Origin of the sequence: Rhodobacter calidifons (assembly GCF_011174775.1) — a bacterium.
Lineage (GTDB): Bacteria > Pseudomonadota > Alphaproteobacteria > Rhodobacterales > Rhodobacteraceae > Tabrizicola > Tabrizicola calidifons.
The window spans coordinates 57241-142941 of record NZ_JAANHS010000008.1 but is presented as its reverse complement, the minus strand read 5'-3'; the positions used below and the strand labels follow the sequence as shown (position 1 = coordinate 142941).

The 85701-nt window shown below is 67.8% G+C and carries 89 protein-coding genes, 2 tRNA genes and 4 pseudogenes (1 of these 95 only partly in view); 55 read left to right on the top strand and 40 right to left on the bottom strand.

All coding sequences use genetic code 11. From position 1 onward, the window contains the following. Together G8O29_RS12370 and G8O29_RS18825 are read right to left on the bottom strand one after the other, a co-directional pair. Positions 1–220: pseudogene (locus tag G8O29_RS12370) on the bottom strand (baseplate megatron protein TIM-barrel domain-containing protein); the annotation flags it as partial. A 554-nt stretch (positions 221–774) separates the two neighbouring features. Further along, positions 775–1266, bottom strand: a complete 492-nt coding sequence (locus tag G8O29_RS18825) for a GNAT family N-acetyltransferase (protein ID WP_367890170.1) — start codon at positions 1264–1266, stop codon at positions 775–777. Between the two features lie 234 nt (positions 1267–1500). Here G8O29_RS18825 and G8O29_RS12360 point away from each other — a divergent pair, with 234 nt between their 5' ends. From G8O29_RS12360 to G8O29_RS12325, 8 genes are all read left to right on the top strand, one after another. Further along, a complete protein-coding gene (locus G8O29_RS12360; RefSeq protein ID WP_166403542.1) occupies positions 1501–2982 on the top strand; it encodes a calcium-binding protein in 1482 nt (493 codons plus the stop codon). 179 nt (positions 2983–3161) lie between these two features. Then, positions 3162–4271, top strand: a complete 1110-nt coding sequence (locus tag G8O29_RS12355; protein WP_166403541.1) for a PAS domain-containing protein — start codon at positions 3162–3164, stop codon at positions 4269–4271. A 117-nt stretch (positions 4272–4388) separates the two neighbouring features. Continuing rightward, the gene (locus G8O29_RS12350) at positions 4389–4538 is read left to right on the top strand and encodes a PAS domain-containing protein (RefSeq protein ID WP_166403540.1); all 150 of its coding nucleotides are present in this window, start codon (positions 4389–4391) and stop codon (positions 4536–4538) included. Positions 4539–4586: 48 nt separating this feature from the next. Further along, the gene (locus G8O29_RS12345) at positions 4587–5468 is read left to right on the top strand and encodes a sensor histidine kinase (RefSeq protein ID WP_166403539.1); all 882 of its coding nucleotides are present in this window, start codon (positions 4587–4589) and stop codon (positions 5466–5468) included. After that, positions 5465–6217, top strand: coding sequence for a response regulator (locus G8O29_RS12340; protein WP_166403538.1), 753 nt, complete (start codon positions 5465–5467; stop codon positions 6215–6217). Before G8O29_RS12345 ends, G8O29_RS12340 begins: the two co-directional genes overlap by 4 nt. A gap of 91 nt (positions 6218–6308) precedes the next feature. Then, positions 6309–6878, top strand: coding sequence for a GNAT family N-acetyltransferase (locus G8O29_RS12335; protein WP_166403537.1), 570 nt, complete (start codon positions 6309–6311; stop codon positions 6876–6878). A gap of 61 nt (positions 6879–6939) precedes the next feature. Then, complete coding sequence (locus G8O29_RS12330) at positions 6940–8127, top strand: ABC transporter substrate-binding protein (RefSeq protein ID WP_166403536.1); 1188 nt, start codon at positions 6940–6942, stop codon at positions 8125–8127. Between the two features lie 106 nt (positions 8128–8233). Then, the gene (locus G8O29_RS12325; protein WP_166403535.1) at positions 8234–8578 is read left to right on the top strand and encodes a hypothetical protein; all 345 of its coding nucleotides are present in this window, start codon (positions 8234–8236) and stop codon (positions 8576–8578) included. Positions 8579–8587: 9 nt separating this feature from the next. Here the strand turns inward: G8O29_RS12325 and G8O29_RS12320 are convergent. After that, a protein-coding gene (locus G8O29_RS12320; protein ID WP_242679088.1) for an IS5 family transposase occupies positions 8588–9345 on the bottom strand; the annotation gives its coding sequence in 2 pieces (ribosomal slippage) (positions 8588–9027 and positions 9027–9345; 759 coding nt in all). Positions 9346–9413: 68 nt separating this feature from the next. On the opposite strand from G8O29_RS12320, the pseudogene G8O29_RS12315 reads away from it, so the two are divergent. After that, positions 9414–9536, top strand: a pseudogene (locus tag G8O29_RS12315) (IS3 family transposase); the annotation flags it as partial. Here the strand turns inward: G8O29_RS12315 and tnpC are convergent. The 4 genes and pseudogenes from tnpC to tnpA all read right to left on the bottom strand — a co-directional run bounded on the left by tnpC (position 9531) and on the right by tnpA (position 11511). Beyond that, positions 9531–10315 (bottom strand): annotated as a pseudogene (tnpC, locus tag G8O29_RS12310) (IS66 family transposase). The pseudogenes G8O29_RS12315 and tnpC overlap by 6 nt on opposite strands. Next, positions 10210–10752 carry an IS66 family transposase zinc-finger binding domain-containing protein gene (locus G8O29_RS12305; RefSeq protein ID WP_166403533.1) on the bottom strand — a complete coding sequence of 181 codons (543 nt, stop codon included), beginning with the start codon at positions 10750–10752 and terminating at the stop codon, positions 10210–10212. The pseudogene tnpC and the gene G8O29_RS12305 overlap by 106 nt, the downstream one beginning before the upstream one ends. A gap of 58 nt (positions 10753–10810) precedes the next feature. After that, positions 10811–11158 carry an IS66 family insertion sequence element accessory protein TnpB gene (gene tnpB / locus G8O29_RS12300; protein ID WP_166403532.1) on the bottom strand — a complete coding sequence of 116 codons (348 nt, stop codon included), beginning with the start codon at positions 11156–11158 and terminating at the stop codon, positions 10811–10813. After that, positions 11155–11511, bottom strand: a complete 357-nt coding sequence (tnpA, locus tag G8O29_RS12295; RefSeq protein ID WP_207623804.1) for an IS66-like element accessory protein TnpA — start codon at positions 11509–11511, stop codon at positions 11155–11157. Before tnpA ends, tnpB begins: the two co-directional genes overlap by 4 nt. A 97-nt stretch (positions 11512–11608) precedes the next feature. On the opposite strand from tnpA, the gene G8O29_RS18495 reads away from it, so the two are divergent. Next, positions 11609–12121 carry a PhnE/PtxC family ABC transporter permease gene (locus G8O29_RS18495; RefSeq protein ID WP_242679085.1) on the top strand — a complete coding sequence of 171 codons (513 nt, stop codon included), beginning with the start codon at positions 11609–11611 and terminating at the stop codon, positions 12119–12121. Between the two features lie 22 nt (positions 12122–12143). On the opposite strand, the gene G8O29_RS12280 is transcribed toward G8O29_RS18495, so the two are convergent. The 3 genes from G8O29_RS12280 to G8O29_RS12270 are packed head-to-tail and all read right to left on the bottom strand — an operon-like array spanning position 12144 to position 13420. Next, the gene (locus G8O29_RS12280) at positions 12144–12647 is read right to left on the bottom strand and encodes a pseudoazurin (protein ID WP_166403530.1); all 504 of its coding nucleotides are present in this window, start codon (positions 12645–12647) and stop codon (positions 12144–12146) included. 39 nt (positions 12648–12686) lie between these two features. Then, entirely contained in the window at positions 12687–13181 is a 495-nt protein-coding gene (locus G8O29_RS12275) for a hypothetical protein (RefSeq protein ID WP_166403529.1), read from the bottom strand. Then, positions 13178–13420 carry a hypothetical protein gene (locus G8O29_RS12270; RefSeq protein WP_166403528.1) on the bottom strand — a complete coding sequence of 81 codons (243 nt, stop codon included), beginning with the start codon at positions 13418–13420 and terminating at the stop codon, positions 13178–13180. The genes G8O29_RS12275 and G8O29_RS12270 overlap by 4 nt, the downstream gene beginning before the upstream one ends. 401 nt (positions 13421–13821) lie before the next feature. Between G8O29_RS12270 and G8O29_RS12265 the strand changes: the two genes are divergently transcribed. The 5 genes from G8O29_RS12265 (at position 13822) to G8O29_RS12245 (ending at position 19870) form a co-directional block, all read left to right on the top strand. Further along, on the top strand, positions 13822–14319 hold the full coding sequence (locus G8O29_RS12265) for a hypothetical protein (RefSeq protein WP_207623799.1): 498 nt from the start codon (positions 13822–13824) through the stop codon (positions 14317–14319). 130 nt (positions 14320–14449) lie between these two features. Further along, positions 14450–15412, top strand: coding sequence for a helix-turn-helix domain-containing protein (locus tag G8O29_RS12260; RefSeq protein WP_166403526.1), 963 nt, complete (start codon positions 14450–14452; stop codon positions 15410–15412). A gap of 102 nt (positions 15413–15514) precedes the next feature. Further along, positions 15515–17614 (top strand): TonB-dependent receptor, encoded by a 2100-nt coding sequence (locus tag G8O29_RS12255; protein ID WP_166403525.1) that lies wholly within the window; start codon positions 15515–15517, stop codon positions 17612–17614. A 7-nt stretch (positions 17615–17621) separates the two neighbouring features. Beyond that, positions 17622–18821, top strand: coding sequence for an MFS transporter (locus tag G8O29_RS12250; RefSeq protein WP_166403524.1), 1200 nt, complete (start codon positions 17622–17624; stop codon positions 18819–18821). Further along, complete coding sequence (locus G8O29_RS12245; protein ID WP_166403523.1) at positions 18818–19870, top strand: siderophore-interacting protein; 1053 nt, start codon at positions 18818–18820, stop codon at positions 19868–19870. The genes G8O29_RS12250 and G8O29_RS12245 overlap by 4 nt, the downstream gene beginning before the upstream one ends. 72 nt (positions 19871–19942) lie before the next feature. On the opposite strand, the gene G8O29_RS12240 is transcribed toward G8O29_RS12245, so the two are convergent. The 4 genes from G8O29_RS12240 to G8O29_RS12225 are packed head-to-tail and all read right to left on the bottom strand — an operon-like array spanning position 19943 to position 23694. Further along, positions 19943–20722, bottom strand: coding sequence for a heme ABC transporter ATP-binding protein (locus tag G8O29_RS12240; protein ID WP_166403522.1), 780 nt, complete (start codon positions 20720–20722; stop codon positions 19943–19945). Positions 20723–20726: 4 nt separating this feature from the next. Beyond that, entirely contained in the window at positions 20727–21797 is a 1071-nt protein-coding gene (locus G8O29_RS12235; protein ID WP_166403521.1) for a FecCD family ABC transporter permease, read from the bottom strand. A 2-nt stretch (positions 21798–21799) separates the two neighbouring features. Beyond that, on the bottom strand, positions 21800–22654 hold the full coding sequence (locus G8O29_RS12230) for a heme/hemin ABC transporter substrate-binding protein (RefSeq protein WP_166403520.1): 855 nt from the start codon (positions 22652–22654) through the stop codon (positions 21800–21802). Beyond that, the gene (locus tag G8O29_RS12225) at positions 22651–23694 is read right to left on the bottom strand and encodes a hemin-degrading factor (protein ID WP_166403519.1); all 1044 of its coding nucleotides are present in this window, start codon (positions 23692–23694) and stop codon (positions 22651–22653) included. Before G8O29_RS12225 ends, G8O29_RS12230 begins: the two co-directional genes overlap by 4 nt. Before the next feature lie 219 nt (positions 23695–23913). On the opposite strand from G8O29_RS12225, the gene G8O29_RS12220 reads away from it, so the two are divergent. The 9 genes and pseudogenes from G8O29_RS12220 (at position 23914) to G8O29_RS12180 (ending at position 30856) form a co-directional block, all read left to right on the top strand. Then, complete coding sequence (locus G8O29_RS12220) at positions 23914–26013, top strand: TonB-dependent receptor domain-containing protein (RefSeq protein ID WP_166403518.1); 2100 nt, start codon at positions 23914–23916, stop codon at positions 26011–26013. A gap of 10 nt (positions 26014–26023) precedes the next feature. Further along, positions 26024–26458, top strand: a complete 435-nt coding sequence (locus tag G8O29_RS12215; protein ID WP_166403517.1) for a hypothetical protein — start codon at positions 26024–26026, stop codon at positions 26456–26458. Beyond that, positions 26455–27138: a MotA/TolQ/ExbB proton channel family protein gene (locus tag G8O29_RS12210; RefSeq protein ID WP_242679083.1), complete on the top strand. Its 684-nt coding sequence runs from the start codon at positions 26455–26457 to the stop codon at positions 27136–27138. Before G8O29_RS12215 ends, G8O29_RS12210 begins: the two co-directional genes overlap by 4 nt. Then, positions 27128–27514 (top strand): biopolymer transporter ExbD, encoded by a 387-nt coding sequence (locus G8O29_RS12205; RefSeq protein WP_166403516.1) that lies wholly within the window; start codon positions 27128–27130, stop codon positions 27512–27514. Before G8O29_RS12210 ends, G8O29_RS12205 begins: the two co-directional genes overlap by 11 nt. 4 nt (positions 27515–27518) lie before the next feature. Then, positions 27519–27890 carry an ExbD/TolR family protein gene (locus G8O29_RS12200; protein WP_166403515.1) on the top strand — a complete coding sequence of 124 codons (372 nt, stop codon included), beginning with the start codon at positions 27519–27521 and terminating at the stop codon, positions 27888–27890. Further along, positions 27887–28897 carry an energy transducer TonB gene (locus G8O29_RS12195; RefSeq protein WP_166403514.1) on the top strand — a complete coding sequence of 337 codons (1011 nt, stop codon included), beginning with the start codon at positions 27887–27889 and terminating at the stop codon, positions 28895–28897. The genes G8O29_RS12200 and G8O29_RS12195 overlap by 4 nt, the downstream gene beginning before the upstream one ends. 397 nt (positions 28898–29294) lie before the next feature. Further along, a pseudogene (locus G8O29_RS12190) lies at positions 29295–29525 on the top strand (IS110 family transposase); the annotation flags it as partial. Positions 29526–29811: 286 nt separating this feature from the next. Further along, positions 29812–29988 (top strand): hypothetical protein, encoded by a 177-nt coding sequence (locus tag G8O29_RS18490; protein WP_242679081.1) that lies wholly within the window; start codon positions 29812–29814, stop codon positions 29986–29988. Further along, positions 29939–30856 (top strand): ATP-binding protein, encoded by a 918-nt coding sequence (locus G8O29_RS12180; RefSeq protein ID WP_367890173.1) that lies wholly within the window; start codon positions 29939–29941, stop codon positions 30854–30856. Before G8O29_RS18490 ends, G8O29_RS12180 begins: the two co-directional genes overlap by 50 nt. Positions 30857–31335: 479 nt before the next feature. On the opposite strand, the gene G8O29_RS12175 is transcribed toward G8O29_RS12180, so the two are convergent. Then, a tRNA-Ser gene (locus G8O29_RS12175) sits at positions 31336–31425 on the bottom strand. A 297-nt stretch (positions 31426–31722) separates the two neighbouring features. Here G8O29_RS12175 and G8O29_RS12170 point away from each other — a divergent pair. The 7 genes from G8O29_RS12170 (at position 31723) to G8O29_RS12140 (ending at position 38797) form a co-directional block, all read left to right on the top strand. Continuing rightward, positions 31723–32943: an SPOR domain-containing protein gene (locus tag G8O29_RS12170; RefSeq protein WP_166403512.1), complete on the top strand. Its 1221-nt coding sequence runs from the start codon at positions 31723–31725 to the stop codon at positions 32941–32943. A 16-nt stretch (positions 32944–32959) separates the two neighbouring features. Beyond that, positions 32960–34114, top strand: coding sequence for a D-alanyl-D-alanine carboxypeptidase family protein (locus tag G8O29_RS12165; protein WP_166403511.1), 1155 nt, complete (start codon positions 32960–32962; stop codon positions 34112–34114). Next, entirely contained in the window at positions 34115–34738 is a 624-nt protein-coding gene (gene tmk / locus G8O29_RS12160) for a dTMP kinase (protein WP_166403510.1), read from the top strand. It abuts the gene before it with no gap. A gap of 158 nt (positions 34739–34896) precedes the next feature. After that, complete coding sequence (locus G8O29_RS12155; RefSeq protein ID WP_166403552.1) at positions 34897–36288, top strand: circularly permuted type 2 ATP-grasp protein; 1392 nt, start codon at positions 34897–34899, stop codon at positions 36286–36288. A 4-nt stretch (positions 36289–36292) separates the two neighbouring features. Beyond that, a complete protein-coding gene (locus G8O29_RS12150) occupies positions 36293–37243 on the top strand; it encodes an alpha-E domain-containing protein (protein ID WP_166403509.1) in 951 nt (316 codons plus the stop codon). After that, positions 37243–38049 carry a transglutaminase family protein gene (locus G8O29_RS12145; RefSeq protein WP_166403508.1) on the top strand — a complete coding sequence of 269 codons (807 nt, stop codon included), beginning with the start codon at positions 37243–37245 and terminating at the stop codon, positions 38047–38049. Before G8O29_RS12150 ends, G8O29_RS12145 begins: the two co-directional genes overlap by 1 nt. A 25-nt stretch (positions 38050–38074) precedes the next feature. Then, entirely contained in the window at positions 38075–38797 is a 723-nt protein-coding gene (locus G8O29_RS12140) for a proteasome-type protease (protein ID WP_166403507.1), read from the top strand. Between the two features lie 3 nt (positions 38798–38800). Here the strand turns inward: G8O29_RS12140 and G8O29_RS12135 are convergent, their stop codons facing one another. Then, positions 38801–39976 carry a BaiN/RdsA family NAD(P)/FAD-dependent oxidoreductase gene (locus G8O29_RS12135; protein ID WP_166403506.1) on the bottom strand — a complete coding sequence of 392 codons (1176 nt, stop codon included), beginning with the start codon at positions 39974–39976 and terminating at the stop codon, positions 38801–38803. 113 nt (positions 39977–40089) lie between these two features. Here G8O29_RS12135 and G8O29_RS12130 point away from each other — a divergent pair. Then, a tRNA-Gln gene (locus G8O29_RS12130) sits at positions 40090–40164 on the top strand. Positions 40165–40252: 88 nt separating this feature from the next. On the opposite strand, the gene kdsA is transcribed toward G8O29_RS12130, so the two are convergent. The 3 genes from kdsA to G8O29_RS12115 are packed head-to-tail and all read right to left on the bottom strand — an operon-like array spanning position 40253 to position 43467. Continuing rightward, positions 40253–41083, bottom strand: coding sequence for a 3-deoxy-8-phosphooctulonate synthase (kdsA, locus tag G8O29_RS12125; protein WP_166403505.1), 831 nt, complete (start codon positions 41081–41083; stop codon positions 40253–40255). Between the two features lie 22 nt (positions 41084–41105). Then, a complete protein-coding gene (locus G8O29_RS12120; RefSeq protein ID WP_166403504.1) occupies positions 41106–42830 on the bottom strand; it encodes a KpsE/RkpR family capsule polysaccharide export protein in 1725 nt (574 codons plus the stop codon). Then, entirely contained in the window at positions 42814–43467 is a 654-nt protein-coding gene (locus G8O29_RS12115) for an ABC transporter ATP-binding protein (RefSeq protein WP_166403503.1), read from the bottom strand. Before G8O29_RS12115 ends, G8O29_RS12120 begins: the two co-directional genes overlap by 17 nt. 218 nt (positions 43468–43685) lie before the next feature. Between G8O29_RS12115 and G8O29_RS12110 the strand changes: the two genes are divergently transcribed. The 5 genes from G8O29_RS12110 (at position 43686) to G8O29_RS18715 (ending at position 47072) form a co-directional block, all read left to right on the top strand. Continuing rightward, a complete protein-coding gene (locus tag G8O29_RS12110) occupies positions 43686–44270 on the top strand; it encodes a uracil-DNA glycosylase family protein (protein ID WP_166403502.1) in 585 nt (194 codons plus the stop codon). A 4-nt stretch (positions 44271–44274) separates the two neighbouring features. Further along, positions 44275–45051: an SseB family protein gene (locus G8O29_RS12105; RefSeq protein WP_166403551.1), complete on the top strand. Its 777-nt coding sequence runs from the start codon at positions 44275–44277 to the stop codon at positions 45049–45051. A gap of 256 nt (positions 45052–45307) precedes the next feature. Further along, the gene (rplM, locus tag G8O29_RS12100; protein WP_166403501.1) at positions 45308–45772 is read left to right on the top strand and encodes a 50S ribosomal protein L13; all 465 of its coding nucleotides are present in this window, start codon (positions 45308–45310) and stop codon (positions 45770–45772) included. A gap of 2 nt (positions 45773–45774) precedes the next feature. Further along, the gene (gene rpsI / locus G8O29_RS12095) at positions 45775–46257 is read left to right on the top strand and encodes a 30S ribosomal protein S9 (RefSeq protein WP_207623797.1); all 483 of its coding nucleotides are present in this window, start codon (positions 45775–45777) and stop codon (positions 46255–46257) included. Between the two features lie 116 nt (positions 46258–46373). Continuing rightward, on the top strand, positions 46374–47072 hold the full coding sequence (locus tag G8O29_RS18715) for a CatB-related O-acetyltransferase (RefSeq protein WP_207623796.1): 699 nt from the start codon (positions 46374–46376) through the stop codon (positions 47070–47072). Positions 47073–47121: 49 nt separating this feature from the next. Here the strand turns inward: G8O29_RS18715 and G8O29_RS12085 are convergent, their stop codons facing one another. Next, positions 47122–47325 carry a DUF1127 domain-containing protein gene (locus G8O29_RS12085; protein WP_166403500.1) on the bottom strand — a complete coding sequence of 68 codons (204 nt, stop codon included), beginning with the start codon at positions 47323–47325 and terminating at the stop codon, positions 47122–47124. A gap of 91 nt (positions 47326–47416) precedes the next feature. Between G8O29_RS12085 and G8O29_RS12080 the strand changes: the two genes are divergently transcribed. The 5 genes from G8O29_RS12080 to G8O29_RS12060 all read left to right on the top strand — a co-directional run bounded on the left by G8O29_RS12080 (position 47417) and on the right by G8O29_RS12060 (position 52130). Next, positions 47417–48820 carry an aminotransferase-like domain-containing protein gene (locus G8O29_RS12080; protein WP_166403499.1) on the top strand — a complete coding sequence of 468 codons (1404 nt, stop codon included), beginning with the start codon at positions 47417–47419 and terminating at the stop codon, positions 48818–48820. Positions 48821–48940: 120 nt separating this feature from the next. Then, on the top strand, positions 48941–49201 hold the full coding sequence (locus G8O29_RS12075) for a hypothetical protein (protein ID WP_166403498.1): 261 nt from the start codon (positions 48941–48943) through the stop codon (positions 49199–49201). A gap of 159 nt (positions 49202–49360) precedes the next feature. Further along, on the top strand, positions 49361–50230 hold the full coding sequence (locus G8O29_RS12070) for an ABC transporter permease (RefSeq protein ID WP_166403497.1): 870 nt from the start codon (positions 49361–49363) through the stop codon (positions 50228–50230). Next, entirely contained in the window at positions 50227–51033 is an 807-nt protein-coding gene (locus G8O29_RS12065; protein ID WP_166403496.1) for an ABC transporter permease, read from the top strand. Before G8O29_RS12070 ends, G8O29_RS12065 begins: the two co-directional genes overlap by 4 nt. Positions 51034–51056: 23 nt before the next feature. Then, a complete protein-coding gene (locus G8O29_RS12060) occupies positions 51057–52130 on the top strand; it encodes an ABC transporter ATP-binding protein (RefSeq protein WP_207623803.1) in 1074 nt (357 codons plus the stop codon). Between the two features lie 807 nt (positions 52131–52937). Here G8O29_RS12060 and G8O29_RS12055 read toward each other — a convergent pair. From G8O29_RS12055 to G8O29_RS12020, 8 genes are all read right to left on the bottom strand, one after another. Further along, positions 52938–53549, bottom strand: coding sequence for a TetR/AcrR family transcriptional regulator (locus G8O29_RS12055; protein ID WP_166403494.1), 612 nt, complete (start codon positions 53547–53549; stop codon positions 52938–52940). Continuing rightward, on the bottom strand, positions 53546–54415 hold the full coding sequence (gene ppk2 / locus G8O29_RS12050) for a polyphosphate kinase 2 (protein WP_166403493.1): 870 nt from the start codon (positions 54413–54415) through the stop codon (positions 53546–53548). Before ppk2 ends, G8O29_RS12055 begins: the two co-directional genes overlap by 4 nt. A gap of 43 nt (positions 54416–54458) precedes the next feature. Continuing rightward, positions 54459–55349: an alpha/beta fold hydrolase gene (locus G8O29_RS12045; protein ID WP_367890169.1), complete on the bottom strand. Its 891-nt coding sequence runs from the start codon at positions 55347–55349 to the stop codon at positions 54459–54461. Positions 55350–55365: 16 nt separating this feature from the next. After that, on the bottom strand, positions 55366–56283 hold the full coding sequence (gene metA / locus G8O29_RS12040) for a homoserine O-acetyltransferase MetA (protein ID WP_166403491.1): 918 nt from the start codon (positions 56281–56283) through the stop codon (positions 55366–55368). A gap of 77 nt (positions 56284–56360) precedes the next feature. Beyond that, positions 56361–57218: an ATPase gene (locus tag G8O29_RS12035; RefSeq protein WP_166403490.1), complete on the bottom strand. Its 858-nt coding sequence runs from the start codon at positions 57216–57218 to the stop codon at positions 56361–56363. A 98-nt stretch (positions 57219–57316) separates the two neighbouring features. Beyond that, positions 57317–58423, bottom strand: coding sequence for an OmpP1/FadL family transporter (locus tag G8O29_RS12030; protein ID WP_166403489.1), 1107 nt, complete (start codon positions 58421–58423; stop codon positions 57317–57319). Positions 58424–58517: 94 nt separating this feature from the next. After that, positions 58518–59417: a DMT family transporter gene (locus G8O29_RS12025; protein WP_166403488.1), complete on the bottom strand. Its 900-nt coding sequence runs from the start codon at positions 59415–59417 to the stop codon at positions 58518–58520. A 42-nt stretch (positions 59418–59459) separates the two neighbouring features. Continuing rightward, positions 59460–59702, bottom strand: coding sequence for a hypothetical protein (locus G8O29_RS12020; RefSeq protein ID WP_166403487.1), 243 nt, complete (start codon positions 59700–59702; stop codon positions 59460–59462). A 169-nt stretch (positions 59703–59871) separates the two neighbouring features. Here G8O29_RS12020 and G8O29_RS12015 point away from each other — a divergent pair, with 169 nt between their 5' ends. After that, complete coding sequence (locus G8O29_RS12015) at positions 59872–60465, top strand: nitroreductase family protein (RefSeq protein WP_166403486.1); 594 nt, start codon at positions 59872–59874, stop codon at positions 60463–60465. Positions 60466–60539: 74 nt separating this feature from the next. Here G8O29_RS12015 and guaA read toward each other — a convergent pair whose 3' ends face one another. Then, the gene (gene guaA / locus G8O29_RS12010) at positions 60540–62114 is read right to left on the bottom strand and encodes a glutamine-hydrolyzing GMP synthase (RefSeq protein WP_166403485.1); all 1575 of its coding nucleotides are present in this window, start codon (positions 62112–62114) and stop codon (positions 60540–60542) included. 220 nt (positions 62115–62334) lie between these two features. Between guaA and G8O29_RS12005 the strand changes: the two genes are divergently transcribed. Further along, on the top strand, positions 62335–63876 hold the full coding sequence (locus tag G8O29_RS12005; RefSeq protein WP_166403484.1) for a trimethylamine methyltransferase family protein: 1542 nt from the start codon (positions 62335–62337) through the stop codon (positions 63874–63876). Positions 63877–63942: 66 nt separating this feature from the next. On the opposite strand, the gene G8O29_RS12000 is transcribed toward G8O29_RS12005, so the two are convergent. After that, a complete protein-coding gene (locus tag G8O29_RS12000) occupies positions 63943–64227 on the bottom strand; it encodes a DUF6477 family protein (protein WP_166403483.1) in 285 nt (94 codons plus the stop codon). A gap of 238 nt (positions 64228–64465) precedes the next feature. On the opposite strand from G8O29_RS12000, the gene G8O29_RS11995 reads away from it, so the two are divergent. Further along, the gene (locus G8O29_RS11995) at positions 64466–65593 is read left to right on the top strand and encodes a DUF6456 domain-containing protein (RefSeq protein ID WP_166403482.1); all 1128 of its coding nucleotides are present in this window, start codon (positions 64466–64468) and stop codon (positions 65591–65593) included. 9 nt (positions 65594–65602) lie between these two features. Here the strand turns inward: G8O29_RS11995 and G8O29_RS11990 are convergent, their stop codons facing one another. Both G8O29_RS11990 and G8O29_RS11985 read right to left on the bottom strand, forming a co-directional pair. Beyond that, positions 65603–66172, bottom strand: coding sequence for a LysE family translocator (locus tag G8O29_RS11990; protein WP_166403548.1), 570 nt, complete (start codon positions 66170–66172; stop codon positions 65603–65605). 137 nt (positions 66173–66309) lie between these two features. Continuing rightward, complete coding sequence (locus tag G8O29_RS11985) at positions 66310–66993, bottom strand: aquaporin (protein WP_166403481.1); 684 nt, start codon at positions 66991–66993, stop codon at positions 66310–66312. 127 nt (positions 66994–67120) lie between these two features. Here G8O29_RS11985 and lipA point away from each other — a divergent pair, with 127 nt between their 5' ends. Further along, positions 67121–68065 (top strand): lipoyl synthase, encoded by a 945-nt coding sequence (gene lipA, locus G8O29_RS11980; RefSeq protein WP_166403480.1) that lies wholly within the window; start codon positions 67121–67123, stop codon positions 68063–68065. Positions 68066–68116: 51 nt separating this feature from the next. Here the strand turns inward: lipA and G8O29_RS11975 are convergent, their stop codons facing one another. The 5 genes from G8O29_RS11975 to hpt all read right to left on the bottom strand — a co-directional run bounded on the left by G8O29_RS11975 (position 68117) and on the right by hpt (position 71823). Beyond that, entirely contained in the window at positions 68117–68998 is an 882-nt protein-coding gene (locus G8O29_RS11975) for a hypothetical protein (protein WP_166403479.1), read from the bottom strand. A 94-nt stretch (positions 68999–69092) separates the two neighbouring features. Further along, positions 69093–70022: a porin gene (locus G8O29_RS11970; RefSeq protein ID WP_166403478.1), complete on the bottom strand. Its 930-nt coding sequence runs from the start codon at positions 70020–70022 to the stop codon at positions 69093–69095. Between the two features lie 134 nt (positions 70023–70156). Continuing rightward, the gene (locus G8O29_RS11965) at positions 70157–71044 is read right to left on the bottom strand and encodes a c-type cytochrome (protein ID WP_166403477.1); all 888 of its coding nucleotides are present in this window, start codon (positions 71042–71044) and stop codon (positions 70157–70159) included. A gap of 60 nt (positions 71045–71104) precedes the next feature. Further along, positions 71105–71281: a hypothetical protein gene (locus G8O29_RS11960; protein ID WP_166403476.1), complete on the bottom strand. Its 177-nt coding sequence runs from the start codon at positions 71279–71281 to the stop codon at positions 71105–71107. After that, positions 71278–71823, bottom strand: coding sequence for a hypoxanthine phosphoribosyltransferase (gene hpt, locus G8O29_RS11955; RefSeq protein WP_166403475.1), 546 nt, complete (start codon positions 71821–71823; stop codon positions 71278–71280). The genes G8O29_RS11960 and hpt overlap by 4 nt, the downstream gene beginning before the upstream one ends. Positions 71824–71945: 122 nt before the next feature. Between hpt and G8O29_RS11950 the strand changes: the two genes are divergently transcribed. Continuing rightward, positions 71946–72404 carry a type II toxin-antitoxin system RatA family toxin gene (locus G8O29_RS11950; protein WP_166403474.1) on the top strand — a complete coding sequence of 153 codons (459 nt, stop codon included), beginning with the start codon at positions 71946–71948 and terminating at the stop codon, positions 72402–72404. 57 nt (positions 72405–72461) lie between these two features. Continuing rightward, a complete protein-coding gene (locus G8O29_RS11945; protein WP_166403473.1) occupies positions 72462–73319 on the top strand; it encodes a CE1 family esterase in 858 nt (285 codons plus the stop codon). Positions 73320–73377: 58 nt separating this feature from the next. Here G8O29_RS11945 and G8O29_RS11940 read toward each other — a convergent pair whose 3' ends face one another. Genes G8O29_RS11940 through G8O29_RS11930 form a run of 3 tightly spaced genes read right to left on the bottom strand, consistent with a single transcriptional unit; the run spans position 73378 to position 75463 of the window. Further along, entirely contained in the window at positions 73378–73854 is a 477-nt protein-coding gene (locus tag G8O29_RS11940) for a CinA family protein (RefSeq protein WP_166403472.1), read from the bottom strand. Beyond that, positions 73842–74348 (bottom strand): phosphatidylglycerophosphatase A family protein, encoded by a 507-nt coding sequence (locus G8O29_RS11935; protein ID WP_166403471.1) that lies wholly within the window; start codon positions 74346–74348, stop codon positions 73842–73844. The genes G8O29_RS11940 and G8O29_RS11935 overlap by 13 nt, the downstream gene beginning before the upstream one ends. Then, positions 74345–75463 (bottom strand): bifunctional 2-C-methyl-D-erythritol 4-phosphate cytidylyltransferase/2-C-methyl-D-erythritol 2,4-cyclodiphosphate synthase, encoded by a 1119-nt coding sequence (locus G8O29_RS11930; protein WP_166403470.1) that lies wholly within the window; start codon positions 75461–75463, stop codon positions 74345–74347. Before G8O29_RS11930 ends, G8O29_RS11935 begins: the two co-directional genes overlap by 4 nt. Positions 75464–75664: 201 nt before the next feature. Here G8O29_RS11930 and dusB point away from each other — a divergent pair, with 201 nt between their 5' ends. From dusB to G8O29_RS11895, 7 genes are all read left to right on the top strand, one after another. Beyond that, positions 75665–76618 (top strand): tRNA dihydrouridine synthase DusB, encoded by a 954-nt coding sequence (gene dusB / locus G8O29_RS11925; RefSeq protein ID WP_207623793.1) that lies wholly within the window; start codon positions 75665–75667, stop codon positions 76616–76618. Beyond that, positions 76615–77712, top strand: a complete 1098-nt coding sequence (locus G8O29_RS11920) for a two-component system sensor histidine kinase NtrB (protein ID WP_166403468.1) — start codon at positions 76615–76617, stop codon at positions 77710–77712. The genes dusB and G8O29_RS11920 overlap by 4 nt, the downstream gene beginning before the upstream one ends. Then, the gene (locus tag G8O29_RS11915) at positions 77712–79076 is read left to right on the top strand and encodes a response regulator (protein ID WP_166403467.1); all 1365 of its coding nucleotides are present in this window, start codon (positions 77712–77714) and stop codon (positions 79074–79076) included. The genes G8O29_RS11920 and G8O29_RS11915 overlap by 1 nt, the downstream gene beginning before the upstream one ends. Before the next feature lie 99 nt (positions 79077–79175). Further along, positions 79176–81455: a sensor histidine kinase NtrY-like gene (locus G8O29_RS11910; protein WP_166403466.1), complete on the top strand. Its 2280-nt coding sequence runs from the start codon at positions 79176–79178 to the stop codon at positions 81453–81455. Further along, entirely contained in the window at positions 81452–82843 is a 1392-nt protein-coding gene (gene ntrX / locus G8O29_RS11905; protein WP_166403465.1) for a nitrogen assimilation response regulator NtrX, read from the top strand. Before G8O29_RS11910 ends, ntrX begins: the two co-directional genes overlap by 4 nt. Before the next feature lie 175 nt (positions 82844–83018). Next, the gene (trkA, locus tag G8O29_RS11900; RefSeq protein WP_166403464.1) at positions 83019–84395 is read left to right on the top strand and encodes a Trk system potassium transporter TrkA; all 1377 of its coding nucleotides are present in this window, start codon (positions 83019–83021) and stop codon (positions 84393–84395) included. After that, positions 84395–85701, top strand: the 5' portion of a protein-coding gene (locus G8O29_RS11895) for a potassium transporter TrkG (RefSeq protein ID WP_207623792.1). It continues 208 nt past the right edge of the window; only the first 1307 of its 1515 coding nucleotides appear in the window; its start codon is at positions 84395–84397; its stop codon lies off the right edge, out of view. The genes trkA and G8O29_RS11895 overlap by 1 nt, the downstream gene beginning before the upstream one ends.

Sequence of the window (85701 nt, the reverse complement as noted above, 5' to 3'; positions counted from 1 at the left end):
CGAGCCGCCAGTTCGGCCCGTCCGTCCAGATCCCGGTCAGTTCCGGAAAGAAAGGATAGGGTCGCGCGTCCCAGGTCCAGGCGGCGCACTCGGGGACATGGACCATCCGGCCGCCGTAAACAGGCGACGTCGGGTTGTTCGCGCCCTGACCCCACCAGAGATAACTGGCCTCCAGATAGGCGCGCTGGATCGCGTCATCGCGCCAGCCGCGGGAGAACCAGCCCGCGCCATGTCGGCGAGTTTGGTCGCCACCGTTTCCAGCGCCGGGGCGACGGCGACGGTCAGTCGGTTGACGAGACCGGTCCAGATCAGGCTGAGCCGTGCGATGGCGTCGCCCGTCCGCTCGATCTGCGCGGCATCGGCCGCACTGACCGCCACCCCGAAATCCTGCACGTCGCGCGCCGCGTCCCGCAGGGTCGCGGTGTCGATCCGCAGGAAGGCGAGCGCCGCACGGTCGCCGAAGAGGTCAGAGGCGACGGCCGCCCGCTCGGCCTCGGGCACATATCTGGCCAGCGCGTCCTGGATCGCCACGATGCGCCGGTCGAGCGGCAGGGCCTGCAACTCCGCCGCCGTCAGGTTCAGCCGCCGCAGCGCGCCCACCGCCGCGCCGGAACCCCTGGCCGCTTCCGACAGGCGATTGGTCAGACGCTGCGTCGCCTGCTCGATCTGGCCTATCGAGACCCCGGCCAGTTCCCTGGCCCAGGTAAGGGTCTGGATGCTTTCGACCGTGGTGCGCATCGACTGCGCGAGCTTCGCCTGACCGATGCGCCGCGGTCAGTCGAGTCGCATGCCTACCGACAGCGTGCCGCTCCGGTTGCGCATCACGGCGCCCGGCACCCGCACGAAGCCGAGACGCTCATAGAGGCGGATCGCCGGGTTGGTCTCCCGGACGTTCAAGGACAGGCCGCAGCCCCGAAGCCGCGCCTGCGCGACAAACGTCTGCAACAGCGCCCGTCCGACCCCTTGGCCGCGCGCCTCGGCGGCCACGCCGATGGTCACTTCGGGGCATCGGTCCCCGAAATGGAAGGTCGGCCCTTCCTCGGGCCGGAACTGCCGCGCCCAGGCCGCGCCGAGGAAGCCGCCGTCGGCCCGCCTTGCTAGGACGCCGAAATCGCCGGGGCGCCGCCATCCCTCGAGATGCGCGGCGACGACCGGAATGCGGCGCGCGGCCTCGACGCTGTTCTCCTGCGCCGCCATGGCCAGCGCAATCCAGAGCAGGTCGAGATCCTCGACCTCCGCCGCGCTGATGCATAAGCTGCGCGCCATCGTCCTCGTCCTCCGCATTTCCGCCGGTCAGTGCGCGCCTGGCAGGCGCGGCCCGCAGCATGCCTGGGGGCAGGGATTCAGGCGGGTCAAGCCCCGCCGACCGTGCTGAAACCGCGCTGAAACATCCGAAACCCTTTCCCGCTTCCGTGGACAAACCCCGGACATCGCCGGCCCGCACAAGCGGGGCCGGAGCGGCGGCCGCCCTAGCCGCCCGCAGCAACGGGAAATGCCCAGATGGCCGACATCATCATCACCACAACCTCGACCACGCCGCGGAACCTTGGTTCCGGCGACAACGCGCTGGTCGCCCCCGCAGGCGTTCTTGCCACGGCAGGCACGGCCATGGTCAGGACGGGCACGTCCTCCGCGAGGCCCACGCTGACGGTGCTCGGCACGATCTGGAGCGGCGGCGTCGATCCGTCCGTCCGGGCGACCGGAGATGCCGAGATCACGGTCGGTGCCGGCGGCTCGATCACCGGCGCAAGGGAGGACGGGATCTACGCGACAGCCGCCGCGCCAGGCGTGGAAGGCGCGCTCCGCCTCGTAAACGACGGCATCATCACCGCGCGCTTCGACGGGATCGACCTCGACGCGGTCAACCTCGACCTCGACAATGCGGGGTCGGTCCGCAGCCACCTCGACGCCGGGATCGAGGCGCAGGGCTTCGCCCATCGCATCGTGAACGCCGGCACGATCGCGGGCGTCAACGGGATCGACGCGACGGCGACCGCGGTGACGCACGTCCTTAACCATGGCCATATCGGCGGCAGTGCAGCGGCGATGGTCCTGCGGGGAGGGCATGCGGTCGTCGAGAACCGGGGCAGCCTCGGCGGGAACGTCTACATGCTGACCGAGACTGGTTTCTTCGACGGCCGCGGCGGCGGGGCCGCCGCCGTCTATGGCGGCAACGGCGACTACGCGATGTTCGGCGGGGCCGCCGACGACACGCTTAGCGGCGGCGCCCGTCAGGACGATCTGCGCGGCGGTGCGGGCGACGACAATCTGAGCGGGCAGGACGGAGATGATCTCCTGTCCGGCGGTAACGGCGATGATAACGCCTTCGGCGGTGGAGGAAACGATACGATCCTCGGCGGCACGGGCGACGACAGGCTCGCCGGCGACGATGGCAACGACAGCCTGACCGGCGGCACCGGCGACGACAGCCTGACTGGCTGGAATGGAAACGACACGCTCGATGCCGGCGCGGGCGACGACCTGATCGACGGCGGCGCCGGCACGGACACGCTGGTGTTCCGCACCGCCTCCGCCGTGACCGTCGATCTCGAGGTGCAGGAGGGGCAGAACACCGGACAGGGCTTCGACAGGATCCTCGGCATCGAAAACGTCACGGGCGGTGCCGGCAACGACCGGCTGGGCGGGAACGCATCGAGAAACGTGCTCGTCGGGGGCATCGGAGACGACATCCTCGCCGGCAGGGCGGGGAACGACTTCCTGATCGGGGGTCTCGGCAACGACCGGCTGAACGGCGGGGCGGCCAGCGACACCTTCGTGTTCCGGTTGCGCGCCGGCGCCGACACGGTCGAGGACTTCCAGAACGGCCTCGACAGGCTGGATGTCCGGGGGCTGGCAGCCAGCCTGGCCGATGTGACCGTCGCACAATCGGGGGCGAACACGGTCCTTTCGGCGGGCGGCGTGCAGATCACGCTTATCGGCGTGGCGGCAGGCCAGATCGACGCGAGCGACTTCCTGTTCTGAACGCCTCCGGCGGCTCCGGGGCCGAAGCGCGCCCCGGGATCTCCGCACGGCGGCTGCGATCCGCCGACCGGGAACGCAACGATGTGGCGGGCAACGGAACGGTGCTAGGATGCAGGCCCGGGGCACTCGCGCAGCGATGCCGCGCAAGCAAGGAAAACGACCGCGTGGGGGAAGGATCGTTGGCAGACTGGCAGGACGCGGATCGCGGCGATCCTCAATCCGACGGCGCGATGCTGCACCGGGGCGGCAGCACAGCACCCACGGCGCCGGCCCCGGACATGGCCGCGGCCGGCATGGCGCCCTGGCTGACGCTTCTCGACCTCGCGCCGGTGCGCATCTGGCTGCTCGACGCGGGCCACCGCGTGCGCTGGGCCAACCGTGCGGCCTGCGCGGTGTTCGGCCTGCCGCTCGACCGCATCCTTCTGCTTTCCCGCGCCGACTTCTGCGAGGCGCACGGCGTGCACGACATGGACCAGCGGCAGGCGGCGCTGGCGGGCGGGACGGCGCGCTGGGCGGGCTGGGCTAGCTATCCCGACGGCACGCGGCGCTACACCGAACGCAGCTATCTACCGTTCCGGGGCGAAAACCCGGGCGGACCGCTCTACTTCGAGTTCACCATCGAGCAGACCGCGCTCATGCACGACCGCGAGCGCGCCGAGGCGGCCGAGCGGCGGCTTGTCGAGGCGCTTTGGGCCCTGCCTGACGGGCTGGCCATCGAAGACACGGCGGGCCGCCTGATCCTGTGCAACGAACCCTATGCCCGCACCTACGGCCTGAGCGCCGCCGCGATGACCGGCCTCTCCTTCTCCGAATGCGCGGCGATGCTGGGCCCGCGCCTTCTCTCGGTGGGGAATGCGGGCGACCTGCCCGACCCTGCCACGGCGGTGGAGCGCCTCATGCGCGTGCGCCGGACCGAGGAACCGGTGCATGTGCGCGCTGCCGACGGGCGCGAGTTCCTGGTGCGACGGGCCACCACCTCGGACGGCGGGCGGATCGTGCTGCACAGCGACCTGACCGCGCTGAGCGACCCCTGGGACATCCTGTCGGACGTGTTCGAGGCCTGCCCGACCCCGATCCTCGTGGCCGATGCAGCCGACTTGCGGGTGCGGATGTCGAACGCCGCGGCACGCGCGCTGATCTCGGTCGGCCGGCCCGAGGATCCGCGCGCCTGGGCGATGGACTGGGACGATCCGGGCCAACGCGACGCCTTCGTGGCCGCGCTGCGCCGCGACGGCCGGGCCGAGGGGCTCGAGGCGCGCTTCCGCCGCGGCGACGGCAGCCTGGTCTAGCTGTCGGTCTGGGCGCGGCTGGCCACGATCCGCGGCGAGACGGTGGTGATCGCCACGGCGACCGACGTGACCGGGGCGCGCGCCGCGCGCGAGGCGCTGCACGAGGCCTAGGACCGCGTGTCGAGCGTGATCGAGGCCTGCCCGACCCCGATCACCATGGCCCGCGCGGCCGATGGCGGGATCGTCTACATCAACCGCGCCGCCAAGGAGCTGATGCGCCTGGGCGAGCCCGGGGACGGGGCGAGCACCGCGCCGCACTGGCGCTAGCCGGAGGACCGCGCGGCCTATCTCGCCGCGCTGCGGGCGGCAGGCCGCGTGGACGGCTGGGAGCACACATTCCGCCGCGGCGACGGGAGCGGCGTGCATCTGGCCATGTGGTCGCGGCTGGCCGAGTTCCGGGGTGAGGAGGTCGTGGTGACGACCTCGATGGACCTGACCGAGGCCCGTGCGCGCGAGGCCGAGCGGGCACGGGAACGGGCGCAGCTCGAGGAGGCCGAGAAGCTCGCGGCCCTGGGCGAGATGCTGTCAGGGATTGCGCATGAGCTCAACAATCCCCTCTCGGTGCTGGCCGGCCAGGCGGTGCTGCTCGAGGAGACCGCGACCGACGCGGCCACGCGCCGCCGCGCGCTGCACATCGCCGAACAGGCCGAACGCTGCGCGAGAACGGTGCGCAGCTTCCTCGATCTCGCCCGAGAACGCCCCGGCCGGTCGGACCCCGTGCCGCTGACGCACGCGGTGGCCGAGGCGATCGAGATGACCGAACCCGACTGGCAGGCGGCCGGGGTGGCGGTGGACTGGGCGCCACCGCCTGTGTCGCCCTTGGTTCTTGGCGATGCCGACCGGCTGCGGCAGCTTGTGGTCAACCTGATCGTCAACGCGGTGCAGGCGATGGAGGGCCAGGCTGACCTGCGCACCGTCCGGTTGCGCCTTGCGGTAGAGCCGGGCGACGGGTCGGTCGTGCTGACCGTGGCCGACAGCGGCCCCGGCGTGCCTGAACCCTTGCGCGACCGCATCTTCCGCCCCTTCTTCTCGACCAAGGGCGCGGGTGGGTCGGGGATCGGGCTGGCGCTCTGCCGCCGCATCGCCGACACGCATGGGGGGCGCATCGCGCTTGTCCCCCCCGGCCCGGACGATCCGCTGCGGGGCGCGCATTTCCAGGTCGAACTGCCGCCCGCCCCCCGGGAGACCGATCAATGACCGCCCCCGCCGATGCCCCCGTGATCCTGATCGTGGACGACGAGCCCGCCCTGCGCGAGACGCTGGCGGAATACCTGACGCTGCACGGTATGCGCTGCGAGACCTATCCCGAGGCCCGCGCCTTCCGCGCCCGAGTGGCCACGGGCGAGCCCTTCGATGCGGCACTGCTCGACGTCACCATGCCCGGCGAGGACGGCCTGTCGCTCGCCCGCTTCCTGCGCGAGACGACGCGGGCGGGCATCCTGATGGTGACGGCGCGGGGCGAACCCGTCGAGCGCATCGTCGGGCTCGAGATCGGCGCGGACGACTACGTGACCAAGCCCGTGGACCTGCGCGAACTCTTGGCCCGCGTCCGCGCCGTGCTGCGCCGGCTGGCCGAGCGCGAGGCGCCGCCCCCCGCCGCCGCCCTGGTCGCGCCGCAGGCGGGCGAGGTGACGGTGCACGAGGGGCTGACCATCGACCGCGCCGCGCGGCGCGTGACGGGGCCGGACGGTCGCGACATACCGCTCACCAGCATGGAGTTCGACCTGTTGGCCGCGATGGCCGACCGGGCGGGGCGGGTTCTGTCGCGCGACACGCTCCTGGAACTCACCCATTCCGACCCGGCGCAGACCTTCGACCGCTCCATCGACATCCGCGTGACGCGGCTGCGCCAGAAGATCGAGCGCGATCCGGGTCGGCCGCAGGTCATCAAGACGGTCCGCGGCGCGGGCTACGTCTTCGCGCCGAAACCGGCCGGAAATCTCTGAAACGCGATTTCCGCGGGCGGACCGACGGCGGAAATCAACCCTCGGCACAAGGACGCCATCGTAACGCCGGACCAGACCGGTGGAGCGCCCGATGAGCGGACCCTACACCCTGTGCAAGGCCACCCTGGCAGATGCCCCCGCCCTGCGCGCCCTGCATCGCGTGGCCTTCGCCGGCCTCGCCGGGGCGCACTACACCGCCGACCAGATCGAAGGCTTCTTCACCGAGGTCGAGACCGTCGATCCCGACCTGGTCGCAGACGGCACCTACTGGCTGATCGAATTGGGCGGCCTGCCCGTCGCCTCGGGCGGCTGGACGATGCGGCCGCCCGGCTACGCCCCAGCCGCCCAGGCCCCGGGCACGGCGACGATCCTTGCCGTCTTTACCGACCCCGGCCATGCCCGCCGCGGACTTGCCCGCCGGATCATGGACCGGATCGAGGCGGATGCCGTGGTCCTGGGCCAGGCCGACCGGATCGACCTCTGCGCCACGCTTTCGGGCCTGCCGCTCTACCTCGCACTCGGCTACCGGCCCGTCGAGGCGCGCAGCCTGAAGCTCGCCAGCGGCGCGTACTTTCCGGCGATCGCCATGACCAAGACGGTCTGGCCGCCCTTCGAGGCAGATAGCCCCGTCATCCCCGCATTCCGCGCCTCGGCCGCCTGAGGCCCTGCGCGGGCCAACCCGGCCCAAACCCGGGCCATCCTGCAAACCCGGAGAAACCGACATGAGACTTCTGACGACAACCGCCCTTTCGGCGGCGCTTCTGGCCCTTCCCGCCGCGGCGGAAGGCCCAGTGCGTCTGGGCATCCTTCTGGGCTTCACCGGCCCGGTGGAATCCCTGATGCCCGACATCGCCGCCTCGGCCGAACTTGCCAAGCGCGAGGCGGGCGAAAGCGGCCTGTTCCTCGGCGGCCGCAGCATTGAGCCGGTGCGCGCCGATTCCACCTGCACCGATGCCGCGGCTGCCGCCAGCGCCGCGCAGCGCCTGGTCGATTCCGAGGATGTCGCGGCCATCGTCGGTGCCGACTGCTCGGGGGTGACCACCTCCGTTGTCGCGAACGTCACCGTCCCGGCTGGCGTCGTGGCCATCTCGCCCTCGGCCACCACGCCCGCGCTGACCACCGCCGACGACAACGGGCTGTTCTTCCGCACCGCGCCCTCGGACGCGCGGCAGGGGCAGGTGCTGGCCGAGGCGGTGATCGCCCGCGGCATCACCGAGGTCGCGCTGACCTACACCAACAACGACTATGGCGAGGGGCTGATGAACTCCTTCACCGACGCCTATCAGGCCAGGGGCGGACGCGTCCTGCTGAGCGCCGCGCACGAGGACGGCAAGGCAGACTATTCGGCCGAGGTCGCCGCACTGGCCGCGACCGGGGCCGAACATCTGGTGGTCTTCGGCTATGTGGATCAGGGCGGCGCGGGCATCATCCGCGCCGCACTCGATACCGGCGCCTTCGGCAGCTTCATCATGGCCGACGGGATGCTGGCCGACCAGCTGGGCGAGCGCTTCGGGGCCGAGATCGACGGCAGCTTCGGCACCACCCCGGGCAGCGATGATGCGCTGTCGCAGGCCTTCGAGGCGCAGGCCCAGGCGGCGGGCATCACCGGCACGGGCCCCTACCGGGGCGAGGCCTATGATGCCGCCGCTCTCCTGATCCTCGCCATGCAGGCCGCGGGCAGCGCCGACCGCGGCGCCATCGCGGCGCATATCCTGAACGTCGCCAATGCGCCAGGCGAGCCGATCGGGCCGGGCGAGATCGCGCGGGGCCTCGAGATCCTCGCCGCCGGGAGCAACATCGACTGGCAGGGTGCAACCGGGGTGGAGCTCACGCCCGAGGGTGACGCGGCGGGCACCTACAAGGAGATGACGTTCCAGGGCGGCACGCGCCGTTTCCTCGCCCTGCATTGAACCCGCGACGCCGGGGCGGCACTCCGCCCCGGCGCTACCGTAGCCTGGACCCGGCTGGGTGCGCCGGTCGGCGAAACATGAGACACTGGCCTCGAGGAGACCTCCCATGACCGAGACCGCCGCGCCCGCTGATTTCCATCTCGTGCCGATCCGCGAAGACGGCAGCCCCGCGCAGACGGGACTGACCCTGCCCTCTGGGCTCGCGGAGATGCTGGAGGGCACGCGCGCCCTCTACGCCGCCACTGGCTTCGCGCCGCCCTGGATCAGCTACCTTTCGGTCGCGACGGGCAGGGTCGTGGGCGGTGGCGCCTTCGTGGGCGCGACGCGAGACGGGGCGGCCGAGATCGCCTATTTCACCCTGCCCGAGGCGCGGGGGCTGGGCCACGCCGGCCGCACCGCGGCTGCGCTGATCCGCATCGCGAGGGCGGCGGCAGGCCGCATTCCTCGCTAGAGCCAGGACTCACAACCAATAGATGACGGTTGCAGCGAGGGCGCAGGCGGAGAGGAACAGGATCGGGCATCGGTCATAGCGGGTTGCAATGCGGCGCCAGTCCTTGAGGCGGGCGAAGATGTTCTCGATCTTGTGGCGCAGGCGATAGAGATCTGCGTCGTGCTGGATCGGAACCTTCCGACCCGCGCGGGACGGGATGCTGGGCGAAATGCCCATCTCGATCAGGGCGTTGCGGAACCAGTCGGCGTCGTAGCCCCGGTCCCCGAGCAGGGCTGCCGCTTTCGGGATGGAGGGCAGCAGCGCCCGCGCTCCGATGTAGTCCGAGGTCTGGCCCGCCGACAGGAACATCCGGATTGGGCGGACCTTCGCGTCGGCCAGGACATGGAGTTTCGAGTTGAGCCCGCCCTTCGTGCGCCCGATCAGCCGACCGCGCCCCCCTTTTGAACCGAGAGGCTCGATGCGGTCCGGTGTGCCTTCGCATGGGTCGCGCCGATCATCACGATCCCGGTTTCCTGGGCCTGCGCCGCCAGTTCGGTCATGATCGTGGCGAACACGCCCATCCGGCTCCACCGCTTCCAGCGGTTGTAGAGTGTCTTCGGCGGGCCATAGGCCGAGGGCGCGTGCTTCCACATCAACCCATTGCGCTGAATGAAGAAAATCCCGCTCAGCACCCGCCGGTCATCGACCCGAGGCTTGCCGCGTGACTTCGGAAAGAAGGGCCGAAGCCGCTCCATCTGCTCGTCCGTCAGCCAGTAAAGCTCGCTCATGATCCCTCCCCAAGTTGGGAGTTTGAATCATGCCGCGTGCCGTCGCTCAAGCGGATTTATGGGTCCTGACCCTAAGCAACAAGACCCCGGCAGAAGCGCGCCGGGCGCTCGAGCAATTTGAGGGATCCGCACCCGGCGCGCTTGTCCAACCCGAAACCGACCACTATCAACCCCAAGGACTCTCGTTATGAACGAGGGACGACCGGGGGGCAGGTCACCAGCGATCGCTCCAGATCGTCGAAGACCGGGGCGGCATGGGCGTGGCGGAGTTCGGCGCGTCGATCAGGTGGCGACCCTCTGGCCTCCTTCTCCACAGCGTAAAGCTGGGCGATCCGGCCGATTGCCTCTTCGGCGATGGGCGAGCCTTGCGACCGGTGGATGTCGACGAACTTGCGCCTGACATGGGCCATGCAGGCGACCTCGCGGATGGCCCCGGAGCAGTAGAGGTCTTCGAACCCGGCATGTCCGTCAGCATCATCCAGCCGCGGTAGCGGGCGAGGTGATCCTTGGGGTGCTGACCTTTCCGGTCACCCGAGAATCGATACCAAGCGGCGGGCGGGGCATCGCTTCCCCACGGTCGTTCGTTACGGGCATAGGTCCAGAGCCGGGCAGTTTGAGTCTTGCCGGTCCCGGGGGCGAGCATGCTGATTGGTGTATCGTCCGCAAAAATCGCCTCGGCCGACAGGACATGACGCCCGATGGCATCGGCGAGGGGTTCGAGCAGGGCGGTAGATTTGCCGACCCAATCAGCGAGGGTGGAGCGATCCAGATCGAGCCCCTCGCGGTCGAAGATCTGGCTTTGCCGGTAAAGTGGAAGATGGTCGGCCTTCGGGGCGGTGCTTGAACCAGTGGCGCACTCGCCCCTCAGTTGCTGACCAGAACATGGGCCAGCAGACCCGGGCCGGGGCGGCCGCGTTCGATGGGGCGCGAGGGCAGTGGCGACTGAACAAACTTCTCGCAGCAGGCGCATGTCAGCCGGGGGCGGACAATCCGGTTCACGATGAAGCGCCCGGGGACGTATTCTAGTTCTTCGGTCACATCTTCGCCGATCCGGCGCAGGCAGCCGCCGCAGTCAGCGCAGGCCTCGACACTGGGCGTCAACTCAACTTCCATCCGCGGAACATGATCCGGGATCGGGCGGCGCTTTGGTTCATCCTTCTCCCCAATGTCGGGCAGCTTCATCCGTGCTGTCATCGAGGCGGCGGCGATCTCGCTGGTCTCCAAGGCCAGTTGCAGTTGCTCGACCGTCTCGGATGACGCGCCAAACCGGTGCGCGCGGTGCCCAGCCAGCTGATGCCGCAGCTTCTCGATCAGGATCGCCTGCGCCGTCACCTCGGCCAGAAGCCGCGAAATGAAGCTGCGCAGCTCCTCGGGGTCTTCCGGAAATGTCAGGGTCTGATCGAGCATGCGGGAAGTTTATCCCAGTGTATTCCTTGTGGAAATCCTTCTCTTGCAGGGCAGCAGATTATCCCGCTGCCAAGGGCCGCCAGGTTCGCTGCGGGGCCCGCCAGTCGATCCCCTCCAGCAGCATCGACAACTGCGCAGGCGTCAGTGCCACCTTCCCCTCCTTGGCCGAGGGCCAGACGAACCGGCCCTTCTCCAGCCGCTTCATGAACATGCAGGCGCCTTGACGATCGCACCAGATGATCTTCACAAGGTCACCCTGCCGACCACGGAACACGAACAGATGCCCGGCGAACGGGTCCTGCTTCAGCACCGCCTCGGCCTGCGCTGCGAGCGCAGCAAAGCCCTTGCGCATATCGGTGACACCTGCCGCCAGCCGGACCTGCGTGTTAACCGGAACCGGGATCAAACCGTCAGACCCCGGATCAGCCGCGCCAATGCCTCGGGATAATAGCTCCCGCTGATGCGCATCCGGTGCCCATCCGCCAAGTCAATCTCGATGTGGTTATCTGTGGCAGGCATCTGCCGGATCACCGGCGCTTCCTTGACGATCTCCACCGGCAGAAAGCGCAAACCGACGTCCTCTGATCCCGTTCCGGGCTTGGGCCGATACTTGGGATCGCGCAGCCACTTGAAGGTCAGGTTCGCATTCACCGCATAGCGAAGCGCCACCTGGGCCACGGATACGCCCGGCGCCGTCGTCCGCAGGCAGATCGACCGGTTCTCTTCATCCGTCCAAAGTCGCCTCGTTCGCCGCGCCATCAAGCACCATAGTGTCCACTAACGTTGGTGGACACTATCCCGCACCATCGCACTTCGGCAGAGCGGTCAGGCCGGACGCTTACAAAGGAACTGCGTGTTGGCGGGCAGGTCCGCGGTGATCTCCTGCTCGAAAACCGCACCGGACACCTCGTCGAACACCCGTACCCAGAAAGAGCTGCAATTGGGACGCGCCGCGATGAACAGGGTGAGCACGCCGCCCCTGGCGGTGCTGTGGTCCTTTGCCAAGGTGGACGCCGACCTGTCGCGCATTCTGTCGGCCGGGCCGCGCGTGGCCGAGTTCCTTGGCCGGATGGTGCCGCCCTACCCGTCGGTGCTGCCCGAGATCCTCAAGGGCAGCGCCGAGACCCTGCGTATCGCGGTTCTCGGCACGCTGGGCGCGGTGATCCTGTCGGTGCCGCTTGGCATCCTGGCCTCCGAGACGATGGCCCCGCCCGCCGTGCACCGCCCGCTGCGCACGGTGCTGGTGCTGATCCGGGCGGTGCCGCTGATCGCCGCGCGCTACACCATCGACAGCCACCTTGTTACTTTTGCCTGGCGCGAGGGCTTTACCGGGCTGGTCTGGCAGATCGAGCGGTCGCCCGCCGCCTGACCGGCCGGGCACCGTTGCGGGCCTATCCGGACAGCCCCTCGGCAGCGGCAATGGCGTCGATCTCCGCCAGCAGCGTTTCGGCCCGCGCCTTGGTCTCCTTTCCGCGAAGCGCCAGCGCGCCCTCGCGTACCGCCGGAAGATTCGCGGTGAAGTTTCCGACCAGCAGGAAGCCTATCATCCCCATCATTGAATGCGGCTGGCACTGGTAGGCATAGGTACCCTCGACCGTAAGGGTCAGTTCGATCTCTTCGTTGATCTTGCCCTTGAATTCTTCGGCACCCTCGGGGATCAGCCCCTCGATCGACTGCGCGTTGTGTCCCTTTTGTACCGCCCGGAAGGTCACGGTGTCGCCGGGCTGCGCGCGCACCACGCCGGGCAGGAACAGCATCTTCTGCTTCTTGTCGTCAGGATTCACGTTCAGCATCTGCACCTCGTGGGCAGTCGTCTGGGCTGCAAGCCGCCGGGGCAGAAGGATCAGCGCGGGCAGTGTCAGCAACAGGCGGCGGTGCAGGCGGGTATTGGACATTCTGTTCTCCTTGGTTCGGCAATCAATGATGTCGGGCCTTCAGCGGCGCAGCGGTGTTGCAGCCGGTGCGCCGCCTTCCGGCAGCGGGTGTTCGGCAGGAAACAGCCCCGCGAGCATCGCTGTGGCCTGCAGGATAGCGGGATCGGCCGGGTCGCCATGCATCCGGCACGCAACGATCTGCGCGGAGTTCAGCCGATTGCGCCGGATCGCATGGATCAGCGCCATCAGGTCGGCTTCGTCCCCGGCCGCCGGATGCGGCATCGGCCCGTCCGAAAGGGACGGGACCGGCAAGGCCCTGCCACGTGCGGCATCGACAGCTTCGGCCAGGTGCAGGAGCGACTGGGCCGCACGCGGGCCGTTGCTGATGCCCCAGAGTTCGGTCGCCAGGCCAAAGGCAAGGCGCCAGCCCGGCACCGCATCCGGTGGCGCATCAGCGAAGAAATGCCGGGTCACAGCCAGAAGGCCGCGTTCGAAGTCATCCGGGTCGGACCGGACGTCCGCATGGCTGTTGCGCAGTCGGGTATCGTGGATCACGGAACCACCCGCAGCGCCGGACGCGCCCGCGGCCCCCCGGTCGATTGCCTGCAGGCGGCAGGGCTGGCCGTGCTGTGGACCAGCACGGGCCATTGGCGCAGATCGGCGGGTTGGCCACCCGCGCGCATGGATGCGACAAGGCTGGACAGCAGGGCTTCACGCAGGCAGGGCGACAGGCCCGAGACGTGCCGCCTAGCCAGTACGTCAAGTGCAAGCAGATGCAGGGGATCGGTCGACATGGCGCCTCCTTGTGCCGTGGTACCGACAGGTGGCGCTGTCGGCGGTTGGGGACTGGCACACAGCTAGCGTCATGTACTTTACTGAAAGACACGCCTATTGCAAGGGGCGGCATTCCGCCCGCTGCCGGGTGGACCGGCAGGAATTAGGGCGCTGTTGCCTTTCCAACGGAATCTCTTGCATTTCCGACTAAAACGATAAACTAAAGCATACCTAGTACTGCGCGGTGTCCGTCACGCTTTCGCCGCCGTTCGGCGTCCCTGACGGAACCATGCTGCAACGGCAACCCGCCATCACCAGCGGCTGCATGCGGCCCTGATCCTTACGAGGTGACCATGACGCTCCCTGCACCACCAACCCCTGCGCAGCACGCCGAACGACCCGCCTGTTGCCGGTGCGGCCGATGACCGGATGCTGCCGGATGCCGAACGGAACGCCGCTGTCCGACTTTGCCCCGACCCCCGACGAAACCGCATTCCTGACGATAGCGCGCCACTACTTCGCGCAGTTCGCCGCTCCCGCCAGCCAGTGCTGGATCGCCGCCCTGTCCGAAAGCCTGCGGGTGGCGGGCGATGCGCACGGTCCCGGTCTCGCCTTCGACATCCTGTCGGTCGTGCAGGCGCTGCGGGCGACGCGGCAGTCCTGTTTCGCCTTCAACGCCGCCGGCTGCCCGACCTGTTCGGTCTTCGTGACGCCGGTCGAGCGCCTGCTGCTGTCGGTCCACCGGATGACCGCGCGCGGGCGGCAGGACGATGCGCAGGCCATGGCCTCGATCCTGTGCGAGGGCAACGACCCCCGCGCCCTGCTGGCCGCGATCCGGCTTCTGGTCGGAACGCAGCGAGAGGTGGCGAGCGGTGGAGCCGAACCTGCATCCTGCACCTCGCCGCCGGTTCCGCGATGACGCGACGCGGGCTGGCAGGCGTCCGGCACCTTATGGCCGCTGTGGGGCGGATCCTGTCCTTGCTGAGGCAGGTCGCCTGGCCCGACGACGCAGCGCTCGACCGGTGGACGGACCGGCACGACGGTGTGCCATGACGCTGGCGCAGCGGCGGCGCACGGACATCACACCCGGATCGGTGGCGGCGCTGGGCGAAAGCGTCATGCAGCAGCGCATCGAGATGTTGGTGCCGCGGACGCAGGTCATGGCGCGCGGCTGGATCGATCCGTTGCTGGTTACACCGCACCTGGCAGTGCTGAGGGGTGACCTTTCGGGGTTGCGCCCGTTTGCCGCCGAGGTCGATGGCCATCCCGGACTGACCCTGGAGTTGCGGCTGGCGGGCGAAAGCCGTTCGTCCGAGGCCGCGACCGGCCGGGAGTTCTCGCTGCGGGCGGGGGACTGGCTGGTGGTCGGCAGTCCCGGACCATCGACCTGGCTTGTGAACGCCCCGGCACAACCCGGCTTCCGCACCGTGTCGGTGCACGTGATGGCCGAGGGACTGCCGCGGCTTGCCGCCACGGACAGGGCCGCGGCGGCCACGCTGCGCGCTGCCATCGCAGGCCGGACCCTGCGCAGCGGGCGCATGTCCGCGGCACTGCTCCAGCTGGCGCTGACCCTGTTCCACCTGGACCAGGCGCCCCCTGCGGCGGCGCTGCGGGCCGAAGGGTTGGCCCTGGCGGCGCTGGCCGATATCCTGCCGTTGCTGGGCGGGGCCGGTCCGGAGGCCGCCGCGCGACCGGCCGCGACCGGCCTCGCCGAACTGGCGCTCCGGCGGGTGGCCGAGCGGCCGACGCTCGACCTGACGCCGGCCGCCCTGGCCGATGCCTGTGCCGTGTCGCTGTCCACGCTGAACCGCGCCCTGCGGGCCGAGTGTGGCACCTCGGCCTTCGCGGTGATCCGGCGCGCGGCGCTGGGGGCGGCGCTGCGACTCCTGCGCGACGGCGTGCCGGTGGCCGAGGCCGCGCGTGCCGTGGGCTATGCCTCGCCCGAGGCGCTGGCGAAGGCCTGCCGACAGGAATACGGCCTGCCCCCGTCCGGCCTGATCCGACCATCCTGACCCGTTCGGACAGCGGATTGACCGGATCGGACAGGCGGCAACGCTGGCAGCGGCACCGGCGCGCCGCTATACCCAAGTAAAATGCTTGGGAATGAGGGCGCCATGCGGCGATTGGTTCGCGGAACTCTGGCCGGATTGCTGTGCAGCGTCGCGCTGTCCGGCCCGGCCGCAGCACAGGACGGGGACACTTTCCTCGGCACGATCGTCCTTCTGGGCGAACGCGTGGCGCGCACGCTGGACCAGACCCTGCAGGGCGTCAGCGTCCTGCCCGGCGATGCGCCGGACGTGGCGCAGCCCGGCGCGCAGATCAACACGGTTGTGCCCCGCACCCCCAACGCCTTCGTGCAGGGGCCGAGCGAACTGCCCTCGATCCGCGGCACCCAGGGCGGTGGCGCGGGCGGGCTGAACTCGGCCGCCATCACCGGGGCGCCGTCGCGCCTGCCCGTTATCATCGACGGCGTCACCCGGATCCCCAGCCTGGTCAACAGCGCCTTCACCTCGCTGTGGGACGTGCAGCAGATCGAGGTGCTGCGCGGGCCGCAGTCGCTCCTGCGCGGGCGCGCGGGCATCGCCGGGGCCGTCGTCGTCGAGACCAACCGCCCGGCCGACACCTTCGAGGCCGCGATCCAGACGGGCATCGCCTCCAGCGCGGTCAACGGCCCGCAATACGTGCTGAACGGGATGATCTCCGGCCCCGTCGGCCCCGACCTGCGGGCGCGGCTGACCTTCGAGCATCTGCGCGGCGACGACCCGCGCGAGGTTCTGGGCACGGGCGGGGACTGGATCACCGAATACAGCACCCTCCGCCTGCGCGGCCAGCTTGAAGGCAGCGTCGATCTGGGGTTCGGCAGCGTCACCGACTGGGCGCTGATCGCGGAAGGCCAGACGGGCTATGTGCCGCAGACGCGGAACTTCATCCAGGACCCGGGCCTGACGGGGCGACCCTATGCCGACCGGGCGCTTAACGCCACCGCGCCGATGCGCGCCTTCGACATCGATGCAACCGTCCTGGCCTTCAAGACCGGCACCGACATCGGCGCGGGGCGGCTGGAAACCGTGCTGTCCTGGGGCCGCGACCGGTTCGCCAGCCGCAAGGAGCAGACCTTTCCCAGTCGGCTGGAGGCGGACGAGCGTCTGCTGAACCTCGATGTGCTCTACCGCTTCGGGGCCGAGGGGAACCCTGCGGCGGGGCAGTTGAACGGGATCGTCGGCCTGGCTTTCGAGCGGCGCGAGCAGGCCTTCGACGCCACCGGCGCCCCCCTGCTGGCCAGCATCGACGTCAAGGCCCGCAGCGCGGCCGTCTATGCCGATCTGCGCTACGGCCTGGGCGCGCGGACGACGCTGAGCTTCGGCGCGCGGCTGCAACGCTATTCCGACACCCGCGACATCGCCACCACGGTCCTGTTTCCGCCGCCCTTCCCGCCGGTGTTCGGCGCCAACTCCAGCGCCACCGACGAGACCATCTTGCTGCCCAGCATCGGCATCGGCTATCGTCTGGACGACCGCAACACGCTGGGCCTGTCGCTGCGGCGCGGCTTCACGCCGGGGGGCGCGGCGATCAACGCCTTCACCGGCGTGCCCTACAGCTATGACAGCGAAAGCATGTGGACGGCCGAGGCCACCTGGCGCCACGAAAGCGCGGACGGCAACCTGCGCTTGGGGCTGACCGCCTTCTACAACCGGCTCGACGCGCCGCAGGTCTACGGCGCCACGGTGCCCGGCAACCGGCTGAGCCTGCAGGTCTTCAACCAGGAAGAAGGCGAATCCTGGGGCATCGAGGCCGAGGGCGACTGGCAGGCGACCGACGACCTGCGGATCGACGCGGCCTTCGGCCTTCTTACCACACGCATCACCCGCGCCGCCGCGGCGACGCCCGCCGTGCAGGGCAACCGGTTCGGCCAGGACCCGCGGGCCACACTGTCGCTGGGTGCCGTCTGGACACCGGCGCCCGACTGGCAGGTCGACGGCCGGATCACCTATGTCGGCAAGACCTTCAACGATTTCAACAATCTGCCGGAAGAGGCGGTGGGCGACTACACGGTCGTCGATCTGGGCGTCAGCCGGTTCATCGGGCAGGCTGAACTGCGCGCCTATGTCACCAACCTGACCGACAGTGCGGGAAAGACCCGCATCGTCACCGGGGCCGGGGCCGACCTTGTGGCGCCGCGCACGATCGGGCTGACCCTGACGCGGCGGTTCTGAGATGGCAATGGCCCTCGGATCGCAGCACCGCTCTGGGATTGGCCCGATCCCGTCACTGGCCGTGCTGTCCTGTTCGGCGGCAGTCGCCGGGCAGTTCATCATCTTTGCCGTTCCCTTGTTCCTGCGCGCGGGCGGGGCGGCATCGGGGGCGGTGGGGCTGATGATGCTGGTGGCGATCCCCTATGTGGCGCGTTTCCTTTGGGCGCCGCTGTTGGACCGGCGCGGGGTGGCGCGGCTCGGGCATTACCGCGGATGGGTGCTGGGGCCGCAGGTGGTTCTGGTCGGGCTGTTCGCGGCACTGGCCACGTTGGACCCGGTCGCAGAGGCCATGCTTCTGGTGGCCCTGCTGGTGCCGGTGTCGGTCTGTCTCGGCACGCAGGTGATGGCGCTGGAGGCATTGACGGTGCGGCTGATTCCCGCCCCCGACGTGCCGCGCGCGGTGGTCTGGCAGCGCGCGGGGACCGCATTGGCCGGGGCGATACTGGGCGGCGGTGTCGTCTGGGGCTTCGGCGGGCTGGGCTGGGCTGCTGCCATGCTGGCGCTGACCGTCGTGCAGGCAGCGGCGCTGGCGCTGCTGTTGGCCGCTCCGTTGGACAGGGGCGCACCCCGCCCGGCCGTGCTGGCCTTTCATCCGGCCGACTATGTGCGTGTGTTTCGCCTGCCGGGCATTCCTGTGCTGTTCGCGGTGGGCGCACTGGCGACCCTGGTCTGCGATCTGCCCTATGCGATGAAGTCGGTTCTGCTGGTGGATGCGGGCTTTGGCGTGGCCGAGGTCGGGCTGATCGGCATTGTGCTGGCCAACGCGTTGGGGCTGGTCGCGGCACTGGCGGCACGGCCGCTGGTGGAACGGCACGGCGGATATCGGGTGATGGTCAGCGTGGCGGCTCTGGGCTGCGGGCTGGCAGCGGTGCATCTGGGCCTCGGCCATCGCACGGGCTGGCCCGTGGCGGCCTATACCGTCACGGCAGGTGCCTTGGTCTATGCCGCGTCCATCGCCATGGCGCAGCTCTTGTATGCGCGGGTCGATCCGGACCGGGCCGCCACAGACGTTGCGGGTTTCGGGACCGCTTCCAGCATCGTGATCCTCGCCATCAACGCCGTCGCCACAGGCATGCTGGACCGGGTTGGCCTGACTGCCGTGCTGACGGTCGCCGGGATCGCAAGTCTGGCGGGGGCAATGCTGGCCGCAAGGCAGGGGCGGACATGATCGAAAGCCATGCCTTGGCCACCCTGCCGGACGCCGCCGCTGCCTTTGCCGCCCTGCGCGCGCATCTGATCGAAAAAGGCGTGCGGCCGACGCAGGACAGCGACGGCACCTTCAGCTTGGACTTTCAGGGCAACAGCCTGTGCATGACGCTGGAAGGCGCCGCAGTCAGCTTTGCCCTGCGCGCCACCAGCGAAAACGCGCTCTACTTCCTGCGCGAAGCCGTGGCCGAACATCTCGCCGAGATCGCCCCCCGCGCCGCCCGGTCGCTGGTCTGGACCGGGGCGGGGCCGGTGGCCGCGGCCCGGCCGCCGAACTTCCGCGAACTGGCGGTCGAGGCGCGCGCGGTGCCGATGCCCGGCCTGATCCGCCTCTGGCTGCGGGGCGAAGGGCTGGCGGCGCTGGCCGACGAAGGGCTTCACGTCAAGCTGATGCTGCCCGCCGATCGGAGCATCGCGCCGGTCTGGCCCGCGGTAGCGGCGAACGGGCGCACGCTCTGGCCGCGGGGGGCGCAGCGGCTGCATGTGCGCTACTTCACCATCGCCGCGCTGGACCCCGACGGCGGGCGCATCGCCATCGACGTGGCCGACCATCCGGGCGGCGCGGTATCGGACTGGGCCCGTGCCGCGCAGCCGGGCGACCGGATCGGCGTGATGGGGCCGGGCGGCGGCCGGCCTCCGGTGACGCCGGGTCCGATCCTCATGGTGGCCGATGCCACCGGCCTGCCGGCCGCCGCGCGCATCCTGGCCGCACGCGGCCCCGCAACGACCGGCTGGCTGGTGGCCGAAGGCGAGGCCGCGTCGCTGGCCGCCTATCTGCCCAAGACGGAGACGGACATCTTGGCCCTGCCGCCCGGGCGGTTCGCGGCCGAGGCGGTGGTGCTTGCCGCTGATCTGCTGACCCGACAACCCGCCCATGTCTGGCTTGGCGCAGAGCATGCCCTGGCACTGGCACTGCGCCCGCTGTGCAGCACAATGCCACCCGACCGCACCGAGATCGTCACCTACTGGCGGCGCGGCAAGCGTGGGGATGCGCGGCGGCACGACGACTGAGCCGCACACCGCAGGCCTGCCCGGTACAGCCGGTCCGGCACCAGGGTGGGAGGCGGGGCGGGAGGCGGGGCGTCAGGCGGCGCCCGCGGCCTGCGGCAGGATGTAGGGCCCCTGTGCGGGCAGCACGCCGACCCGAAGCGCGCAGCCGTAGGCCTGTGACAGGTGCGTGTCGGTCAGCACCTCGGACACGCGCCCCGCCGCCAGCACCCGGCCCCCGGCCAGAAGAGCCACACGGTCGGCGAACATGGCCGTCAGGTTCAGGTCGTGCATGACCGCCACCACGCCGCCCCCGGCATCGGCATAGCCGCGCGCCAGCCGCATGACCTGCAACTGATGCGCGATGTCGAGGCTGGCCACGGGTTCATCGAGGAACAGCCAGTGCGGTCCTTCGGGACCCACAGGTTGCCAGACCTGCGCCAGCACGCGGGCCAGTTGCACGCGCTGCTGCTCGCCGCCCGAGAGTTCCTGATAGGGGCGCGCGGCAAGGCCCTGCAAGCCCACTGCCGACAGCGCCCGCTCGGCCAGGCCGGGATCGGCCGCCGACAGGCCCGCGCGCTGTCCCAGCCGCACCACCTCGGCCACCAGGAACGGAAAGGCCAGCGGCGTTGCCTGCGGCAGCACGGCGCGGACGGCGGCAAGGCGCGCGGGTCGGGCGGCGGCGATGTCGATGCCATTCAGCGTGATCCGGCCCTCTGCCGCACCCTCGCCGGTCAGGGCGCGCAACAGCGTGGTCTTGCCCGACCCGTTCGGCCCGACGATGGCCGTCACGGCCCCTGCGCGGGCCTCGAAGTCGACATCATCCAGGATCCGGCGCCGGCCGATCCGCAGGGTGAGGTGAGAGGCGGCCAGCATTACCCTAGAGATCCAGGATGCCGCGGCTGCGCAGCAGGATGAACAGGAACACCGGCGCGCCCAGGACGGCGGTTACGATCCCGATGGGCAGTTCGGCCGGGGCCACCACCAGGCGCGCGACCATGTCCGCCCCCACCAGCAGCGCGGCGCCAAGCAGGGCCGCGTTCGGCAGCAGGTACCGGTGATCCGGCCCGCTGGCCAGCCGCAGCAGGTGCGGCACGACGATGCCGATGAAGCCGATGCCGCCCGACACCGCGACCGCCGCCCCGGTCGCCGCCGCGACCGACAGGATGGCCAGCCGCTTGACCCGCTCCACCTCGACCCCCATGTGCAGCGCCGCCGCCTCGCCCAGGGCCAGCCCGTTCAGCCCGCGCGCCAAGAGCGGCGACAACAGCAGCACCGGCAGGATCAGCGGCGCGGCCAGCGCGATCTTTTGCCAACTGGCCCCGCCGAGCGAGCCGAGACCCCAGAAGGTCAGGTCGCGCAACTGCCGGTCGTCGGCCAGGTAGATCAGGATGCCGGTCGCCGCCCCGGACAGCGCGCCAAGTGCGATCCCCGCCAGCAGCATGGTGGCGACGGATGTGCGCCCCTGCCGGGACGAGACGGCGTAGAGCAGCAGCGTCGCCGCCCAGCCGGCAAGGAACGCCGCTGCCGGCACCAGATACTGGCCCAGTGCGGCGGCAAGGCCCGCTGGCAGAAGGCCACCCAGCACGATGGCCAGGACTGCCCCCAGTCCGGCCCCTGCGCCGACGCCGACCAGCCCCGGATCGGCCAGCGGGTTGCGGAACAGCCCCTGCATCAGCGCGCCCGACACCGCGAGCGCCGCGCCCACCAGCATGCCCATGGCCAGCCGCGGCAGGCGGATGTCGAACAGCACGACCCGGTCGCGCGCCGCCATCGCCTCGCCGCGCAGCCAGCCCGCGGCCAGATCGACCAGCGACACCCCCGAGGCGCCGGTGCCCAGCGACAGGGCGGCCACCAGCGCCAGGCAGGCGAACAGGACCACCGTCGCCTGCCGCGCTCGTGCCGAGCGGTCGCCCTGGGGCGCAACATCGGGGCGCATAAGGGCCACCATGATCAGGGCTCGTCCCCGTACAGCGCCGCGTGCAGCTTGCGCACCGCCTCGGGCGTGCGCGGGCCGAAGCCCAGCAGCAACAGCCCGTCCATGCGGATCACCGCCCCGTCGCGCGCCGCAGGCGAACCGGCCAGCGACGGCAGGGCGAAGAGTTCGGCATCCAGCGCCGCATGGTCGCCCCCGCGGTCCATCATCAGGATGACATCGGGGGCGGCGGTCAGTACGGCCTCGTCCGTCATCTGCTTGTAGCCCTCGAACCCGGTCGCCGCGTTGACCCCGCCTGCCAGCCGTATGATCGCTTCGGCCGCGCTGCCGTCCCCCCCGGCCATGATCCGCCCGCCTTGCGCCGAAAGGACGAACAACACCCGTTTCGGCGCGGTCACGCCGGTCGCCAGGGCTTCGGCAGCGGCCAGTTCTGCCGTCACGCGGGCAGCAAGGGCCTCCCCCTCGGCCGGAAGGCCGAGCGCCCCGGCCACGGCCGCGATCTTGGCCGCAACACCCGCCGCCGTGGGATCATCTGGCATCAGCACGAAGGGAACGCCCGCGCCGCGCAGCACCTCCACCGCCTCGACCGGCCCGGCGTCGGCTTCGGCCACGATCAGGTCCGGACCAAGCGCCAGCACGCCTTCGGGCGACAGGGCGCGCAGGTAGCCCACATCGGGCAGCGCGAGGATGCTGTCGGGGAAGGACGAGGTCGAATCGCGCGCCACCAGCCGGTCTTCGGCGCCGAGCGCCACGACGATCTCTGTCACCGACCCGCCCAGCGACACGATGCGCTGCGCCGGTTCCTGCGCGGCAAGCGGCACGCCAAGGGCACAGATCGCGAGCGCAGCCCCGATGGCGAACAGGCGGGTCATGCAGGCACCTCCGCCCTGTCCGGCAGCGCCGCGGCAATGTCGTTCCAAACCGCGAGTTCGGCCATGTCGGTCTTCTCGCCACGCTGGCCGAAGATCTGCAGGATATGGCGGCCCTCGGCGTCGAAGGCCTCGACCGAGATTGCATCGCCCCGCCGCGTCGGCTTGGCCACCCGCCAGACCTCGGCGATGTGGTCAAGGCGCAGATGCAGGTTGAAGCGGGGATCCATCACGTTCTGCCACGGACCCATCGGGCGCAGGGTGGCGATCGGGCCGGAGTGGATCTGGATGCAGCCGCGGTTGCCGACAAAAACCATGATGCCGATCCCGGCCGCCGCCACGGCAGCCAGTGCCCGGTCAACCGCCGTGGGGTCAAGCTGTGTCGCGAAAGGCGCGCCGACCATGCGGTAGGCCCCCAGCCGGTTGAACTTCAGCTTCGCGGTCAGCCGCATGAACTGGTGCGTGTCGGTCATCCGGGCCCATTCGCCCCGCAGAGCGTCAAGCCGGGCCGCATCGCCGCGGGCCCCCTCGGGCGCGGGGCGAGGCGCGGTTGCCACCGTGCGGGCGGGATCTTCCGTCGCCAGCGCGTCAACCAAGGCCTGATAGGCGGCGGCGTCCGATTCCGCCCGCAGATACACCTTGTGCACTGCATCCCCGGCGCCGTCGAAGACCTGCAGGCTGTGGCGCGGGCCATCTTCTGTGTCGCGCGCCACGGCAAAGCCATGTACCCAGTGCTGCGGAAAGATGCGCAGGTCGATGTCGTCGGCCAGCACCATCGCCGCGTGGTTGCCGCCCTGGTAGTTGTCGTAGCGCCCGACCTTCTCGTGCACGGCCGAGTCGTTGCGCGTCAACGCCATCACCTCGCCCAGAGCCGCCAGCGCCGGGACCAGTCGGTCGGGGTCGGCGGCGATCCGGCGCACGCCATGGCCGACATGGGCGGCCACGAGCTCGGCTTCCGAGATGCCCAGCTGTGCAGCCAGGTCCCGCTCGCGCAGTTTCGGATGTTCGGCGCGGGCAGCGCGGATCAGGTCGGGGTCCATCATCCCATCGTCTCTCCGGTAGGGGCTTGAGTTGGGCTGGCGACCTGACCGCATCGGCCGGGGTGTCGCTGGCGAACTGCCGCAGAAAGTTATGGCGGCGAGTTGTTGACATTAATAGTCGGATAAAATAAGCGCTGCAAGACAAGAAACGCGGGCCGGACAGGGCCTGCGGCGCCAGCGGTTTCGCCAGCCCCAAATCACAAGGGAACCCCGGGGGAAACCATGCTGCGTACGACTTCGATACCTGTTGCCCGCGTCAGGCAACACGCCCTGACCGCATTTTTCGCGGCGACAACCGCGCTGACGCCTTGCATCGCGCCGGCACAGGAACGGCAGCCCGAGGGGTTGTTCACGTTGCTCGGTCGCGTCGTTCTGGGCTTCGGCACGCCCAAGGTCGCCTCGGACACGCCGCTGGCGGTGACCGTGCTGGACCAGGAAGACCTTGACCGCGAACCGGCCGCCACCGTGCGCGGCATCTTCGACGGCGTCCCGGGCGTGCAGACGGCCGGGTCCACCGCGCGCCCGCTGGGCCTTGCCTTCAACATCCGCGGCGTCGGCAACACCGAACAGCCGGCTTCCGAAAGCCGGATCATCGTCACGGTCGATGGCGTGCCGAAGTTCTACGAACAGTACCGCATGGGCTCGTTCTTCAGCGATCCCGAGCTGTACAAGCGGGTCGAGGTGCTGCGCGGCCCGGCGGCGGGCACGCTGTATGGTTCGGGCGCGATCGGCGGCATCATCAACTTCACCACCAAGGACGCCTCGGACTTCCTGCAAGACGGCGACAGCAGCGCGCTGCGGTTCCGGCTGGGATACGGGTCCAACGGCGACAGCGCGCTGGCCTCGGCGATCTATGCCGTGCGGCCGAGCGACCGCTTCGAATTCCTCGGCGCGCTGAACTACCGCCGCTCGGGCGATGTCAAGGACGGCGACGGCACCGTCATCGACGGCACCGGCTACGGCACCCCCTCGGGCCTGCTGAAGGGCACCTGGACCCTGGGCGGCGGCCAGAAGCTTCGCTTCTCGGTGCAGCGCTGGACCAGCGACGAGGATGAAGCGCGCTATGCGCAGACCGGCTCCAGCTCCTTCGGCACGGTAGACCGCAGGGTGGTGGACACGACCGCGCTGCTGAGCTTTTCGGACGACGTGCCCGACAATCCGCTGCTCGACTATACCTTCAGCCTGGGCGTGTCGGACACGACCAACGATCAGACGAACGCCAACCCCGGGTTCCCCTCGTCCTCGGTCCTGTTCCAGGACACGAGCTACGGCTACCGCACCGTGACGCTGAAGGCGCAGAACCGGTCCGAATTCTCGGGCGCGGGCTGGGAAGGCTCGCTTGTCCTTGGCCTCGATGTCTCGCAACTGGAACGCACGGCGCGCCCGGCCAGCGGGGTCAACATCGGCTTCCACCCCGAGGGGACGGACCGCAGGGTTGCCGTCTATGGACAGGGCGAATTCGTCTTCGGCGAAAGGCTGACCATCATCCCCGGCCTGCGCGCCGATTTCGTGAATCGCACGCCGGGCCCCCTGGTGCCGGGTGCCACCGAAACCGACGACGTGGCCGTGTCGGCCAAGATCGCGGCCCTGTACGACATCACCGAGGACCTGTCGGTGTTCGGCTCCTGGGCCTCCACGGAACGCCTACCGACGCTTGACGAGCTCTATTCCTCGCAGGTCAGCCCGACGGTGCAGGCGCCGGCCCTGAACCTCGAGAAGGAGAAATCCGAATCGGTCGAGCTTGGCATTGCCTTTGACCGGCAGGGGGTGTTCGGCGCCGATGACGCGCTTCAGTTCAAGCTGACGGCCTTCCGCAACGACGTGGACAACCTGATCGAGCGCAGCCCAAGTTCGGTGCCGGTCTATTTCCGCAACATCGGTACCGCGCGGTTCGAGGGCGTGGAGCTGGAAGGCAGCTACGAGGCGCCGGGCGGTTACGTCCGCCTTGCCTATTCGCATGTGCGAGGAGAGGACACGACCTTCGACTACACGCTCAGCTCCACGCCGGCCGACAGCCTGTCGCTGACGCTGGCGCGCAGGCTGCCGGACAGCGGGCTGGAATTCGGCTGGACCGCGCATGTCGTCGACCGAATCTCGACCTCGACGCGCAGCGTCAACACGGGGGTCATCACGACCACGGACTTTTCCGCCTATGACGTGCACGACATGTTCGTGAACTGGACGCCGCAGCGTGGGGCGCTGGCGGGAACCGACATCCGCTTCGGGGTCGAGAACGCGTTCGACAAGACCTACCAGAACAACCTCGACCAGGAAAACGGCCCCGGCCGCACGTTCCGGCTGACCCTGACACGCACCTTCTGAAAGGCAACCGATGCGACGAACCCCTGCCTTCGCGGCCGCCCTCGCCTTCGCCGCCAGCCTGTCCCCCGCCGCCGCCGAAACGGCCGGGGGGCAGGCGCCCGTGCTGACGATCGAGCTGAACGCGGTCGAGCCACAGGCGGGCGCCTGCCGACTGGTGTTCCTGGCGACGAACGCGCTCGGGGCCGACCTATCGGCGCTGGTGGTGGAAACCGTTGTGATCGACCGGGCGGGCAAGGTCGTCCTGCTGACGCTGTTCGACTTCCGCGACCTGCCGCAGGGGCGCCCCCGCGCGCGCCAATTCGATCTGGCGGGCACCGATTGCGCCACGCTGGGCCGGGTGATCCTGAACGACATCCATGCCTGCACCGGCGAGGGCCTGGACCGGGCGGCTTGCAAGGCCGGGCTGCACTGGTCCAGCCGCACGGATGTGGAGCTTCTGGGATGATGATCGACCTGCTGCCCGGTCAGGTGCGCGAGTTGCTGATGTTGGGCGGGCCGGTCATCTGGCTGCTCACCGGTCTGTCGGTGGTCGCGCTGGCCGTCATCCTGTTCAAGCTGTGGCAGTTCTGGCGGGCCGGGCTTGGCCGCCATGCCGCGCTTGAGGCGGCGCTTGCCGACTGGGATGCCGGGCAGGCCGACAAGGCCCAGTCTGCCACTGGCCGGGCGCGTTCCGGGCTGGTGCCGGTCCTGTCGGCCGCGCTGGCGTCGGATGGCTCCGCTGCCGCGGCGGAACGGGTGGATGCCATGGCCGAAGACGCCATGGCGCGGCTGGAAGGCGGGTTCCGCCTGCTTGACGCCATCAGCCAGACCGCCCCGCTTCTGGGCCTGTTCGGCACCGTGCTGGGCATGATCGAGGCGTTCCGGGCGATGCAGGGCGCGGGCGCGGCGGTTGATCCTTCGGTGCTGGCGGGCGGCATCTGGGTGGCACTTCTGACCACGGCGGTCGGCCTTGCCGTGGCGATCCCGACCGGCCTGATGCTGACCTGGTTCGAGGCGCGTGTGGCCGCTGAACGCCTGTGGCTGGCGGGGGCCCTTGCCCGGGTCCGCGCGCCGCTCAGACCCGCTTCGCCCGCCGCGGCGGGCGGGACCGCCCCCTTGCAACCGCTGCGCGCGCATGCCGGTTAGACTGGCGGCCTTCCGGCGGCGCAGGCTGTCGCTGACCTCGCTGATCGACGTGATCTTCCTGCTGCTGTTGTTCTTCATGCTGTCCTCGACCTTCTCGAAACACGGCGAGATCCGGTTTCTGGCCGCAACGCAGGGCGCCGCCCCGGCCGCCGCTGAACCGCCGCTGTTCCTGCGGCTGGACGGCGACGGGCTCAGCCTGAACGGCGTGGTGATCGACCTTTCCCGGCTGCCCGAGGCGATCCGGGCGCAGAGCGGCGGCGACCCGGCCCCGCGGGTGATCGTCGCCGTCACGGGGGCGGTCACCGCGCAGGCGCTGGTCGATGTGCTTGCGCCGTTGGCGCGCATCGACGGCCTTCAGGTCACCGTGGTGGACTGACCCGATGCAGAGGAAACCCTTCCGCCGCAGCAGCCGCGAGCCGACCATCACGCTGATCAACGTCGTCTTCCTGATGCTGATCTTCTTTCTGGTGGCCGGGACGCTTGCCCCGGCCCGCGACCCGCGCCTGACGCTGGTGAACGCCCGCGACCTGGTGGCGGCCCCGCCGCCCGACGGGCTGCTCGTGCTTGCGGACGGCACGCTCTTGCAGCGCGGCCGGGCGGTCACGGCGGCCGAGGCGGGCGCCGCCGGGGGAACCGTGCGCATCGTTCCCGACCGCGCCCTGCCTGCCGAAGGCCTGATCGCCCTCGGGCTTGCGCTGAAGGAGGCGGGTGCCTCCGACATCGTCATCGTGGCCGAGCGGTCCCTGCCATGAGGGTCCGGGGCGCGATGGTCTTCGGGGCGCTGTCGGTCCTGGCCCATCTTGGCGGGGCGATGATCCTGGGCGAACCGGACGGCCCGGAGATCGCCGGAACCGCACCCGCGGCAGCCCGTTTGGGCAACAGCTTTGCCGATGTCGCGGCCGGCAGCGCCGTGTCGGTGCCGGGGCTGGCGACCGCAACGCCGACTCCGGCTGCCCTGGCACCCGATCCCGCTCCGGATGCGGCCTTGGTTCCTGTCGAAACCCAGGCTGAGACAGCCGCGCCCGCCGAGGTTCCCGCGACGGTTCCGGCAACCCTGCCACCGCCACTCGCGCCAGTCCCGCCGGAGGCTGCGGCAACCGTATCCCTGCAAGAACCGATCGCTGAAGTCGCGCCCGCCGCCATCCCGCAGGGGACCGCGGTGCCCCCCGAGACCCTTCGCGCGGCGCTTGCTGCACCTCTGCCAGCCGCCCTGACACCCGCTCCGCCGCGCGAGACAATTCCGGCAGTCGACCCCGCGACGGCCCTGGCGACAAGCCCGCGTCCCCGCCCAAGGCAGACGCCGGAAACATCCGTACGCGTCGCGCCCACGCCCGAAGCCGCGCCGGAGCGGAAGACCAAGGCAAAGCCCAAGCCATCATCGGCCGCCGAGGCAGGGGCCGCCGAAGCAGAGCGCAAGGGCCTGGTCGAGGGGACCGAGCAGGGCACTTTAAGCGAGGCTCCGGGCAAGGGCCCCGTCGCAAGCGAGACCGGCAATGCGGCTGCGTCGAATTACCCCGGCTCCGTCATGCGCAAGATCAGCCGTACTCGAAAGCCGCAGGTCGGTGCGCGCGGCACGGCGGTTGTAGGGTTCGAGATCGCCGCGAACGGTTCCTTGGCCAGTGTCCGAATACTCACCTCGTCGGGCAACGAGGCCATTGATGCCGCGGCGGTAGACCACCTGCGCCGCGCCGCACCATTCCCCGTCCCCCCGGCAGGCGCTCAAAGGCGGTTTCAGGTCGCCTACGAAAGCCGTGGATAGGGTTTCAACCCTGCCCGGCGGCCACGTCTCGATCCGGTCCGGGGCAAAGCTCAGGGTCATCGTCGGGTGACTCCTCGGATCAGGATGGATACCCCTGGCTTCCGGACTCCGGGGTCCAGACTGGACTCCGTGCGGGGTCCAGCGGCCGCCAGGGGTGTCCAGCATCAAGGGTTTGAATTTGCAGGGATTCAGAAGGGTTCAGGCAGCGCTGGCTTCCGGGTGGCTTCCCGAAAATCCGGCCCTGTCGCTGGCGATATGCCGCGCTTCGCCCGCCAGCATACGAATATCGCCACGAAGGACCCAATGTTCGTTTCGGGGTGGCTCGCCCCCGTCGTGTTATGACGGGGATTGCCCGCGCGGCGCGGGTAGAGACGCCCCATACACGAGGAGACGAGCCATGGGAGAGGATACAGCATTTGTCGGTCTCGACGTGCACAAAGAAACGATAGCGGTCGCGGTGGCCGAGGACCGGCGCGGCGGCGAGGTGCGCTATCTGGGCGAGATCGCCAACACGCGCGAGGCGGTGCGCAAGCTGGTGGCCAAGTTGCTGAAGGCGCATGGCACCTTGCGCTTCTGCTACGAGGCCGGTCCCTGCGGCTATGGCCTGCATCGTCAGTTGACCGAGATGGGTCATCCGCGATTTACGGTAGGGCCGTTCGGCTGCTACACCAAATAAACAAGAAAAATGGGAAACAGGAGCAGGCTATGGGGTTGGTATTGCTGAGGTCATCCGGGCAGATGACGACCACGCCAAGGCCTTCCAGCACATACGCGCCGAGCTGCTTGATGAGTACCGGCAGCCTCACCCCTATCCTTGGATCATTGGCTATTCGGGCGGCAAGGATAGCACACTAGTTGCCCATCTGGTCTTCGAGATGCTCATGGCATTGCCCCCAAGCGAGCGGAGGCGTCAGGTGCACATCGTCGCCAACGACACGCTCGTCGAGAGCCCGCTCGTCGTCCAGCACATCATAGACAGCATCACCGCACAGCGCTATCATAGGCCGAAGCGGATCTGGAAAGACCGTCACGGCCGCCGCGATACTGCGGGCGATCCGCGAGAAGGCTCCGGTTCCACTGCTGGCGTTTGACTTCAAGGGCGACCTAGCGGGGTTCACAGGGACGCGCCAGGACGCGTCTTCGCTCGGCGATGCATTTGAAGCTGAAGTGATCGAACCGCCGCGCATGCCAATACCTCTGGATGTGCTCTCCATTAATGCCCGTGATGAAATCGGCATTGCCGAAGCGGCCTCAAGGTTCCGGGAGTCTTTCGCGCGGCTGAAAGGCAGCCGCCTCGGAGATCGGCAGCGCACGGCTCTCCATGAGGCGGCCAGTCGGGCGCTCAGGAGTGAGAGCCCCTGCGAGCTGCATCACATCCGCGATGCCCTGAGCAGCGTATATGCCGAACACGAGATGAGGGAAGACGGAGCGATCTCGACGATGGATGAGATTTGCCGCTTTCCGCTTTTCCAACCTACCCTGAGCCCCGCGGAGTTCTTCCAAAAGAGCTGGATCATCAAGCTGCCGCCGAACGTGGCTGAGGACAGTCGCACGATTGTTGTCAATCTGCTGCTGGATGCGCTCGACCAGTATCTCAACAGCTTGGTGGATGCTCAGAGCAGTGCAGACGGCGCGCGGGGTCTGCGCATCTTGTGCATGGTTGATGAGGCGCACCAGATTTTGGGAACGAAGCTGCCCTCGCTCTCACGCCTGATCCGCATGAGCCGGTCAAAGGGCGGTGCGATCATGCTGGTGTCGCAATCGCCCGACGATTTCCAGGGTGAGGATGACGATTTCCTTGATCAGATGGGGCTGGTCGCCGCCTTCTCGACCAATGCAAAACCGGGGAGCGCCGCACGGGTGCTGGGCAAGGGCGTGAACCTAACAACTTTGCAGACTGGCCAAGCCTATATCCGGCGGCGGAATGATCCTTCCGCGAGGAAGATCAAGGCCTGGTAAGGCCGCCGAAAATCGTTCGCCGCGAGCGCATCCTCGCGCAAGTGTTCGCTTGCCCCTCGACGACTGGGACAAGCCGATAAATGCGGCGGGAAGCTCCAGACGCTGTGAATAACACTTTGCGCGCTGTGCACTCGATGCGGGACGTAATTGCGAGACAGTCCATCGCTGGCGAGCGAGGGTAACGATGCTTCGGGTTCGTTCAGCACAGCGATGCCATTTTCGATGCCAGTTCCATCTCGACCGTGCGACTGGCGTCGAAGTGTTCAGGTCTGGCCTCGGATTTCTTCATTTTTTCGAAGGACTTAAGGACTCTGCACTGACTCATGCAGGTCGAGAGGTCCGGAGAATATCGGCCCGGAGAGACCGCTTCCGAGGCTCTTGCCACCGGGGCCGGTGTTCAGCCCCTCCCGTATAACCCTCGAAAACAACGAGAAAATCCGGCCGGAGCCGGATCGGGAGAACGCTTTCTCAAGGGCAAGTGGCGGAAGCGGTGGGATTCGAACCCACGGTGGAGTTTCCCCCACGCTGGTTTTCAAGACCAGAGCCTTAAACCACTCGGCCACACTTCCCCGCGGTCCGAAACCCTGCCCGGATCGCGCTGCCCGCATAAACGGCGCAGCTCGATTCTGAAAGTCCGTCCTTGTCCCGCCACGGGACGGCCGCAGTGGCGAATTCCGCTGATCGTGAAGGGGCAAGCATGCCTGTGCCCTTCCCACTGCTTGCGCAAATCGGTATGCTGACCACAAATTGCAGGCGGACCCCTGGGGAAAAGTGGCGACACAAGCCGCGGGTGCATGTGCCCGGACCCCGGGGAAACATCATCGTTTAAGCGCAGCGGACAGACTGTGCGGTTCTGAGGGCGGAAGATGGCAAGAGCAGGGCTTCGGTTCACGATCATCGGCCTGGCAGCAGCGGGCTTGCTGACAGGGTGCGTCGAGGGCGGCAGGGGCGGGGCCGACGGGGGCGGGGCAAGCTTTGCTGCGGCTACGGGCGGCACGAAGGCCGGAACCCGCGACGTCGAGGCACCCGAGGTCTTTCAGGCGACCGAAAAGGCGCTGTGGGACGGGCGGCCTTCGCTGGGCGGCATCTGGGTCGCCGCGCCCTCGGTCAAGAACCCGGAACGCGCGCTGATCGTCAACCAGGCGACCGGCAAGTCGGTCACCGGCGCGCTGTTCCGGCGCGAACGGGAAAACCCCGGCCCGCGGCTGCAACTTTCGTCCGACGCGGCCGAGGCGCTGGGCATCCTTGCCGGACAGCCGACCGAGATCCGGGTGGTCGCCTTGCGCAAGGAAGAGGTCAAGACTGCGGCGCCTGCGGCGGTTGCGGCCGAAGCGGCGCAGGCGGCCGGGACCAAACCGACCGATACGAAGTCCGGCGAGGCTGCCGCAATTGCCTCGGCAGCGCTTGCGGCGGTTGATGCCGGCAAACCGGCGCCGGCGGCTTCGGGGGCGCCGGCTGCTGCGCCAGGGGCTGCAACCGGCGCCGCTGCCGGCACCGTTGCGGGCGCCGCCGCTGTTGCGGCCGAGGAGCCGCCGAAGCGCAAGACCTGGAAGGAACGCCGCGCCGAGGCCAAGGCCGAGCGCGAGGCGAAGCGGCGCGCAGCAGCCGAGGCGAGGGCCGCTGCTTCCGCCGCCGAGGCCGAGGCCGCGCAGACCGCTGGCGGTGCCACGGGGTCGGCTGTCGCCCCGACCGCCACTGCCGCCACGGTGGCCGTCGCCCCGATCGAGGCTGCACCGCTGGACGCCCGCAAGCCCGAAGCCGTGGCTGCAAAGCCCGCAGCTGACAGCACCCGCAAGGTCGTCGGCGGCGCCGCGACCACCGCAGCGAAGCCGGCGGCCCCCGCCGCGGAAGCTGCGGCCCCTGTCGTTGCCAGCGGTCCGGTCCGGCCGATCCAGGTCGCTTCCTTCTCGAAGGAGGAAAATGCCCGGCGCGCCGCCGAGGCCCTGGCAAAGATCGGCCTGACTGCCACGCCGCAGAAGTCGGAGAAGGGCGGGCAGGCGGTCTGGGGCGTGGTGGTCCAGGGCGACGAGGCGGTGCTGAAGAAGATCAAGGCCGCCGGCTTCGCAGACGCCTATTTCCTGAAGTAAGCTGGGATCGCCCGTCATGCCGAACCGACTGCGCCTTGCCCTGACCCTGATCGCCGTCGCGCTGGCCGCCCTTCCGGCGCGCGCCTTCGAGACGGCCGCCACGGCCGCCTGGGTCTATGACATGACCACGGGCACCGTCCTGATGGACAAGAACGCCGACCAGCCGCTGCCGCCGGCCTCGATGTCCAAGCTGATGACCATCAACATGCTGTTCGAGGCCCTGAAGGATGGCCGCGTCACGATGGACACGCCCTTTGCGGTGTCGTCCCGGGCCAAGGCGATGGGCGGCTCGACCATGTTCCTGCAGGAAACCGACCGGCCGACGGTCAACGACCTGATCCACGGCATGATCGTGAACTCGGGCAACGATGCCTGCGTCGTCGTCGCCGAGGGGCTGGCCGGGACGGAAGAGGCCTTCGCCCGGCAGATGACGGAACGGGCGAGGGCGCTGGGAATGACGGCCTCGGTCTTTGCCAATGCCAGCGGCTGGCCCGACCCCAACCACCGGATGTCGATGCGCGACCTTGGCATCCTGGCCCGGCGCCTGATCCAGGACTTCCCGGAATACTATCCGATCTTCGCCGAGACCGAGTACAACTACAAGAACCGCGCCCCGGACAACCGCTTCAACCGCAACCCGCTCCTGACGCTGGGCATCGGCGCCGACGGGTTGAAGACGGGTCACACCTCCGAGGCCGGCTACGGCCTCGTCGGCTCGGCCAAGCAGGGCAACCGGCGGATCATCTTCGCGATCACCGGCCTGCCCTCGGACCGGGCCCGCGCCGAAGAGGCCGAACGCATCGTCGGCTGGGCCTTCCGGCAGTTCTCGGAAAAGACCATCGCCAGGGCCGGCGTCCGGGTGGCCGAGGCCGAGGTGCACATGGGTGCCACCCCGACCGTGGGCCTGGTTCCGGCCGAGGACATCCGCATGCTGGTCCCCGCGCTGGTCCAGGAAAGCCTGACCGCCGAGGTCGTCTACAACGGCCCGCTGATCGCCCCGGTCAGGCGGGGGGCCCCGGTCGCAGAGCTGATTGTCCATTCCCCCGATCTGCCCGACCGCCGAGTGCCCCTGGTGGCCGAGACCGATGTCGGAAAGGCCGGTTTCCTCGGGCGGCTGACCACGGCCGCAGGCGCGCTTTATGCCCGCTACATCGGGGCACCGGCCAGCTGAATGGCCGGGCTTTTCCTTTCGCTGGAAGGCATCGACGGGTCCGGCAAGTCCACGCAGGGCCGGCGCCTTGCCGAAACCCTGCGCCGCGCGGGCCATGCCGTCACCCTGACCCGTGAACCCGGCGGCAGTCCGGGCGCGGAAGAGATCCGCCGCCTGGTCCTTGAAGGCGCCAGCGACCGCTGGTCGGCCGAAACCGAGATCCTTCTCTTCACCGCCGCACGGCGCGACCATCTGGAAAAGACCATCCGCCCGGCACTTCTGCGCGGCGAGATCGTCATCACCGACCGCTTCGCCGATTCCACGCGGATCTTCCAGGGCATCACCCGCGGCGATCTGGCCGGGGTGGTGGACCGGCTGCACGCGCTGATGATCGGGATCGAACCGGACGTGACGCTGCTGTTCGATCTCGACCCGGCCCTGGGCCTTTCGCGCGCGCAGGCCCGCCCCGGCACGGAGATGCGGTTCGAGGACATGGGGCTTGCCTTCCAGACCCGCGCCCGCGAGGGCTTTCTGGCGCTTGCCGCCCGGGAACCGCGGTTCCGCATCATCGACGCCAGCGGCGATCCCGACACCGTCGCCGCCCGCGTACTGGACGCCCTCCGCCCGGTCCTTCCCCGGATCTGACCCGGCACCGACCGAGGCCCCGGCGCTGTCGGCCCAAAAATTGAGCATCCGATTGCGGGGCGAGCGCAAACTTCCCGGAAGCTCTTTTCCCCTGGCATGTGCTCTGTTCTAGTCGGAACAGGACGCGCAGGGGGTTAGTGGTGGCCCAGTTCAACGAGATGTTCCAGGGAACCGAAGTCCGGGCACCCTATGCAAGATTGCAGGACTGGGTCGCGACGATGCCGGAAGAGCTGCGCAGCCTCAAGCAGGCCGAGGCCGAGGCGCTGTTCCGCCGCATCGGCATCACCTTCGCGGTCTATGGCGAAGGCGGCGACCCCGACCGGCTCATTCCCTTCGACATGTTCCCCCGGGTCTTTTCCGCGATGGAATGGGCAAAACTCGAACGCGGCATCAAGCAGCGCGCGCAGGCGCTGAACGCCTTCCTAGTCGATGTCTATGGGCGCGGCGAAATCATCCGTGCTGGCCGCATCCCCGGGCGCCTGGTCTATCAGAACGAGGCTTACGAAAAGGCCGTCGCAGGCTTTGTGCCACCCAAGGGCGTCTATTCCCACATCGTCGGCGTCGATATCGTCCGCACCGGGCCGGACCAGTTCTACGTGCTGGAAGACAATTGCCGCACGCCCTCGGGCGTCAGCTACATGCTGGAATCCCGCGAGATCATGATGCGGATGTTCCCGCACCTGTTCCGCGAAAACCGGATCGAACCCGTCGATACCTATTCGGAAAAACTGCGCCGCACCCTGGCCAGCGTCGCCCCGGCGAAATGCGCGGGCGAGCCGACGGTGGTGATCCTTACCCCCGGCCATTTCAACAGCGCCTATTACGAACATTCGCTGCTGGCCGACCTGATGGGGGTGGAGCTGGTCGAAGGCCAGGACCTGTTCGTGGAAGGCGAATGCGTCTGGATGCGCACCACGGAAGGCCCGAAACGGGTGGACGTGATCTACCGCCGGATCGACGATGCCTTCCTCGACCCGCTCTGCTTTCGCCCCGATTCCATGCTGGGCATCCCCGGCCTGATGGATGTCTACCGCTCGGGCGGGGTCTCGATCTGCTCGGCGCCGGGGGCAGGGGTGGCCGACGACAAGGCGGTCTATACCTACGTCCCCGACATGATCCGTTTCTACCTCGGCGAAGAGCCGATCCTTCAGAACGTGCCCACCTGGCAATGCGGCAGGCCCAATGACCTTGCGCAGGTGCTGGACAAGCTGCCGGACCTGGTGGTGAAGGAAGTCCATGGCTCGGGCGGCTACGGCATGCTGGTGGGTCCCAAGGCCAGCCGGGACGAGATCGACCGCTTCCGCGCAAAGCTGATCGAGGATCCCGGAAACTATATCGCCCAGCCCGCGCTGGCGCTGTCCACCGTGCCCACCTTCGTCGAGGAAGGCATCGCCCCCCGCCACGTCGACCTGCGCCCCTATTGCCTGGTCGGCGAACGGATCGAACTGGTCCCCGGCGGTCTGACGCGGGTGGCGCTGACGGAGGGCTCGCTGGTGGTGAACTCCAGCCAGGGCGGCGGGGTCAAGGACACCTGGGTTCTGGCGGAGTAGGGACATGCTGAGCCGCACCGCTGCCAACCTCTACTGGATCGCCCGCTACATGGAGCGCGCCGACACGGTCGCGCGGCTGCTGGAGGTGGGCAGCCGGATCAGCCTGCTGCCCTCGGCGCAGGGCTATCGCAGCGAATGGGACAGCCTGTTGCAGGCCACCGGCATGGCCCATGCCTTCGCTGCCAAATACGGCGACCCGGTGCAGCGCAATATCGAAAGCTTCCTGTTCTTCGACCGCGACAACCCGTCCTCCATCGCCAGTTGCATCACCGCCGCCCGCGAAAACGGCCGCATCGTCCGCACCGCACTGACCACCCAGGTCTGGGACGCGCTGAACACCGCCTTCCAGGAACTGCGCCAGCTGGAGCGGGCCGAACGCTCGACGCTGGACCTGTCGCGCCTGACCGACTGGACCATGCGCCACGCCGCCATGCTGCGTGGTGCCATCGACGCCACGCTTCTGCGCAATGACGGGTTCAACTTCCTGAATATCGGCTATTATCTGGAACGCGGCGACAACACGGCCCGGCTGATGGACGTCAAATACTACGTTCTTCTGCCGCGCGTCGATTTCGTCGGCTCGGGGCTGGACAACTACCAGTGGTCCACGCTTCTGCGCGCGATGGGGGCGCTGCGCGCCTTCCACTGGGCCTATGGCGGCGAGGTCACGGCCTCGAAGATCGCCGACTTCCTGATCCGCAACCCGCAGTCGCCGCGATCATTGGCGACCTGCACCGCAGGACTCGTGAACCACCTCGGCCGCATCGCCAAGGCCTACGGCCGCGAGACCGCGGCGCAGGATTGCGCCCGCGCCCTGCTGGCCGGGATCGAAAGCGTGACCGTCGACCGGATCTTCGAGGAAGGTCTGCACGAATTCCTCACCCGCTACATCACCGAAGCCGCCACGCTGGCCACGGCGATCCACGACAGCTACCTCAGCGGAGAGATGCGCTGATGCGCCTGACCGTCGACCATGTGACCCGCTACGCCTACGACCACCCGGTGAGGTCGGTCGTGCAAAGCCATCGGCTCTCGCCCTCGGTCTTCGCTGGCCAGAAGGTGATCGACTGGGAGGTGACGGTGACCGGCGGCGTGAAGGGTGCGCAGCATCGCGACGGGGCAGGGGACCTGGTGCAGGGCTGGACCATCGCCGGCCCGGTCAGCGAGATCGCGGTTGCGGTCCGGGGCACGGTCGAGACAACGGATCTTGCAGGCGTCCTGCGCGGCCACCGCGAAACCGTGCCGCCGGACTGCTATCTGCGCGAGACGACACCGACCCGCGCCGATGTCGCGCTGGTGACGCTTGCCCGGTCCGCCAGCGGGGAGGATCTGCTGCAACTGGCCCATGCCCTGTCGGCCGCGGTCTCGGATGCCATCGCCTACCGCCCCGGTGTCACCCATGCCCATACCACCGCAGCCGAGGCGCTGGCCCTGGGCGAGGGCGTCTGCCAGGATCATGCCCATGCCCTGATCGCCGTCGCCCGGATCCGTGGGATTCCGGCGCGCTATGTCTCGGGATACCTGTCCGCAAGCGCGGACGGCAGCGCGCATGAGGCCGCGCATGCCTGGGCCGAGCTGCATGTTCCCGGGCTTGGCTGGGTCGGGTTCGATCCGGCCAACCGGGCCTGCCCCGACGACCGCTACATCCGGCTCGGCTCGGGCTTCGACGCGCAGGATGCAGCACCGATCCGCGGGATCGCGCGCGGGGCCGCGGTCGAGGTCATGGATGTGACGGTTGCGGTTCTCCAGACGGCCCAATAGTCTGCGCGGTAAACGGGGACCGTTCATGACCTACTGCGTTGGCCTTCTTCTGAACGACGGCATGGTGCTGCTGTCGGACACGCGCACGAACGCGGGGCTCGACAACATCTCCACCTACCGCAAGATGTTCACCTTCGTGGAACCGGGCGAACGCGTGATCGTCATCATGACGGCAGGCAGCCTCTCGGTCTCGCAGACCACCATCGCCCAGCTGCGCGAGGCGATCGAGGACCCCGAGGCCACGCCGGAAACCTCGATCATGCTGGCGCCCACGCTTTTGAAGGTGGCCGAGATCGTCGGGGACCGCCTGGCGCGCGTCCGGGCCGAGATCGACCAGAAGCTGTCGGTGATGCAGGGCGCATCGGCCTCGATGATCGTCGCCGGCCAGCGCAAGGGCGGGACGATGCGGCTGTTCCTGATCTACCCGGAGGGCAATTTCATCGAGGCGACCGAGGATACGCCCTTCCTCCAGATCGGCGAGCACAAATACGGCAAGCCGATCCTGGACCGGGTGGTGAAGCCCACGACCAGCCTGTCGGATGCCACCAAGGCGGTGCTTCTGTCGATGGATTCGACCCTGCGGTCGAACCTGTCGGTCGGCATGCCGCTGGACCTCTGCGTGATCGAACGCGACGCCTGCCGCATCAGCCAGTCGCGGCGGATCGAGGCCGGCGATCCGGCCTTCCGCGCCATGTCCGAGGCCTGGTCGAACGCGCTGCGCGACGGGTTCGCGAAGATCGTGATCTGAGGTCTACAGCGCCTGTCCCGCGGCCCAGCCGCTGGACCAGGCCCACTGGAAGTTGTAGCCGCCAAGCCAGCCGGTGACATCCACCACTTCGCCGATGAAGTAGAGGCCCGGCACCCCCTGGGCCTGCATCGTGCGCCCGTCCAGCGCCCTGGTGTCCACCCCGCCCAGCGTGACTTCCGCGGTGCGGTAGCCTTCCGTGCCGACCGGCACCAACCGCCAGGCGTTGATCCCCGCCGCGATCCGGTCCAGCGCCGCGCCCGGCAGTTCCGCCAACGGGCCCGTGACGCCGGATGCCTCGGCCAGTTGCCGCGCCAGCCGGTCCGGCAACCAGTGGCCAAGGACCGTGCGCAGGGCGGCCTTGCCCTGTGCCGCCTTTGCCGCCCTGAGACCCGCCGCCATGTCCTGGCCTGGCAGCAGATCGACCAGGATCGGATCGCCCTCGCGCCAGTAGGACGAGACCTGAAGGATCGCCGGTCCCGACAAGCCGCGATGGGTGAACAAAAGCGCCTCGTCAAAGCCGGTCCGCCCCGCGCTGACCCGGGCATGGACCGAAACTCCGGCGAGAGGTCGCATCCAGGCCAGTTCCTGTTCGGCAAAGGCCAGCGGCACCAGCGCGGGCCGGGTCTGGACCAGGGGCAGGCCGAAGCGTTCGGCCAGCTGGTAGCCGAATCCCGTCGCTCCCATCTTCGGAATCGACTTGCCCCCGGTCGCCACGACCAGCGCCTTGGTCTTCTGTACCCCGCGCGGGGTCGCGACCGTGAACCGCGTGTTCTCTCGCCGCACTTCGCCCAGGGCGCAGTCCAGCCACAGCGTGACGCCGGCGCGTTCCATGTCGCCGACCAGCATCGCCACGACCTGCGTCGCAGGGCCATCGCAGAACAGCTGCCCGAGGGTCTTTTCGTGCCAGGCGATGCCGGCGGCATCGATCCGGGCGATGAAATCCCACTGCGTGAACCGTTTCAGCGCCGACAGGGCAAAGCGCGGGTTCTGCGACAGGAATCGCTCGGGCGCGATGCCGAGGTTGGTGAAGTTGCACCGCCCCCCGCCCGAGATTCGGATCTTCTCGCCCGGGGCCCTGGCATGGTCAATGACCAGCACGCGGCGACCGCGCCGCCCGGCCTCGATCGCCGCCATCATGCCGGCAGCCCCGGCGCCCAGGATGATCGCGTCCCATGCCATGCGCCCGTCCTAGCTGCAGGCACCGGGTCCGGCAAGCCGTGACGCATGACCGAAAATTTCCGCGCTGGGGCCTTGCACGCCCCAAGTCCCTTCGCTAAACACCGCCGCACGGTTGGGGCGTCGCCAAGTGGTAAGGCAGCGGTTTTTGGTACCGCCATACCTAGGTTCGAATCCTAGCGCCCCAGCCAACCTTACCCGAACATCGCGGAAATCCGGTCGGGCAGCTGGCCCAGCGCGGGAACGGGCGCGCGTCCGCCTGGCCGGTGCGGCCCGGCCTCAAACCCGCAGCGGATTGGCCTTGGCCAGCCGGTCGAACTCCATCAGGCTTTCGACCAGGGACGGCATCTGGTGCAGAGGGACCATGTTCGGTCCGTCCGACGGTGCGCGGTCTGGCTCCTCGTGCGTCTCGATGAAGACCCCGGAGATGCCCAGCGACACCGCGGCGCGCGCCATCACCGGGGCGAATTCGCGCTGGCCGCCCGAACTGCTGCCTTGTCCGCCCGGCTGCTGTACGGAATGGGTCGCATCCATGACCACCGGCCAGCCGGTCCGCGCCATGATCGGCAGCGCGCGCATGTCGGCCACCAGCGCGTTGTAGCCGAAGCTGACCCCGCGCTCGGTCAGCAGGATGCGGTCGTTCCCGGTGGAGGCGACCTTGGCCGCCACATTCGCCATGTCCCAGGGCGCCAGAAACTGGCCCTTCTTGATGTTCACCACCGCCCCGGTCTCGCCGGCGGCCAGCAAGAGGTCGGTCTGGCGGCACAGGAAGGCCGGGATCTGGATCACGTCGACCACCCCCGCCGCCGCGCGCGCCTGGGCGGCGTCGTGCACATCGGTCAGGACCGGCATCCCCATCGCGCGCACCGCGGCCAGGATCTTCAGCCCCGTCTCCATCCCGAGGCCCCGCTTGCCGGACAGCGAGGTGCGGTTGGCCTTGTCGTAACTTGCCTTGAACACGTATTGCGCGCCCGCGGCCCGGCAGGCCTCGGCCATCTGCCCCGCGATCATCTGGGCATGGTCGAGGCTTTCAAGCTGGCACGGTCCCGCGATCACCAGAAGCGGGCGGTCGTTGCCGACGGTCAGCCCGCCGATCTTCACATCCTTCATGCCAAATCCTTGCGTCCGATCCTTACGACGAGACCTGTTCCCGCAGGATCGCGGCGGTCATCGAGACCATGAGGTAAATCCCCAGAAGGATCAACATGGTGACCAGCGTGTTCTCGAAGGCGCGGGGATAGGAGGGCTCGTCCGGCGGGATCGGGCTGACCGACAGCGACAGATAGCGCACCTGACGGTTCGCCTCGATCCGCGCGGTTTCCATCGATTGCAGCGCCTGGGCCAGCAGCATCTGCCGCGTCTGCATGTCCGCCTGGGCGACCAGAAGCTCGCCCTGCACCTCGGCCAGGCTGGTCACGCCACCGCTGTTTTCCGTCAGCCGGGCACGCAGCGCCGCGACCTCGCCCTCCAGCGTGGCGATCCGGCGCTTGACCGGCTCCATCCGCGCCTGGTTCGGGTTGGGGTTCGCTTCCATCTGCGCCAGCGACAGCCGTTCCTGGGTCAGCTGGCTCTCAAGCCCGCTGATCTGGCCGACGATCAGCCCGACCTCGGAATCGGTCGAGAGGATCTTGAACTTCTCCTGCAACTCGATCAGTCGGCGCTGCGAGGCGAGCAGCGCTTCCTGGGCCGCGTCATATCCGGCCTGGGCGTCGCGCATCTGGTCCTCGCGCAGCCGTTGCGTCAGGTGGTCCACCTGGCCCTCGGCATAGGAGATCAGCTGGCGCGACCAGTCCGCCGCGACCTGGGGATCGGCGGCCATCACGTCCATCCGGATCACGCCCTCAGTCGTGTCGAACGAGATCTTCAGGAACTTCTTGTAGACCTTGTAGGCCGCCTCCAGCGAGGCATCGGGGTCCAGCCTTTGCAGCGGATCGAAGCGTTCGTCCTGAAAATGACGACGGAAGCCAAGGTCGGCATCCAGCCGCGCCATCGCCTCGCGCGATTGCAGATAGCCCTGCACGGCGATCGAATCCTGCGAGGTCGCGAAGGCCGTGCCCGAGAACAGCCCGCCCAGCGATCCGCCCGAAGAGGCGGGGCCGGCCTGCTGAATAACGAACTCGCTGCGCACCGAATAGATCGGCGTGGCGATCATGTAGAAATACCAGCCGGCCAGGAAGGTGGGCAGCATCACGAAGGCAAAGAGCCTTGCGCCCAGCAGCGCCAGCCTGCGGCGGCGGCGGCGGGCGATGTCCTTCTGCATCCGCAGGATTTCTGCCGCCTGATTGACCTCGGCGCGCTGCTCGGTCGAAGGTACGGCGATCGGCTTCACCTTCTTCGGCAACTGCACCTGGTCGCCCGGCAGGCGCGTCAGCTCGCGGCTGGCCCGGGGCGGTGGTGGCGCATCCGCGCCGGCATCCGCACTGTTCGAACTGACGATCCGCAGCAGCGAGGCGCGCGAGAAGGGGTCGATCCCGGCCTCGCGCAACTGGCGGACGGCGTCGAATTCCGAGACGGGCCTGATCCCGTGCTTTTCGGCGATCAGCAGCGCGCGCCGCAACTGGCGGCTGGTCAGGCCTTCGGCAGCGATCGCCGCCAGGGCCGCCTCGACCTGTTCGGGCGTCCCGGCCTCTGCGGCGGGGGCCTGCGCGGTCGCCCGGGCCGGTTCCGCGCCCTCGGTCGTTTCCGCGACGGGGGCGGCCGCCGGCCCGGGGCGATCCGCGTCACGCCGGAAGTCGAGGTTGCCGAACCCGTCCTCATGGGTGTCGAAGATCCCCGTGCCGTCGCCGCCCGCTTCGGGAAGGGCCGGTCTTTCGACCCGGCGGGTGTGATAGCGGGCGGCCTTAGGATTGGTAGTCATAAAGACGTTTCGCTTCTTCAAGGGTCTCGAACTGGTAGAGCTTGCCGTCCTTCAGCACCGCCGCCGACCGGCAGAACCGTTCCAGCGTCTTGGCCGAATGCGACACGATGACGACGGTCGCCTGCTTCAGCCGTTCCTGAAGGATGTTGCCCGCCTTCCGGTTGAACTCGACATCCGAAGTGGCGGGCATGCCTTCGTCGATCAGGTAGATGTCGAACTCGATCGACAGAAGCAGCGCGAAGCAAAAGCGCGACCGCATGCCCGAGGAATAGGTGGCCAGCGGCATCTCGAAATATTCGCCAAGCCCGCAGACCCAGCGGCAGAAGCTTTCGACATAATCCGGGTCAAGCCCGTAGAGCCGCGCGATGTAGCGGCAGTTTTCCCGGGCCGAATGCTTGTTGTTCACCCCGCCCATGAACCCCAGCGGGAAGGACACGCGCGAGGTCTTGCGGATCGTGCCCTCGTCCGGCTTTTCCAGGCCCGCCATCATGTTGATGATCGTGGTCTTGCCGGTCCCGTTCGCGGCCAGGATCCCCATCGAATTGCCGAGGTCGATGCGGAACGAGGCGCGGTCAAGGATCACCTTGCGCTGCTTCCCGGTCCAGAACGACTTCGATACGTTGCGGAACTCGATCATCGATGGCCTCGGTACCCGGCGGTCGGGCGTCTGTGTCCCGATTACCGGCATATCGTTAACATCGGGTTTGTGGCCTTGAAAGGGCAGCAACGGGGAAAGCAGGGATTTCGGGCCCGGAGCTGCCGCCTGTTCACGCATCCGTCACCCCCCTGCATCGGCAGGGGCCGCCGGCCAAGGCCCGCCTTGCGCAGTGGGCGGCAAGCAGTCAGGGTCGCGCCATGACGCTTGCTGCCGAAATCCGGGCCTGTCAGCTGTGTCGCGGGCGCTTTGCCGCCACCGCGACCGCCCACCAGCCGCGCCCCGTCGTCTGGTTCCGCCCGGGCGCGCGGCTGCTGATCGCCGGCCAGGCCCCTGGCGCGCGGGTGCATGACAGCGGTCGGCCCTTCACCGACCGCTCCGGCGACCGGCTGCGCGACTGGATGGGGGTGACCGCGGCCGAGTTCTACGACCTGTCCCGCGTGGCGATCGTGCCGATGGCCTTCTGCTTTCCCGGCTATGACGCCAGGGGCGCGGACCTGCCGCCGCCGCCGGTCTGCGCGCAGACCTGGCGCGCGCGCGTGATGGACAGCCTTGGCCCTCTGCCGCTGACCCTTCTTGTCGGCGGGGCTGCAATCCGCTGGCATCTGGGCCTGCGGGACGTGACGCAGGCCGTGGCCGATTGGCGCGCCCCGGCCTTGCGTGGCGTCTTTCCCTTGCCGCATCCCTCGTGGCGGAATACGGGGTGGCTGAAACGCCATCCGTGGTTCCGGGCCGAGCTTCTTCCGGCCCTGCGCGCCCGGGTGCGAGAGGTGCTGGATGTCTGAACTCGTGACCCTGCTCGATGCCGCCCACGCCGCCGTCTCGGCCGACCCCGGGAACGAGGCGCTGCGCCTGCGCTTCTTCGAACGCCTCGCCGATGGCGAGATGGTGATCCTCCTGGAACGCGAAGCCCAGGGCGACAGCCTGGAGCCGAAGGTGTTCCAGCTTGAGGACGGCCCCGTGGTCCTGGTCTTCGACAGCGAGGAGCGGCTGGCCAGCTTCACCGGCGGGATCACCCCCTATGCCGCGCTGCCGGGCCGGGTGATCGCGGGGCTTCTGAAAGGGCAGGGGATCGGCATGGGGGTGAACCTGGGCGTGGCACCTTCGTCGATGCTGCTCCCGCCCGAGGCGATGGACTGGCTGGCCGAGACGCTGGACGGCGGGCCGGAGGAGGTTCGGGCCCTGCCGCAGGACTTCCTGCCGCCCTCCGTGCCCGAGGCGGTGATCGCAGCGCTGGATGCCAAGCTGGCGCGGGCAGGGGGCCTTGCCACCGCGGCACTTCTGGCCGGAGTCGTCTATCGCGACGGGCGGCGCGGGCATCTTCTGGCGGTTCTGGACGCGGCCGAGGGCGCCGAGGCGGCGCTTGCCCGGGCGATGAACGAGGCGCTGGTGTTCTCTGGCATCGAGGCAGGCGAGTTGGACGTGGCCTTCCTCCGTGCCTCGGACCCCGCCGCCGCCGTCATGGCTCGCGTCGCGCTGCGCTTTGACCTGCCGCCCCCCGAGGTTCAGGCCTTGACCCCGGCAGCCCCCGGCATGGACCCCTCGCGCCCGCCGAAGCTGCGGTAAGGAAATTGAGCGCCTTGCGGCGCAAGCCCTTGTCTCGCCTCTGGCCGTTCCGGCCAACCGGCTCGGGTGGCCTTCGGCGAGAGTATTTGGCACATGGGCAAGCTGAAAAATGGGGTAACTAGATACCGCTCTTGCAGAGCATTGATTTTGCTATGTTAAATCTTGGGCGCGGCGCTTGACGCTGCGTGGAGCTTCGGCGATAAGCCTGCATCCGAGTTTCCGGGGGCATCTTGCCCCCTTCTTCTTTGGGAAAGCCATGAAAACCTTCACCGCTACTCCGGCGGACATCGAGAAGAAGTGGATCCTGATCGACGCCGAGGGCGTTGTGCTGGGCCGCCTCGCCACGATCGTCGCCAACATCCTGCGCGGCAAGAACAAGCCGACCTTCACTCCCCACATGGACATGGGCGACAATGTCATCGTCATCAACGCCGACAAGGTGCAGATGACCGGCAAGAAGCGCGACGAAAAGGTCTACTACTGGCACACCGGCCACCCCGGCGGCATCAAGAGCCGGACCGCGCGGCAGGTGCTGGAAGGCGCCCACCCCGAGCGTGTGGTGGTCAAGGCCGTCGAGCGCATGATCACCCGCAACCGCCTGGGCCGCCAGCAGATGACCAACCTGCGTGTCTATGCCGGCAGCCAGCACCCGCATGAGGCGCAGCAGCCCACCGTTCTGGACGTCAAGTCCATGAACCCGAAGAACACCCGGAGCGCGTGATCATGGCCGACATCAAATCTCTCGATGACCTGAAATCGGCCGTCGGTTCGGCCCCCGCCGCTGTCGAGGCCGCTCCGCGCGTTCCCGTCCGCGACAAGCTGGGCCGTTCCTACGCGACCGGCAAGCGCAAGGATGCTGTCGCCCGCGTCTGGGTCAAGCCCGGTTCCGGCAAGGTCGTGGTCAACGGCAAGGAAATGGCGGTCTACTTCGCCCGTCCCGTGCTGCAGATGATCCTGAAGCAGCCCTTCACCGTGGCGAACGTGGAAGGCCAGTTCGATGTCTACGCGACCGTCGCCGGGGGCGGGCTCTCGGGCCAGGCCGGTGCGGTGAAGCACGGGATCTCCAAGGCGTTGCAATTGTACGAACCCGCCCTGCGCCCCGCGCTGAAGGCCGCGGGCTTCCTGACCCGCGACAGCCGCGTCGTCGAGCGGAAGAAATACGGCAAGCCGAAGGCCCGCCGGTCGTTCCAGTTCTCCAAGCGATAACCGCTATCCCGGGCTGTGCTACAGCGCAGCAAACCACAGAAGGCCCGCCCGATCGGCGGGCCTTTTCAATTTCCTGCATCGATTGTTTCGGGATTTGGTCAAAGTTAGGAGTTGGCGTGTGTACCAACTTCAGGGGTGATATCAAAATGCGTAGGTGGAAAAAGGTACTGACCCGCAAGGACCGGCCCTGGCTGTCTGGATTGGCCGAGGAAGGATGGTCGGGCAAGGTCGGGGCTTCGGTCGTCGAGATCGGTCGCTTCAGCTATGGGGTGGAACACTCGGCAATCCGGCAGTGGGGAGAAGGCGCTGCGCTCAGAGTGGGGGCTTTCTGCTCCGTCGCATACGGCTTGACGGTATTCCTCGGCGGCAATCACCGCGTTGACTGGGGCACCACCTATCCCTTCGGCCATGTCTTCGTCGGCGCCTTCGGTGGCCGCGATATCGTCGGGCATCCGCAGACCAATGGCGATGTCGTCATCGGCAACGACGTCTGGATCGGGATGAACGTCACCATCATGTCCGGCGTGACGATCGGGGACGGGGCGGTGATTGCCGCGAACTCCACCGTCGGAAAATCGGTCGGCCCCTACGAGATCTGGGGCGGCAACCCGGCCCGCCTCATCAGGCCGCGCTTTCAGGAAGCCATTTCGCGCCGGCTTCACGCGCTGCGTTGGTGGGACTGTTCCCAGGCCACGATCCGAGAGCTGGTGCCGCTTCTGTCGATGCCGCCCGACGACGCGATCCTGGACAGGATGGAAGAGATCGTCGCCAGTGACCCGTCCCGCCGCCGAGACCAAAAAAACGGGCCGGTGTGACCCGGCCCAGTTCAGGGGTAAGAGCGCGAACGCTCGGGGGAACTGGCGGTCAAGGCTGCCAGAAGGGTTTGGCGGCTTCGCGGCGGGCCTCCTGCGCGTCCAACCCGATGTCGCGCAAGAGATGCGCGTCCAGATGGGCCAGGTGCTGGCGGTCGCGGCGGCGGGCGAGGGCTTCGGTCAATGCGGTCAGGCTGCGTGCAACGAAGCCCCTGCCGGCGTGCAGCGAACGGGTCTGGATCTGGGTCTGGGGCATTTGCGCCTCCTGCGATTTGTATTGATACAATAAGCCAGTCTCTGTAGGAACAATGTAGCTCTCTCCGCAAATGAGTCGCCAGAGGATTATTGTGACTGATACAAGTTGGTCTCCCGATCTGACTCAATTCCCCGGTCCGAAGTATCTTGCCCTTTCCCGGGCGCTGCGCGAAGCGATCCGCAGCGGCGAGCTTCCGGCGAATACGCAGCTGCCGACGGTGCGGGATCTGGCCTGGCGGCTGCATCTGACGCCGGGGACCGTGGCGCGGGCTTATCAGCTGGCGACGCAAGAGGGGCTTCTTGCCGCCACGGTGGGGCGGGGGACCTTCGTTGCGGCGCAGACGCCGCGCCTGGGGCCGACCCAGCCGCTTTACACCGAAAGGATCACCGGCGGCACGACGGGTCTTGTCGATCTGCGCCCGCCGCAGGTGCCCGAGGTGGGCCAGGCCGAGGCCTTCCGTGCCGCACTGCTGGACATGGCGACGACGACGGGGCAGGGCTGGCTCGACTACACCAGCCAGATGGGCGAGGCCGCCCTGCGCGCCGAAGTGGTGCGCTGGATGGGCGACCGAATCCTTGGCCCCATCGGTCCCGAGGACGTGGCGCTGACCCATGGCGGGCAGAACGCGATCCACCTCATCTTCGATTGCTGCCTGCGCGGAGAGCGGCCCGTGGTGCTGATCGAGGAACTGGCCTATCCGGGCTTCCGCTATGCCGCCCGCGCCGCCCGGGCGGAAGTGGTGGCGGTCGAGATCGACGAACACGGCATCGTGCCCGCCGCGCTCGAGGCCGCCTGCCGCCGCCACGGCGCGCAGGTCCTCTGCCTGACGACCGAGGCGCAGAACCCCACCACCGGCCGGATGCCGATCCGCCGGCGGCAGGAAATCGCCGAGATCGCCCGCGCCTACGACCTTCAGGTCCTGGAGGACGACTGCTATTCCGTGGCCGTATCCGACATTCCTTCGCTGCGCGCGCTTGCGCCCGAAAGGGTCTGGCTGGTGGGGTCGGTTTCCAAGACGGTGTCGGCCGCGCTGCGCTTTGGCTATGTGATCTGTCCGGCGGGCATGGGCGAGGCCGGGCGGCTGACGGCGCAGCACGGGTTCTTCGCCCTCTCGCGGCCCGTGGCCGACCTGATGCTGCGGCTGTTCCAGACTGGCGCTGCGCAGCGCATCCGCGAAGCCGTCCAGGCCGAATTCGCCTTGCGTCAGCAGATCCTGGTCAATCACCTTGGCGCCTTCGATCTGGGCTGGCAGCCCGGCGTGCCCTTCGTCTGGCTGCGCCTGCCGCAGGGCTGGCGCGCGTCCACCTTCCTGCGCACCGCCGAAAGCCGCGGCGTGCTGGTCCGGTCGGCCGACGAATACGCCCTCGTCCACGCCCGCGCCCCGAACGCCGTCCGCATCGCCATCGCCGCCGCCTTGCCCCGCGACGCTTTCGAGACCGCGATGCGCACCCTCGCCGATCTCCTCGCCCGACCGCCAAGCGACCTGCTGGTGTGAAATTCCCGACCTGTTGCAAAAGGGACTCGCTCACGCGGATTTGCCCATAGGCCCCGTTGACCGCTTTGCCGCCCTTGCCGCACCCTTTCGGCACGAGCAGAAAACAAGAAGGTCCGAAAAATGGGACTGCAACATACGTTCCACGCGCCGCATGGTGGCGCGGATTTCCTTGGCTGGCGCAAGACCATGGCTGGCAGCACCGAGATCGTCTATGACGACGGCGTGGCGCGGCGGATGATCTGGCGCGTGGCCTCCGACGACCCCTCCGAAGCCCGCATCGCCGAAGCGCTGCGCGTCGCGGTCGGCTCCATCCGCGTGGTGCCGACGCTTTACGACGAGCTGAAGAAACGGGCGATCGCGATCGAACGCGTCGCCTCGTGACCGAGGGGCGGACCGAGGAGGCATGATCCTCCCCGGTCTGCCTGCTCATCGGGGTTGATTTGCCCGCCGATTGATGGCCCTCTTGCCGAGGTGTGGCCGTCTGGGTTAGATTTGATCAAATAACAAGGCCACCAAAGCGTGGCGGGACAGGGGGGCAAGATGGCTGCAACGCCAAGATCCGAGGCCAGGGCTGGTCTCAAGCTGATCAGTCCGACAGCGATATATGTGATCGTCTTGCTGGCGCTCCCGCTGGCGACGGTGCTGGTCTATTCGATGATGACCGGCGGGCGGGGCAATGTGTCCCTGCCTCTGACCATTGCCAACTATGCCGAACTCTGGTCGAAGCCCGTCTACGGCTACATCCTGCTGAAATCGCTGCTGGTGGCGCTTTCGGTCACCTTCATCACCGTGGTGCTGGCCTATCCGGTCGCCTATTTCGTCAGCTTCCACGTCAAGCCCGACCGGAAAAGCCTGTGGCTGTTCCTGATCACCATTCCGTTCTGGACCAGCTACATCATCCGCGTCAGCCTCTGGTTCGTGATCCTCGGCTATGACGGCATCCTCGACAAGGCGTTGATGTCGCTGGGGATCATGAACACCCAGCTGAACTTCTCCAGCTACGGCATCCCGGCGATCATCTTCGTCCTGGCGCATGCCTATGCCCCCTTCGCCGTCCTGCCGATCTTCGTCAGCCTGGAGAAGGTTGACCGTTCGCTGCTCGAGGCCGGCCAGGACCTCGGCGAAAGCCGCTGGGTCACCTTCCTGCGCGTGACGCTGCCCCTGTCGATGCCCGGCGTGATCGCCGCCGCGCTGATCGTCTTCATCCCGACCGTGGGCGACTATGTGACGCCGAAACTCGTCGGCGACGGGCGCGAGCCGATGATCGCGAACTTCATCGAGACTGCCCTCCTGAAGCTGCGCAACTACCCGCAGGGCTCGGCCTTCGCGGTGGTCTCGATGCTGATGGTCGGTATCGTCAGCGTGGTCTTCGTGCTGCTCAACCGCCGCTTCATCGGAGGCTCGAAATGAAGGCCCCCTGGCTGCGCGGCTTCACGCTGTTCTACCTGCTGTTCCTCTACAGCCCGATCCTTTTGCTGCCGATCTTCGCCTTCAACGATTCGAAGGTCGTCTCCTTCCCGCTGTCGGGGTTCACGACCAACTGGTTCGTCGAGATGTGGGCGGACAAGAACCTGCGCATCGCCGCCAAGAACAGCCTGATCATCGCGCTGTCGGTGGCCACGCTGTCCACCATCCTGGGCATCTTCGCGGCCCGCGCCTCGGTGCGCTATCGCTTTCCGGGCAAGGCGCCGCTCATGGGCCTCATCATGCTGCCCCTGGTCCTGCCCGAGATGATCGTCGCCATGTCGCTGCTGGTCGTGCTGCTGTCGATCGGCGTGCCCCTGTCGCTGCTGACCGTCATCATGGGCCAGGTCCTGATCTGCACCCCCTTCGCCGTCGCAATCCTGACCTCGGCCTTCCAGTCGCTCGATCGCTCGCTGGAAGAGGCGGCGCTCGATCTGGGCGAGACGCAGTGGAGCACCTTCCGCCTCATCATCCTGCCCCTGGTCATGCCGGGGATCCTGGCCTCGTTCCTGATCTGCTTCACCATCTCGTTCGACGAATTCATCATCGCGAACTTCCTTGGTTCGGGCCGGCCGATCCTGTCGGTCTACATCTTCGGCCAGTTCCGCTTTCCGTCCAAGGTGCCTTCGATGCTGGCCTTGGGGACGGTGCTGGTCTGCTTCTCGATCATCCTGCTCGGCTTTGCCGAGTACATGCGCCGCCGCGGCATCGCCAAGGCCGGGGGCAAAGATGCCGGAGGATTCCTGTGACCTATTCCGACGACCGCGCGACGATGATCGAGTTCAAGGACGTCCACAAGTACTACGGCGACTATCACGCCCTGCGCGGGATCAACGGCACGATCAAGGCGGGAGAGTTCTTCTCGCTCCTCGGCCCCTCGGGCTGCGGCAAGACCACGCTTCTGCGCACCATCGCGGGGTTCGAGGACATTTCCTCGGGCGTCATCATGATCGACGGCAAGGACATGGCCGGGGTGGCCGCGAACGCGCGCCCCACCAACATGGTGTTCCAGAGCTACGCGATCTTCCCGCACATGTCGGTGGCCGAAAACGTGGGCTTCGGCCTGCGCAAGGACCCGCGCTCGAAGGAGGAGAAGGCGAGGGCCGTTGCCGAAGCCTTGGAGATGGTCGGCCTCAAGGGCTACGGCAACCGCGCTGCCCATGCGCTTTCGGGCGGCCAGCGCCAGCGGGTGGCGCTGGCGCGCGCGCTGATTCTGAAGCCCAAGGTGCTGCTGCTGGACGAACCGCTCTCTGCGCTGGACAAGAAGATGCGCGAGCACATGCAGGTTGAGCTCATCAAGCTGCAACGTCAGGTCGGCATCACCTTCATCCTCGTCACCCATGACCAGGAAGAGGCGCTGGTCATGTCCGACCGCATCGCCGTGATGTTCGAAGGCGAGATCGCGCAGCTGGCCGACCCCGAGACGCTGTATCGCCGCCCGGCGACGAAGAAGGTCGCCGACTTCATCGGCACGATGAACTTCGTCCCGGCGACGATCCTGTCGGAAACCGGCAATGCCGTGGAGGTCGATGCCAAGGGCCTCGGCCGGGTGATGCTGGACATCGACCAGGCCCCCGCCAAGGCCGGCGAAAGCCCCGTCGTGGGCCTGCGGCCCGAGACGCTGACCTTGCTCTACGACGATCAGAAAGCCCCCGAGCGCGAGACGGATGGCGTCATCGACGAGGTGATCTACTTCGGCGACATGACCTACTACGACGTCTATCTTGGCGGGACGGACGTGGAAGTGCGCCTGTCGATGCGCAACGTCCCCGGCCGCCCGGTGCTGGATGTGGGCGAGAAGGTCCGCGTCGCCTGGAGCCCCTCGGCCCTGGTCCTTTTCCGCTAGCAGCGGCTCCTCGTACGCTTTCGCTCCTCGTCGCCGGGCCATCTGTCCGCGTGTTCCCGGGCGAGGAGGGGCGAAGCCCCCGACGAGCGGCCCGTGCGGGGCCAGGCCCCGGTGCCTCTCGTTTGCCGCAGTCAGGCGCACTCTTCCCGTCCCGCGAACAGGCTCCGCATCGCCTGGTCACGCCTGTCGCGTCAGCGAGGAGGGGGTGAAGCCTCCGACGAGCGGTCAGACCGGAGCCGGACCTCGGTGGCTCTCGTCCTCGGCGCAGGCTATTCAGGCGTCGCAAACCCGGCCCACCGCACCGTCGCCGGTCCATTTCTCCACAAGGATCCGTTGCCCGTTCTTGTGCGGCCGTTGCGAAATGGCGCAGGGCGTGCAGTCGTTTTTCGCTCTGCCGACAACGGGTCCATTTGCCGAAAGGCTGATGTCCGGCGGTTGATCGGTCGGGGCCGTGATCGTGCAGGCTGGCACCCCGCCGCAGGCCAATGCGGCACCTGCCATGGCCAGAAGGGCCACGGGAAACCCGGAGGACCCAGGCGCAGGACACGATCCTCGCCACACGCGGCCCTTGCTTGCTGCCGCCGGCCCGGCCCGTGGCCTGTCCCTCCAACCACCCAGGGTTTCGACCCGGATAGCCGGACTGCCCGCCCCGGGCCTGACCCGGGGCCTCCGCCTGCATCGGGCTCCGCCATTGGAGATCGCGCAGTTTCGCCGCGTGCGGGGTAGGGTTAACCATTGCTGAAGGCCCACGGACAACCCGTTGATTCTGCTTGCAGGCAAAAGGCGCCCACGCGTGGGCAGCCTGTCTTACCGATCCGGCGACAACAGCCCCAGACCCCGCAGATAGATCCCGATCCCGGTCTCCAGCAGATCCTCCGGCGGCCAGGGCTGGGGGCCGCCATTGCCGCGCAGGAACAGCTCCACCACCCCATGGCTGACCGCCCAGACATGGGCCGAGACCATCGAGGCCGGCGGCCGCTTGCCGTCCGGCAGTGCCCGGACCAGCCCCTCCGCCGCGCGGTCCATGGCGGCCCGCGCCTTGGCCGCGATCTGGGCGAGGTCGGGATGCTGGCCCGGCTGAAGCCCGCTTTCGAACATTGCCTGGTAGTGCCCCGGATATTTCCGCGCGAAGGCAAGATAGGCCCGCCCCGTCGCTTCGAAGGCCGCAAGGGCCGAGGGGCGCCCCTCATCGTAGGCATATTCCAGCAGCGCGGCGAAGATGTCGAAGCCCTGCCGCGCCACCTCGGCCAGAAGATCGTCGCGCCCCGCGAAATGCCGGTAGACCGCCGCCGGTGTCACATCCGCCGCCTTCGCCGCCTCGGACAGCGTGAAACCCTGCGGCCCCTTCTCGGCGATCAGCGCCAGCGCCGCCTCGACCAGCGCCTGCCGCAGGTTGCCGTGGTGATAGCCCCGCTTCATGCCGACCGCAGGGCCGGCCCGCCGCAGATCCTGTCGTCGATCGTCCCGATGGCCTCTGCATCCTTGCCGGCATAGTCCACCGCCGCGAGGATCGTCTGGATCGCCGCAATCCGCGCGCGTTTCTTGTCGTCGGACAGGATGACCGTCCAAGGTGCGTGCCTGAAATGGGTCCGCTCCATCGTCTCGTCGATGGCGGCGCAGTAGGCATCCCATTTCGCCAGCCCGTCCACGTCGATCTGGCTCAGCTTCCACTGCTTCAGCAGATCACCCTCGCGGTCGAGGAAGCGCTTCAGCTGCTCGGCCCGGCCGACCTCCAGCCAGATCTTGCGGAAGATGATCCCTTCCTCGACGATCATCTGCTCGAACTCGGGCAATTGCCGGAAGAATTTCTCCCGCTGATCGGGTTTGCAGAAGCCGAACACATGCTCGATCATCGCGCGATTGTACCAGCTGCGGTCGTAAAGCGCGATTTCGCCCAGCGCCGGGAACCAGTCGACATAGCGCTGGAAATACCATTGCTGGCTTTCGCGCTCGGTCGGCTTCGACAGGGCCACGACATAGGCCTGGCGCGGGTTCATGTTCTCGGTCACCGCCTTGATCGTGCCGCCCTTGCCGGCGGCATCCCGCCCTTCGAACACGACCAGCAGCCGCTGCCCGGAGGCCTTCAGACCCGCCTGCATCTTGGCCAGCTCGATCTGAAGCGCCGCCATCCGGTGGTCGTAGTCCTTGCCCTTCATCTCTTCCCGGTAGGGGTAGGCGGGGTTGAGGATGTCGTCCTTGCCCGCCTCTTCGATGGCCTTGCGCACCTCTTGCGGCGCGCCTTCGCGGAAATAGCGGCTGATCGCGCCGTCGAATGGCAGGGTCATCTGAAGCCTCCTTACATTGCGGCCAGTATGGCGATTGCGCGGTTCAGCGCAATGCGGCGCGGTCGATGGCGGCGACGACCAGGGACTGATGCAAATGGTGCGGCATGTGGCCCGCACCCGGGATCACGGTGATCGTGGCCTCAGGCAGAAGATGCGACAGCGGACCGGAGTGGATGTCCAGCGGCACGATGGTATCGGCAGTGCCGTGGATCAGCTCCACCGGCAGGGCCAGCGTCGGATAGCGCGATTCCATCGTGACAAGTTCGTCCCGCAAGGCATTGATCTGGCTGGTGTTCGCAAGAAGGGTCTCGCGCCGCAGGGTCAGCGCTGCGCCCAGGTGCTTCTCATATCCCTCGGGCACCGGGTCGGGTGCAAAGACCGAGGCGGTGACCGCGCGGACATAGCTGTCGGGCACGAAGGCCGCGACCAGCGGTATGGCCAAGTGCCTGCCGGGCCAGGTGTCGGTCAGGCGATACCAGGGGTCCAGCTTGCCGGGCCAGGGCATCGAGGGCGCGCTGACCAGCACCAGCGCGCGCGGTCCCCCGTCCAGCGCCCAGGCCAGCGCGACCGCTCCGCCGTAGCTTTGGCCCAGCACCACAGGCTCGGTCACGCCCAGCTGCGCAAGCCCCGCCTTGATGTGCCGCGCCTGGGCCAGCAGGCTGGCATCCTCGAGCGGGTCGGAGTAGCCAAGGCCGGGCCGGTCCACCGCGATCACCCGGTAACGGTCGGTCAGCCGGTCGCGGAACGCGAAGGTCAGGTCGCGCAAGGATCCGCTGGCCCCGTGGATCAGGACGAGATCGGGCCCATTGCCCGCGATCTCGTAGTGCAGGCGCCTGCCGTTGACCGTGACGAACTGACCCGAGGGCGGAAAGGCCGCCTCGGCCGCCGCCTCGCGCGCCGAGGCCCGCCAGTGGGTGACACCGGCAAGGACCAATATGGCGATGAATAGACTAAGAGCCAATCTTTTCAATGTCATATGGCGTTGTCTGGTAGATCTCGTTGATCCAGTTGCCATATAGCAGATGCGCATGGCTTCGCCACCGGTTCAGCGGCGGCCGCGCGGGATTGTCATCGGGGTAATAGTTCACGGGCACGTTGATCGGCGTGCCGTTCGCCACGTCGCGGTCATATTCCTGCTTCAGCGTGTCGCTGTCATATTCGAAGTGATTGAAGATATACAGCGCCCGGTGCGCGGCATCCTCGACCAGGCAGGGGCCCACCTCGTCCGAGCCCAGCAGGATGCGCAGCCCCGGCACAGCGGCGATCTCGTCCTGCTTCATCTCGGTCCAGCGGCTGACCGGGATGACGAAATCGTCCGAGAACCCGCGCAGGTAGGGAGAGGTGGGGGCAAGGTTCTGGTGGCGGAAACAACCGAAGGCTTTCTGTGGCAGCATGTGCTTCCGCACGCCGTGGAAATGGTTGATCATCGCCATGCCACCCCAGCAGACGCCGAAGGTGGAATGGACGTTTTCCTGCGTCCAGTCAAAGACTTCGCAAAGTTCCTTCCAGTAGGTTACTTCCTCGAACGGCAGGTGCTCGATCGGCGCGCCGGTGATGATGAGGCCGTCGAACTTCTCGCCCTTCACCTCTTGGAAGGGGCGGTAGAAGGCGGCCATGTGTTCGGCGGCGGTGTTCTTTGTCTGGTGTTCCGACATGCGGATCAGGTGCAGGTCGATCTGCAAGGGCGTCGCGCCGATCAGCCGAGCGAACTGGTTCTCTGTCTGGATCTTCTTCGGCATCAGGTTCAAAAGGCCGATCTTCAGCGGCCGGATGTCCTGATGCGCGGCGCGGTCCGGGGTCATCACCATGACGCCTTCGGACCGCAGCACGTCAAAGGCGGGCAGGGTTTCGGGCAGGGTGATGGGCATGGGGCAGGGATCCTTGGGGTCAGAGGGCCTAGAGCTAGGGGGTGATCATCAGGGGCGCAAGATCGTCAGGGGCGCTGTCAGCTTCGGTCGATGGCGCGCGCCATCAGCGTGTCGAAATCGACCGCGTTCTGCACTGCGCCGACCTCTTCGGCCGTGACCGTCACGCCCCAGCGCGCCATCGCGGCATAGCGCGGCTGCCGATGGGCCAGGGCGCGGGCATAGGTCCAGCGGACGAAGTGGTCTGGATCGCAGGTTTCCTCGGAAACAGAATGGGTTGCGCGGTATTCCTTCCACATCGCGTGAAGAAAGTGCGGCTGGTAGTACATCGGTTTCGGTGCGCGGTCGAAGCGACGGACGAGCTCTGCCGTGTGGGCATCCGAGCCCTTGATCCAGACCAGAAGCAGCGTTTCCGAAAGCTGCTTCATCACCGGGTCCTGCGGGTCTTCGGGGTCCACCACTTCGCAGATGGAGCCCGAGGTGTCGCAGACGAAATTGGGGTAGCCGTAGATTTCTTCCGCGCGCTCGATGAAGCGGGCGGTGTCCAGCGTGGCGGCAACTTCTGCGGCGCGGTGCTGTTCCTGCCGCTTCATGTATTCGGCGAAGGGCAGGCCGCCCCTTGCCGGATCGCCGGGCTTGCCAAGGTAGGTCGAAAGCGGCGCCAGATTGTCGAAGGTGATGTTCGAGGCGATGTAGACGCTGTCGGTCATCAGAAGCTCGCGCAGCAGCGGCACCTTCATCGCCTCGCGCTTGAAGTTGTCGGCGATGTACTCGCCCATGTAGCGGGTGCCGATCCGGTAATCGACCGAATAGTGGAACCAGTCGCCGTGGGCGCGCAAGAGGTTGGAAAGCCGTGTCTTTCCCAGCCCCGACATGCCGAACAGCAAGACACGCTTGCGCGCTGCGTCCAGATAGTCCTGTCCCGAATGGTAGATCATCGCATCACCCCCGGCGCCGGTCTTAGCGCCCGGAACGCGGCTTCACAACGCAAAACCCCGCCCGAAGGGGCGGGGGCGATGCATCCGTGCGGGTCGGTTCAGAACGACCAGCCGACCTTCACGCCGACGCCGATGACGTCATTTCCGGTCATCGAGGCGCGCGCGGTGTCGGGCGTGCCGGTCTCGGGCCGGGCATCGCCGACCCTGGTATAGTTGATCCCGGCGGTGATCTTCATGTTGTCCATCGTGTAGACCGCGCCGAGGGTGGCCCCCAGGCGACCGTTCGTCGGCGCCAGGGGCGAGACCAGATCGTCGCTGCCCTTGCCCTCGTAGTTCAGCGAGACGGACCCGGCCCAGTTCTCGTTGAACCTTCTGGCGACGCCGAGGGTATAGGTCACGGTGTCCTCCAGATCGACCAGCCCGCCGCCGGCGATGGGGGTGAAGAAGGCGGGATTGATCTGGAACTCGGACCAGTCGGCCCAGCGGATCTGGCCGAAGACCAGCGTGTCCTTGGCAATGCCGGTCTGGAAGTCCAGGTTGATCGACTGCGGCAGTTCAACCTCGGTTTCGCTGCCCGGAGCTACCTGCACCGCGCCCACCCGCTCGATGGTGCCAAACCCGTGCTTGATGGCCGAATTGTAGGTGAGCGCCACGCGAAGCGCGATCTCGGGCTTCTCGAAGGCCACGCCGACCAGATAGCCCGGCGCCCAGTCCCCCGAGAGACTGACATTGTAGCCGGACAGGCCGCCGTAGGCGAGGCCCTGCAACCGGATGTCGCCCTTGGCGTGCTGCATCCGCAGGCCGCCGTGGACCGAAAAGGCGTCGTTCAGCTTGTAGCGCAGGATGCCGGTCACGGCGTAGGATTCGGCCTTGGCCATCGTCCCGCCCAAAACGAGCGAGGTCGTGTCATACAGGATGTCCGCACCGAAGGGCTGGTCGATGTTCAGCGCCATCGAAAGCTGGTCGCTGATGTCGTACTTGTAGCTGAAGGCAAGCTGCGCATAGGTTCCGGCGACATCGCCGGTGGGCGCGGAGAGGACGTCGGTCCCGGAGACGCTGGGCGAGGCCAGGCCGAAGGACAGTTCCAGATAGCGGCCCTTCTCGAACAGCGCGCCCAGGCCCTGACCCGAACGGTCGATCCCCCCGGCCGTAGCGCCCGAAGCTGCGACCAGGACGGCGACCGAAGCCATCAGAATTTGTTTCATTGTGCTCATCCCTCGAACTGAAGCCCCGCCGCGGGACCCTCCCCGCTGGAAACGCTATGCGTCTCGGCACAACCGGTCAATCGATGACGCCACGTCACGATTTTGTGACGACCTGACCCTGTGGCGCCGAGGCCCCACCCGGAGCACCGCGCTTTAGTGTCAGCCAGATGCCCAGGAAGATCAGCCCGGCGCCCAGGAACAGCGCCGGTTCGATCGGCTCGGCGTAGAACAGCGCGCCCACCGCGGCGATGATCGGCAGCCGCGCGAAGTCCACCGGCACCACGACACTGGCCGGGGCCAGGCTCAGCGCGGTTGTCAGGCACAGATGCGCGATGATCCCGGCCACTGCGATCAGGCCCAGCCAGGGCAGGGTGGCGGCGGTTGGCAAGGCCACCGGCCCCAGAAGGAGCATGGCCAGGCTGCCCAGCATCGCCTGCATCAGCGTGAGCCAGAACAGGATCGAGATGATCGCCTCGCCCCGGGTCAGGGCCTTGGTCATCAGGGTGGTCGCGGCAAAGAACACGGCCGCGCCGGCTGCGGCGATCACTCCAGGTTCGATGCTGGCAAAGCCGGGCCGGGCGACGATCAGCACGCCCGCAAAGCCCAGGGCGGCGGCCGCCAGCTTTCGCCGGGTCAGACGCTCGCCCAGGAACAGCGGCGACAACAGGATCACCCAGATCGGAGACGTGAACTCCAGCGCGAAGACCTGGGCCAGCGGGATCAGGGTGATCGCCCAGAACCACAGCGACTGGCCGGTGAAGTGAAAGAGGTTGCGCAGGAGGTGACTGCCCAGGCGGTCGGTACGCACCCGGCCCAGCTGCCCCAGCGCAAGTCCGGCGGCAAGCACGATGACCCAACCGATCATCGACCGGAAGGCGAGGATCTCGAAGGTATCATGTGCGCCCTTGATCTGCCGCGTGGCGATGGCCATGGCGGTAAAGGCGGCGATGGCCCCGGTCATCCAGAGCGCTGCGGCAAGCGGGCGATGTGTCATCGGCGCAGCCTTGCCGGTCGGATCCGGAATTGTCCAGCGCGCTCAGGACCGCATGAGTCGCATGAGGCCAAGCCAGGCAAGGCAAGGCGGCGCGGCGAGGACCATGAAGATCGGTGCCAGGTTCGAGCCCCGTGCCAGGCCGGACAGGAAGGCGGCGAAGGCCGCTCCCATGACGATCAGGGGCACCAGCGAAACCCGCAGCGGCCAGTGCATCAGGGCCAGGACCTGCGCCACCAGATAGGCGGGCAGACACAGCGTGATCGCAAGGCCAAGAAGCATCTCCATCGTGCGGATCTCCAGCGTCGGGGACAGGGTGGTAGGCGATTGCGGCAATATTTGGGTCGTCGGTTGCCGCTGGCCTCTGTGCGTTCCTGCACGGCGCGATGCCGCTGCGGGCGGTTGCCGGGCCGTCACTGGCGCCCTATCTCGAGGACAAGTCGCAGAGGATGCCGTGATGAGCCTTGACCTGACCCCTGACCGCAACCCCGATCACCCCGTCGCGCCGCAGTTTCCCGCCCGCTGGTCGCCCCGGTCCTTCACCGACCGCGCCCTGACCGAGGCCGAAGTGATGTCGCTTCTGGAAGCCGCCCGCTGGGCGCCGTCCGCCTCGAACCACCAGCCTTGGCGGTTCATCTGGGCGCTGCGGGGCGAGGCAGAGTTCGATGCGATCCGGGACAGCCTGACCGGGATCAATCCGGTCTGGGCTGGCAAGGCGGGGTTGCTGGTCGTGGTGGCCTCGAAGGACAGGGTGACCAACCGCGAGGGGGCGGAGGTCGCGAACCGCACGGCAGGCTTCGACACCGGGGCGGCCTGGATGAGCCTTGCCCTTCAGGCACAGGCGATGGGGCTCGTGTCGCACGCCATGGGCGGGTTTGACGGGGCGAAACTGGCGGCTGCGATCGGCTTGCCCGAGGGCCATACGCTGCACTGCGTGGTGGCCGTCGGCGCGCAGGGACCGGTCGCCGACCTGCCCGAGGAGTTGCAGGCGCGCGAGAAGCCGAACGGGCGGAAGCCTGTGGTCGAGATCGCTCGGCACGGGCGGTTCTAGGGCCGGCTCCTCGCGCGCCTTCGTCTTCTCGTCGTAGACCGCAGCGACGAGAAGCCGAAGGCGCACGAGGAGGCTCATTCCAGTTCGATCGTGCCCGGCGGCTTTGAGGTGCAGTCGTAGAAGACTCGGTTGATGCCCTTGACCTCGTTGATGATCCGGGTCGCGGTTTCGCCCAGGAACTCGTGCGTGAACGGGTAGTAGTCCGCCGTCATCCCGTCCACGCTGGTCACCGCCCGCAGGGCGAGCGCATAGTCGTAGGTCCTCCCGTCGCCCATGACGCCCACGGTCCGCATCGGCAGGATCGCGGCGAAGGCCTGCCAGATCTCGTCGTACAGCCCGTGCTTGCGGATCTGGTCGATGTAGACCGCATCCGCCCGGCGCAGGATGTCCAGCTTTTCGCGGGTGATCTCGCCTGGGCAGCGGATCGCCAGGCCGGGGCCGGGGAAGGGATGGCGGCCGATAAAGGATTGCGGCAGGCCCAACTCGCGCCCCAGCGCGCGGACCTCGTCCTTGAAGAGTTCCCGCAGGGGTTCGACGAGCTTCAGGCCCATCTTTTCCGGCAGGCCGCCGACATTGTGGTGGCTCTTGATCGTGACCGAGGGGCCGCCGCTGAACGAAACGCTTTCGATCACGTCCGGGTAAAGCGTCCCCTGCGCCAGGAACTTCGCCCCACCGACAGCGGTCGCATGCTTCTGGAACACGTCGATGAAAAGCTTGCCGATGGTCTTGCGCTTGACCTCGGGGTCCGAGACGCCCTCCAGCGCCGACAGGAACAGGTCGGACTCGTCGGCATGAATCAGCGGCATATTGTAATGGTCGCGGAACATGGTCACGACCTGCTCTGCCTCGCCCAGCCGCAACAGGCCGTGATCCACGAAGACGCAGGTCAGCTGGTCGCCGATCGCCTCGTGGATCAGGACGGCGGCGACGGAAGAATCCACCCCGCCGGACAGTCCGCAGATCACCTTGGCATCACCGACCTGTTCGCGGATCTTCCGAATGGCCTCCTCGCGGTAGGCGCCCATGGTCCAGTCGCCCTTGAAGCCTGCCAGCCGGACGAAGTTCCGGTAAAGCTGCGCGCCCTTCGGCGTGTGGTGCACCTCGGGGTGGAACTGAACGGCGTAGAAATGCCGGTCCGGGTCGGCTGTGATCGCAAAGGGCGCATTGGGCGAAGTGCCATAGACCTGAAACCCCGGCGCGAGTTTCGAGACATGGTCGCCGTGGCTCATCCACACCTGTTCCTGCGCCTGCGGGCCGGCATCTGTCTCAAACCAACCGGCCAGAAACGGATGCGTCAGCGCGGTGGGGGTGACAAAGGCCTTGCCGAACTCTGCCGTGCCGTGCCCGCCTTCGACCTGGCCGCCCAGGCAATGCATCATCACCTGCTGGCCGTAGCAGATCCCCAGGATCGGCACGCCCAGATCGAACACGCCCTTGGGCGGCATCGGGGCGTTCTCCCAGTAGACGCTTGCCGGGCCGCCCGAGAAGATGACCGCCTTAGGCGCGAAGGCCTTGAGGAAAGCCTCGTCCACGCGGTTGTAAGGGTGGATTTCGCAGTAGACGTTCAGCTCGCGCAGGCGGCGCGCGATCAGCTGCGTCACCTGAGAACCGAAGTCGATGATGAGAAGGCGGTCATGGGCTTGGGTCATGCGCCCGCGTAGCGCGAGGCTGCAAGCGGTGCAAGGGGTGGCAGGTGGCGGACCGGGGGTTTCACACCCCCGGACCCCCGTGGAGTATTTGCGACATGGGCAATCCAGGGCCGTTTGCGACGCGGGGGCATGTCGGTTTTGGAAAGGATTGGACGGTTTCGGGGGGCGGATCGGCACGGTTTGGCGGCATAAGGGCGGCAAACCCTATCGGAGGCTGACCATGAACGAAGTTGCAGGGCGCAGGTCGCGCAGTGGCGGGGGCGCCAGCCGCCGGGCGGAACGCACCGCGATCAGCTTCGAGACCGCGCGCTTCATCCAGCGCAACATCCCGAATTTCGAGATCCTGAACGAGGAAGCCCTTCAGATCATCGAACACAACGCGGAAACTGTGCTGGAAGAGATCGGCGTGAACTTCGTCGAGAACCCGGCTGCGCTTGCCCGCTGGCGCGATGCCGGGGCCGATGTGCAGGGAGAACGGGTGCATATTCCCCGGGGCCTGGCGCGCAAGCTGATCTCGACCGCGCCGAAGTCCTACACCCAGCACGCCCGCAACCCCGAACGCAACGTCGAGGTCGGCGGGCGCAATCTCGTCCTCGCCCCGGTCTATGGCCCGCCCTTCGTGCGCGACATGGAAGGCGGCCGCCGCTATGCGACGCTGGAGGATTTCCAGAACTTCGTGAAGCTGGGCTACATGTCGAAATGGCTGCACCATTCCGGCGGCACGGTGTGTGAGCCGACCGACGTGCCGGTGAACAAGCGCCACCTCGACATGCTCTTGGCCCACATGACCCTGTCGGACAAGCCGTTCATGGGATCGGTCACCGAACCCAGCCGGGCGCAGGATTCGGTCGACATGGCCTCCATCCTGTTCGGCAAGGACTTTGTCCAGAGTAACACGGTGATGACCAGCCTCATCAACATCAACTCGCCCATGGTCTTCGACGGGATCATGATGGGCGCGCTGGAAGTCTATGCCGCGAACAACCAGGCAAGCATCGTCTCGCCCTTCATCGTCGGCGGGGCCATGGCGCCGGTGACGGTGGCGGGCACGCTGACCCAGGTGCTGGCGGAGATCCTGGCGGGCGTCAGCTATTCCCAGCTCGTGCGCCCCGGCTCGCCCGTGGTCGCGGGGGCCTTCGTGACCTCGATCGACATGAACTCCGGCGCGCCGACCTTCGGGACGCCCGAAGCTGCGCATATCACGTATGGCGCGGGGCAACTGGTGCGCAGGCTGGGGCTGCCTTATCGGTCGGGCGGGTCGTTCTGCGGCTCCAAGCTGCCCGACGCGCAAGCCGCCTATGAAACCGCGAATAGCCTGAACATGGCGCTTCTGGCCGGGGTCAACTTCATGCTGCACGCCTGCGGCTGGCTGGAGGGTGGCCTCGTGTCGTCCTACGAGAAATTCGTGATGGATGCCGACCAGCTGGGCACGCTGCATCATCTGGCGCAAGGCATCCAGATCGACGAGAACGGTCAGGCGATGGACGCGATCCGCGAGGTGGGTCCCGGCGGCCATTACCTGGGCTGCGCGCACACCCAGGCGAACTTCAAGTCGGCCTTCTGGCGGTCGGACCTGCTGGACTACAAGCCCTTCGAGACCTGGGCCGAGGAAGGCAGCCGCGACACGCAGACGCTGGCGAACGAACGGGTGAAGAAACTTCTGGCCGATTACCAGGCGCCCGAGATCGACCCCGGCACCCGCGAGGCGCTGGAGGCCTTCGTCGCCCGGCGCAAGGCCGAAATGCCGGACGCCTTCATCTGAACCGGCAAGGACTCCCGGCGTCCGAAAGGGCGGCCGGGGGGCCGCCCTTTGCATCCGCGCGACGTTTCAGGCGGTTTCTCCCCGACGCAGCAACTGGGCTTCGGCCAGAAGCGCGATCAGCACCTCGATGTGGCGCGCCACCGAATAGCCCGCATCGCCGGCCTGCCTCGTGGCCTCGAGCCGCGCCTCGACCGTCATCAGCGAAGTCACCGTCTCTTCTGGCGAGCCGGTCCGGTCAACATAGCGGCGCAGGTCACGCTCGCGCCGGTAGTCGCCCAGGCCGAAACGCGCCGCGCGCATCAGAAGCCGGGGGCGGCGCAGGGTGGCAAGCAGGGTGCGGCAGTCGGTCATCGGGTCCTCCATTGCTGGCCAGGCGGTGCTGGTCCGGGCGATGATGGCGCAATGCAACCTGGCGTTGCGCAAACCCGGGTAGCAGCGCGCGGAGGTTACCGAAAAGTTTAAACTTTCCATCGAATTGTCGAGGCCAGACGGAAGCTTAACTCTCAGGTAACCAATTCCACCCAAGGTTGTGTGCGTCCAAGGCTGGACCTATTGCAGCCCGGGTGTGGACAGATACAGGACGACCGAATTGCCAGAAGTGACTGCTGCCAGCCTACCGGACTGGCTTCCTGCTGCCGTGCGTCATTACCTTGATCATACAGAAGATGGCACATCGCTACGGGAGCTTGCGCGGCGCGAAGGTCTGCATGCCTCCACCATCCTGCGCCAGGTGCGACGGTTCGAGAACCGCCGCGAGGACCCGCTGATGGACGAGGCGCTGACGGCAATTTCCCGTCTTGCATCCCGTCAGTCCGTTGTCTCAGCCGAAAAGGATGATCCCCCGATGTCTGTTCACCAGCGTCCCGACCGATCCGGCATGCCGCCCGAAGCTCTTGACGAACACATGCTTCAGCGCGAGGGGATGCGCGTGCTGCGGCGCCTGGCCGAACCCCGCGCGGTGATGGCCATCGCGCCCGATCTCGACAAGGCGGTGGTGTTGCGTGAACTGCCCGATGGCAGAAGCCTGCGCACCGCCGTCCTGGAGCGTTCGGTCGCCCATGCCTTTGCGCTGAAGGACTGGGTGACCTGCCGCAAGCCCGGCCGGGTCTCCACCTACGAGATCACCTCGGCCGGCCGCGCCGCGCTGAAGCGCATGGTGGACGAGGAAGACCGCCGGCGCCACGGCATGGCAGAAGGGGCAACTCCCTTCGGCGATCAGCATCGCGTCTGGGGCGACCGTGAGGTGATCGACGATGCCGGCCCGCGTCGGGTGCGCTACAATCTGGCGGAAAGTCCGGTGGCACTCTTGGGCCGCCGCCGGGATCGCGACGGCAAGCCCTTCCTGGAGCCGGAACTGGTGGCCGCCGCCGAACGCCTGCGCGAGGACTTCGAACTGGCCCAGATGGGGCCGCGCGTGGCGCAGAACTGGGACCGCTTCCTGACCGGCGGTGACCGGGGGGCCTTCCAGCCGGACAGCGGACTGGGTGAGGGGCCGTCCTCGGCCCGGGGCCGGGTCGCGGCGGCGCTGCGCGATCTGGGGCCGGGTCTTGGCGATGTGGCCTTGCGCTGCTGCTGTTTCCTGGAAGGGCTGGAGGTTGCAGAAAAGCGGATGGGCTGGGCGGCGCGGTCGGGCAAGATCGTGCTGCGCATCGCGCTGATGCGGCTCCGGCGGCACTATGAGGAAACCTATGGCAAGTCCGGCCCTCTGATCGGTTAGGATCGCCGCTCAGGCGCCCACGCCTCGGGCGATCAGCACCACCGAGATCGCCGCCAGCCAGACCGAGGCCAGCCGCCGCAGGACGAACATCGCGCGCGGCTGGCCGGATCCCTGGCGCAGCAGCGCGCCGAAAGCCGCCCAGAGTGCGGCCACCAGCACCACGAGCCCGGCAAACAGCGCGAGGTTCGCTGCCAGCCGGTCGGGCGAGGGCAACAGGACCAGCCCGAAGATCAGCGCCTTGGGGTTCAGCGCGGTGGTGACGAACAGCGCGCGGGCATCGACCGCCGGACCGGCAGCACCGATGGCGGGCAGCCGCCACAGCCTTGCCGCCAGCGCGGCGACCCAGATCCCCGCCGCCAGCGTCACCAGGCTGCGCAGCCCGTCCTGCCCGTCCAGGACCGCAGCCCCCGCCAGGGCCAGAGGCAGGACGCACAGCAGGTAGCCAGCCAGCTCGGCCGGAATCAGCCGTAAGGCTCTGGCCCAGCCGCGCTCGGCCCCGGCGACCAGCATCAGCGAATTGCTCGGCCCTGGTGTCAGAAGCAGAAGCAGCACCGCCAACGAAAGTTCGGTGAAAGACATCATCGCCCCCGTTCTGGGGCTTTCCTGCCGGTTCGGCAAGGGCTCGGCCTTGATCCCGGTCAAAGTGGAAGGGGGATGCCGATATCGGCATCCCCCTCCGGGGCTTCCCCGTCCCCGGATCGCGCGCAACCTGCCTGTCAGTCGGCGCGCGTAACCCCCATCCGGTGCAGGAGCCCGGCCAGGGCGCCCCCGGCCAACGGGGCCGCGATGAACACCCATAGATCGGCCAGCGCCTTGCCGCCGACGAACAGCGCCGGCCCGAAGGAGCGTGCCGGGTTCACCGAGACGCCCGTCACCGTGATCCCGACCAGATGGATCGCCACCAGCGTCAGGCCGATGGCCAGCCCCGCCATCGCGCCCGGCGCGCCCTGCTGCGTGGCGCCCAGGATCACCGTGACGAACAGGAAGGTCATCACCGTTTCGAAGATCAGCGCCGAGGCCAGCGAATATTCCCCCAGATAGCCCGGCCCATAGCCGTTCTGGCCCAGACCGTTGACCGCGATGTCATAACCGGCCTGGCCCGAAGCGATCAGGTAGAGCACTCCCGCCCCGACGACGGCACCCGACAGTTGCGCCGCGACATAGCCCGCCAGCGACCCGCCCGTCATCCGACCGGCCAGGAAGGCCCCCAGCGACACCGCCGGATTCAGATGCGCGCCCGAGATCGGTCCGATCCCGTAGGCCGGCGCGACGATGGCAAGGCCGAAGGCCAGCGAGATCCCGGTCATCCCGATCTCGGCCCCCATCAGCACGGCCGATCCGCAGCCGAACAGCACCAGGATTGCCGTGTCGATCACTTCGGCAATGAATATCTTCGTCATCGCATGCTCCACCGTGACTTGCGCCCCTTGCATGGGCAGCAGGCGCTTCTGCGGGGCTTGCCGGCGTTGCCTTGGGCCGGAAACGGGCTTATCTGGAGGGGAACAATGCGGTCAGGGGGAATTTTCCGTGCGCGACCTCAAGCTTCCCGAAGAGCGCCACCCCGAAAAGGCGCATCGGCCCGATAATGCCCAGCCGAAGAAACCCGCCTGGATCCGCGTCAAGGCGCCGACATCCGAGGGCTACAGGCAGACCCGCGACATCCTGCGCGAAAAGAAGCTGGTGACGGTCTGCGAAGAGGCCGGCTGCCCCAATGTCGGGGAATGCTGGTCCCAGGGCCATGCCACCATGATGATCATGGGCGAGATCTGCACCCGTGGCTGCACCTTCTGCAACGTGGCCACCGGCAAGCCGCAGAAGCTGGATGTGTTCGAACCCGGCCGCGTCGCCCATGCCGTCGCCGAACTTGGCCTGTCGCATGTCGTCATCACCTCGGTGGACCGCGACGATCTGGAGGACGGCGGGGCCGAGCACTTTGCCCAGACCATCCGCGCGATCCGTCACCGCTCGCCCGGCACCACGATCGAGGTGCTGACCCCCGACTTCCTGAAATGCCCGCCCTCGGCACTGGAAAAGGTGGTGGAGGCGCGCCCTGATGTCTTCAACCACAACCTCGAAACCGTGCCCGGCCTCTATCACGAAGTCCGCCCCGGTGCGCGCTACTTCCACTCCCTGCGCCTGCTGCAACGGGTCAAGGAACTGGACCCGCTGATGTTCACCAAGTCGGGCATCATGGTGGGCCTGGGCGAGACGCGGCAGGCGGTGTTGCAGGTGATGGACGACATGCGCTCGGCCGATGTCGATTTCCTGACCATCGGCCAGTATCTGCAACCGACCCCCAAGCACCACCGCGTCGATCGCTTCGTGACGCCCGAGGAGTTCAAGGCCTACGAGACCGCCGCCTGGGGCAAGGGGTTCCTCATGGTATCGGCCACGCCGCTGACCCGGTCGAGCTACCACGCGGGTGACGATTTCGCCCGGATGCGCGCGGCGCGGCAGGCGGGCCGGGGCTGAAACTGAAAGGGCCGCCCGAAGGCGGCCCTTTGCCTGGTCCCTCTGCCGGGACTAGAACTTGAAACCGACGCCGATGTCGTAGGTTTCGGGTCCGTTCTGGATCTTGGTGCCGCCGCCCTCGACGAACAGGCCGTTGCTCAGACCGTAGCTGGCCGAGAGGGAATAGATATCTCTGGAATCCTGCACCAGCACAACATCGCCCCGCACGGTCAGCGAAGGCACGACATCGAAGCTGCCATAGAGGCGCAACGAATCGTTGCCATCAGACCGAACGAAATGCGCGAAGGCTGCGCCAAGATCATAGCGGTCGGCATCGTGGAAGGCGCCGATCTGCAAAAGGGCGGCATTCGGCCCGTCAACATCGGCGAGCTCGCCGGTGATGAAAAGTGTGGTGGGGCCCGCCTTGTACTGCATCACCCCTTCAAAGACGCCCAGGCCGTCGCCGTCGTTCAGATAATGATAGCCCGCCCCATAGGTCAGGCTGCCTGCGGTGTTCAGATAGGTCAGACCCGGCGTCACGCCGTTGTCCTCCCCGCTTACCAGCGGAGTGATCGGGCCGCGCAGGAAGCTGAGCTCAAGGTCGAACACCCGCGAGGATGAGAACCGCGGCATCACCCGTTGCGTTTCCAGCAGCGGACGCGGCGCACCGACCGCGAATTCGCCCGCACCCGTGGACAGGACCAGCGCCGCCCAGACATTGGTCAGATCGGTGCCGTCATCCAGGTAGGTCGTGTCGAGTGCGGCGTCGAAGCCAAGCAGTCCGCCAGACCGCCAGCTCATCCCGACATCTCCGTCGAAGGCCCAGACACGCGGATTGGCGTCGAGGTATTCCAGCTTGACCTCGCCGCCGAAGGTCAGGCCGTTCCCGGCCGTTTGCGCCGCGGCGGGAAGGGCGGTCAGCGCCGCAAGGGCAAAGGGAAGAAGTCTGGTCATGGGCATGGTCCGTTCTGCTCGGTTTTCTGCATCATGGCGCACAATGCGGGCAAAGAAAAGCGCCATCGGACCGGATATTGAGGGTGTGATCCGGTCAGAACCGATAGCCGAGCGAGGCAGAGAAGATATCGTCGGACCCCGATCCGCTGCTCTGGGTCACATAGCCCAGCTGTCCGAAGGCTCCGGGACCGAAACGGTACTCTGCGGAAAGACCGTAAAGCTCGAACTCGCCCGGATTCGTGGCCAGTACCTGAGCACCGATGGTGAGGGCGTCCATCGGCCGGTAATCCGCAAAGAGCGTGGTGATGCCATAGCCGGACAGGAAATAGTCGGCGTCCTGATGGTGCACGCCCACCGACCAGCGTTCCGCCGCATAGCGCGCGGCGATCTGCCAGCGGTCGAAGGTATTCCCCGGGACCTCGATCGCCTCGTAGGCGGCAAAAAGCTCGGTCCCGCCCAGCCGGTAGATCGCACCCAGCTCGTAGCCGTCTGCCGTTTCGCTGCCAGCGTCGATCCGGTGCACGCCGGCGCCGTAGGTGACGTCGCCCGCGCTTCCCTTCAGCGTAAGGCCGGTGAAGTCCACGTCGTCCGACTGCAAGGCCGCCTGAACCAGGAACGAGCCGCCATGACCGCCGATCGAGGCAAGCAGGAAATCCACATAGCGCGTGCCGCCGGGCTGAGGCAGGGGGAACATGCGCTCCAGCACCGGCTGCGGGCGACCGGCGGCAATCTCGCCGTAAGGCGTCACCAGCACGCCCGCGGCCCAGAGGATGTGGGTGTCGATATCCTCGCCGAGGATATTGTAACCCTGGGTCGTCACGTCCAGCCCGAAGCCCAGGCTGCCGCTGCCCTGACTGCGCCAGCCCAGGGTCAGGTCATGGATCGCCAGCCTTTGCTGGTCGGAGCCGGCGGCCAGATATTCCAGTTCGACATCCCCGATGATCGAGAAGCCGTTCCCGAGATCCAGCGCCGCGGCAGGGCTCGCGGCCAACGCCACGAAGACAAGCGACAAGGACCGACGCATCCTATCCTCCAGCCAATTGCCCTCCTTCGGCATTCTATCACGCTCAGGCCTGCGGCCATACCCGTGCGGCGCGAATTTCCCGCCGATGTGCCCTGATTTCAACAGCCTTGCCGGGTGAATGACAGCCCGCCCGCTCACTCCACCGTCGGCAGGGCCAGCAGATACTCCGCCACCGCCACCCGGTCGCCTTCGGGCAGGCGCGCCATGTTCTCCACCACATGCGCCATGTGCCCGCCCACGCTGTCGTATTCGGGGGTGAAGCCCGTGGTCAGATACTGCACGATGTCGCCGGCCGACCAGCCCAGCTTGCCCGGCGTGATGTTCGGGATCCGCCCCTGGCCCGAGGGGTTCGGCGCCCCGCCCAGCCAGCGGGTCCTGTCCATCGCCCCCAGAAGGTTGCGCGGCGTGTGGCACTCGCCGCAATGCGCCAGCGCCTCGGCGATATAGCGCCCCCGGGCAGCGGTCGGCGTCAGGTTGCCGGGCAGCGCCCAGTCCCTGGTCAGGAACAGCAGCTTCCAGACCCCGATCGTGTCGCGGATGTTGAAGGGAAAGCCCAGCTCGTGCGGCTGGCTCGGCGTCGGGTCGGCAGGCAGGGTCTTCAGAAAGGCGTGCAGGTCCGCCACATCCTGCATCTGCATCTTCGCATAGGAGGCATAGGGCAGGGCAGGGTAATAGTGCTCTCCCTTCGGGCTGACCCCGCGCGTCAGCGCATTGGCGAGGTCCAGGACCGACCAGGCGCCGATCCCATGGTCGGGGTCCTGACTGATGTTGGGCGCGACGAAGGTGCCGAAGTCCGACGGAAAGCGCTGTCCGCCCGACAAAACCAGCTGCGCCTCGCCCTTTGCCTGCGGGGCCATGTGGCACGAGGCGCAGCCCGCCGCCCAGAAGACCTGTTCTCCGCGGGCTGTATCGCCAGTCAGGTTCGCCACCGCCGCAGCGCTCAGCGGATTGGGCCGGGCCAGGACATAAAGCCCGCCGGCCGCAACCAGGACCAGAACCAGCAGCCAGCGCAGCACCCGCATCGCATCCCTCTCCGCGTTCAACCTCGGCGCGAGCCTAGACGAGACCCCGCGCCCTTCCAATCACGGTTTCCGGCGCAGGCTGTCCACCGTCATCCAGTCCGGCCAGCCGAATACCCGCTCCACCACCACCAGCGCCAGGCACAGCCCGATCACCGCAAGGACCAGCTTGACCCGGCCCCAGGAAGGCGGGTTCTGCACCCAGCGCTTCGCGCGCAAGAGCCACAGCAGCTGGTTCATCCGCCTTCCGTGAACCGCACCTTGCCGATGTAGGGCAGGTTGCGGTTCCTCTGCGCGAAGTCGATGCCGTAGCCGACGACGAATTCGTCGGGGATCTCGAAACCCGTCCAGTCGGCCCTGACCGGCACTTCCCGGCGCGAGGGCTTGTCCAGCAGCGCGCAGGTCTTCAGCCGCGCCGGTTCCCGTGCCTTCAGCAGATGCAGCACATGGCTCAGCGTGAACCCGGTGTCGATGATGTCCTCGACCACAAGCACGTCACGGCCCGCGATCTCGCCGCGCAGGTCCTTCAGAATGCGCACTTCGCGGCTGGAATGCATCGCGTCGCCATAGGACGAGGCTTCCAGGAAATCCACCTCCACCGGCAGGTCGATCTCGCGCACGAGGTCGGCGATGAAGACGAAGGACCCGCGCAGAAGGCCCACGACCACCAGCTTGTCGGTGCCCTTGAAATACGCGGTGATCTCGCGCGCCAGCGTCTCGACCCGCGCCGCGATGGACTTGGCGCTGATCATCTGGTCGATCACATAGGGTCTGTCCGGCATGTCTGTCGTCCCAGGGCTTACACCCCTTCCTAGCGCCCCCGGTCGCGCTTGCCTAGGCCGCGACGCGACGCCCGCTTGATCTTCGCCTCCCGTCGGGCCACATCTCGGTCCGGAGAACGTTGATGCCCACCCATTCCGAAACCAAACGCCTGCCCTACACCGCGCAGCAGATGTACGATCTGGTGGCCGATGTCGCCTCCTATCCCAAGTTCCTGCCCTGGAACTCGGCCGCCCGCATCCGGTCGCGCAGGCCCATCCCCGGCGGTGGCGAGGTGATGGAGGCGGACCTCGTAATCAGCTTCAAGGTGTTCCGCGAACGGTTCGGCAGCCGGGTGACGCTCTGGCCCGAAGCGAAGCGGATCGACACCGAATACATCGACGGACCTTTCCGCCACATGCGCTCGAACTGGGCCTTCCGCGAGGCTCCGGGCGGCTGCGAGGTGGATTTCCACGTCGATTTCGAGTTCCGCAACGCGATCCTTCAGGGGATCATCGGCGTGGTGTTCAACGACGCGATGCAGCGCGTGGTGCGGGCCTTCGAACGCCGGGCGGCCGAACTTTACGGACCGGGAACGGCGTGACGCGACGGAATTCCTTCACAAGGGCGTGATGCTGTGGCCACCAACCAGAGGTTCGTCATGCGCCGTCTTGTTCTTCTCCTTTCCCTGCTTTTCCTGCCCCTTGCCGCGCTGGCCGAGACCGTCCGTCTGGGCGACCGCTGGTACGAGATCTCGCTGCCCCCGCGTGCCAAGGGCGCCCCGCTGCTTCTGGTGCTCCACGGCGGGGGCGGCAATCCCGAGCGGACCGAGAGGTTGACCGGCCTGACGGCGGTCGCCCTGCGCCGGGGTTATGCAGTGGCCTATCCGGCCGGAACCGGGCGGCGGCTTCTGTCCTGGAACGCCGGTTACTGCTGTGCGGGGGCTGCGCGCTCCGGGGTGGATGACGAGGGCTTCCTGATCCGGGTCATCGCCGATGCGCAGGCCCGTTTCGGGCTGGGCGAGCGCGTTTACATCACCGGCATGTCGAACGGCGCGATGCTGGCCGAGACCTTCGCGGCAAGGAACCCTGCGAAGGTGCGGGCGGTCGCCGGGGTGGCCGGCACGATGGACACCCGCTCGGTCCGGGTAAAGGCGCCGGTGCCGGCCCTGATCATCCACGGCACCGCCGACACCATGGTGCCCTATGCGGGCGGGCAGGGCGACACCAGCCTGACGCGAACCGATTTCGCCTCGGTGGTCTCGGTGGTCAAGGCGTTCCTCGCCCCTTGGGGCGGAGGCCTGACCGAGACCTCTCGCCGGATCGACCGCAAGGACGACGGCACGGCGGTCGTCGTCACCGACTACCGCAAGGACGGGCGCGTCGTGCTGCGCCTGATGACCGTTGAAGGGGGCGGGCACAACTGGCCGGGCGGCCGCATGCCGCGCAAGGACATGGCGATGACGCAGGAGATCGATGCGAACACCGAAATCCTCGACTTCTTCGCGCTGCATCCCTAGCGGCGGGCACCGGATTCCCTGGCAGGACTTTGCAGATCCCTTCGAAAGGCCTTGCCGCCTACCACAGCGCCGCGTCCAGCAGCCCAAGCGCGTGCTGCGTCGCGGCCGCCCGCACCCTTGCCCGGCCGGGGGCGCCGAACTCCACCGTCTCGACCCGCGTCTCGCGGCCCCGCTGCGCCAGACCAAAGCAGACCCGACCCTCGGGCTTGAATTCCGACCCGCCCGGCCCGGCAATGCCGGTGATCGCCACCGCCAGCACAGCCGCCGAATGGCGCAGCGCGCCCTCTGCCATCTCCTGCGCGACCGCCTCGGAGACGGCGCCATGTGCGGCCAGCGTCTCGGCACGGACGCCCAGCATCTCGATCTTGGCCGTATTGGAATAGGTGACGAAGCCGCGCTCGAACACGTCCGAGGATCCGGGAACCTCGGTCAGGGCCGCCGCGACCAGACCCCCGGTGCAACTTTCCGCGGTGGCGATCCGAATGCCCCAGTAGCGGGCCCGTTGCAGAAGATCGGGAAGATCTATCCCAGCCATGGCTGCACCACCCCGTGCCAGAGCCCCGCTAGCGCGACCGAGACCACCCCGGCGAACAACCCCGCCCAGAGGTCGTCCAGCATGACCCCCGCCGCATCGCCCCGCCGGTCGGCCCGGCCCACCAGCCAGGGCTTCCAGATGTCGAACAGGCGGAACAGAAGGAAGGGCGCCACCCAGCCGGGCCAGGCGCCCAGGAACAGGTCCGCTACCCCGTGGCGCCACAGCGGGATCACCGTGAACGACAGCGCCAGAAGCTGCCCGGCCACCTCGTCGATCACCACCTCGGACGGATCCTTGCCGCCCCGTGCCGCCAGATAGCGCGGCACCGCCCAGAAGCCCAGCAGCGTCGCCAGCACGAATCCGGCCGGCACCGCCAGCGCCCAGCCCGCCTGATAGGTGGCAACCGCCAGCGCCACCGTGATCGCACTGGCCCAGGTGCCGGAGGCGGGCCTCAGATGCCCCGCGCCGCAGAAGGTGGCGACCAGCGCGCTCATGCCCGCACCAGCGTTGCCGTGGCGATGGCGGCGATCCCTTCCTCGCGCCCGGTGAACCCCAGCCGCTCCGAGGTGGTGGCCTTGACCGAGACGCGCCCGGCCTCGACTGCCATGATCCGGGCGATTTCTGCCTGCATTTCAAGGGCATGCGGGCCGATCTTCGGGCGTTCGCAGACCAGCGTCACGTCGCAGTTGCCCAGGTCGAAACCCCGCGACCGGGCCAGCGCGATGGCATGGGACAGGAAGATATGGCTCGCCGCGCCTTTCCATTGCGGATCGCTGGGCGGGAAATGCCGGCCGATGTCGCCCTCGGCCATGGCGCCGTAGATCGCATCGGTCAGCGCATGCATGCCTACATCGGCATCCGAATGGCCCAGCAGTCCCTTGCCATGCGGCAGTTTCACCCCGCACAGCCAGACATGGTCCCCCTCGCAGAAGGCGTGCACGTCATAGCCGTTGCCCAACCGCACATCCATCGTCCGCCCCCGCAGGATCGCCTCGGCCCGCGCGAAATCGCCCGGATAGGTCAGCTTCAGATTGCTTTCGTCGCCCTCGACGATCACCACGTCAAGCCCCGCGGCGCGGGCCACCTCGACATCATCCGCCGCGCCGCCGGGATGGGCACGATGTGCCGCAAGGATGGGCGCAAGGCGAAACGCCTGCGGCGTCTGCGCCCGGTAGAGCCCCGTCCGGTCCAGCGTGCCCGACACCCGCCCCTCCGTCCCGCGCCACAAGGCGTCGGTCACGGCCAGCGCCGGGGCCGCGCCATCATGCCTGTCCAGCGCCGCGATCAGCCGGTCGATCAGCCCGCACGAGACCAGCGGTCGGGCGCCGTCATGGATCAGGACCGCCTCGACGCCCGTCCCCTCCAGCGCGGCCAGCCCGGCCCTGACCGAGGCGTCCCGCGTCGCTCCGCCTTCGACCACGGGCACGCCCAGGGCCGCCGCCCGGTCACGGTCTTCGGGATGGATCACCATCAGCACCTGCATCCCGGCGAAGGCCGCAACCGTATGGGCCAGAACGGGTTTGCCGGCAAGAAGCTGCCATTGCTTGGGTATCTCGCCCCCCATGCGGGTTCCGCGACCGGCGGCGACGATGATGACGGCTGTGCGCATGCGGGCTCCTTTCCCTTCTGCCTAATCCAGCCCGACCTGCATGACAATCTGGCGCTTGGTTCAAGCCTGCGCACAAAATTTGTGCAGCGCATGTTTTTCAGTCATTATCCTGCCATCCCGCCTTGGTTGCGCCACCGCCCCGCACTACCACCTGATCAGTTGCACAAGGAAAAGGCTTTGTCCGTCCCCCTCGGCCCGCTCATGCTGGACCCTCCCGTCTTCCTCGCGCCGCTGGCGGGGATCACAGACCTGCCGTTCCGCCGGCTTGTCGCGCGCTTTGGTGCGGGCCTTGTGGTCAGCGAGATGGTGGCCTCGGCCGAAGTGGTGCGCGCCCAGCCCGAGGCCAGGGCCCGTGCCGAACTGGGATTCGGCGAACAGGCGACCGCCGTCCAGCTTGCCGGGCGCGATGCCTACTGGATGGCCGAAGCCGCGCGCTTCGTCGAAGGGCAGGGTGCGCGCATCATCGACATCAACATGGGCTGCCCGTCGAAACGAGTGACGACCGGCCTCTGCGGCTCGGCGCTCCTGCGCGATCTCGACCTGGCGCTTACGCTGATCGAGGCGGTCGTGCGGGCCGTGAAGCTGCCCGTCACGCTGAAGACCCGTCTCGGCTGGGACGACAGCCTGCACAACGCCCCGGACCTCGCCAGGCGCGCCGAGGATGCGGGCGTGCAGATGATCACGATCCATGGCCGCACTCGCTGCCAGTTCTACAAGGGGGCCGCCAACTGGGCCGCGATCCGCGCGGTGAAGGACGCCGTGTCGATCCCCGTCATCGCGAACGGCGATATCACCGACACCGCCTCGGCGCGCGAGGCGCTGCGCCTTTCGGGGGCCGATGGCGTCATGATCGGCCGCGGCGCGCAGGGTGCGCCCTGGCGGCTGGCGCAGGTCGCGCATGACCTGTTCGGCACCCCGGCGCCGCAGATCCCCGAGGGGGGGCGTCTGGGTCGCATGGTCCTCGACCATTATGACGACATGCTCACCTTCTACGGTCGCGATCTCGGCCTGCGCATGGCCCGCAAGCACCTGGGCTGGTATCTTGAGGAAGCCGGGCTGCCCCATGCGCGCGAGCCGATCCTGACCTCGACCGACCCGGCCGAGGTGATCCAGCTTCTGGAACTGGCCTTCGCCGAGCTGGAGCTGGCCGCATGACACCCTACCGCGCGCCCTATCCGGTGCCCGGCGTGATCTGGGCCTCTTTGCCCTTCCCGACGCTGCTGATCGACCAGGGCGGGACCATCCTCGAGGTGAACCCGGCGGCCGAGACCTTCCTCAACACCTCGCAGAAGGCGCTGCGCGGCCAGCCGGTGTTCGACCGCCTGGCGATCGACGCGCCGATGGACGAGGCGCTGGCCCGGGTGCGCGCCAACCAGTCGCCGCTGAACATCAACGACGTGGACGTGACCTCGGGCGAACGGCCTCCGGTCCAGTGCACCATCCACCTTGCGCCGATGCACGACAATCCGGGCATCGTGATGCTGGTTCTCAGCCCCAGAGAGCTTGCCGACCGGATGGGCCGCTCGCTGGGGGTCAAGACGGCGGCGCGGTCGGCCATCGGCATGGCCGAGATGCTGGCGCATGAAATCAAGAACCCGCTCGCCGGCATTTCGGGTGCGGCCCAGCTTCTGTCGATGAACCTGACCCCCGAGGATCAGGAACTGACCGATCTGATCGTCGAGGAAACCCGCCGCATCGTGAAGCTGCTGGAACAGGTCGAACAGTTCGGCAACCTCCGCCCCCCCGACCGCAAGCCGGTGAACATCCACGATGCGCTGGACCGCGCGCGCCGCTCGGCCCTGGTGGGCTTTGCCGCGCACATGACCATCGTCGAGGACTACGACCCCTCGCTGCCGCCCACGCTGGCCGACAGCGACCAGCTGATGCAGGTCTTCCTCAACCTCATCAAGAACGCTGCCGAGGCCTGCAAGACCGGGGGCACGATCCGGCTGCGCACCTTCTACGACCTCAGCTTGCGCCTGCGCCGCAAGGACGGCCCCTCGGCCGCGCTGCCGCTGAACATCGAGATCATCGACGACGGCCCCGGCATCCCGCCCGACATCGCCGCCTCGATCTTCGAGCCCTTCGTCTCGGGCCGCGAGAACGGCACCGGGCTCGGCCTGGCGCTCGTCTCCAAGATCATCACCGACCATGACGGATGGATTTCGGTCGATTCCGTCCCCGGTCGCACCGTGTTCCGCGTGTCGCTGCCCGTGGCGCCACGCGAGAAAAAGAAGGAGTCCCCCTGATGGATGGCACAATCCTTGTCGCCGATGACGACCGCACGATCCGCACCGTCCTGACCCAGGCGCTGACCCGCGCGGGATGCAAGGTCCATGCGACCTCTTCGCTGATGACCCTGATGCGCTGGGTCGAGGAAGGGAAGGGCGACCTCGTGATCTCGGACGTCATCATGCCCGACGGCAACGGGCTGGACGCGCTGCCGCGCATTTCCAAGATGCGCCCCGGCCTGCCGGTGATCGTCATTTCGGCGCAGAACACGATCATGACCGCGATCCAAGCCGCCGAAGCGGAAGCCTTCGACTACCTGCCCAAACCCTTCGACCTGCCCGACCTGATGAAGCGCTCGGCCAAGGCGCTGGACCAGAAGCGCCGCGCCCCCAAGGTCGTCGTGGCCCCGCGCGAACCCGGTGACGATCTGCCGCTGGTGGGCCGGACGCCCGCGATGCAGGCTCTCTACCGCCTTGTGGCCCGCGTGATGAACACCGAACTTACCGTGCTCATCACCGGCGAAAGCGGCACCGGCAAATCGCTGATCGCCCGCGCGATCCACGATTTCTCCGACCGCCGCACGCTCCCGTTCGTCGTGGCCCAGGCCGCCGATCTGGCGGGCATCGACGGCCCTGCGACACTCCTCTCCCGCGCGCGGGGCGGGTCAATCGTGTTCGACGAAGTCGCCGATTACGACGCCGATACCCAGGCCCGCGTGGTCCGCATGCTCGACATGCTGGGCGACAAGGCACCCCGCGTGATGGCCACCAGCCAGACCGACCTTTCCGCCCGGATGGAGGCCGGCCAGTTCCGCCAGGACCTCTACTACCGCCTTGGCGGCGTCACGCTGCATGTGCCCAGCTTGCGCGAGCGGGTCGAGGATATCCCGCTTCTGGCCGAACACTTCCTTGCCCGGGGCGAACGCGATCTCGGCACCGTCCGCCGCCTGTCGCAACCCGCCGCCGACCTGATCCGCGCCTATTCCTGGCCCGGCAACGTGCGACAACTGGAAAACACCATCCGCCGCCTCCTGATCACCGCCTCGGAAACCGAGATCGCCCGGTCCGAGGTGGAACAGGTCCTCGGCCAGCAGCCCGGCCCCGAACCGATGACCGGGATGGTCGATGGCGACAAGCTCTCGGCCTCGGTGGCCCGTCACCTCAAGCGCTATTTCGACCTGCACGGCGGCCAGTTGCCGCCCCCCGGTGTCTACCAGCGCATCCTGCGCGAGGTGGAACTGCCGCTGATCGAGATCGCGCTGGATGCCACCGCCGGGAACCAGGCGAAATGCGCCGATCTTCTGGGCATCAACCGCAACACCCTGCGCAAGAAGATCACCGACCTTGACATCCGCGTGACCCGCCGCCGCAAATTGATGTAGCGGGGCCACGCCGACCTGTGTCTTTTCGGTTTCACCCCGCGCTGCGGCTAGATATAGTGGCGTCAGGTGGGCGAACCACCGGCTAAGGCGCAGGGCAGGGTGGATCGGGCGGTTACAAGGGATGTCTGGCTGCGGTTTTCCCGCCTGCGTCGGCAACGCCGCGTGCAGACGGCTGTGACGCTTGGCCTGGTCTTCCTCGGCCCCGTCCTGGCCGTCGCCACCTTCCTTGCGCTCGGCTCGATCAACACCAGCGCGGCCTCCCCGGTCCTGCGGCTTATCCTGCTGGCCGACCTGATCTACGTTCTCGTCATCGCGGCCCTCGTCCTGGCCCGCGTTGCCCGCCTGATCGCCGAACGCCGCTCCCGCTCTGCCGGGTCGCGGCTGCACATGCGGCTATCCGGCGTCTTCATGCTGATCGCGCTGATCCCGACCGTCCTTGTCGCCGTCTTCGCGGTCCTGTCGATCAACATCGGCCTCGAAGGCTGGTTCTCCGACCGGGTGCGGTCCGTCGTCGGCTCCTCCCTCTCGGCCGCCCAGGCCTACGAGGCGGTGCAGCGCGACGACCTTGCCGCCGATGTGGGGACGCTGGCCGGCTATCTGAACGAGGCAAAGCGCAAGTCGCCCTTCATCCGCGACGACCAGCTGCGCCCGCTCCTCTCGCAGGCGCAGGCCGTCGTCCAGCGCGGGCTGAAGGAGGCCTACCTTGTCGATGGCACCGGCGCGCTCAAGACCCGGGGCGAGAAGTCCTATCTCTTCGACTTCGAACCCCTGACCGCCGAACACCTGCGCCTCGCGCGCGAGGGCAACACTGTCCTGATCCCCGACTGGAAGAACAACGAATTTCGCGCACTCGTGCGTCTTGACGCCTATGCCGACCGCTATCTCTACGTCACGCGAACGGTGGACGGTTCGATCCTGTCGTTGCTGGACGAGACGCAGGAAACCGTAAAGCTCTACAACCAGCTTGAATCCGAACGCGGGCGGCTGCTGTTCAACTTCGGCCTGATCTACCTCGGCTTCGCGCTGATCCTGATCCTCGCCGCGATCTGGCTGGGCCTGTGGTTTGCCGAAAGGCTTTCGCGTCCCGTCGGGCGTCTGGCGGGGGCGGCCGAACGGGTCGGGGGCGGCGACCTTGACGTTCAGGTCACCGAGGAAGAGGGCGATGACGAGATCGCTTCGCTGGGCCGCATGTTCAACCAGATGACCCGCCAGCTGAAGGGCCAGCGCGCGGCGCTGATCGAAACCAATGCGCAGACCGAATCGCGGCGGCGGCTGTTCGATTCGGTGCTGTCGAACGTGACCGCGGGCGTTATCGGCCTCGATTCCGACGGCGACATCGACTTCGTCAATCGCGCCGCCGAAAAACTCCTCGACCTCGCCGGTGGTCAGGTCGACACGCCGCTTGCCGTCGCCGTCCCGGAATTTGCCGCCCTCTTCGACCGTCTGCGCGACGCCGGCACCAATGCGGTCCAGGAAGAGGTCCGCCTGACCCGCCGGGGCAAGCTGGAAAGCCTCCTTGTCCGCATGTCCACCCGCCGCAGCGAAACGGGGGATCTCGAAGGCTATGTCGTGGCCTTCGACGATGTGACCGATCTCGTCTCGGCGCAGCGGATGGCCGCCTGGGGCGATGTCGCCCGCCGCATCGCGCACGAGATCAAGAACCCGCTCACCCCGATCCAGCTCTCGGCCGAACGCATCAAGCGCAAGTTCGCCTCGCAGGTCCGCGATCATGAGGATCTGGAACAATACACCGACGTCATCGTCCGCCAGACGAACGACCTGCGCCGGATCGTCGACGAATTCTCGCGCTTCGCCCGGATGCCCGAGCCCGACCGCCGCGACTGCGACCTGGCCGAGCTTCTGCGCGGCGCGGTCCTGTTGCAGGAGAACGGCCAGCCCGGCGTGCGCTTTGTCACGGACATTCCCGATGGTCCGCTGCCGATGGAACTGGACGCGACAATGATCGGTCAGGCATTGACAAATCTGATCAAGAACGCCGGGGAAGCAATTGAATCGTACCAGGAAAAATCAAAACCGGCCGACTTTCTCCCCGAAATCCGCGTTTCGCTTTCGGCAGACGACGGCGAAGCGGTGATCCGCATTGCCGACAACGGCACCGGCCTGCCCCCCGACCGCGCCCGCCTGTTCGAGCCCTACGTCACCACGCGCGACAAGGGCACCGGCCTTGGCCTGCCCATCGTCAAGAAGATCATCGAGGAACACGGCGGCACGCTTGCCCTTCTCGATGCGCCCGTATTCCCGGGCAACGACCATGCGGGTGCGTTGGCCGAGATCCGGCTGCCCCGCTCCTTGCGCAAACGACCCCGAACCCACATTCCGCTCGGCGCTGCGCCGGGCAAGACGGAGACCCAGGCATGAGCATTCTGATCGTCGATGATGAACAGGATATCCGCGAGCTGATAGGCGACATCCTGCGGGACGAGGGCTATACGACACGGCTTGCCGCGAATTCCGACGAATGCATGGCCGAGATCAACGCCGATCCGCCCGCGCTGATGATCCTGGACATCTGGTTGAAGGACAGCCGGATGGATGGGATCGACATTCTGAAAACCGTCAGGCGCGACAATCCCGATATTCCGGTAGTCATCATCTCGGGCCACGGAAACATCGAGATCGCCGTCGCCGCGATCAAGCAGGGCGCCTACGACTTCATCGAAAAGCCCTTCAACATCGACCAGCTCATGGTCGTGGTCGCCCGCGCGATGGAAACCTCGCGCCTGCGCCGCGAAAACCAGGAACTCCGCCGCCGCGACCTCACCTCGGCCGAGATGGTCGGCTCCTCGCTGGCCTTCAAGACGCTGAAGGCCAATCTGGACAAGGTAACGAAGTCGAACGCCCGGGTGATGCTCACCGGAGAGCCCGGGACCGGCAAGGAAATGGCTGCCCGCTACATCCACATGCAGTCCAACCGGGCCAGCGCCCCCTTCATCACCGCCTCTTCGGCCTCGATCGAGCCGGAGCGGATGGAAGAGGTGCTCTTCGGCCGCGAATCCCCCGAACGCGGGGTAGAGCCGGGGCTGCTGGAACAGGCCCATGGCGGGATCATCTATTTCGACGAGGTGGCGGACATGCCGCTTGGCACGCAGGGCAAGATCCTGCGGGTCCTGACCGAACAGCAATTCACCCGCGTCGGCGGGGCCGACAAGGTCCGGGTGGACCTGCGCGTCATCTCCTCCACCTGCCGCGACCTGCGGGCCGAGATCGGCATGGGCCGGTTCCGGCAGGAACTCTACGACCGGCTGAACGTGGTGCCCATCGCCGTGCCCTCGCTGGCCGCCCGGCGCGAGGATGTGCCCGAACTCGCGCGGCATTTCATCGACTGGTTCCACAAGAGCCAGGGCCTGCCGCACCGGGCGCTTTCGGAAGAGGCAGAGACGGTCCTGCAAACCATGCCCTGGCCCGGCAACATCCGCCAGCTGCGCAACGTGATCGAGCGGATCCTGATTCTCGGCGACGGGACCGGGCCGATCGAAGCCTCGGAAATCCCCGGTGCCGAGCCGAGGGCCGAGGTCGAAAGCCCGCTGTCGCTGTCCGGCACCATCGCCACCCTGCCGCTGCGCGAGGCGCGCGAGCTGTTCGAACGCGAATACCTGCTGACCCAGATCAACCGCTTCGGCGGCAACATCAGCCGGACGGCGAACTTCGTGGGCATGGAACGCTCAGCGCTGCACCGCAAGCTCAAGTCGCTTGGCGTGGTCGGCTCGACCCGCGGGGGCAGGGGGATGACCGACTTCGAGGAGTAGGCGGGCAGAGAGGGCGTCCCTGGCCAGCGCGGCTTCCGCGCCCGGCACCTGGCGGATCGTGCGATCCGGCCAAGCCCAAGGGCGGCCGCGCCACCATCGCCGCCCGTGCCCCGCACATTGACCCTCCCGCGACGATCTGACATGCACAGAGTTGCGGCGTAACGCGGGGTTACTGATGAAGGTCATCATCTGCGGGGCGGGTCAGGTCGGCTGGCAGATCGCACGGCACCTGTCTGGCGAGAACAACGACGTCACGCTTGTCGACACGAACGCCGATCTGGTGCGCCGCGCGACCGATACGCTGGACGTGCAGGGTGTCGTCGGCTTTGCCAGCCATCCGGACGTGCTGGAAAAGGCCGGGGCGCGGGATGCCGACATGCTGATCGCCGCCACGCATTCCGATGAGGTGAACATGGTCACCTGCCAGGTGGCCCGCACCGTCTTTGACATCAACCGCAAGATCGCCCGGATCCGCGCGCAGAACTATCTTGAACCGATGTACGGCAACCTGACCAACCAGGACGGGCTGGCCATCGACGTGGTGATCTCCCCCGAACGCGAGGTGGCCGAGGCCGCGCTGCAACGTCTTGCTGCGCCCGCGACCTTCGACACCGAAAGCTTCATGAACGGCCGCGCCCAGCTTCTGGGCATCCAGCTGACCGAGGACTGCCCGGTCCTGAACACCCCCCTGCGTCAGCTGAACGAGCTGTTCCCCACCCTGCGCGCCATCGTGGTGGGGGTCCGGCGCGAGGACCGCCTTTTCGCGCCCGACCCCGGCGACCAGCTTTATGCCGAGGACCAGATCTACGTCTTCACCCATATCGAGGACGTGAACCGCGCCCTGGAAATCTTTGGCAAGAAGACGAAAAAGCAGGAACGGGTGGTGATCGTCGGCGCCGGCAACGTCGGGCTCGCCGTGGCCCGCGCGCTGGAGGCGCGGACCGACCGCATCCGGGCCAAGATCATCGAGAAGAACCGCGCCACCGCCGAGATCGCCGCCGATATGCTGGAACGCACCATCGTGCTGCACGGCGACGGGATGGACAGCGATATTCTGGCCGAAGCCTCGGTGGACCGGGCCGACGCGATCCTGGCCGTCACCGACGACGACAAGACAAATCTTCTGGTCGCCGTCCGTGCCAAGCAGGCCGGTTGCCAGATGACCATCGCGCTGGTCAACGATCCGACCCTCGCCCCCCTCATGGCGCCGCTGAACATCGACGCCTACATCAACCCGCGCGCCACCACCGTCTCGTCGATCCTGCGCTACATCCGCCACGGCCGCGTCCGCGCCGTCTATTCCATCGGCGACGCCGAGGCCGAACTGATCGAGGCCCAGGTCCTGTCCACCTCGTCGCTGGCCGGCCGGCTGATCCGCGACATCGAGTTTCCCGAGGGCGTTCTGGTCGGCGCAGTGATGAAGGGCGACAAGGTGCTGAAGCCGACCGGAGACCTGCGGATCGAGGCCGGCGACGTGATCGCGCTTTTTGCCATGGCCAAGGACGTGCCCGAGGTCGAAGGCCTCCTGCAAGTCTCGATCGACTTCTTCTGATGCTGACCCGGCTGGCCGAACTGCCGCTTCTTGTCATCCTGCTCGGCCTGTCCGGCCTGATCGCCTTCGTGCCCGCGCTTTACGCGCTTGGGGCGGACGATTACGAAAACGCCCGCGACTTTCTCTATTCCGGTCTGATCCTTCTGGTCGTGACCGTGATGCTGGGTATCGCCACCGCCGCCTACAGCCCGCGCGATCTGGCCACCAGCCACCTGGCCGCCCTGGCGCTGGCCTATGCCGTCCTGCCACTTGCCCTGGCCCTGCCGCTGGCCGAGGCCCTGGCGGACACCACGCTGGTCAATGCCTGGTTCGAGATGACCTCGGCCTTCACCACCACCGGCGCCTCGGTCTATGCCCCGCAGCGTCTGGCCGATGCGATCCATCTCTGGCGCGCGACCGTGGGCTGGTTCGGCGGTTTCCTCACGCTGCTGGCCGCCTATGCGATCCTGGCCCCCCTGAACCTGGGCGGCAACGAGGTCATCTCGGGGCGGACGCCGGGCCGGGGGGCCAAGGGCGCCGCCCAGGTCACCCGCATCGCCGATCCGACGCAGCGGCTGACCCGCTTTGCGCTGACGCTTTTCCCGGTCTACCTCGCATTGACCGTCCTCCTGTGGTGCGCCCTCCTGATCCTCGGCGAAACCGGCATCTCCGCGCTGATCCATGCGATGGGGACGCTGTCCACCTCCGGCATCTCGGGGCAGACGGCCTTCCAGGCCTCGGGCGCGGGGGTTCCCGGAGAGCTTGCGGTCTTTGCCTTCCTGATCTTCGCCGTCACCCGCCGCGCCTTTCCTGGCATCCGTCTGTCCGAGAACCGCCGCCCGCTGCTTCAGGATCCCGAACTCCGCCTCGCCGCCCTTTTGCTGTCGGCGGTCGCGCTTGTCCTCTTCTTCCGCCACTGGGTGTATGTCGGCGAGGCCGGGGCGCCTAGCGTGCTCGACGCGCTGAACGCACTTTGGGGCATCCTGTTCACCGCGGCCTCTTTCCTGACCACGACCGGCTATATCTCCTCGGACTGGCAGACGGCGGCGGAATGGTCGGGCATCGGCACGCCGGGCCTGGTGCTGATGGGGCTGGCCATCGTCGGCGGCGGCACGGCGACCACGGCGGGCGGGGTCAAGCTGCTGCGGGTCCATGCGCTGTTGCGCCATGGCGAACGCGAGCTTGAACGGATCGTCCACCCCAATTCCATCGGTCACGGCGGCCCCGATGCCCGCCGCCTGCGGCGCGAGGGCGCACAGCTTGCCTGGGTGTTCTTCATGCTCTTCGCCACCTCGATTGCCGTGGTCATGGCCTGCCTCCTCCTGGC

Coding starts and splice junctions, on each gene's coding strand:
- G8O29_RS18825 (WP_367890170.1), bottom strand. CDS start 1,266: ATGGCGCGCAGCTTATGCATCAGCGCGGCGGAGGTCGAGGATCTCGAC.
- G8O29_RS12360 (WP_166403542.1), top strand. CDS start 1,501: ATGGCCGACATCATCATCACCACAACCTCGACCACGCCGCGGAACCTT.
- G8O29_RS12340 (WP_166403538.1), top strand. CDS start 5,465: ATGACCGCCCCCGCCGATGCCCCCGTGATCCTGATCGTGGACGACGAG.
- G8O29_RS12335 (WP_166403537.1), top strand. CDS start 6,309: ATGAGCGGACCCTACACCCTGTGCAAGGCCACCCTGGCAGATGCCCCC.
- G8O29_RS12330 (WP_166403536.1), top strand. CDS start 6,940: ATGAGACTTCTGACGACAACCGCCCTTTCGGCGGCGCTTCTGGCCCTT.
- G8O29_RS12325 (WP_166403535.1), top strand. CDS start 8,234: ATGACCGAGACCGCCGCGCCCGCTGATTTCCATCTCGTGCCGATCCGC.
- G8O29_RS12305 (WP_166403533.1), bottom strand. CDS start 10,752: ATGCTCGATCAGACCCTGACATTTCCGGAAGACCCCGAGGAGCTGCGC.
- tnpA (WP_207623804.1), bottom strand. CDS start 11,511: ATGGCGCGGCGAACGAGGCGACTTTGGACGGATGAAGAGAACCGGTCG.
- G8O29_RS12280 (WP_166403530.1), bottom strand. CDS start 12,647: ATGTCCAATACCCGCCTGCACCGCCGCCTGTTGCTGACACTGCCCGCG.
- G8O29_RS12270 (WP_166403528.1), bottom strand. CDS start 13,420: ATGTCGACCGATCCCCTGCATCTGCTTGCACTTGACGTACTGGCTAGG.
- G8O29_RS12265 (WP_207623799.1), top strand. CDS start 13,822: ATGACCGGATGCTGCCGGATGCCGAACGGAACGCCGCTGTCCGACTTT.
- G8O29_RS12260 (WP_166403526.1), top strand. CDS start 14,450: ATGACGCTGGCGCAGCGGCGGCGCACGGACATCACACCCGGATCGGTG.
- G8O29_RS12255 (WP_166403525.1), top strand. CDS start 15,515: ATGCGGCGATTGGTTCGCGGAACTCTGGCCGGATTGCTGTGCAGCGTC.
- G8O29_RS12250 (WP_166403524.1), top strand. CDS start 17,622: ATGGCCCTCGGATCGCAGCACCGCTCTGGGATTGGCCCGATCCCGTCA.
- G8O29_RS12245 (WP_166403523.1), top strand. CDS start 18,818: ATGATCGAAAGCCATGCCTTGGCCACCCTGCCGGACGCCGCCGCTGCC.
- G8O29_RS12240 (WP_166403522.1), bottom strand. CDS start 20,722: ATGCTGGCCGCCTCTCACCTCACCCTGCGGATCGGCCGGCGCCGGATC.
- G8O29_RS12235 (WP_166403521.1), bottom strand. CDS start 21,797: ATGGTGGCCCTTATGCGCCCCGATGTTGCGCCCCAGGGCGACCGCTCG.
- G8O29_RS12230 (WP_166403520.1), bottom strand. CDS start 22,654: ATGACCCGCCTGTTCGCCATCGGGGCTGCGCTCGCGATCTGTGCCCTT.
- G8O29_RS12225 (WP_166403519.1), bottom strand. CDS start 23,694: ATGATGGACCCCGACCTGATCCGCGCTGCCCGCGCCGAACATCCGAAA.
- G8O29_RS12220 (WP_166403518.1), top strand. CDS start 23,914: ATGCTGCGTACGACTTCGATACCTGTTGCCCGCGTCAGGCAACACGCC.
- G8O29_RS12215 (WP_166403517.1), top strand. CDS start 26,024: ATGCGACGAACCCCTGCCTTCGCGGCCGCCCTCGCCTTCGCCGCCAGC.
- G8O29_RS12210 (WP_242679083.1), top strand. CDS start 26,455: ATGATGATCGACCTGCTGCCCGGTCAGGTGCGCGAGTTGCTGATGTTG.
- G8O29_RS12205 (WP_166403516.1), top strand. CDS start 27,128: ATGCCGGTTAGACTGGCGGCCTTCCGGCGGCGCAGGCTGTCGCTGACC.
- G8O29_RS12200 (WP_166403515.1), top strand. CDS start 27,519: ATGCAGAGGAAACCCTTCCGCCGCAGCAGCCGCGAGCCGACCATCACG.
- G8O29_RS12195 (WP_166403514.1), top strand. CDS start 27,887: ATGAGGGTCCGGGGCGCGATGGTCTTCGGGGCGCTGTCGGTCCTGGCC.
- G8O29_RS12170 (WP_166403512.1), top strand. CDS start 31,723: ATGGCAAGAGCAGGGCTTCGGTTCACGATCATCGGCCTGGCAGCAGCG.
- G8O29_RS12165 (WP_166403511.1), top strand. CDS start 32,960: ATGCCGAACCGACTGCGCCTTGCCCTGACCCTGATCGCCGTCGCGCTG.
- tmk (WP_166403510.1), top strand. CDS start 34,115: ATGGCCGGGCTTTTCCTTTCGCTGGAAGGCATCGACGGGTCCGGCAAG.
- G8O29_RS12155 (WP_166403552.1), top strand. CDS start 34,897: ATGTTCCAGGGAACCGAAGTCCGGGCACCCTATGCAAGATTGCAGGAC.
- G8O29_RS12150 (WP_166403509.1), top strand. CDS start 36,293: ATGCTGAGCCGCACCGCTGCCAACCTCTACTGGATCGCCCGCTACATG.
- G8O29_RS12145 (WP_166403508.1), top strand. CDS start 37,243: ATGCGCCTGACCGTCGACCATGTGACCCGCTACGCCTACGACCACCCG.
- G8O29_RS12140 (WP_166403507.1), top strand. CDS start 38,075: ATGACCTACTGCGTTGGCCTTCTTCTGAACGACGGCATGGTGCTGCTG.
- G8O29_RS12135 (WP_166403506.1), bottom strand. CDS start 39,976: ATGGCATGGGACGCGATCATCCTGGGCGCCGGGGCTGCCGGCATGATG.
- kdsA (WP_166403505.1), bottom strand. CDS start 41,083: ATGAAGGATGTGAAGATCGGCGGGCTGACCGTCGGCAACGACCGCCCG.
- G8O29_RS12120 (WP_166403504.1), bottom strand. CDS start 42,830: ATGACTACCAATCCTAAGGCCGCCCGCTATCACACCCGCCGGGTCGAA.
- G8O29_RS12115 (WP_166403503.1), bottom strand. CDS start 43,467: ATGATCGAGTTCCGCAACGTATCGAAGTCGTTCTGGACCGGGAAGCAG.
- G8O29_RS12110 (WP_166403502.1), top strand. CDS start 43,686: ATGACGCTTGCTGCCGAAATCCGGGCCTGTCAGCTGTGTCGCGGGCGC.
- rplM (WP_166403501.1), top strand. CDS start 45,308: ATGAAAACCTTCACCGCTACTCCGGCGGACATCGAGAAGAAGTGGATC.
- rpsI (WP_207623797.1), top strand. CDS start 45,775: ATGGCCGACATCAAATCTCTCGATGACCTGAAATCGGCCGTCGGTTCG.
- G8O29_RS12085 (WP_166403500.1), bottom strand. CDS start 47,325: ATGCCCCAGACCCAGATCCAGACCCGTTCGCTGCACGCCGGCAGGGGC.
- G8O29_RS12075 (WP_166403498.1), top strand. CDS start 48,941: ATGGGACTGCAACATACGTTCCACGCGCCGCATGGTGGCGCGGATTTC.
- G8O29_RS12070 (WP_166403497.1), top strand. CDS start 49,361: ATGGCTGCAACGCCAAGATCCGAGGCCAGGGCTGGTCTCAAGCTGATC.
- G8O29_RS12065 (WP_166403496.1), top strand. CDS start 50,227: ATGAAGGCCCCCTGGCTGCGCGGCTTCACGCTGTTCTACCTGCTGTTC.
- G8O29_RS12060 (WP_207623803.1), top strand. CDS start 51,057: ATGATCGAGTTCAAGGACGTCCACAAGTACTACGGCGACTATCACGCC.
- G8O29_RS12055 (WP_166403494.1), bottom strand. CDS start 53,549: ATGAAGCGGGGCTATCACCACGGCAACCTGCGGCAGGCGCTGGTCGAG.
- ppk2 (WP_166403493.1), bottom strand. CDS start 54,415: ATGACCCTGCCATTCGACGGCGCGATCAGCCGCTATTTCCGCGAAGGC.
- metA (WP_166403491.1), bottom strand. CDS start 56,283: ATGCCCATCACCCTGCCCGAAACCCTGCCCGCCTTTGACGTGCTGCGG.
- G8O29_RS12035 (WP_166403490.1), bottom strand. CDS start 57,218: ATGATCTACCATTCGGGACAGGACTATCTGGACGCAGCGCGCAAGCGT.
- G8O29_RS12030 (WP_166403489.1), bottom strand. CDS start 58,423: ATGAAACAAATTCTGATGGCTTCGGTCGCCGTCCTGGTCGCAGCTTCG.
- G8O29_RS12025 (WP_166403488.1), bottom strand. CDS start 59,417: ATGACACATCGCCCGCTTGCCGCAGCGCTCTGGATGACCGGGGCCATC.
- G8O29_RS12020 (WP_166403487.1), bottom strand. CDS start 59,702: ATGGAGATGCTTCTTGGCCTTGCGATCACGCTGTGTCTGCCCGCCTAT.
- G8O29_RS12015 (WP_166403486.1), top strand. CDS start 59,872: ATGAGCCTTGACCTGACCCCTGACCGCAACCCCGATCACCCCGTCGCG.
- guaA (WP_166403485.1), bottom strand. CDS start 62,114: ATGACCCAAGCCCATGACCGCCTTCTCATCATCGACTTCGGTTCTCAG.
- G8O29_RS12005 (WP_166403484.1), top strand. CDS start 62,335: ATGAACGAAGTTGCAGGGCGCAGGTCGCGCAGTGGCGGGGGCGCCAGC.
- G8O29_RS12000 (WP_166403483.1), bottom strand. CDS start 64,227: ATGACCGACTGCCGCACCCTGCTTGCCACCCTGCGCCGCCCCCGGCTT.
- G8O29_RS11990 (WP_166403548.1), bottom strand. CDS start 66,172: ATGTCTTTCACCGAACTTTCGTTGGCGGTGCTGCTTCTGCTTCTGACA.
- G8O29_RS11985 (WP_166403481.1), bottom strand. CDS start 66,993: ATGACGAAGATATTCATTGCCGAAGTGATCGACACGGCAATCCTGGTG.
- G8O29_RS11975 (WP_166403479.1), bottom strand. CDS start 68,998: ATGACCAGACTTCTTCCCTTTGCCCTTGCGGCGCTGACCGCCCTTCCC.
- G8O29_RS11970 (WP_166403478.1), bottom strand. CDS start 70,022: ATGCGTCGGTCCTTGTCGCTTGTCTTCGTGGCGTTGGCCGCGAGCCCT.
- G8O29_RS11965 (WP_166403477.1), bottom strand. CDS start 71,044: ATGCGGGTGCTGCGCTGGCTGCTGGTTCTGGTCCTGGTTGCGGCCGGC.
- G8O29_RS11960 (WP_166403476.1), bottom strand. CDS start 71,281: ATGAACCAGCTGCTGTGGCTCTTGCGCGCGAAGCGCTGGGTGCAGAAC.
- hpt (WP_166403475.1), bottom strand. CDS start 71,823: ATGCCGGACAGACCCTATGTGATCGACCAGATGATCAGCGCCAAGTCC.
- G8O29_RS11950 (WP_166403474.1), top strand. CDS start 71,946: ATGCCCACCCATTCCGAAACCAAACGCCTGCCCTACACCGCGCAGCAG.
- G8O29_RS11945 (WP_166403473.1), top strand. CDS start 72,462: ATGCGCCGTCTTGTTCTTCTCCTTTCCCTGCTTTTCCTGCCCCTTGCC.
- G8O29_RS11940 (WP_166403472.1), bottom strand. CDS start 73,854: ATGGCTGGGATAGATCTTCCCGATCTTCTGCAACGGGCCCGCTACTGG.
- G8O29_RS11935 (WP_166403471.1), bottom strand. CDS start 74,348: ATGAGCGCGCTGGTCGCCACCTTCTGCGGCGCGGGGCATCTGAGGCCC.
- G8O29_RS11930 (WP_166403470.1), bottom strand. CDS start 75,463: ATGCGCACAGCCGTCATCATCGTCGCCGCCGGTCGCGGAACCCGCATG.
- dusB (WP_207623793.1), top strand. CDS start 75,665: ATGCTGGACCCTCCCGTCTTCCTCGCGCCGCTGGCGGGGATCACAGAC.
- G8O29_RS11920 (WP_166403468.1), top strand. CDS start 76,615: ATGACACCCTACCGCGCGCCCTATCCGGTGCCCGGCGTGATCTGGGCC.
- G8O29_RS11915 (WP_166403467.1), top strand. CDS start 77,712: ATGGATGGCACAATCCTTGTCGCCGATGACGACCGCACGATCCGCACC.
- ntrX (WP_166403465.1), top strand. CDS start 81,452: ATGAGCATTCTGATCGTCGATGATGAACAGGATATCCGCGAGCTGATA.
- trkA (WP_166403464.1), top strand. CDS start 83,019: ATGAAGGTCATCATCTGCGGGGCGGGTCAGGTCGGCTGGCAGATCGCA.